115 protein-coding genes and 2 pseudogenes (2 of these 117 only partly in view) are annotated in these 115,343 nt (G+C 34.8%); 34 read left to right on the top strand and 83 right to left on the bottom strand.

Annotation, left to right across the window (positions count from 1 at the left end; all coding sequences use genetic code 11):
• From AT726_RS11025 to AT726_RS10970, 14 genes are all read right to left on the bottom strand, one after another.
• Positions 1-117: the 5' portion of a helicase-related protein gene (locus AT726_RS11025; protein WP_068759581.1), read on the bottom strand. The gene continues 1,650 nt to the left of window position 1, outside the view; only the first 117 of its 1,767 coding nucleotides appear in the window; the start codon lies at positions 115-117; its stop codon lies beyond the left edge, outside the window.
• Between the two features lie 358 nt (positions 118-475).
• Positions 476-1,027: a biotin transporter BioY gene (locus AT726_RS11020; protein ID WP_068759580.1), complete on the bottom strand. Its 552-nt coding sequence runs from the start codon at positions 1,025-1,027 to the stop codon at positions 476-478.
• 104 nt (positions 1,028-1,131) lie between these two features.
• A complete protein-coding gene (locus tag AT726_RS11015; RefSeq protein WP_068759579.1) occupies positions 1,132-2,094 on the bottom strand; it encodes a biotin--[acetyl-CoA-carboxylase] ligase in 963 nt (320 codons plus the stop codon).
• 585 nt (positions 2,095-2,679) lie between these two features.
• Complete coding sequence (locus tag AT726_RS13640) at positions 2,680-3,036, bottom strand: DUF2752 domain-containing protein (protein WP_172676286.1); 357 nt, start codon at positions 3,034-3,036, stop codon at positions 2,680-2,682.
• Positions 3,037-3,042: 6 nt separating this feature from the next.
• Positions 3,043-3,456 carry a TM2 domain-containing protein gene (locus AT726_RS11005; protein WP_055275339.1) on the bottom strand — a complete coding sequence of 138 codons (414 nt, stop codon included), beginning with the start codon at positions 3,454-3,456 and terminating at the stop codon, positions 3,043-3,045.
• 151 nt (positions 3,457-3,607) lie between these two features.
• The gene (locus tag AT726_RS12890; protein ID WP_156343898.1) at positions 3,608-3,784 is read right to left on the bottom strand and encodes a hypothetical protein; all 177 of its coding nucleotides are present in this window, start codon (positions 3,782-3,784) and stop codon (positions 3,608-3,610) included.
• Positions 3,774-4,661, bottom strand: a complete 888-nt coding sequence (locus AT726_RS11000; protein WP_055242172.1) for a S66 family peptidase — start codon at positions 4,659-4,661, stop codon at positions 3,774-3,776. The genes AT726_RS12890 and AT726_RS11000 overlap by 11 nt, the downstream gene beginning before the upstream one ends.
• A gap of 15 nt (positions 4,662-4,676) precedes the next feature.
• Positions 4,677-5,429, bottom strand: a complete 753-nt coding sequence (locus tag AT726_RS10995) for a hypothetical protein (RefSeq protein WP_055275337.1) — start codon at positions 5,427-5,429, stop codon at positions 4,677-4,679.
• Positions 5,430-5,672: 243 nt separating this feature from the next.
• Entirely contained in the window at positions 5,673-6,788 is a 1,116-nt protein-coding gene (locus tag AT726_RS10990; RefSeq protein ID WP_055242168.1) for an alpha/beta hydrolase, read from the bottom strand.
• A 261-nt stretch (positions 6,789-7,049) separates the two neighbouring features.
• Positions 7,050-8,873: a molecular chaperone HtpG gene (htpG, locus tag AT726_RS10985; protein WP_068759788.1), complete on the bottom strand. Its 1,824-nt coding sequence runs from the start codon at positions 8,871-8,873 to the stop codon at positions 7,050-7,052.
• Positions 8,874-9,065: 192 nt separating this feature from the next.
• A complete protein-coding gene (locus AT726_RS10980; protein WP_237297099.1) occupies positions 9,066-10,841 on the bottom strand; it encodes a YhgE/Pip domain-containing protein in 1,776 nt (591 codons plus the stop codon).
• Between the two features lie 99 nt (positions 10,842-10,940).
• Complete coding sequence (locus tag AT726_RS13310; RefSeq protein ID WP_237297098.1) at positions 10,941-11,219, bottom strand: YhgE/Pip domain-containing protein; 279 nt, start codon at positions 11,217-11,219, stop codon at positions 10,941-10,943.
• A 26-nt stretch (positions 11,220-11,245) separates the two neighbouring features.
• Positions 11,246-11,659, bottom strand: a complete 414-nt coding sequence (locus AT726_RS10975) for a Fur family transcriptional regulator (RefSeq protein ID WP_055275334.1) — start codon at positions 11,657-11,659, stop codon at positions 11,246-11,248.
• Positions 11,660-11,820: 161 nt separating this feature from the next.
• Positions 11,821-12,552: a gamma-glutamyl-gamma-aminobutyrate hydrolase family protein gene (locus AT726_RS10970; RefSeq protein WP_144436971.1), complete on the bottom strand. Its 732-nt coding sequence runs from the start codon at positions 12,550-12,552 to the stop codon at positions 11,821-11,823.
• Between the two features lie 214 nt (positions 12,553-12,766).
• On the opposite strand from AT726_RS10970, the gene AT726_RS10965 reads away from it, so the two are divergent.
• Positions 12,767-14,071 (top strand): SLC13 family permease, encoded by a 1,305-nt coding sequence (locus tag AT726_RS10965; RefSeq protein ID WP_068759576.1) that lies wholly within the window; start codon positions 12,767-12,769, stop codon positions 14,069-14,071.
• Positions 14,072-14,074: 3 nt separating this feature from the next.
• Here AT726_RS10965 and AT726_RS10960 read toward each other — a convergent pair whose 3' ends face one another.
• Together AT726_RS10960 and AT726_RS10955 are read right to left on the bottom strand one after the other, a co-directional pair.
• A complete protein-coding gene (locus AT726_RS10960) occupies positions 14,075-14,899 on the bottom strand; it encodes a sporulation peptidase YabG (RefSeq protein WP_068759575.1) in 825 nt (274 codons plus the stop codon).
• 419 nt (positions 14,900-15,318) lie between these two features.
• Positions 15,319-16,470, bottom strand: a complete 1,152-nt coding sequence (locus AT726_RS10955; protein ID WP_055275329.1) for an alkaline phosphatase family protein — start codon at positions 16,468-16,470, stop codon at positions 15,319-15,321.
• Between the two features lie 171 nt (positions 16,471-16,641).
• On the opposite strand from AT726_RS10955, the gene AT726_RS10950 reads away from it, so the two are divergent.
• The gene (locus AT726_RS10950) at positions 16,642-17,172 is read left to right on the top strand and encodes a hypothetical protein (protein ID WP_144436970.1); all 531 of its coding nucleotides are present in this window, start codon (positions 16,642-16,644) and stop codon (positions 17,170-17,172) included.
• A gap of 448 nt (positions 17,173-17,620) precedes the next feature.
• Here the strand turns inward: AT726_RS10950 and AT726_RS10945 are convergent, their stop codons facing one another.
• Positions 17,621-19,300, bottom strand: a complete 1,680-nt coding sequence (locus AT726_RS10945; protein WP_068759574.1) for a PTS transporter subunit EIIC — start codon at positions 19,298-19,300, stop codon at positions 17,621-17,623.
• A 607-nt stretch (positions 19,301-19,907) separates the two neighbouring features.
• On the opposite strand from AT726_RS10945, the gene AT726_RS10940 reads away from it, so the two are divergent.
• The gene (locus tag AT726_RS10940) at positions 19,908-21,215 is read left to right on the top strand and encodes an IS1380 family transposase (RefSeq protein WP_055275552.1); all 1,308 of its coding nucleotides are present in this window, start codon (positions 19,908-19,910) and stop codon (positions 21,213-21,215) included.
• A 280-nt stretch (positions 21,216-21,495) separates the two neighbouring features.
• Here AT726_RS10940 and AT726_RS10935 read toward each other — a convergent pair whose 3' ends face one another.
• Entirely contained in the window at positions 21,496-22,248 is a 753-nt protein-coding gene (locus AT726_RS10935) for an EFR1 family ferrodoxin (RefSeq protein WP_068759573.1), read from the bottom strand.
• Between the two features lie 179 nt (positions 22,249-22,427).
• On the opposite strand from AT726_RS10935, the gene AT726_RS10930 reads away from it, so the two are divergent.
• A complete protein-coding gene (locus AT726_RS10930) occupies positions 22,428-22,673 on the top strand; it encodes a hypothetical protein (RefSeq protein WP_068759572.1) in 246 nt (81 codons plus the stop codon).
• Between the two features lie 31 nt (positions 22,674-22,704).
• Here AT726_RS10930 and AT726_RS10925 read toward each other — a convergent pair whose 3' ends face one another.
• Positions 22,705-23,850: an MFS transporter gene (locus AT726_RS10925; protein WP_158508552.1), complete on the bottom strand. Its 1,146-nt coding sequence runs from the start codon at positions 23,848-23,850 to the stop codon at positions 22,705-22,707.
• Between the two features lie 225 nt (positions 23,851-24,075).
• A complete protein-coding gene (gene yaaA / locus AT726_RS10920) occupies positions 24,076-24,843 on the bottom strand; it encodes a peroxide stress protein YaaA (RefSeq protein WP_068759570.1) in 768 nt (255 codons plus the stop codon).
• A gap of 173 nt (positions 24,844-25,016) precedes the next feature.
• On the opposite strand from yaaA, the gene bcp reads away from it, so the two are divergent.
• Positions 25,017-25,487, top strand: coding sequence for a thioredoxin-dependent thiol peroxidase (gene bcp, locus AT726_RS10915; RefSeq protein ID WP_068759569.1), 471 nt, complete (start codon positions 25,017-25,019; stop codon positions 25,485-25,487).
• A gap of 51 nt (positions 25,488-25,538) precedes the next feature.
• Here bcp and AT726_RS10910 read toward each other — a convergent pair whose 3' ends face one another.
• Positions 25,539-26,717 (bottom strand): cation diffusion facilitator family transporter, encoded by a 1,179-nt coding sequence (locus AT726_RS10910; RefSeq protein WP_068759568.1) that lies wholly within the window; start codon positions 26,715-26,717, stop codon positions 25,539-25,541.
• A gap of 828 nt (positions 26,718-27,545) precedes the next feature.
• On the opposite strand from AT726_RS10910, the gene AT726_RS10905 reads away from it, so the two are divergent.
• Entirely contained in the window at positions 27,546-28,592 is a 1,047-nt protein-coding gene (locus AT726_RS10905; protein WP_068759567.1) for a threonine aldolase family protein, read from the top strand.
• Between the two features lie 12 nt (positions 28,593-28,604).
• Here the strand turns inward: AT726_RS10905 and AT726_RS10900 are convergent, their stop codons facing one another.
• From AT726_RS10900 to AT726_RS10885, 5 genes are all read right to left on the bottom strand, one after another.
• Entirely contained in the window at positions 28,605-28,823 is a 219-nt protein-coding gene (locus tag AT726_RS10900; protein ID WP_055242137.1) for a hypothetical protein, read from the bottom strand.
• Positions 28,824-29,012: 189 nt separating this feature from the next.
• A complete protein-coding gene (locus tag AT726_RS13635) occupies positions 29,013-29,168 on the bottom strand; it encodes a transposase domain-containing protein (RefSeq protein ID WP_082704926.1) in 156 nt (51 codons plus the stop codon).
• Positions 29,169-29,210: 42 nt separating this feature from the next.
• Complete coding sequence (locus tag AT726_RS10895) at positions 29,211-30,581, bottom strand: ABC transporter transmembrane domain-containing protein (RefSeq protein ID WP_082704902.1); 1,371 nt, start codon at positions 30,579-30,581, stop codon at positions 29,211-29,213.
• A 171-nt stretch (positions 30,582-30,752) separates the two neighbouring features.
• A complete protein-coding gene (locus tag AT726_RS10890) occupies positions 30,753-31,220 on the bottom strand; it encodes a class D sortase (RefSeq protein WP_144436969.1) in 468 nt (155 codons plus the stop codon).
• A gap of 94 nt (positions 31,221-31,314) precedes the next feature.
• A complete protein-coding gene (locus tag AT726_RS10885) occupies positions 31,315-31,809 on the bottom strand; it encodes a hypothetical protein (RefSeq protein ID WP_055244931.1) in 495 nt (164 codons plus the stop codon).
• 289 nt (positions 31,810-32,098) lie between these two features.
• Here AT726_RS10885 and AT726_RS10880 point away from each other — a divergent pair.
• From AT726_RS10880 to AT726_RS10870, 3 genes and pseudogenes are all read left to right on the top strand, one after another.
• Positions 32,099-33,486 (top strand): annotated as a pseudogene (locus AT726_RS10880) (TldD/PmbA family protein).
• A 3-nt stretch (positions 33,487-33,489) separates the two neighbouring features.
• Positions 33,490-34,824, top strand: coding sequence for a TldD/PmbA family protein (locus AT726_RS10875; RefSeq protein ID WP_055244927.1), 1,335 nt, complete (start codon positions 33,490-33,492; stop codon positions 34,822-34,824).
• 11 nt (positions 34,825-34,835) lie between these two features.
• Entirely contained in the window at positions 34,836-35,348 is a 513-nt protein-coding gene (locus AT726_RS10870) for a hypothetical protein (protein ID WP_068759566.1), read from the top strand.
• A gap of 21 nt (positions 35,349-35,369) precedes the next feature.
• On the opposite strand, the gene yjeM is transcribed toward AT726_RS10870, so the two are convergent.
• Entirely contained in the window at positions 35,370-36,869 is a 1,500-nt protein-coding gene (yjeM, locus tag AT726_RS10865) for a glutamate/gamma-aminobutyrate family transporter YjeM (RefSeq protein WP_055305620.1), read from the bottom strand.
• Positions 36,870-37,102: 233 nt separating this feature from the next.
• Between yjeM and AT726_RS10860 the strand changes: the two genes are divergently transcribed.
• Complete coding sequence (locus AT726_RS10860; RefSeq protein WP_055275315.1) at positions 37,103-37,471, top strand: hypothetical protein; 369 nt, start codon at positions 37,103-37,105, stop codon at positions 37,469-37,471.
• A 30-nt stretch (positions 37,472-37,501) separates the two neighbouring features.
• On the opposite strand, the gene AT726_RS10855 is transcribed toward AT726_RS10860, so the two are convergent.
• Both AT726_RS10855 and AT726_RS10850 read right to left on the bottom strand, forming a co-directional pair.
• Complete coding sequence (locus AT726_RS10855; protein ID WP_055276303.1) at positions 37,502-37,939, bottom strand: GNAT family N-acetyltransferase; 438 nt, start codon at positions 37,937-37,939, stop codon at positions 37,502-37,504.
• 70 nt (positions 37,940-38,009) lie between these two features.
• Entirely contained in the window at positions 38,010-38,639 is a 630-nt protein-coding gene (locus AT726_RS10850; RefSeq protein WP_055242647.1) for a YkyA family protein, read from the bottom strand.
• Positions 38,640-38,921: 282 nt separating this feature from the next.
• Between AT726_RS10850 and AT726_RS10845 the strand changes: the two genes are divergently transcribed.
• Positions 38,922-39,407, top strand: coding sequence for a hypothetical protein (locus AT726_RS10845; protein WP_068759565.1), 486 nt, complete (start codon positions 38,922-38,924; stop codon positions 39,405-39,407).
• Positions 39,408-39,423: 16 nt separating this feature from the next.
• On the opposite strand, the gene AT726_RS10840 is transcribed toward AT726_RS10845, so the two are convergent.
• On the bottom strand, positions 39,424-39,873 hold the full coding sequence (locus AT726_RS10840) for a VanZ family protein (RefSeq protein ID WP_055242643.1): 450 nt from the start codon (positions 39,871-39,873) through the stop codon (positions 39,424-39,426).
• Between the two features lie 52 nt (positions 39,874-39,925).
• Positions 39,926-40,939, bottom strand: coding sequence for a UDP-glucose 4-epimerase GalE (galE, locus tag AT726_RS10835; protein WP_055242642.1), 1,014 nt, complete (start codon positions 40,937-40,939; stop codon positions 39,926-39,928).
• Positions 40,940-41,207: 268 nt separating this feature from the next.
• Here galE and AT726_RS10830 point away from each other — a divergent pair, with 268 nt between their 5' ends.
• The gene (locus tag AT726_RS10830) at positions 41,208-41,603 is read left to right on the top strand and encodes a spore coat protein (RefSeq protein ID WP_055242640.1); all 396 of its coding nucleotides are present in this window, start codon (positions 41,208-41,210) and stop codon (positions 41,601-41,603) included.
• Positions 41,604-41,650: 47 nt separating this feature from the next.
• Entirely contained in the window at positions 41,651-42,073 is a 423-nt protein-coding gene (locus tag AT726_RS10825; RefSeq protein ID WP_068759564.1) for a spore coat protein, read from the top strand.
• Between the two features lie 130 nt (positions 42,074-42,203).
• On the opposite strand, the gene AT726_RS10820 is transcribed toward AT726_RS10825, so the two are convergent.
• The 3 genes from AT726_RS10820 to AT726_RS12885 all read right to left on the bottom strand — a co-directional run bounded on the left by AT726_RS10820 (position 42,204) and on the right by AT726_RS12885 (position 44,412).
• Positions 42,204-42,917, bottom strand: a complete 714-nt coding sequence (locus AT726_RS10820) for a pirin family protein (RefSeq protein ID WP_068759563.1) — start codon at positions 42,915-42,917, stop codon at positions 42,204-42,206.
• Between the two features lie 189 nt (positions 42,918-43,106).
• Positions 43,107-44,102, bottom strand: a complete 996-nt coding sequence (locus tag AT726_RS10815) for a sigma-70 family RNA polymerase sigma factor (protein ID WP_068759562.1) — start codon at positions 44,100-44,102, stop codon at positions 43,107-43,109.
• A 172-nt stretch (positions 44,103-44,274) separates the two neighbouring features.
• On the bottom strand, positions 44,275-44,412 hold the full coding sequence (locus AT726_RS12885) for a hypothetical protein (RefSeq protein WP_158508550.1): 138 nt from the start codon (positions 44,410-44,412) through the stop codon (positions 44,275-44,277).
• A gap of 428 nt (positions 44,413-44,840) precedes the next feature.
• On the opposite strand from AT726_RS12885, the gene AT726_RS10810 reads away from it, so the two are divergent.
• The gene (locus AT726_RS10810) at positions 44,841-45,032 is read left to right on the top strand and encodes a hypothetical protein (RefSeq protein WP_055242630.1); all 192 of its coding nucleotides are present in this window, start codon (positions 44,841-44,843) and stop codon (positions 45,030-45,032) included.
• Between the two features lie 108 nt (positions 45,033-45,140).
• The gene (locus AT726_RS10805) at positions 45,141-45,785 is read left to right on the top strand and encodes a restriction endonuclease (protein ID WP_055276293.1); all 645 of its coding nucleotides are present in this window, start codon (positions 45,141-45,143) and stop codon (positions 45,783-45,785) included.
• Here AT726_RS10805 and AT726_RS10800 read toward each other — a convergent pair.
• Positions 45,782-46,402, bottom strand: coding sequence for a hypothetical protein (locus AT726_RS10800; RefSeq protein WP_068759561.1), 621 nt, complete (start codon positions 46,400-46,402; stop codon positions 45,782-45,784). The two genes, AT726_RS10805 and AT726_RS10800, sit on opposite strands and share 4 nt — an antisense overlap.
• Positions 46,403-46,627: 225 nt before the next feature.
• Here AT726_RS10800 and AT726_RS10795 point away from each other — a divergent pair, with 225 nt between their 5' ends.
• On the top strand, positions 46,628-47,026 hold the full coding sequence (locus AT726_RS10795) for a cytidine deaminase family protein (RefSeq protein ID WP_082704901.1): 399 nt from the start codon (positions 46,628-46,630) through the stop codon (positions 47,024-47,026).
• Between the two features lie 81 nt (positions 47,027-47,107).
• Here AT726_RS10795 and AT726_RS10790 read toward each other — a convergent pair whose 3' ends face one another.
• Together AT726_RS10790 and lepB are read right to left on the bottom strand one after the other, a co-directional pair.
• Positions 47,108-48,004, bottom strand: coding sequence for an RluA family pseudouridine synthase (locus AT726_RS10790; RefSeq protein ID WP_068759559.1), 897 nt, complete (start codon positions 48,002-48,004; stop codon positions 47,108-47,110).
• 12 nt (positions 48,005-48,016) lie between these two features.
• Complete coding sequence (gene lepB, locus AT726_RS10785; RefSeq protein WP_055242621.1) at positions 48,017-48,517, bottom strand: signal peptidase I; 501 nt, start codon at positions 48,515-48,517, stop codon at positions 48,017-48,019.
• 206 nt (positions 48,518-48,723) lie between these two features.
• Between lepB and pepT the strand changes: the two genes are divergently transcribed.
• Positions 48,724-49,944 (top strand): peptidase T, encoded by a 1,221-nt coding sequence (pepT, locus tag AT726_RS10780; protein WP_055242618.1) that lies wholly within the window; start codon positions 48,724-48,726, stop codon positions 49,942-49,944.
• Positions 49,945-49,969: 25 nt separating this feature from the next.
• Here the strand turns inward: pepT and AT726_RS10775 are convergent, their stop codons facing one another.
• From AT726_RS10775 to AT726_RS10695, 16 genes are all read right to left on the bottom strand, one after another.
• A complete protein-coding gene (locus AT726_RS10775) occupies positions 49,970-50,509 on the bottom strand; it encodes a sugar transferase (protein WP_055242616.1) in 540 nt (179 codons plus the stop codon).
• 184 nt (positions 50,510-50,693) lie between these two features.
• Positions 50,694-52,496: an ABC transporter ATP-binding protein gene (locus AT726_RS10770; protein ID WP_068759558.1), complete on the bottom strand. Its 1,803-nt coding sequence runs from the start codon at positions 52,494-52,496 to the stop codon at positions 50,694-50,696.
• Positions 52,489-54,219 (bottom strand): ABC transporter ATP-binding protein, encoded by a 1,731-nt coding sequence (locus AT726_RS10765; protein WP_068759557.1) that lies wholly within the window; start codon positions 54,217-54,219, stop codon positions 52,489-52,491. Before AT726_RS10765 ends, AT726_RS10770 begins: the two co-directional genes overlap by 8 nt.
• Positions 54,220-54,223: 4 nt before the next feature.
• The gene (locus AT726_RS10760; protein ID WP_068759556.1) at positions 54,224-54,673 is read right to left on the bottom strand and encodes a MarR family winged helix-turn-helix transcriptional regulator; all 450 of its coding nucleotides are present in this window, start codon (positions 54,671-54,673) and stop codon (positions 54,224-54,226) included.
• A 139-nt stretch (positions 54,674-54,812) separates the two neighbouring features.
• On the bottom strand, positions 54,813-57,107 hold the full coding sequence (locus AT726_RS10755; protein WP_237297097.1) for an ATP-dependent DNA helicase: 2,295 nt from the start codon (positions 57,105-57,107) through the stop codon (positions 54,813-54,815).
• 229 nt (positions 57,108-57,336) lie between these two features.
• Positions 57,337-58,191, bottom strand: a complete 855-nt coding sequence (locus AT726_RS10750) for a hypothetical protein (RefSeq protein ID WP_068759554.1) — start codon at positions 58,189-58,191, stop codon at positions 57,337-57,339.
• Positions 58,192-58,296: 105 nt separating this feature from the next.
• Positions 58,297-58,689, bottom strand: coding sequence for a hypothetical protein (locus tag AT726_RS10745; protein WP_055242604.1), 393 nt, complete (start codon positions 58,687-58,689; stop codon positions 58,297-58,299).
• A 340-nt stretch (positions 58,690-59,029) separates the two neighbouring features.
• On the bottom strand, positions 59,030-60,586 hold the full coding sequence (locus tag AT726_RS10740) for an ABC-F family ATP-binding cassette domain-containing protein (protein WP_055242602.1): 1,557 nt from the start codon (positions 60,584-60,586) through the stop codon (positions 59,030-59,032).
• Between the two features lie 112 nt (positions 60,587-60,698).
• Entirely contained in the window at positions 60,699-62,798 is a 2,100-nt protein-coding gene (locus tag AT726_RS10735; protein WP_237297096.1) for a peptide ABC transporter substrate-binding protein, read from the bottom strand.
• 84 nt (positions 62,799-62,882) lie between these two features.
• Complete coding sequence (locus AT726_RS10730; RefSeq protein ID WP_068759786.1) at positions 62,883-64,007, bottom strand: ComEC/Rec2 family competence protein; 1,125 nt, start codon at positions 64,005-64,007, stop codon at positions 62,883-62,885.
• A 186-nt stretch (positions 64,008-64,193) separates the two neighbouring features.
• Entirely contained in the window at positions 64,194-65,417 is a 1,224-nt protein-coding gene (locus AT726_RS10725; protein WP_068759552.1) for an ammonium transporter, read from the bottom strand.
• Positions 65,418-65,650: 233 nt separating this feature from the next.
• A complete protein-coding gene (locus AT726_RS10720) occupies positions 65,651-66,328 on the bottom strand; it encodes a M48 family metallopeptidase (RefSeq protein WP_237297095.1) in 678 nt (225 codons plus the stop codon).
• 73 nt (positions 66,329-66,401) lie between these two features.
• The gene (locus AT726_RS10715) at positions 66,402-67,193 is read right to left on the bottom strand and encodes an N-acetylmuramoyl-L-alanine amidase (protein ID WP_055242596.1); all 792 of its coding nucleotides are present in this window, start codon (positions 67,191-67,193) and stop codon (positions 66,402-66,404) included.
• Between the two features lie 425 nt (positions 67,194-67,618).
• Entirely contained in the window at positions 67,619-67,888 is a 270-nt protein-coding gene (locus tag AT726_RS10705; protein WP_055305688.1) for a phage holin family protein, read from the bottom strand.
• A gap of 123 nt (positions 67,889-68,011) precedes the next feature.
• Positions 68,012-68,362, bottom strand: a complete 351-nt coding sequence (locus tag AT726_RS10700; protein ID WP_055242593.1) for an ArsR/SmtB family transcription factor — start codon at positions 68,360-68,362, stop codon at positions 68,012-68,014.
• 97 nt (positions 68,363-68,459) lie between these two features.
• On the bottom strand, positions 68,460-69,011 hold the full coding sequence (locus AT726_RS10695; RefSeq protein ID WP_068759551.1) for a YdcF family protein: 552 nt from the start codon (positions 69,009-69,011) through the stop codon (positions 68,460-68,462).
• Between the two features lie 152 nt (positions 69,012-69,163).
• Here AT726_RS10695 and AT726_RS10690 point away from each other — a divergent pair, with 152 nt between their 5' ends.
• Positions 69,164-69,472: a LysM peptidoglycan-binding domain-containing protein gene (locus AT726_RS10690; RefSeq protein ID WP_055242589.1), complete on the top strand. Its 309-nt coding sequence runs from the start codon at positions 69,164-69,166 to the stop codon at positions 69,470-69,472.
• A 358-nt stretch (positions 69,473-69,830) separates the two neighbouring features.
• Here the strand turns inward: AT726_RS10690 and AT726_RS10685 are convergent, their stop codons facing one another.
• The 4 genes from AT726_RS10685 to AT726_RS10670 all read right to left on the bottom strand — a co-directional run bounded on the left by AT726_RS10685 (position 69,831) and on the right by AT726_RS10670 (position 76,192).
• Positions 69,831-70,439, bottom strand: a complete 609-nt coding sequence (locus AT726_RS10685) for an FMN-dependent NADH-azoreductase (RefSeq protein ID WP_237297094.1) — start codon at positions 70,437-70,439, stop codon at positions 69,831-69,833.
• A gap of 74 nt (positions 70,440-70,513) precedes the next feature.
• Entirely contained in the window at positions 70,514-72,112 is a 1,599-nt protein-coding gene (locus tag AT726_RS10680) for an NAD(P)/FAD-dependent oxidoreductase (RefSeq protein WP_055242653.1), read from the bottom strand.
• A 124-nt stretch (positions 72,113-72,236) separates the two neighbouring features.
• Positions 72,237-72,932, bottom strand: coding sequence for a DUF975 family protein (locus AT726_RS10675; protein WP_068759549.1), 696 nt, complete (start codon positions 72,930-72,932; stop codon positions 72,237-72,239).
• A gap of 563 nt (positions 72,933-73,495) precedes the next feature.
• Positions 73,496-76,192 (bottom strand): cation-translocating P-type ATPase, encoded by a 2,697-nt coding sequence (locus AT726_RS10670; protein ID WP_082704900.1) that lies wholly within the window; start codon positions 76,190-76,192, stop codon positions 73,496-73,498.
• Between the two features lie 841 nt (positions 76,193-77,033).
• Between AT726_RS10670 and comGA the strand changes: the two genes are divergently transcribed.
• From comGA to AT726_RS10630, 9 genes are all read left to right on the top strand, one after another.
• Positions 77,034-78,005 (top strand): competence type IV pilus ATPase ComGA, encoded by a 972-nt coding sequence (comGA, locus tag AT726_RS10665; protein ID WP_055276261.1) that lies wholly within the window; start codon positions 77,034-77,036, stop codon positions 78,003-78,005.
• Positions 77,984-78,400 (top strand): type II secretion system F family protein, encoded by a 417-nt coding sequence (locus AT726_RS13295; RefSeq protein WP_237297093.1) that lies wholly within the window; start codon positions 77,984-77,986, stop codon positions 78,398-78,400. Before comGA ends, AT726_RS13295 begins: the two co-directional genes overlap by 22 nt.
• Before the next feature lie 151 nt (positions 78,401-78,551).
• Positions 78,552-79,013, top strand: coding sequence for a type II secretion system F family protein (locus AT726_RS13290; protein WP_335338301.1), 462 nt, complete (start codon positions 78,552-78,554; stop codon positions 79,011-79,013).
• A 23-nt stretch (positions 79,014-79,036) separates the two neighbouring features.
• Positions 79,037-79,312 (top strand): competence type IV pilus major pilin ComGC, encoded by a 276-nt coding sequence (locus AT726_RS10655; RefSeq protein WP_055276257.1) that lies wholly within the window; start codon positions 79,037-79,039, stop codon positions 79,310-79,312.
• Positions 79,312-79,761, top strand: a complete 450-nt coding sequence (locus tag AT726_RS10650) for a prepilin-type N-terminal cleavage/methylation domain-containing protein (RefSeq protein WP_055276255.1) — start codon at positions 79,312-79,314, stop codon at positions 79,759-79,761. The genes AT726_RS10655 and AT726_RS10650 overlap by 1 nt, the downstream gene beginning before the upstream one ends.
• A complete protein-coding gene (locus AT726_RS10645; RefSeq protein WP_055242575.1) occupies positions 79,748-80,059 on the top strand; it encodes a hypothetical protein in 312 nt (103 codons plus the stop codon). Before AT726_RS10650 ends, AT726_RS10645 begins: the two co-directional genes overlap by 14 nt.
• Complete coding sequence (locus AT726_RS10640; protein WP_068759548.1) at positions 80,028-80,615, top strand: competence type IV pilus minor pilin ComGF; 588 nt, start codon at positions 80,028-80,030, stop codon at positions 80,613-80,615. Before AT726_RS10645 ends, AT726_RS10640 begins: the two co-directional genes overlap by 32 nt.
• A complete protein-coding gene (locus AT726_RS10635; RefSeq protein ID WP_055305694.1) occupies positions 80,605-80,982 on the top strand; it encodes a hypothetical protein in 378 nt (125 codons plus the stop codon). The genes AT726_RS10640 and AT726_RS10635 overlap by 11 nt, the downstream gene beginning before the upstream one ends.
• Positions 80,983-80,993: 11 nt before the next feature.
• Positions 80,994-81,494, top strand: a complete 501-nt coding sequence (locus AT726_RS10630; RefSeq protein WP_055305695.1) for a shikimate kinase — start codon at positions 80,994-80,996, stop codon at positions 81,492-81,494.
• A 76-nt stretch (positions 81,495-81,570) separates the two neighbouring features.
• Here AT726_RS10630 and AT726_RS10625 read toward each other — a convergent pair whose 3' ends face one another.
• From AT726_RS10625 to AT726_RS10600, 6 genes are all read right to left on the bottom strand, one after another.
• The gene (locus AT726_RS10625; RefSeq protein ID WP_237297090.1) at positions 81,571-82,203 is read right to left on the bottom strand and encodes an MBL fold metallo-hydrolase; all 633 of its coding nucleotides are present in this window, start codon (positions 82,201-82,203) and stop codon (positions 81,571-81,573) included.
• 51 nt (positions 82,204-82,254) lie between these two features.
• Positions 82,255-83,196: an ROK family glucokinase gene (locus tag AT726_RS10620; protein ID WP_055276242.1), complete on the bottom strand. Its 942-nt coding sequence runs from the start codon at positions 83,194-83,196 to the stop codon at positions 82,255-82,257.
• A gap of 227 nt (positions 83,197-83,423) precedes the next feature.
• The gene (locus AT726_RS10615) at positions 83,424-84,368 is read right to left on the bottom strand and encodes an L-lactate dehydrogenase (RefSeq protein ID WP_055276240.1); all 945 of its coding nucleotides are present in this window, start codon (positions 84,366-84,368) and stop codon (positions 83,424-83,426) included.
• Positions 84,369-84,664: 296 nt separating this feature from the next.
• Positions 84,665-84,814 carry a 50S ribosomal protein L33 gene (gene rpmG, locus AT726_RS10610; protein WP_055242559.1) on the bottom strand — a complete coding sequence of 50 codons (150 nt, stop codon included), beginning with the start codon at positions 84,812-84,814 and terminating at the stop codon, positions 84,665-84,667.
• 273 nt (positions 84,815-85,087) lie between these two features.
• Positions 85,088-87,232 carry a peptidoglycan D,D-transpeptidase FtsI family protein gene (locus AT726_RS10605; RefSeq protein WP_068759546.1) on the bottom strand — a complete coding sequence of 715 codons (2,145 nt, stop codon included), beginning with the start codon at positions 87,230-87,232 and terminating at the stop codon, positions 85,088-85,090.
• A 224-nt stretch (positions 87,233-87,456) separates the two neighbouring features.
• Positions 87,457-88,080, bottom strand: coding sequence for a superoxide dismutase (locus AT726_RS10600; protein WP_068759545.1), 624 nt, complete (start codon positions 88,078-88,080; stop codon positions 87,457-87,459).
• A gap of 130 nt (positions 88,081-88,210) precedes the next feature.
• Here AT726_RS10600 and ispG point away from each other — a divergent pair, with 130 nt between their 5' ends.
• Together ispG and AT726_RS10590 are read left to right on the top strand one after the other, a co-directional pair.
• Positions 88,211-89,299 carry a flavodoxin-dependent (E)-4-hydroxy-3-methylbut-2-enyl-diphosphate synthase gene (ispG, locus tag AT726_RS10595; RefSeq protein WP_068759544.1) on the top strand — a complete coding sequence of 363 codons (1,089 nt, stop codon included), beginning with the start codon at positions 88,211-88,213 and terminating at the stop codon, positions 89,297-89,299.
• 286 nt (positions 89,300-89,585) lie between these two features.
• Positions 89,586-89,852, top strand: a complete 267-nt coding sequence (locus AT726_RS10590) for a hypothetical protein (protein WP_055276231.1) — start codon at positions 89,586-89,588, stop codon at positions 89,850-89,852.
• A gap of 365 nt (positions 89,853-90,217) precedes the next feature.
• Here the strand turns inward: AT726_RS10590 and gltA are convergent.
• The 5 genes and pseudogenes from gltA to AT726_RS10560 form a co-directional block, all read right to left on the bottom strand.
• Positions 90,218-91,626, bottom strand: a pseudogene (gltA, locus tag AT726_RS10580) (NADPH-dependent glutamate synthase).
• 14 nt (positions 91,627-91,640) lie between these two features.
• A complete protein-coding gene (locus AT726_RS10575; RefSeq protein WP_055242545.1) occupies positions 91,641-92,489 on the bottom strand; it encodes a sulfide/dihydroorotate dehydrogenase-like FAD/NAD-binding protein in 849 nt (282 codons plus the stop codon).
• A gap of 75 nt (positions 92,490-92,564) precedes the next feature.
• Positions 92,565-93,782: an iron-containing alcohol dehydrogenase gene (locus AT726_RS10570; protein ID WP_055242542.1), complete on the bottom strand. Its 1,218-nt coding sequence runs from the start codon at positions 93,780-93,782 to the stop codon at positions 92,565-92,567.
• 1,061 nt (positions 93,783-94,843) lie between these two features.
• Positions 94,844-95,746: a deoxyribonuclease IV gene (locus AT726_RS10565; RefSeq protein ID WP_172676263.1), complete on the bottom strand. Its 903-nt coding sequence runs from the start codon at positions 95,744-95,746 to the stop codon at positions 94,844-94,846.
• 24 nt (positions 95,747-95,770) lie between these two features.
• A complete protein-coding gene (locus AT726_RS10560; RefSeq protein WP_068759543.1) occupies positions 95,771-97,072 on the bottom strand; it encodes a DEAD/DEAH box helicase in 1,302 nt (433 codons plus the stop codon).
• Between the two features lie 194 nt (positions 97,073-97,266).
• On the opposite strand from AT726_RS10560, the gene AT726_RS10555 reads away from it, so the two are divergent.
• Entirely contained in the window at positions 97,267-98,217 is a 951-nt protein-coding gene (locus AT726_RS10555; RefSeq protein ID WP_269465078.1) for a 4-hydroxy-3-methylbut-2-enyl diphosphate reductase, read from the top strand.
• Between the two features lie 32 nt (positions 98,218-98,249).
• Here AT726_RS10555 and AT726_RS10550 read toward each other — a convergent pair whose 3' ends face one another.
• From AT726_RS10550 to AT726_RS10500, 11 genes are all read right to left on the bottom strand, one after another.
• Complete coding sequence (locus AT726_RS10550) at positions 98,250-98,819, bottom strand: M15 family metallopeptidase (RefSeq protein WP_237297088.1); 570 nt, start codon at positions 98,817-98,819, stop codon at positions 98,250-98,252.
• A gap of 393 nt (positions 98,820-99,212) precedes the next feature.
• Positions 99,213-99,638, bottom strand: coding sequence for an HTH domain-containing protein (locus AT726_RS10545; protein WP_055305350.1), 426 nt, complete (start codon positions 99,636-99,638; stop codon positions 99,213-99,215).
• 143 nt (positions 99,639-99,781) lie between these two features.
• Complete coding sequence (locus AT726_RS10540) at positions 99,782-100,282, bottom strand: AAA family ATPase (RefSeq protein ID WP_068759542.1); 501 nt, start codon at positions 100,280-100,282, stop codon at positions 99,782-99,784.
• A 52-nt stretch (positions 100,283-100,334) separates the two neighbouring features.
• A complete protein-coding gene (locus AT726_RS10535; protein ID WP_237297251.1) occupies positions 100,335-101,465 on the bottom strand; it encodes a VanZ family protein in 1,131 nt (376 codons plus the stop codon).
• Complete coding sequence (locus tag AT726_RS13285; RefSeq protein ID WP_068759540.1) at positions 101,438-101,752, bottom strand: hypothetical protein; 315 nt, start codon at positions 101,750-101,752, stop codon at positions 101,438-101,440. Before AT726_RS13285 ends, AT726_RS10535 begins: the two co-directional genes overlap by 28 nt.
• A 155-nt stretch (positions 101,753-101,907) precedes the next feature.
• Complete coding sequence (locus AT726_RS10525; RefSeq protein WP_068759539.1) at positions 101,908-102,786, bottom strand: choline/ethanolamine kinase family protein; 879 nt, start codon at positions 102,784-102,786, stop codon at positions 101,908-101,910.
• 183 nt (positions 102,787-102,969) lie between these two features.
• Positions 102,970-103,158, bottom strand: coding sequence for a GNAT family protein (locus tag AT726_RS10520; RefSeq protein ID WP_158508548.1), 189 nt, complete (start codon positions 103,156-103,158; stop codon positions 102,970-102,972).
• Positions 103,159-103,298: 140 nt separating this feature from the next.
• On the bottom strand, positions 103,299-103,634 hold the full coding sequence (locus AT726_RS10515; RefSeq protein WP_055276214.1) for a hypothetical protein: 336 nt from the start codon (positions 103,632-103,634) through the stop codon (positions 103,299-103,301).
• 192 nt (positions 103,635-103,826) lie between these two features.
• Positions 103,827-104,621 carry a GNAT family N-acetyltransferase gene (locus tag AT726_RS10510; protein ID WP_055276212.1) on the bottom strand — a complete coding sequence of 265 codons (795 nt, stop codon included), beginning with the start codon at positions 104,619-104,621 and terminating at the stop codon, positions 103,827-103,829.
• A gap of 996 nt (positions 104,622-105,617) precedes the next feature.
• Complete coding sequence (gene rpmF / locus AT726_RS10505) at positions 105,618-105,797, bottom strand: 50S ribosomal protein L32 (protein ID WP_006783624.1); 180 nt, start codon at positions 105,795-105,797, stop codon at positions 105,618-105,620.
• A gap of 11 nt (positions 105,798-105,808) precedes the next feature.
• Positions 105,809-106,330: a YceD family protein gene (locus AT726_RS10500; protein WP_055243570.1), complete on the bottom strand. Its 522-nt coding sequence runs from the start codon at positions 106,328-106,330 to the stop codon at positions 105,809-105,811.
• Between the two features lie 205 nt (positions 106,331-106,535).
• Here AT726_RS10500 and AT726_RS10495 point away from each other — a divergent pair, with 205 nt between their 5' ends.
• The 4 genes from AT726_RS10495 to AT726_RS10480 all read left to right on the top strand — a co-directional run bounded on the left by AT726_RS10495 (position 106,536) and on the right by AT726_RS10480 (position 110,713).
• Positions 106,536-107,735: a nucleotidyltransferase gene (locus tag AT726_RS10495; RefSeq protein WP_068759538.1), complete on the top strand. Its 1,200-nt coding sequence runs from the start codon at positions 106,536-106,538 to the stop codon at positions 107,733-107,735.
• 137 nt (positions 107,736-107,872) lie between these two features.
• Complete coding sequence (locus AT726_RS10490) at positions 107,873-108,889, top strand: Mrp/NBP35 family ATP-binding protein (protein WP_055276208.1); 1,017 nt, start codon at positions 107,873-107,875, stop codon at positions 108,887-108,889.
• 275 nt (positions 108,890-109,164) lie between these two features.
• Positions 109,165-110,403, top strand: coding sequence for a helix-turn-helix domain-containing protein (locus AT726_RS10485; protein WP_068759537.1), 1,239 nt, complete (start codon positions 109,165-109,167; stop codon positions 110,401-110,403).
• A gap of 103 nt (positions 110,404-110,506) precedes the next feature.
• The gene (locus AT726_RS10480; protein WP_055243574.1) at positions 110,507-110,713 is read left to right on the top strand and encodes a hypothetical protein; all 207 of its coding nucleotides are present in this window, start codon (positions 110,507-110,509) and stop codon (positions 110,711-110,713) included.
• Between the two features lie 507 nt (positions 110,714-111,220).
• Here AT726_RS10480 and AT726_RS10475 read toward each other — a convergent pair.
• The 4 genes from AT726_RS10475 to AT726_RS10460 all read right to left on the bottom strand — a co-directional run.
• Positions 111,221-111,760 carry a YtxH domain-containing protein gene (locus tag AT726_RS10475; protein WP_068759536.1) on the bottom strand — a complete coding sequence of 180 codons (540 nt, stop codon included), beginning with the start codon at positions 111,758-111,760 and terminating at the stop codon, positions 111,221-111,223.
• 83 nt (positions 111,761-111,843) lie between these two features.
• Complete coding sequence (locus tag AT726_RS10470) at positions 111,844-112,128, bottom strand: hypothetical protein (RefSeq protein WP_237252751.1); 285 nt, start codon at positions 112,126-112,128, stop codon at positions 111,844-111,846.
• Positions 112,129-112,154: 26 nt separating this feature from the next.
• Positions 112,155-113,468, bottom strand: a complete 1,314-nt coding sequence (gene murC, locus AT726_RS10465; RefSeq protein ID WP_068759535.1) for a UDP-N-acetylmuramate--L-alanine ligase — start codon at positions 113,466-113,468, stop codon at positions 112,155-112,157.
• 128 nt (positions 113,469-113,596) lie between these two features.
• On the bottom strand, positions 113,597-115,343 hold the 3' portion of the coding sequence (locus tag AT726_RS10460; RefSeq protein WP_068759534.1) for a DNA translocase FtsK. Its footprint extends 1,097 nt past the window's final position; 1,747 of the gene's 2,844 nt are visible here — the last part of the coding sequence; its start codon lies beyond the right edge, outside the window — the gene reads right to left on this strand; its stop codon occupies positions 113,597-113,599.

Genomic DNA, 115,343 nt, shown 5'->3' with positions numbered 1-115,343 from the left:
GGCTGCTTCATGTGTCCAAAGGTTTCCGATTTTTGTATGCTTAACGACTTGACGTGTCCCGATTAATTGCTCTTTTAATTGTTTAAACTCTCGATTATCTTTGCGATTTTTTTTCACTTTTATCACCTATTTATAGGATGAACCATTTTATAAAAATCATCGCTCAAAAAGAGTCGTTTTTCAACATAAAAAATCAAACGGTGCATCGACGTTTCGATACCATCATAAAATCTAATTCTCTTTCCTAATAACGCCAAACAATGTTTAGAGTCTATTCATTAAAGACTGAAAAAACTTGTGGTCTTTAACGTTTATAAAATTTCAACCCTATACTTAAACATAGCATTATTTAAAAATAATAGATAACATCGGATTACTTATATGCAAAAAAAGATGAGAGTTATTTAGATTGCTCTCATCTTTTTATATTGATCTCTACTGGTACGAGTTCTATTTTCATCCATAGAATGAAACACTATTCATACGAAGTCACCCATTTTGTACTAGACGTTAATCTTTCTAATCGCAAGGCGAGTGTACTAGCAATGATACACTTTAATGTATCGCCAATCACAAAAGGAAGAACCGCAGCATTTAGTGTTGCCATGAATGCCATATGGGCAACGACACTCATCCAAACAGCACCTATCAAGTAAATAATTGGCATCCCAATAAAGACTGTCACTTGTAAATAACGTTTAAAGTTAACAGCTACTTTTTGCCTTATAAGACTCATGACAGGAGCAGCTATTAAAAAGGCTAAGAGGAAGCCTCCACTTGGACTTACAATATAAGCTAATCCTGAACCGCCTCCTGCGAAAACTGGAAATCCAAGCAACCCCATCAAAAGATATAACATTACAGTTATAAATACTTGTTGTGGCGTGAGTAGTAACGAACTTACATTAATCATAATTGTTTGTGCGGTAACCATCGTTGGTGTAAATGGTAATGGAAATGATAAATACGACGATACACTCAGTAAGGCTATACAAATTGCCATTTTCGTTAAATCCTTTGTTTTCATGACTATCCCTCACTTTTTGATTCGTAAATCACCTAATCATCAGCGTTTTGTTTCACTTATAAACAAAATAGTTAAAGAACTTTCTAATTTTTCAATTATTAAATTTATCTCCATCGAATTGAAACTTCACCTGAATTCAAGGTCATCTGCTCTCCACTTTTCAATCGAACTTTTAGTCCTCCTTGACCATCAATATCTTCTGCTAAAGCTTCATACCTCTGTTGATTTTGTATGAATGTGATCCACTTCCCTAATACATTAGATCTTGATTTATACTCATCAAGTAAGAACGGATGACTGAAATCCTCACAAAGTGGCAAAATTTCATTTAACAAATGAGCACATATTTGATTGCGAGTGACTACCTCTGGATTCAAAGAGCCTGCAATCGCTTGTAGCTCAACTGGAAAGTGTTTAGTATGAACATTCAAACCAATCCCTAAAATCAGATATTCTACATCCCCACTTTCAAAATCTGTCACTGCTTCTGTTAAAATCCCACAAATTTTCTGTTGATTTAAATAAATATCATTGACCCATTTAATTTGTGGTTTTTGATTCGTTAACCTTTCAATCACTTGGCAGATGGCCACCGCAACTGAAGTCGTGACGTGAATCGATTGACTAAGATGTAAATTGGGACGTAAAATCATACTCATATAAATGCCTGTTCCTTTAGGAGAATAAAACGTTCTTCCTAAACGTCCACGTCCAGCTGTTTGCTCTTCGGCTAATATCACAGTCCCATGAGGTGCTCCATTCATCGCTTGTTTCTTTGCTTCCGTATTCGTTGAATCAATCTGTTGATGCACCTCTATAGGTACGTTGTGATAATCCGATGATAAATAACATCGAATTCCTTCAGCTGATAATAAATCACACGTCGTATCTAATCGATATCCTTTATTTGAAATAGCATCAATCTCATATCCATCCTCTTTTAATGCCTTTATAGACTTCCAGACAGCTGTTCGACTAAAGGAGAGGCGATTCGCAATCTCTTGTCCAGATAAATATTGTTCACGATTTTCCTCTAATAATTTCAATATCTCTTGTTTTAATCCCATGATATTTCACCTTCCAATGGTTTACATCTTAACACCCAATATTTTTATTGTCAACTACTTCGAAAATCAAAGTTAACGTTTGATATAAAAAAACAAGTAGAAATTCTACCTGTTTGACATTTTTTCATTCAACATCTATTCATTTTATAGCGTGCTATAGATGAAGGATGAATAGGATGGATTGGATCATTAATGAATAACAAGAATTCAATGACTTTTCGCTTCCTGATATCCAGTCCATTTAACGATTCATCTCAAATGGACAGTTGATTTTCACGATAGAGACTCGAAAGGGGGCTTTTTCTAATCATTTATTTCTAAAGATTTTTACGTAAATTCTCCTTGATAGATGAACGAACTGATGAAACATAAGCCATTAGAGCTCGATGCTCCAGCTTAATAAGTTCATTTTAATAACAAAATTCGCCAAGAATGTTTTTATCATTCACGATAAAAAAAGTCGATGAAATGATTCATCGACAAAATAATTAAAATCCAGCTACGTATCATGAACCCATCGGTTTCTTAGCTAAATCATAGGATATAGATGATGTTTCTATTAATGACATTGCATCTGAAGTAGATTTAGTTAAGTTTTTTAAAGCGATTCAAATTAGGATATAACCATCGTGCTCCATGCATAAAGGTTCGTTCCAGTAAACTCAATCGATTTGATTTGGTCATGATCATCCAACTATCTTGAATCACAATTGCCCACCCCAATGGAACGAATAGGACCATTTTATTATAACTAATAGCTTTCAAAAGCTCCCCGTTCATGAAACAAAAAAAGGAACGGGTAAACCCACACCCAAAACAATCGACTTGAAATAAATGATACCATAGACATAATCGATGGTTTTCAATAGCTCCTAATGGAATCAAATAAATAACAATGAGTCCTACAACATAACATATGAGTCGATAATACCGAAATTTCATCATGGGTTACTGTAGTAAATTTCCATCGCTATCTGTCGTAATTACTGTTCCGCAAATAATTAAGATACCTTCAATAAATCCCCATAGACCAACAATCGCAGTTGTCACACCACATGTAAAAAATCCAAGTAGAACACTTAATATTAATTGAACGACTCCAATTGTTGTATAGCCTAAGTAAAAACGATGAATCCCAAATGCTCCTAAGAACACTCCTAATAGTCCCGCTACAATTTTTGACTTAGGCTCTCCATTTAATTTTTTTAACTTGGCTCCACATTTTACACAAACGTCAGCTGCCTCATTCGTCTCTGCTCCACAAAACGAACAGTAAGCATTCCCTTTGTTCGTTGACACTCCACAACTTGTACAATAATCAGCATTTTCATTCAATTCTTTCCCACAATGACGACAATACACGAAAATCATCCTCCCCCATAAATAGTCTAACACTAAAATTTTATGTCTTTATTTTCTGTAAAATGACAACAAAAAAACCATAATCCTTTTCAGGAGTTATGGCTTCATCCAATCGTTAAGTTTCACCTATATCATTAAAGTCTCTATTTGATTATTTTTCTTGAATCAAAAATGGGTAAGCATGAACATTCTTCACCCAATCCTCACACTCAACCTCTTCATCAGAAATGGCTTCTCCATGAAAATAGTAGCCATGATGACTCGTACAATAATTATTGACATTGTACTCACAAGTCCCACAATGACTTTGTTTTTGTTTATCCTTCATTTCCATTCCCCTCCTCACGTCCTAGTGTCAAAAGTTCACCAATAATGACACACTTTGAATCTGGGCCATGTCCAATATCATCCGTTTTCACAATGGGTAAATCTTGATTACCGACAATCTCTTGGACTAATGAAACAATATCGGGCTCATATCCTTTTTGTTGCATTTCTGTGAAGTGGCCTAAAATCAAACCATTAATTTGATCAAAAACTCCAAGTTGTTTATATTGATTTAAATAAGTGGCCATCTTCGCCACATCGCCGCTATAACTTTCAAGTAATAAGATTTTTCCATCAAAAGATGGTAGATACTCAGTTCCAGCTAATTTTAAGAAACAGCGAATATTTCCACCAACAACCTCACCTTTCATTTTCTTCCCTTGAATCCATGTGGGTTGAAAATTAAAAAGTGTATTTCCTCCTTGCATCAACGTTTCTTGGAACATTCCTTGCTGAATCTCTGCCATGGATCCAACTAAATTTCGAAGTTGATACAGATACGTTGGGTGACTCGTTTTAGCATAAATAGCATTGACTACAACCGATAAATCACTATAGCCAAAAAACAACTTTGGATGACTACGAATGATATCATAATCTAAATAAGGTAATACTCCATTGGCTAAATCACCACCAGAAACATCAAAAATAGCTTGAATATGATTATCCTCATAAAAATCCATTAATATTTTTGCACGTTCTTGATCCGTTGCATGATAAATGCTGTGCTTTTTAAATAAAGAAGCTGGCCACTTCATTTCTAACCCTAGTTTAGCTAATACAACTTCTAATTGTTCAATTGTTTGACGTTGACTTTCACTTAAGCCATTCGATAAAGCAACAATCCCAACGGCTTGATGCTGATTTAATAAGGTCACACCTATCACCCCTTCTTAGTTAGTTTCTAAACTACAACGTTGATGCTTTTTGTTAAATGGACTTAACATAATAGCGGTATTGAATAACCCTGGATAATGTTTACTTAAATAATCTAAATAATAACACCACTCATAAGTTAAATAGCGATATAACGCCGACATGTCTTGCTCTAAATGCTGACGTTCAGCTTCAGATAAAGAAGTAATATCTCTCACATCTAACTCTTCTTTTAAATGCATAATTAACATTAACATTTCAGTAAACGTCTCATGATCATGTAAACTTTCTGTTGTCATTAAAGTGATTAATAAATTCTTTCCTTCATGCAACATATGTTTTAAATCGCCTAATTCAATTTTGGCTAATTGAACTTCATAGTGATAAGATGAGTTCAATTGTTGTAAACGTTTAAAATAGGCATCATTCCAAATCGATGGGTCTTGAATACGTAATTTTTTACAAATGGCAACTCGATCATCTTGATCAACGAAGTATGCTAATAATTGTGTCCCAATTTCTGCATAAAATACACCAACAAGCATATTTAGTTTCTCTTTATCATGTTCTTTTTCACGTCTTTCCAACATACGCTCTAAAATCATACTAGTAAAGAAAACTTCCATTGGAATAAAAGCAATATCAGCAACTAAAAAAATCATCGTATGATGAATATCTTTAAAGATAAGGACATGAACAAAATGTAATAACAATGATAAGGTAACTAATCCTGCTCCTATTATAATATTTTCCTTTACCCGCTTTTTCATTATGTGGTAACACCCTTTCTAATTACATAATTTAACATTATTTACATGAACTAAATTTTTTTCCATAATAACGCTTTATTACATAATTATAAACAATCTGACCAACTTTGACAATGTGCCCCAAACGATTGCCTGTATATTCCTTTAGATATAGCACGTCTTTATGATACATAGAGCATTCCAACTTCTTATCCCATTTATCTATGACGATATAAAAATAGCTTAATCATTCGATTGATTAAGCTATTTTAAAATTTTAGTTTCAATAAACTCTTTCATTTGATTAAAATAAGATTGAATAATTTCATCCTTTTCTATATACAACTCGTGTTGTGCATTCTCAATTAAATAAAAATCAATTTCATGAGCTGAATTTGCAAAAGAATATTGACCATATGGCAGTACAGCGCTATCCTCTTCTGCTTGAAATAATAAGATTGGAGCGTCTATCAAAGTAATATTTTCTTTCTTAAGTACTTGATGAATCGCATCGATTGATGCTCTTACCCATTGCCAAGAAGAACCGAAAGTTGGAGAAGTGCCACCTGTAAATCGCTGTTGATACATAAAACTTCCTCTCTTTTGACTATTCGTTAATAAGTGAGTTGAATTGATTTCCTGCTCTAATTCTTGACGATAAGGTTCTCCAACTAGATAATCTGTTTTCTTTCCTAATAGGCAACTCAACTTAATATACGGATAAGCAAATCCTTCCCAAATTCCTGCTGTATCCACTTGAAACATTGGTGATGATAAAATCAAGCCATCGATTAGCGTTGGATACTGCTCTGCTAATAAAGCAGCAATACACCCGCCCATCGAATGTCCGAATAAAACGATTGGAGTCATCTTCACTTCTTTTATAACAATCTCCTCGATTAAATAACGCAAATCATTCACATAAACAGCATAATGATCTACATCAACTAAATTTCTATCACTTGGACTACGGGTTGACTCTCCATGACCATATTGATCAAAGATATAGACTTGATAGTTCATGTTTAAAAAATAATAAATTGCTTCTTGATACTTCTCTTTTTTCTCACAATTTCCATGTATCATAATAATCGTCGCTTTAGGTTCTTCGAGAAGATAACTTTCATACACAATCGTATGTCCATCATTCATAAAGCTCTCACTTTTTCTATACTTCTCTAGTTTGGGGTACACATATTTAGTCATATTTTCTATATAATCTTCTTCTGATAAATAAAAATCGTCGATTGCTTTTTCTAAATTCAATACTTTTAATTTTGAACAACTTTCATCATATCTAAATAGAAACTGATAGATCATGACATAAACGACAGCTATCAAACATAAAGTGAAAACACTGTAAAGGATTACCCTTATCATTTTTATCCCCCTACTTAATTTTGCTAGTTTATCATCGTTATTGTAAGTCTATGAAAATAAAGTTTTAAAAATTCCTTTGTTTCGTCTTTACTCTACCAAAGCATATTAAACCCGCATTACCCTACATTTTTTAATAGCAATTCAAAAGACAACTTAATATCACTGGATTTAATTCTTTTGATTAAAGTTCCATTCCTATTTATTAAACATCTTTTTTATCCTATCAAAAAAGGCGACTATCATTGATAGTCACCTATTTTTTTATTTCATTAATCGACAAACATTGTTTGTAAATGCCACTGGATCTTCAATATCTAACCCTTCGATTAGGCGTGCTTGATTATATAAGACATCTGTAAATAAATCAAACTTCTCTTGGTCCTGTTCATATGCAGCTTGTAATGATTTAAACACATCGTGGTTAACATTAACTTCTAATACTTTATCAGCTTTTACTTGCTGACCATTTGGCATCGAGTTTAATACCTTTTCCATTTCAATTGATAAATCCCCTTCATTGGCTAAACAAACAGGATGAGATTTTAAACGGCGGCTTGCACGAACAGCTTTAACTTTTCCGCTTAATACTGACGTCATATTTTCAAATAACGTTGCAAACTCTTTTGTTGCTTCCTCTTCTTTTGCATCTGTATCTAATCCTAAATCCGCACTAGAAACTGATTTAAATTCTTTGTCTTGGTATGACATTAACATTTTAATCGCAAATTCATCAATATCTTCTGTGAAGTATAAAATCTCATATCCTTTATCTAACACAGCCTCTGATTGTGGTAACTTTTTAATACGATCGATTGAATCTCCTACGGCATAATAAATATGCGTTTGATCTTCTTTCATACGAGACACGTATTCCTCTAATGTCACTAATTTATCTTCATGAGATGAAGCAAACATTAATAAATCTTGTAGCACGTCTTTGTTTGCTCCAAAGTCTGAATAAACACCATATTTTAATTGACGTCCAAATGATTGATAGAATGTTTCATACTTTTCACGATCATTTTTAATCATTTTTTCTAATTCATTTTTAATTTTCGTTTTAATGTTCTTTGCAATTAATTTTAATTGACGGTCATGCTGTAAAATTTCACGAGAAATATTTAACGATAAATCTTCTGAATCGACAATTCCTTTGACGAAACTAAAGTAATCTGGTAATAGGTCGGCACATTTATTCATGATTAAGACACCACTTGAATAAAGTTCTAATCCTTTTTCATACTCTGTTGTATAGAAATCGTATGGCATCTTCTCTGGAATATAAAGAATAGCATTATAGCTTACTGTTCCATCTACACTTAAATGAATATGTGCTAATGGTTGATCAAATCCAAAGTGTTTTTCATTATAGAAGTTTTCATAATCTTCATCAGTTAATTCGCGTTTATTTTTCTTCCAAATTGGAACCATGCTATTAACTGTTTGTTCTTCTGTGACTTCTTCATATTCACTTTCACTACCTTCTTTTAGTTGTGAGCGTGTTAAATCCATTTTAATTGGATAACGAATGAAGTCTGAATATTTTTTGATAATTGATTTTAATTTATAGACATCTAAATACTCATCAAAGTTTTCATCTTCTGTATTTTCTTTTACTGTTAAAATGATGTCTGTTCCAACCGTTGCTTTTTCACATGGCTCAATCGTATATCCATCGGCTCCACATGATTCCCACTTATAAGCTGTTTCTGCTCCTAAAGCTTTTGAAATGACAGTCACTTTATCAGCCACTAAGAAAGCTGAATAAAATCCAACCCCAAATTGTCCAATAATATCATGACCATCTTCTAACTCTGTATCTTTTTTAAATTGTAATGAACCACTTTTAGCGATAACCCCTAAATGTTCATCCAACTCCGCTTCTGTCATACCGATTCCTGTATCAGAAATCGTAATCTGACGCTTTTCTTCATCAATAGAAATTTTAATAAAGTAATCATCTGCATTGAAGCTTAAATCTGAATCTGTTAAGGCTTTATAATATAGTTTATCAATCGCATCACTTGCATTCGAAATTAACTCACGTAAGAAAATTTCACGATGTGTGTAAATTGAATTAATCATTAAATCTAATAATCGTTTTGACTCTGCTTTAAATTGTTTCAATTTAATCGCTCCTCTGTTCTTTTTTTATCACTCTCATCATTAGAGTGCTAACACCCATATCAAATATATATCATACCCTAAATTTGGTGTCAACATTTTAATCCGCTATCACAGTAAATTCCAAGAAAAAATCGCATGATTTTCATGCGATTATTCCCCTAACCCACTTTCTTCAAATTTCTCAGCAAATCCTTGTAATAACTTATTAATTGGTTTCTTTAAAAATAATGAAATAAGAACTGCCCCCACACTATAGATACACATAATGATAATATCTTTTGCTAAAACATTTTCCACGATTCCACCAATCGATTCACGTGCAAAAGAAATCGCATATGTAAAAGGCAAAAATGGATTAATAATTTGGAAGAACTTAGGTGTTAATTGAATTGGGAAAGTTCCTCCTGAACCTGCCACTTGTAAGACTAATAGAATAATTGAGACAACCTTTCCAACGTTACCAAATACTGAAACGAGTGAATAAACGATAAAAGTAAATGTGATACTCGTGAATAAAATTCCAACAATAAATAAACCTGGATTGACACAGTAGATATTTAAAAGATATAAATCACCTAATGCAATAATAAGACCTTGAACAAGTGCAATTGTTGCAAACAACAAGAACTTTCCAAAATATTCTTCACTTGGACGATATTCGCCTTTTGCATGAACCGATAACATTGAAATTAATAACGTCATTCCGACCCACTGAGCGAGTACACTATAAAATGGTGTCATCGCAGTACCGTAGTTATGCATTGGGAAGATGGTTTCCTCAACTAAATCGACGGGAGATGACATAAAGTTTTGACGTTCCGTCACTGCTTCTTGAAGTAACGTTAACACCTCTTGTAAACTTTGGCTTTCATTAATATCACCAAGTTTTGCAGTCACTTCTCTTACTTTATTCTCTGCTTCAGGTAATTTTGAGTTGATATATTCAATGGCGTCAATTCCTTTATCTGCTCCTTCATACGCTGTATTTAATAAGGAAGCAACATCTGGTAATTTTGTTTCAGCCTCTTTTAAAACTTGTAAGACATTAGTTGCTGTACTATAAGCCTGATCAATGACATTATTTAAAGATGGCACAATAGCACTATCAAAACGATTATAAATGGAACTCGCTGTACTTGAAACACTACTTAATAAAGTTTTGATGTTATTTAAAACCGTTAAATTAGGTTCTCCACCATTAACAGTAGTATCATGTAATTGTTGTAAAAAGTCTTTAGCTTTATCTAATTCTCCATTCACACCCTGTAACTGTGAAATTAAATCATCAAATCTCCCAGCTGGGAATTTATTGAAACTCTCTAATACTTTAACAAATGATCGCACTAAACTTTGAGTACTTTCTACTTTTGTAATTAAGTTCTCAATCAATTCAGGAGCTTTGTCTGACCCACTTAGAATGGCCTCTTCTATTTGACTCACATAAGTATTTAGTTCATCAGCAATCGTCTGAATTAATAACAGATCATTTTTTAAGGTCGGCATGAAATCACTTAGCGCTGATTTTGAAGTATCCATGAAACTTTCTAACGAAGTAATCGTTGTCTTTGCAGAAGTAATGGTCGTTTCAATCAATGGTAAATCGGTCTGAATTGAGGCAATTAAGTCTTTTAATTGAATTCCACCATTATGAGCTGTTTGCACTAAACTATTCATATCGCCAAATTTTGAAATTAATTCTTCTAATTGATCATAAACATGCGATAACTGAGGTAATACGGTTTCTTGAATTTCTAACCCTAATCCTTTTCCCGCTTCAAACAAAATACCACTAACCGTTTCAACAATTGTTTGATTGATATTCTCTTGAACACCAGTAGCCCCTTTACTAGTTAACTTAGGAGCAATAGCATTAATTTTTTCATTCACTCGATAAATCATTTGTCCTTTTTTTACATCACTTGTCACTAAAGATGTAATATCTTGTGAAAAATTATCAGGAATCGTAATCGTTGCATAGAAGGTTCCCTCTTCTAATGCCTTCTCTCCTTCTGCTTCGTCAACAAATTACCATCCCATTAAATCATTTTCTTTTAATTGATCAACCACTTGATCTCCAATATTAATGAGTTTTCCATTGAACTCAGTTCCCTTGTCATTATTAATCACACCAATTTTAATTTGGCTCGTTGCTTCCTGACCATAAGGATCCCACGATGCTTTAATATTAAACCACGCATAAAGTGACGGTAATATACATAAGGCTAAAATAACGATAAGAGCGGCATAATTTGTAAAAATACGCTTAAGGTCCTCTTTATAAATCGTCCAAACATTTTTTATCATTTTAAATCTCTTCCTTCTTAACTAACTCATTCTATTTTACAATCCCTGCATTGTCCATAAAAGATCGTATGACTTAAATCTAATTTAAAGGCAGATTTTTGCTCGAAGATTGCACTGATTTTTTTTATTTCTTCACACGAAATATTTTCAACTTTACCACAGCGTTCACACTTTACATGACAGACGAATGCCTCGGTTGATTGTTCGTCCACATAACGATAACATGCTGTTGGTCCATCACCACGTAAATACTTTCGAATAATCCCTTTTTCTAATAATAAATTAAGATATCGATACACCGTTGATTTGCCTATCTTTGTTCCTTTAGAACGAAAATGGCTAATAATCTCTTCTGCAGTAATATGTCGATCCCGATTTGAAGCTAGATAGCTTAAAATTAAGCTCCGTTGCCTCGTCTTATAGCCTTTTGACTCGGTCATATTCACACCTCATTCTCATAAATTTGAAACTCAGTTTCAAATTCTACTCTTATTTACTGAAACTGTCAATGAATTTTATACAATCTACCAATAAAAAAAGAGAAAGGTGTCTTTTTTAGGATACCTTTCCCTTCAAATTTCATACATGTGCTGACTTTAATTTATCTTCTTTTACAACTATTCACAAACTGTTCAAAGAGTATTCTTTCTTGTTCATTTGTTTTACATCTCGATTCAGGATGCCATTGAACAGCCACTAAAAAGGGGTAATTAGAATGATGAATCGCTTCTATTAAGCCATCGCTTGAAAGAGCTTCAACCATTAGTCCTTCACCTAACTTTTTAATGCCCTGATGGTGTCTGCTATTCACCTGTAAAGTATTCACATTTAACCACTGAGCTAACAAGCCACCTTCGACAAAAAAAACTTCATGAACCGGTTGATCATACGGGATTTGTTGTCGATGTGAGAAGTTGCGATCTTTTTTATATTGTGTTGGGATGTCTTGAAAAAGTGTCCCCTTAAAGAAAACATTTAAGAGTTGTAGTCCTCGACAAACCCCAAAAATAGGTTTATTTTGCTCTATTATTTTTTCTACTAATTTCAATTCAAATTCATCCCGAGAATCACACATTTTCCCACATAAATCAGTAACTTTTTCATGATAAATGTTCGGATTGACATCATGTCCTCCTGTTAAAAACAATCCATCAATTTTTGAAGCAATCTCTTCAATGATAGCTTCATTTTGTACGAGAGGTAGAATGATAGGAATGCCTCCTGCTAAGGTGATAGCCTCAAGATAATCTTGCTCCATCCAAATGCACTGCTTTCCATCATCCCATAATGGAGCTAATCCAATGATTGGTGATTTTTTCATTTTCTTTCTCACTCCTTTTCCACCTACTATTTTTTAATATATTACTATTTTTATAAAATAACACCCTCTATACAGTCTATATTATGCAAAAATAAGAAACTTTTAAAATTAAGATTCGACAATTCTTTAAAAGGAAAAAATGGGGTGTTTTATCTCGATTAAATGACACAGATTCTCCTTCTTTCAATATGATATACAGAAAGTGTATTAAAAAAGAAGTGTAGCAATGAACATTATTCTTATTATCATGACGATTTTTATTTATATTGGCATGATTCTTAACACCAAAAAAAGAACAGCTACTGCACTGTTAGGTGCTGGAACATTATTACTCATAGGAACACTAACATCTTCCTTTGATGTTGCAAAAGCTTTTACCTCATTTCCTTCTGAGATTATCATTCTTCTGATCGTTCTTTCACTTTTTACGGATATATTTGAACGTTGTGGTGTCATGAATCGGATCAGCTATAAATTCGTCGAGCTCTCGAAAGGAAGTCAAACTTTTATTATTCTCGTTCTGCCCTTCCTTATTTTCTTTAGTTCCTTATTTATGAATAATCTAAGTGTCGTTCTACTCTTTACCTATACCGTCATCTATTTAGCTAATCAATATCATATCCCAATTATCCCTATCTTAGTTAGTTTAGTTGTTTCTTCTAATATTGGAGGAGCAGCCCTTCCATGGGCTGACACCCCTGCTGTGATTCTGACTCTATACACTGATTTCTCACTTTTTGATTTCTTAAATAAAATGTTATTCCCTTGTTTCTTATTTATTGTTTTCCTTTGCGGTTATACATATATTTGGTATCGTTTTTTTTCAAAGCACTGGCGTGAATCGCCGGTCATTAAGAAAGAACCTATTAAATGGAAAGAATTACGTATTCCATTAATCCTATTCGTTGGTTATATTATTGGTTTATGTGTGGGTCCCTTTTTTAATGTCTCGATTGCCTACGTTTCTTTATTCTTTGGGGGATTAGCCTTACTTTCAAATCATAAAGAATCTATGGATCTTCTTAACGACTTGCCACTACTGGACTCGATTGCTTTCTTAATCGCTTTATTTTTAATTGGTGGTGTTTTAGAACAATGTGGAATTCTATCTTCTATCGCCGAATATATTTTAGCAGCTACACAACAAAATCCTTATTTAATGTGTCTCTCTATTTTAGGATTATCCTTTCTAATTGCCACATTTTTATCAGCTGGACCTGCTGCAACCACTTTATTACCCATTTGTACATCTTTATCTTCGCTCGTTCCTTTTCACTTAATTTATGCTGCTTTAGCACTTGGTATTTTATCAGGCAGTAGTATGCTCCCTTGGTCGGCTACCGGTGGACCCGTGTTACTGAGCCAAACTAAACGATTTATTAAACATATTAGAATGTTACCCCACGAGAAAAAAGAGCTTGAAGAAATCTTTGTCTTAAAAAATTATCTTGTCTTCTCGATTCCATTCGCTCTTTTTATGGTCTTATTCTCTGCCCTTTATATAGTAATTTATATTGCGATTACGATTTGATGACTAATATCCAGGTTTAATGATTCGACTTTTCCCTCTCGTTTCTAAACCACCAATATCTGTATCTGTGAACAAACCACTTTCTAGTAGGACATTCAAATCAATAACAGTTGAGATTGAAGAAGTAGAAAGGATAGAGGCGACATAAACTGGGTCATAAATATTAATCAGTGATCGTTTAGGAGCACTTGCAAAGTTTGCTCCTGCATTCATCAGAGCTTCGTAATTCGATTGACACCCTCCAGCAAATATAATAAGATCATCATAATCTTTATAGACCTTCCGTGCCGCCTTAATCGATTCAACAAAAAATCGGGAATTTTTATAATGAGACGGTGTCATAGAGTAACGCTTCTCTTTTGTCATTGAATCATGACCTGTGAGGATTAAAATATCTGGATGATGCAAGCTAAGTAATTCTGAAATAAACAGCGGTTGATAGCATTCTTTAATACAGTAAGCATCAACTGTTAAGTTTAACTTCTTATACAATGAACAACATTTTTTAAAATATAACATATTTCCATCTAAATGCAAAATTCGACCAAACTTCATATTTTGATGATTCGAGATGGTTTGATAATGAGGGTATTGCTTTAATAGCTTAGGTGGTGAATCAATTAATTTTGAATCTTTATTTTTTAGTTTAGACCATTTATTTGAAATCAATAACCTTGATTCAACACATTCTAAATCATCCAGATCTGCATCTGCAATTAAGCGATAATTTAAACCGTTCAAGATAGCCTGATGATTGATAATTTTAACAATTGTAAATTTCATGTCTTTCTGATAAGATTTTCTAACAATGATGTCACCTACTTGCATAGAATACTACACCTCTTTATTATGCTATACTGCATCATATGTCGGTGAGTATAAACATGTAAAGGCAATCTTCTTTTCTTTTTCTAAACTATCATCCCCAGCTTATCCAATTTCTTTACTAAGATTGAAGCACCATATACCTATGAGGGTTAGAAGAAATCAATCAGTTAAATGTCTATTCACCATTTAAATCCTATCAAAATAATATCGTTTTAAAAGCTGTTTGTTTTTACTTAAATGCATCATACATCGGGATTATTGACGAAAAATATGGTGATTAAAAATCAATATTACTTCGATGCTTCGCTGATTTACAATCATTTGACGGGGAATAAATTACGGACAATGCCCCCATTGTGAAAGACTAAAAAAAGAACCTAGAGACAGAAATCGTTCTTCTGGACTAGGTTCTTTTCATTTTATTTTGATTCAACTAGGATTAATGGGACTAACATTTCTTCACGTGTTAAACCCGCATGAGTCGCTGTAAATTCAAATTTCTTCGTTTTAGTCAGCGGCATGTAATCAAATAATTTACGCCCGGTTGCACAAGCAATATAATCACCAATAAAATCTAATGTTTTTTTATGAGGTTCTCCAGGACCAAATAATTGCTTCTGTAATGCTTCCTGTCGTGTTAGTAAGATGAAATCATCACTAAATAACTCATTAAAGCGTTGTTTAAACGTGTCACGTAAATCCTCACGAATGAAGAATGACATTAAACGTCCTTCAATGAATGGTGGCATTAAGAAGCAATCTGTTAATTGAGGATACTCATTTAAATACGTTTTATTTTCCACATCAATTAAGCCATGGTCAGCAGAAACAATAATTAAGGTATCTTCCATCGTTTCTGATAACACCGCTAATAAATCATTGATTTCTTGTAATTTTTGTTTTGTCTCTTCTGAGTAACACCCTGTTCCATGCATCGTTTTATCAGGATCTGTCCAGTAAGCAAAGACGAATTTTTCTTCATCTGTTTGACAAAGCTTTTCTACCTCTTCAAACAATCCTTTAGCATCTTCAACACCAATTTTTTGATTTTTACCTTTGTAATCAATATAGGCTGGTTCGATCATATAAGCCTTTGTCTGATGATGGGTTGCCTGTTCAATTTGATCAAGAATATGAGTATATGGCATTAATTCATGCCCGGCATGAGGAAGTTCTAATTTTTCTCCAGTATGACTATCTGTATTGATAAAGGTATCGATATAGCGTCCATATTCTTTAAAGTATAAAGACCATCCTAACCAACCATGTTCAAGTGGAGATTTTCCAGCATAATATGCAGTCATCGCCGCTGTTGTTGTCGATGGAACGACTGATGTTAGTTCAGATTTAATGTGTTGATTTAAAAAATCAGTTGGCTTTAAGTTTTTCTCTAAGGCGTCAATGCCCATTCCATCAAACACCATTAAAACAATCGTTTTATATTTCTTAGCAAGAGCTGCTTCAAGCTCAGGTAATACCGTATATTCACATGGAAGTCCATAATACTTCATTACAGTTGCAATTGTATTTAAAATACAACAATTATAGTTTGGATAGATAATATTTTTCATCTTGTCACCTCATTTATTTCCCTTATATTATAAAACATTTTTCAATCCATAATCTACTTTCACGAATATTATTTTGTAAATGAAACATTTAGGCAAGAGTCAATGCCTTTTTAGGAAAAAATAATATACTATACTGTAACTGAATTACAAAGTGAAAGGATGTAGCAAATTATGAAACAAAATATGAGATGTCCAGGTAGTGCTCCAGTTGTAGGAGGTGCACCTGTGATGGGTGGTGCACCTATGGGAAGTGTACCGATGCCAGCTATGCCACCAATGGGTCAATATGAAACTTGTTGCCAAGTCGTTGAGCCAACTGTTACTTGTGTTCCTCAGCAACATCATTATCACCGTGTCGATCATGTCATTCCAGTTGTGGTTCGTAATGTCCACCATCACCATAACCAACACAATTATGTCGTAAATCGACAAGAAAGTGTTGAATCATATCGTTATGATGAATACTTAGCAGGTCCAACCGTTATTAACCAGCCAACGCTTTATGCGCAACCAACTCAAGCAATGGCTCAAATGGCAACGCAAGCACCTGTTACAACACAGCATGCAATGATGAATCAAACAGCTTATATGCAACAAATGGTGGGACAACCAGCAGTTACCCCTCAAAGTACTTTAACTAATCAAGCACCATTGATGAGTCAATCTCTTTTAGACCAAATGATGGGGCAAAGCTTAATTTAAAGTGAGGGAGATTATAAAGACTAGTCTTCATAGACTGGTCTTTTTTCTTTACTTTTTAGATCATCAATATGATCGATATGTAATTTTTTATTAACTTATATAAAAGCAGAAATGTATGTTACTATTTTATAGCAGCTTTAGTTAAACATTAGCTTTCATACTAAGACGTCATATAGTCCTTGGGTCACCTAGCGATTTCTGAAAGAAATCTATTCCTCCATGACTAGGGCTTGGGTCACCTAGCGATTTCTGAAAGAAATCTATTCCTCTACTGCTAGGGCTTTAGTTTTTACAATATGAAAAACTGATCTGAACTTATATATCAATAATAGATTTACAGTAAATCATTCAATCACTTAAATAACACTCCGTTCTATAACCATTACTATAAAAAAATGACTAACCGAATGGTTAGTCATTTTCATTTGAAGTGTTATTATTCTATTGATTAGTCACCAATAATATCTAAAATGTGGTTTTTAAGAGTATTTGAGTTTCCACCGAAGATTGCTTGAACTCCACCTTTAACTTCCATAACTCCTGCCGCACCTAAAGCTTTTAAGCGATCTTTATCAACTTTAGAAGTATCTCCAACTTCAACACGTAAACGTGTAATACATGCATCTAAGTTCTCAATATTTTCTGCTCCACCTAATGCTTCTAATACTAATGGTGCTTTTTCTTTCCATTCATCAGTTCCAGCTGTAGCTGTTGTTGCTTCTGCAGATCCACCGTTACGTTCTTGGAAGTCTTTTTTAGAGAATAATTTTACTTCTTCGTTATCATCTTCACGACCTGGTGTTTTTAAGTTTAATTTTTTAATTAAGAAGCTAAATACAACGAAGTATAAAGCAAAGTAAACAACACCAACGACTAATACCCAATACCAGTGAGTGGCTACACCAGCTCCTGCAGGTAATAATCCGAATAAAACGAAATCAATTAATCCACCAGAGAATGTCATCCCGATGAATACATCTAACATTGCCATTAACATGAATGATAATCCAGCAAATACTGCATGCACAACGAATAACACTGGTGCAACGAATAAGAATGTGAATTCTAATGGTTCAGTAATACCAGTTAAAACAGTTGTTAATGCCGCAGCTCCTAATAAACCACCTACAGCTTGACGTTTTTCAGGTTTAGCACATTTGTACATTGCTAAAGCTGCCCCTGGTAAACCGAACATCATGAATGGAAATTTACCAGCTAAGAAACTTGTTGTTCCCATAACAATTTCATGCATTCTTGCTGAATCTAAACCTACTAAATCTCCCATCGATCCTAATTGAACGAAATAAGCAGTGTTTGCTCCTTGAACAAGAACATCTTGACCACCAATTAATAAGTTAGCCTCAACGAAAGATCCATACCAGAATGGTGTATAGAATACGTGATGTAATCCGAATGGCACACATGAACGTTCAACTAATCCAAATAAGAATGAACCAAAAATTCCTGATGAATTAACAACATTTGCTAATGCCCCAATTCCATCTTGAACGAATGGCCAAACGAAAGCTAAGATAACTCCCACAACTGCCATTACTAATGATGTGATAATTGGAACGAAACGAGATCCTGCGAAGAATGATAATACAGGGTGGAATTGAATATTAAAGAATCTATTATGTAACGCTGATGTTACCATCCCTGTAATAATCCCACCAAACACTGACATGTTTAATGTGAAAATACCAAGGTTTGTTGTTACATAAGTACCGTATTCTCCAACATTGTCAGCAGTTACGACACCTAATTTAGTCATTCCTAACCCTAATAATGTTGAAATAACTTCATTCATTACTAAGAAACCAAATACTGAAGCTAATGCAGCTGTTGCTTTATCTTTTTTCGCAAGACCTGCTGCTACTCCAACTGCGAATAAAATTGGTAAGTTTCCGAAAACAATGTTCCCAATATTATTCATAATTGTTAAAAGTGCTGTTAAGAAATCTGAGTTATTAATTCCATTAGCAATTGATTGATAAATAGCTGGCGCATCAGTCATTCCAGCAATACCTAAAAATGCTCCACCAATTCCTAATAAAATACCAGCGATTGGTAAGGCAGCGATTGGAAGCATTAAGGCTTTCCCTGTACGTTGTAAATACTTAAACATACTTAAATCCTCCTCCTAAGTAACCATAAAACCTTTATTTAATTCGATATCAAATGTGAACTTTAATCATGTTAGCCACATTGCTTACATGTATGATTATATTATATTTTTTCACAATTTAATATCCCTTTCATTAAATAGGTAACCGGTTACCTACGTTTTTTTTTACAGTTTTATGTTTTTTTTAACATCATTAAACTGTTTTTTACATCAAATTTTCTACATTTTTGGTCATGTTAATATAACTTATTGAGCGTCTTTTTAACTACCTTTTATTCAAACTACCCGCTATGACCTAAAATTGATTTATGTCTAATAAATAACATTTAACATTAAAATTATTTGCTTTCTGTTCGAATATATACGTTATTTGCTCACTAAAAAAAGACTACATTAAACGAATATCATCTTTTAAAATGATAAAAAATATGTATCATCCTAAATTATTCACTATAAAAATGTAAAAAGCGTTGAGTCCTTAGTGGAATCAACGCTTTTTCTTTATTTTTTATTTCACCTTTTAAGTGAAGCATTTTACTATGAAAATAATCTCTCTTTTGATATCGTTTTAATCGCCAAACCAAAACTAAGGAGAGATTACATTTTTATGATACATCAAGAACAACTTCGTTTCAATAAAAAGATTAAATTTAATTTCAAGGGTGGGGATTTAACGTCGGATGCAGGACTGTTGTTAATCCAAGAATTTATGCATCACATGAAGTTTCCAGAACTCTTAAAACAGTATTTTTATTTAGAGACTGATCAGGCGATTCGAACTCATACGAATCACGACCTCTGTCTCCAACAAATTTATCAAACCATTGCTGGTTATCACTGTGCTGATGATGCGGATGAGTTACGAGTTGACCCTTTATTAACTACTTTGCTTGATAAGCCCTCGTTAGCTTCTCAACCGACTTTATCTCGTTTTACTCATCGATTGACGAAGGAAACAAGCAAGCAATTTGAACTCATCAATCAAAAACTATTATCGCAATTTTATCAAGTCGAAACGCCTAATCATTTTATTTTTGATGTGGATTCCACTCATTTTCAAACCTATGGTCATCAATATGGGAAGGCCTTTAATGCCCACTATCAAGCACAAGGCTTTCATCCTCTCATGGTTTTTGATGGAATGACTGGAGACTGTTTAAAAGTTGAGCTTCGTGCGGGGAATGTTTATACCTCACGAAATATCGTTTCTTTTATCGGTCCCTTATTATCACACTATCAAAAGAGGTTTCCATCGAGCTATCGAATCGTTCGCGGAGATAGTGGATTTGCTCATAAGGAACTGTATAAGTTATGCGAAACGTTAAACACAAACTATGTGATCCGTTTAAAGGCAAATGCTACTCTCTATCGTTTAGCTAAAGAAGTAATGGATGTTTTTTTGGAAGAGTGTTCACTTCAATATTCTCAACAATTCTATGGGGAGTTTGAGTATCAAGCAAAAAGTTGGGATCGGCCAAGACGTGTCATCGTTCAAGTGAGACGAAAAGCAGGCGAACTTATTCCCGATTATTTATTTTTAGTGACGAACATGGAAACAAGACCGGAGATGGTTATCAGTCTATACGCTAAACGTGGGACGATGGAAAACTATATCAAAGAGTGTAAAAATGGATTTAGAATGGATAAAGTCAGTCATAAGCACTGGATGACAAATGTTAACCGAATTCAACTCATGGTGTTAGCTTACAATCTCATCAATGGATTCAGACGATTAACATTACCTCATGAGTTTTCTAAGATGCAGATTGAAACCTTACGGATCAAACTCATTAAAATCGCTGCCAAGCGAGTGAAACAATCACGAAGAATCATGTTCAAACTCTGTAGTCACCATCCTTACAAAGAAGTTTTCCATCACTGTTTAAAAACGATTCAGGCCATTCAGTTAGAGTAAGTGACTGAAGTCGTTCTTTGAAAATGAGATATTTTTTAGAGAAACACATCACCAAGGGGGGAGTCTACCCTTTTTTAGAGATTTGGAGTATGAATTAACTCAAATTTAAGATTAAAACGATAAAAAGCTGTGGTTTAGACTAAAATTTAGTTTGTCCACAGCTTTTTTTGAATGGTCATGAATAATTCAGGATCATCCTTAATAATTAATTATATCCTTTGTGAAAATGAGTTAAGTTTTAACATTTATTCATAAAGAAAGAAATAAAAGAAGTCGATATTTATTCGACTTCTTGAGTTTGATTTAACTGATACCATAAAATATCGGGATGGGTATATCGTGATTTATTTCCCATGTGGTGTCCGTACTGAATCGCAGATTTAGGACAATAATGCAAACAGGCCAAACATTGAGTACACTCTCCCTCCCACATTGGCTTCCCTTCAACCGTAATACATCCCGTAGGACATATTTTTTCACAGACCTTACAAGAAATACAGTGGTCATTGGCAAAAAATGGCTTAACACTTCTGCCAAATGAATGAAAGAGGCGTCCTCCTACAGTCGTTAAAAGTTTAGGTAATGGGCCTTTAATAAGCTGTCTCTCAACTTTTAAATGGGCGATACTTTTATTTAATTGAAGGATTTTCTCTTTAACTACATCAAGTTTTTCTCTAATCTCTTCTTTAGAGTCCACTGTTCCTAAAATCAGATAATTATTAGGCATGACTAACGTATAAAAACTCTGTAATCGCCAATTTTTTTGTTCAAATAGACGTTGAATGACGCGTTCAGTTTCTCCTATATTTTGACCACATGTAACAATGACACTTAAATAAGTTGGAATCCTTCCATTAAAAGAAAGTTTTTTTATAAAATCAACAACTAGTTGAGGCGGTGACCACGCATAAATCGGAAACACAAAAATAACTTTTTCTTCTGACTCCAATGAATAAGTGAATTGTTCTAATTTCATAGCCTGAGCAATTGAGACTAGTCGCTCGTTTTGATAACTTCCAATTTCATTCGCCACTGCTTGTGAGTTTCCAGTTCCACTAAAATAAAAATCATACGATACCTTCCTTTTTCTTATTTATACGACATACTCTACAGTACTATACCTTAAAAATGCTGCAAATTACTGTATGAAACAACATTTCTTGCATAAAATATACAAAAAACAGGGAGTATTCTAATTAGGAGGTGATTTATATGTCAAAAACTGTATCTGATTTACCTAATTATGAAGACTTAAAAGCTCAATATGAAGATTCACAACGACAGCTGAAACAAACAGAACAGCTTTTAATTCACTTAACTCAAATCAAAAAAGAAAATCGAATTCCCCATAAAGCCAATTATGTTGATCGAATGTTAAATGAACAATATGAAAAATATGAAATCGAATCACAAGTGATTCATGAACTCAAGCAACAACTAAATCTCTTAAAAGCATAAAACGTGACTCAATGAGTCACGTTTTATGCTTTTATTTTCTAATTAGAGCAATCGTTCCTACAATCAAAAGATTTAATAAACCAATGACTTGAAATGCTTGCGCTAACCCAACTCTTTCTCCTAACCATCCACAAAACGGAAAAATTAAAATCATCATAAGGGAAAACATCATACTACTTACTGAAATAATCGTTGCTCGCTTTTCAGATGGCGTCTCTTCATTCACATAAACACTGCTAATTGGATATAAACTAGCACTTAAGAAATTAATCAAGTAAAAAACAAAAATGGCAACTTTAGCCTCAACATATCCAAATATACAAATCATCACACTCATACTAAGCGGTACAAATAACCAAGCCTTTCCCTGGCACCACCTTTCAACTTTTTCAGCTAGTAATGCACCAAGTGCACTCACTAATCCATTCACTAAAAAAATGAAGGAGATAGTAGATTTTGAATAAGAAAAATCTGAAAAATAAGCTTGAGCATAAAAATAGATGACCGTTGTAAATGTCATCATTAACGGAAAATAAAGTAGCATGGCTAAAAGACGACGATTTAATTTCATCATGATACAGCATTGTTGAAAATGATCTTTCACAGATAAACATTCTTGAGTTTCATGAATCATTGGTTCTTTAAATTGTAAAGCGACACTCAAGGCCCCTATCGCCATTAAAATTGCAATCATATAGCTTAACTCAAAACTAACTTCAGCTAAAAGACCTCCAATAAAAACGGCTAACGCTTGAGCCACTTCAATCAATACATTTAATCGACTATTAAATGTCAAATACTCTTCAGTTTGATCAATCGAAATAAAACTATCGTAAACGAGCGCCTCTTCAGAACCTGAATTTAAATTTCCGCTAAAAGCTGAGAAAATAAAGCCAATCGCAAATCCAACAAAAGACTGTGAGACTAGTAAAACGATGGACGAGATCATAGCTGCTAAGCGTGAAAGAATAATCATTTTTTTACGCCCGAGCAAATCTGCCATCGCTCCAGTTGGAATTTCAAAAATTAAATTGCAACTATGATAAATGCTCTCTAATAACCCAATTTCAATGAGTGTCATTCCTTTATAGGCTAAAAATAAGACCCAAATCGCTGCTGTTATATCAAATGATGATAAAAATCGGTAAATATAATCAATTCCTATATTACGTTTCATTTTCTTCACTCCTATGTCGTTAATTAACATGGAGCTACTTTATCGTAACCCCATTCTAAATGTGCATTAGAATGGGCAGTCCACTAGCAAATCGTGCAGTTAATCTTCATTAGCTGCCTCTCCCCTCTTTTAATCTCAAATCATTTCACCCGATCTCTCTTCGGATAAAAGTCTCACCCTTTATCTATTGATAAATTTTACCATTTTATCGCTATGACAGTCAAGCTAACGGGTAAAAATCCATGTTTTTTCGGTTGATAAATCTGGATTAAACGTATAGCCTCCTTCATTAAATGCTTTAACTTGTTCAACCTCATGAATTTGATGGTTTAAAATATAACGCGCCATTTGACCGCGTGCGCGTTTAGCATACATCCCCACCACTTTAAACGCCTCACCTTTTTGCTCTTTAAATTCAATCGTAATCACAGGATACGTTTTCTCAATTTGTTTTAAATTTAAAGCTTTACTGTACTCTTTTGATGCTAAGTTTAATAGGACTTGATCCCCTTTTGTTTCACTTAATTCATTTAAGAAATGAACCGTTAAATCTTCTTTCCAATACTGATATAAATCTTTCCCATGCTCTCCTGACCATGATAATCCCATCTCTAAGCGATAAGGATTCATCACATCAAATGGTTTTAATACTCCATAAAGTCCAGATAAAATTCGAAGCGACTCTTTTGAAAATTCAAGTGCTTCTTGATTTAAACTTAACGAATCTAACCCTTTATAAGCTTCTCCTTCAAAGGCATGAATGGCATACATGCCTTGTTGATTTTTTTCATAAAATTGAGCGAACCTTTTTACATTTACTTCTGCAAGTGCTTCAGACATTTTCATTAAAGTTGATAACTCACTCACCGAATAAGTTTGTAACTGATTAACCAATTGTTTTGTTTTATTTTTAAAAATTAATTCATTTGATAAATCTAATGGTTCTAATTCAATTGTTTTAAATGTTTTTGCTGGTGATAACATCATTAACATTTTTGACACATCCTTCAACATTTTTTCAATTCACGTATAAAATTTATTTATCTCGTTCACAATGATAGCGCAAAGTGCTTCAATATCTTATCATATTTCTTTACAACCCGACTATTATAGCGCATAATTATTTGTAAATCATTACATAATTTTACAAGAAAGAAGTGAGTTTTATGGAACCAGTTATTTTAACGGAAGGAATGGAAGCTCCTGACTTTACCTTAATGGGATCTGATCATCAACAACATTCATTACACGATTATCGTGGACGTAAAGTGATTTTATACTTCTATCCACGTGATAATACACCTGGTTGTACAAATCAAGCGAAAGCTTTCCGTGATGCTATCGAATCCTTTAATGAACAAAATGCGGTGATTTTAGGAATTAGTCGTGATAGTGTCGCTAGTCATGAAAAGTTTATCACTAAACACGAGTTACCCTTCATTTTACTCTCTGATCATGAAGAAATTGTCTGCCATTTATATGATGTTTTAAAAGAAAAAAATATGTACGGTAAAAAAGCCATTGGTATTGAGCGTTCAACCTTCTTAATTGATGAAGCGGGAATCATTACAAAAATTTATCGTAAAGTAAAAGTGGCGGGTCACATTGAAGCAGTATTAGAAAGTTGCTCATTATAATCAAAACTCGTAGACCAAGCACCAAGGGGTGTAAGTCTACGAGTTTTTTTATTACGTATAAATTTTATCAATGACAATGACACAACGATAGCTTGGATGAGCCTGTTGAATACGCTCAGTGACTTCTTCTTTAATACTCTGTTCCGTGATTTCTTTTGTCAGCTTTGAACCATCGACAACTAAGTCAAAGATTAAGTTTCTATTCGGTTCGTGCCCAATGATTCTAAAATCATGCATCGACATAATCACATCATGCTCATTAATGATGTTCTCTAATTCAGCTTTCATCACTTTAATCTCTTCTGTTTCAATACAAACAGGATCCATATGAATGACTAAATGTAAATTTAATTCCTCTGAGATTTGACGCTCGGCCTCATCTATAACATCATGAATCGTCATGACATCGATATCAGCTGGAATTTCAGCGTGGATTGAAGCAATGATACGTCCAACACCATAGTTATGAATCATTAAATCATGTGCCCCTGTGACATATTCAAACGATAACAAACGTTCATAAATTTGATTCACTAATTCTTCATCAGGTGCTTCACCTAGTAAAGGACTAATCGTTTCTTTGACTAATGAATACCCCGCATACAAGATAAAGCATGCAACAAAAACCCCTGCATATCCATCAATCGGGAACGTTGTAAAACGTGCCACTAAAAATGAAAGTAACACAGTACTTGATGTAAATACATCCCCTAACGCATCAATAGAAGCAGCCTTTAATGCCGTTGAATGAATCGTTTCTCCCATTTGTTTGTTAAATCGGCTTAGCCAAAGTTTCACTAACACAGAAACAGCTAATAAAATAAAAGAAATCCATTCAAACTTGATTTCACTTGGATTTAAAATACGATTAATCGACGATTGAATAAATTGTACGCCAACTAACATCACCATAAAAGCAACAATTAAAGCCGAAATATATTCAATACGCCCATGTCCATGTGGATGTTCCTTATCGGCTGGACGATTCGCTAACTTAACTCCGACCATCGTAATAACAGATGAGGCCATGTCAGAGAAATTATTAAAGGCATCTGCCATCACCGCAATACTTCCTGCTAACATTCCAACGATAAATTTAATGATGAATAATAAGACATTGGCCACTACTCCGACCATGCCCGCCACATAAATATATCGTTCTCGAACCGTTTCATCTTGGACTTGATCACTATTTTTAATTAAGTGTTTCGTTAACCATTTAGTAAGCATCAACAACGACTCCATTCTATCACTTTACATTATTATCGTTATAATATCTTATCTTATTCCATAGATTTTGGCTAGTATTTCAGTTAAAATTTGTAAGCACCTTAATCTTTTTTCATCATCAACCATTCATTCAATCTTCTTATCGGTGCGATGATGCATATAAACTGAGATGGATTAAACTGATTTTAACTAGTCATCATTAAATTCTTATCCATTCTACTCAGGTTATTGCAAATGACTATACTTTATCATGCAGCTGATTGAGCTTGTTTGAGGTTCTTGTATTACTTATTCATGTTTACTTATCATAATCATTTTAACAATTCCCGCTACTGAACGTGAAGCGAATAGTAAGATAGTAGGGCCAAATCCAATGATTTAAAAGTAGTAATCATGAGCCCTCTGTCATGAAAGATTTGCTTCGTTCTTATCTTCATAATGAAGGAATTTGAGTTAAAACGACTAATGACAAGTAAATCTTAATATTAAATAGGAATGAAACGAACAATTTGATATTCTTTTCGGTATGAATGTGACGATTCTCTTTCCGACTAGTATGTATGGAGTAGAAATCTATTCGAATTTAGAAATGACGTTCCGTATTTATGCATCCACACTATAAGTTTTAAAGTTAAATCAAATCTCTAGGAAATATTTCACACGATCTGGATAGATTTTTATCGTTTTTAAAGAACGTTGCTCTTGTCTACTCCTTTTATATGACCTTAGATTTCTTAACATGTTTCCCTCATCTACTGAATAAAGTATACCAAGAAACTAATACGGATGGAGAGGAGGAAAGGAGACACCTAATCGTCTCCTCAATTCATGATTAATTTTCAAATTGATTATGCTGAAGGAGCTCATCCTACCATTATGAGCGCCTTAATGCAAACAAATATGCTACAAACACCAGGGTATGGGACAGACTATTATTGTCAACAAGCAAAAGAATACATTCAAACATATCTCAATCCAACAAAGTGCGATATTCACTTTTTGATGGGTGGCACTCAAACCAATTTAACCTTTATTTCACACGTCCTAAGACCTTATGAAGCAGTTCTCTCTCCTTCAACCGGTCATATTGCCTTTAATGAAACAGGTTCAATTGAAGCCACGGGACACAAAGTCATCGAAATACCAAGTATTGATGGAAAAGTCACGCTTGAAGCATTACAAAAAATCGTTGCCGCTCATAACACGGTACACATGTTAAAACCTAAACTTCTTTATTTATCTAATCCAACTGAACTTGGAACCCTTTATTCTAAGCAAGAGTTAGAGAGGCTCTCTCATTTTTGTCAAGATCATCAACTTTATCTCTACTTAGATGGAGCTCGGCTAGGATCCGCTTTAACCGCTCCCTCTAATACGCTACAATTATCAGACTACGCTCATCTAACTGATGCCTTTTATATTGGTGGAACAAAAAATGGCGCTTTATTTGGCGAAGCACTCGTCATTTCAAATCCACTGCTTCAAGACTGCTTTCGATTTAGTATGAAGCAAAAAGGAGCACTTTTAGCCAAAGGACGTCTTCTTGGCATTCAATTTGCAGAACTTTTTCAAAATCAGCTTTATTTTAAAATTGAGCAAGAAGCAAATAGCATGGCACAATTATTAAAAGAAGGTTTAAGCACACTTAATTTTCCATTTCTCGTCGATAGTGATACTAATCAACTCTTTCCGATTTTTCCAAATTCTTTAATTGACTATCTTCATCAACGATTTACGTTTTTAGTCTGGGATACCTATGACGAGTCTCACTCGATCATTCGACTCATTACGTCATTCTCTACGACTCGTCAAGATATTTATGAGTTTCTAAGTTCAATTATTCAATTTCAAGAAAAGGATGCCCTTCAACGATGAAGAGCATCCTTTTTAATCATGTCCAAGGCAACCTATCCGATATAAAAACCAAACGACAAATAAAATAATGACTAAAACTCCTGCAAAAGTACTCCCCTTATACCAACTACCATTTGCATTCGTCGTTTGCTCATTCTGGTTACTTAATTGATTATTCAATTGAGACGTCTCAGATAAAGACTCATCCTCATCAACAAGATCTTCTTCAATACTTGGCGTATTTATTAACATTCAATTCTGCAACAGATGATACTGCTGCCTCCCTCCTTTCAATCATCTAGCTCATCATTGACGAATATATTTGTTTGAGTCTCTATAGTATATTCGCATCCTTTCTTTCGTAAGCGGGTAATAATAACATGTATAGAAAAAAAGAGACCTCACCTGTAGACTGAAAGTACAGATGAGGTCTCTTTTCTTTTAGATTCCTTTACAATGTTCTTGAACCTTTTTTGCCCATGGTAAAAAGTCCTCCAAGAGCTTTGGTTTCATTAAAAACTCAACATTTGGTAGGTGTTCAAATAAATAAGTTAAATACTTATAGACATTTAAGCCATGTTCCTTAGCCGTTTCGATGGGTCACCTGGCGATTATCGAAGATAATCTAATCCTCCACTGCTAGGGAATGACGCTATAAATGATCGTATTGGCTTCAGCCCCTGATAAGCTTGTTGAAAATAAGTAATTTTTCCGTCCAATCACCACGGTTTTGATGGCACGTTCGGCACGATTATTCGATACTTCTAATCGTCCATCTTTCAAAAAGGCCATCAGTTCTTTCTTTTGCGCCAATAATAAAGCGGCCATTGTACTCTTACCACTTCCACTCTCTCCAACAATAGCAGTTAAACCACCCGGTGTTAAGTCCAATGAAATATCTTTTAAGACTTGACGTTGGCCATCATAACTAAAGTTTACATTTTCAACTTTAATATTTAACTGATCGCTAGCCGGAATCACTTTTGGAGACTTAACCACTTCTTCTTCTGTATCCAATAAAGCAAAAATACGATCTGAAGCCGCCATCCCATTCATCGCAATATGGAAATATGAACCTAATAAACGAAGTGGGATAAAGAATTCTGATGATAATAAGATAATCACAATTAAATCTCCAACTTGAAGATTTCCATTTTTAAATTGATAAAGAGCAACAATTGTTCCAAGTGCTGATCCACCAAATGCAATTAAATCCATAATATTAATTGAATTTAATTGCATACTTAAAACTTTCATCGTAATACGACGGAAAGCTTCGGCCTCTTCATTCATTTCAATATGTTTTTGATCATCCTGACCATAAACTTTTAACGTTGTTAAACCTTGTAAATTTTCTAAGAATGTATCTCCTAAATTAGCGTAGTTATTCCAATACTCTTTTAAAATACGTTTTGCTACTTTCATAATGGCAATAATCGATACGGGAATTAGTGGGACACATAACATAAAGACTAACGCCGCTTGCCATGAAATAAACGAAATAACAACAAATAGTGTTAAAGGTGCTAAAAGTGAATAGAAAAATTGAGGGATATATTTACCAAAGTAAATTTCTAACTGCTCTACTCCTTCAATTGAAAGTTGAACAACTCCTGATGTCTTTTCAGATTTCTGATAATCCATCCCTAAACGTAACAATTTCTCATATACTAAACGACGTAATGTCGCACGTGCATTCGCAGATGACTTATATGAAAATGTCCCATATAAATGGTGACTCACTAATTTAACAATTAGGGCAATTACAATAATAATAATCCCCATCGTTAATGAGACATGCTTCGTTAACATATAATCCGACATTGCTGTCCATAGTGATCCACTAGTCAAATTTAATGTTTGTCCCGCTACCATCACATTTATTAATTGACCAATTAATAAAACAATAATGATATTACAAATAATCCCAATCCAACTACATAAAATAGTTAACCCCATATATTTCTTGGATTCATCACAAATCGAGATGAGCCTTTTATTGATCATCATATCTATTTCAACTCCATTTCTTCTCCGCTTAACGTTATCTATGATAATGATTATCATTAACTCTCGTTTTCTAGTATAGCATAGATCTTTCTAATTTTTATAACTATATTCACTTCTTTACCCTTTTCAACATTTTTATCCATAAAAAAAATCTAACGATATCGTTAGACTCTAATTCAATGTTGCTTTCACAACGTAGCGCTCTTTATTCAGACCATAATAAACAAATGGGTAACAAGTCACTAAGGTTAATACACTCTCCTCCGTCGATTCAAAAATATAAGGATCATTAGGAAGTCTAATTGAAATTTCATCAACCGCATAATAAAAAATTCCTTCAACGCTTTCAATGATAATTGGTTCTCCAACTTTAAGATCTTTTAGGGACCATAAAAATTGTTCTCGATGCCCATAAATTAAACAATTTCCTTTCCTACCTGGAAGTAATGAGAGTGGATTGTGAGCTAACCCTTGTTCAAGTTGTTCTTTCTCAACGCCTTCAATTATAATCAAAGACTCTTCTAAAAATTGAGCACGCCCAACAATGGATCCAACATCAGTTACCTTCTTTAAAGTAGCCGTCATTAGATTGGTATCTGGAAACAAAATAAATCCTTGAGCAGGTTGCCACTGTTGCAAATGCTGCTAATTAATATTCATCTTTAATAAATGATAAGAAGGAGTGAGAGTAACTATGAGCAAACTAAAAATTAAGAAAAATAAAATGATGTTATTAGACTTCTTCATGATTTAGGTATCGTACAATAAGAACGCCTAAGCAAGTTAAACTAACACCGAAACTGCTCATAAAGTAGATAGGAGAAAGGCCTGTTGTTGGCATCTTCCGTGCATCAACTACATTAATGGGCTCATGAGGAAACTCTACTTCATATAAATCAATATTAGAAGCATCAATACTCATCACTTGATACTGCTGGGATACTTCATAACCTTCTGTTGATTGTAAGACTTTTAACTCAATAAGACCAGGTGTCACTTCAATCAGTACTTCTCCTTCAGAATTAGTTCGATAAACACCTAACTGTTCTCCATCTGGCGTAAATACTCCAATTAAAACATCAGATAGTCGATGACTTTGGTTGGCTGATTCAAATGCGGATACCTTAATATAACTAATAGCTTCGGGATATGTCTGTGCTTCAACTGAAACCTTTGAAAAAAGACATAAAGTTAATAAGAGATACATGATTTTAACTATTTTTTTCATTCAATCACCTTTTTATATAAAATACTAACAGATTAATGAGCCCTCTTAACTGGACCAGATTTAAAAGACTCAAACCTCCTTAATTACTCTTAATCCTATAAACAATCATCCGTCTATGATTAACGAGAATAATTGTTTCTTATATAGATATAACTATTTTTTACTATTCATCTTAAATTATAACAACTAATCGATTAGAAAATATTTCCTTTTATCTATATCCTCTTCTGTTTATTAAAACATAATATGGTATAATAACCTCAAATTTAAAAAAGGGGGAATCCAACCTATGCTAAATGAAGCATTAATTAAAGATGTATTAGATGAAGCAATGTCATTAGGTTCAGACTTTGCTGAAATCTATGTTGAACAAACAGAATCCCAATCCATTGATATGGTTGGCGGCAAAGTAGATAAAGCCAATCGCGGACAAGATTATGGAGTTGGAATTCGATTATTCCAAGGAACAAATTCAGTGTACGGATATACAAATGATTCATCACGTGAAAACTTGTTAAAAACAGCTCGTGAAATTGCATCAGCTCTTGTAGGTGAGGTCATTAGGAAACCATTAAATCTTGTTCGACAAAATATTATTAACCAACATATCATTCAAACGGATTTAAGTGAAATGCCTGCTTCACGACGTGTTGAAAAAATGCGTCAAGTGAGTGACACGATTAAACATTATCATGAATCAATAAGTCAAAGCGCTGTTGCTTTATCTGAAAAAAAACAACATGTCTTAATTGCTAACACAGAAGGAACATTAGTGGAAGATACTCGTGTCTATACTCGCCTTTTCATTCGAGCCGTTGCTTCAAATGGGAAAGAAATGCAAACGGGCGCACATGGTCCTGGGGCTTTACAAGGCTTTGAATTTATCGAAAATCTTGATCTTGATTTTTATGCTAATGATGCTGCTCGTCAAGCGGTAACCATGTTAAATGCAGGCCCTTGTCCAAGTGGAAAAATGCCAGTTGTTATCGATAATGGATTTGGAGGCGTGATTTTCCACGAAGCTTGCGGACATGGTTTAGAGGCAAGTTCTGTTGCAAAAGGGCTATCTGTCTTTGCCAATAAACTAGGTGAACAAGTAGCAAACCCAATTGTGACAGCCATCGATGACGGAACGATTCCAAATGCTTGGGGTTCTTTAAATGTTGATGATGAAGGAACACCAACACAACGTAAAGTATTAATTGAAAATGGGATCTTAAAAAGTTACATGATTGATAAATTAAATGGTCGTCGTATGAAGATGGCATCAACTGGTTCTGGACGTCGTCAAAATTATCGTTTTGCTCCAACCTCACGTATGACCAATACATTTATTGCTGAAGGTCCAAACACACGCGATGAAATTATCGCTAACACGGAGTATGGTCTTTATGCTAAAAGTATGGGGGCGGTTCAGTTAATCCTGGAACAGGTGACTTTAATTTTGCCGTTAATGAAGGATATATTATTCGTAATGGAAAAATTGCTGAACCCGTTCGTGGTGCAACACTCATTGGTAATGGACCAGCTATTTTACACCAAATTGATATGGTCGGTGAAAACTTAGCACGCGCTCAAGGAATGTGTGGTGCTGCCAGTGGTTCAATTCCAACTGATGTTGGTCAGCCTGCTCTTCGTGTAAAAGAAATTACTGTTGGTGGAGCAAAGGGGGAATAAAAGATGATTAATTTAGATTTATTATTTGAAGCAGGATCAAAAGCAGGCTTAACAGATATGGAAGTTTATGTAGTTAAAAATGATAACTTTTCATGTAAAGTTTTTGAACAAAATGTTGATTCTTACTCTGTTTCAAAAACACAAGGCTTATCGTTTCGTGGGGTTTATGAAGGTAAGATGGGCTATACATATACGGAAAAATGTGATGATTCATCCATCCCATTCATCGTATCTAGCGTCATTGATAATGCCCTGTTAATTGAAAAAGATGAAAATGAAGAATTATATGCTGGAAATGATAACTATGTTTCTTTAAATCTTTATAATGAATCTTTTAATGAAGTCAGTGCATTAGATAAAATTAACTTCTTAAAAGAAGTAGAAAACGAATGTTTTGCTTTAGATTCACGTGTTAAATCCGTAGACTATTGTGCCTTTTCAAATGGAACAACTGAAGTTGCTCTTAAAAATACAAAAGGATTAGATGTCTCAGAACGTCAAAACTTTGCTTATACATATGTTAGTGTTTTAGTTTCTGAAAATGGAGAAAATAAAAACGATGGAGACTTCATCATTAGTACAGATTTTAATGACTACGAACCAAAATCACTGGCTAAAAAAATCGTTTCTGCCGCTCTTTCACAACTTGGAGCAACAAAAGTAAAATCAGGAACATACCCGATTGTTCTAAAAAATTTAGTTGCAGGCTCTATTTTAGAAGCGATGAGTGGTATCTTTTCTGCAGAAGCTGTTTTAAAAGACTTATCCCGATTAAAAGATAAAGTTGGAACATCTATCGCTAACCCACTGATCACGATTATTGATGATCCACATTTAGAAAATGGAATGGGAAGTTCATCATTCGATGGTGAAGGTGTGGCAACATTTGCAAAAGAAGTTATCACTAAAGGAATTCTTAATACTTACTTACATTCCTTAACAACAGCTAAAACATTTAATGTTCAGCCAACAGGAAACGCTTCGCGTGCTAGTTTTAAAAGTTCTGTCAATATTTCACCAAGTAATATGTATATTAAACCACAACAAACAAGCTTTGATGAAATCCTTCAACAAGTATCAAATGGAATTTATGTGACGGATGTTCAAGGATTACATGCAGGTTTAAATGCAATTTCAGGAGATTTCTCACTATCAGCTAGTGGATTTTTAATTGAAGATGGAAAAGTAACAAAACCAGTTCACGAAATGACGATTGCTGGTAACTTCTTTGATGTACTCAACCACATCGTCGGTGTTGGTAATGACCTTGACTTTGGTCCTTCAAATGTAGGTTCTCCAACCCTTTGGATTGAATCATTAGCGGTAGCTGGTGAATAGGAGTTACTAAAATGAAGAACCAACTCTATAATTTGATATTTCCCATTTGGATGCTGATCTTTATTCCTATGACATGGCTGATTGTTTTACCAGCTAATTTCCTCATTGATAGTCTCATCCTACTTCTTTCACTTTTTCTATTCGTTAAATCAAACTATTGGATGATTTACAAACAAACTATCCTAAAGATTTGGGGATTTGGTTTTTTATCCGACTTCATTGGTGCTCTCATTCTATTTAGTATCTATTTAAGTGATTTTTTTATCCAAAACAGTGTCATCTCTAATTGGTGGTACGATAATGTCTTTTATCCAGTTTCATATGATCCATTCAGTTCAATTTTTAGCATCATTTGGTGCTCGATTGCCGTTTTAGTTTCTGGAATCTGTATTTATGAATTCAATTACCGTGTTAGTTTTAAACAGTTATCATTAGAACCAAAAACAAAAAAGAAAATGGCATTATTACTTGCCATTTGTACTGCACCTTACTTATTTTTAGTACCAACCGCACTATTTTTCTAATAAAAAAAATCGTAGATTTCTCTACGATTTTTTTATTACTTTTCTTTCATATAGTGAATATAAAACAATTGCAATAATACTGAAGAATACTGGTCCCGCCATCATCCATAACGTTTTATCATAATCTCCTGTAGTTAATGGTTCCACAATTGAAAATACATTCGCAAATCCAACAACGGCTGTTACAATATAAGCAACAACGATTGCTACTGTTTTACTTTTATAAATGACAAATGGTTTTTTGATTTCATCTTTTCGTTTAAACGAAATGAATGCAATTGAAATAAATAAATAAGGAATGGTCATCGCAACATTCGTCATTAACACTAATTTGTCAAAGAATTTAGCGGCTGACTCCCCCCCAAATGAAACAAGTAGAATTAAAATAATCGCAATAATCGCTTGAACTTTCATTGCATTAACAGGTAATCCATTTTTGGTTTTCGTTAATGATTCTGGCCAAATTCTCTTTGGTGTTCCTTCAATTAATTGTTTCAATGGACTATATGATAACGTCATAAATGCTCCGCTTAATGCTAAGAACATTGACAATCCTACAAAACGAGCTACCCAAGAACCTATTTGAAGTGAAAGTTGTTCACTTAAACCAAGAGCATGACCTAACTCATAACCAAGATTTTGCATAATAATATATGCTACATTCCCTGTATTTACACCAGAACCTGATAAAACGCTAGTCCAATTTGTAAAGATACCGATCATAAAAATTCCAATGATATAACCTAACGAAATAATTCCTGCTGCAATTAACAGCCCTTTAGGAAATGTTTTAACGGGATTCTCCGTTTGATCGACTAATCCACCAACAACTTCTGTTCCACCAAATGCAAAAATAGCAAATGTTAAAAATGATAGCGTAGCGACAACACTTTGATAATTTCCGTTTGGTGACTTTGTAAAGGCATGCGTAACATCTGCTATTGGTTGAGCTAATTGACCTTTGTTTAAAATTAAAATTAGGATTCCACCGATTAATAGTACAATATTTAATAAAGCAACGGCTGAGCCACCAATTGATGTTACCTTTTTAATGCTTTCTAATCCGCGAGAAATTAAAACAAAAACAAGGATTAGCCAAGCCACTCCTAAAAGTCCTAGAACTTGTGTACTTGAAAGTCCAAATACACCCCATTGACTTGTTGTATCATGTCCAAAAATCATGTTTGATAATGGAATCCAAATGGTTGAAGCAACGTTCACCATCCAAATCACATAAGAAGCATACCACATAAAAATCCCAATAAATGCGTAGCGTGGTCCTACCGACTTCTCCATCCATGAGTAGATTCCACCCTTTTCATTTTTAAACGCGGCTCCAAATTCTGCAATCATGAAGGCAAATGGAATAAAATAAGTAATTGCTGCAATGATATACCAAGGAATAGCCGCATATCCCATTAAAAAGAATCCACGTGGCATATTCGCAAATCCAAAAACAGATGTAAAGATCATCAAGATTAATGATACTAATGTTAGTTTTCCTGTTGCACTTTTCGTCATTCTTTAACCTCTCTCACTAATAAAATAAACTTTACTTAATTTTTTCTCAAAACAATATTTAATTTTCTTTCTTAACATTCCCAATAGTTATACTTTTATTCATACCAATTTAACTCGAATTCTGTCAACAATTATAAAGTTTTTTTCGTCTTTTTTCCCTCTTTTTATTAAAAAGAATACGTTAAACTATTACTGTAATCGTTAACAGATATAGTTATAAAGGAGCTAAAATGATGCTAGAACCCAAACCAATTTTTAAACCTTATCAATTTGTTCAACAAATTGAATTTAAAAACAAAGATATTCATCGTCATGATTTAGGCTTAGATTATTTTGGATTTATTAAAACATCTCATGTGATTGAACGAACAATGATTGAGTATGAAATCGTCTTTGCCTCTTCAAATGAACATAGAGTATTAGAATATTCATTACGTCCACTATCAGATGATGAGATCGAAAGTCGCTTAGAACAGATTTTAAAATCGCCTGAGAAGTACCAAACATTCATTGATACTCTTCAGAGTGAACTAAACTTACAACTAGATTACCCTAATCTATTCTGCACTCAATCGCTCCCTCTTGAAATGGCACTCGAATAAAAAGACAATGACCTTTTAGTCATTGTCTTTTTATTTCCTTGAAATAGGATAAGTCATTGCGACATGATCGATGCCAGCATCTTTAAACACTTCTCCATAAGAAGTAAAGCCTAAACTTTCATAAAATTTAACAGCCGTCAATTGTGCATCTAGTTGAATCTCTTTAGCAGTGGTCTGTCCTTTGATGTAACTCATGGCCTCTAACATCAGATTTTTTCCAAAACCTTTTTTACGTGCCTCTTTTAAAACAGCCACACGTCCAATTTTAGCAATATCTTTATTTTTAATAATCACCCTAGCTGTTCCCAAAGCCTTTTCATCCTCATAGGCAATAAAAATAGGAACAAAACAATCATAGTCATCAATTTCCTCCTGGACTGGGACGGATTGTTCTCCAATAAATACAGTCGTACGAATTCTAAAAGCATCTGCAAAATGTTTCTGATTCGTGGCTAAAATAACATTCATGTGATGATACTATTAGGACTTGATGCCCTAATAGTCCCCTCCTCTCCTGATTTAATCTCTTATTTTTTAATTACTTGATATAGGTTTCATAATAGTTAGTATAACTTGTATTAAAAGTTACTAATGCTTCTTGATGTAATAAAGAAATGGCATTAGCTTCATCGATAGCTAAATTAATAGCCGTTACTAACTCATCTAATCTCGCTACCGGGGTTGATGGAGTAATTTCACGATAAAAAACGTTTTGTGCTTCATTTAAAGCCAATAAGGCTTCAACATACTTAATTAAACTTGTCTCATAGTTTACATATTGAGAAATTAAAGTGTTCGTTTCTGTTTTTGATTGATCATTTTTATTTTCTTGATTCTGTTTTTCTAATTCTGACTGATTCAAACGCGCTCTTAGAATACAGGCTTGATACGTTTCAAGATAAGTCCTACTTTCTTGAACAGTTGTTTTTCCCTCTTCAATTAATGGTTGAACTTGATCAAAAGGATCTAAACCTTTTTCAATAATGTCATTGTATATCGTCGTTTCCTTGCTAATCAAATCAGTCAATGTTTGATTATTGACGTTACATTTATTTTGACTAGAAATATGCTCATTTAAAGCATTAAAAATCTTCGCTTCATGTTGACTACGGCATCCACTTAAAACGACTAAAAGACCTAGTGATAGTAATATTAACCATTGCTTCACAAGTGCCACTCCTTTAAAATTTGGATATCCTTTAGTTTATCACTTTCTAACATATTCATACGTCATGAAATTGAATATATTGTAAATATTTAACTAGTACTCAAAATTTTAAAGCAAGTGATATAGATGTAAGCGCCATAGGACTCTATCTCAATCATCGATTTTTATAAATAAGTAAACAAATCCATCGATTTGAGATAACACTACTCTTTTTTTGACATAAATATATAATAGGTTGATTACCTATACCAACGGTAAGTATCATCTCAAAGGGGGATTTCCATGCGTCAAGCCTTTTCACCACCTCCACCGCCCCCTTCACCTTCTCCTTTTTTCGATGAAGGTAATATTGATGAGGGACTAGGACAAACTGGACAAAAAATTTCCGCTGAAGACCGAGTACCACCTGAATGCCCTCAATTTCTCCCCTTTTTACTCTCACTTGATCCTTACTCCCTTGTGACGCTTGGTTATATCATTGCTATCTTTATTGCGATGGAAGCTAAACACCCAGAGGAACAAGAGGCTATCGGAAACTTTTTAGAGGTTATTGCAACTAATATTGAATATATTGCTGAGCAAGGATTTTATTTACAAGAGCTCGACGAGCGACGTCAAGACAAAATTGAGGCAATTGAAAAACAAGAACTTCGAGACGAGATTAATGAACTTAAACAAACCATTGCTGAACTTCAAGATCAAATTATTGCCTGTTGTCCAGGGGCGGCAGCCTCGTTAAGTGAAACAAATGAGGCGAGTTCAGAATAGTAAAAGGCTCAAAGAACTAAATTTCTTTAAGCCTTTTTGTTATGATTTGAAGTTGGTTAATCATTGCAATCAACACCATGGCAAGTGCTCCCCCTGAGGTATCAATTAAAACATCAGTAAATGCACAAGCACGTCCAGGAACAAAAGCCTGGTGAAGTTCATCCGTACAAGCGTATAAAAAGACACCCAATAATGCATAAAATAATACTCGTCTAAATGAAAGATAATCAATTATAACATTAAATATTAGTACATACAAAATCAGATATTCAGTAAAATGCGCACCTTTTCGAATGATGAGCTGTAATTCTATTCCAAACAGTTGGTGTGGTATAAATGGAAAAAGTGACAGCAATTGTTCTACTAAACCACTGCTTTCTGAAGATTGCTCCCCAGTCTGTGCAGAAAATAAAAAGATGACCAACATCCATACTAATAAAACTAACCATTTGATTTTACGTTGCATTTCTCATCCCTAATTTCAATCACCCCTAACCATGAGGTTAGGGGCAAATTTTTTAGTTATAATTTAAAATCGTTTCACGAATCTCATCCCAACGGAAGGCATCACGAATTCCATCTTCAATTGAGTATTTAGCTTCCCAATCAATTAAGTTTTTAGCTCGTTCACAGCTTGCATAAGCACCTGCCACATCTCCTGGACGTGGTTCAGTCTCTGCTTTATTGACTTCACGACCTAATACAGATTCAAAAATAGACACTAATTCTTTAACCGTTACACCATTTCCTGTTCCTAAGTTAATGACTAAGTAAGGATTTGATGGATCTTCAGAGCGTGCAAAGGCTTGATCAAAGTTTTCAATGGCTTTAACGTGTGCCATCGCTAAATCCCAAACATGAATATAATCACGGATTCCTGAACCATCGCGTGTTGGCCAGTTCACTCCTGTGATATTAAAGATCGCTTCCTCACTTGAAGCAGCTTCTAATAATTTAGCTAAAACGTGTGATGGGAACTGAACGTGTGCTCCAGAACGTAATTTTGGGTCCGCTCCAATTGGATTAAAGTAGCGAAGTGCAATTCCATGCATCCCATACGCGTGACAGAAATCTTGTAAAATCATTTCCATCATGTATTTTGTACGAGCATATGGACTTGATGGTTTTAATGGTGCTGATTCAGTTACTTTGAACCCTGGTACGACATCATATAATGAAGCTGATGATGAGAATACAACATTTTTGCATCCTAATTCATTTAAGTTTTTAAATAACTCTAACGATTTAGAAACATTTTCTGTGTAATATTCATATGGATTTGAGACTGAATCAGGCACCACGATTAATGCTGCAAAGTGAATACAGTGCTTGATTTCAGGATGATCAGTAAATATTTTTTCTAAAACTTGGCGATCTGCGATATCTCCTTGGTAAAAGATTTTCCCTTCCGTAAATTCTTTACGACCTGTGACTAACGAATCTAAAATGATTGGTGTATGTCCATGATCTTCTAAGGCTGATACAACGGTACGTCCAATATATCCTGCCCCTCCAGTGACTAATACTTTCATGAGTTTCATCCTTTCTTATATAAAAGTTTCATTTATTCATAGTCTACCCTAAAAAATAATTAATTGACACTCATTCAATAAATCTATTAATTAAAAGAGGATTTGACCTCTAAATTTTATCATAATTTGCCTATCAAAAAAACTAGTATTCCGTTTTTTCGCTACTATCTTTAAAAATGTGTACTTAAAGCGGTACAAGCGCACTCCTTAAATCACTCACGTTTGAATAAAATATCATGTAATACAAAACAAGTGAGGTGATCAACAAATGGCTAATTATTATGACCGTGATACTGAATCACAATCCGCTGATACAAGTATTGATGTGTTACAATCAGAATTTCAAGGAATCTTTATCAAAGATTCTAACCAAATCCGAATCAATCAAACTGAGGCTCAAGCATTGATTATCCTTCAAATTGCTTTACAAGCTGCTCTTGACGTACTTCTAATCGCATTTGACTTGGATGATAATGACGATGATGTTCGCGAATTACAATCAATTATTCAATCGATTAAAGCTGCTCAATTGCAATGTCAAAAAATTATTATTAAAGATTGCAATGATATTACATTGAATCAACAACAAATTCAAATTGATGCTTTAATACAAGTGGCACTCCAACTTCTTGCAAAACTTGAAGCAAAATTTATTGAAATTTAATGAACTTGTTATATAAAAAAGAGGATATCTAAGTGAGGTGAATTACTATGAAGTCAAACTGTTACTATTCTGAATATCAATGTCCAGACCATTATAAACAAGATGTTGATCAGACAGAAGATATGAAAATGAATGGTATTCAAAAACAAAGTCAAACTTTAGTTATTAAAAAAAGCCATGGTGTTACTATTAATCAACAAGAAGCACAGGCTTTAATCGCTCTTCAAGCTTCACTACAGGCTGCTATTGAAGCTGCTATCACGGTCTTTGATGCTCAAGATAATGCTGACACCAGTGATCTTCAACGATTAGATCAACAATTGAAAGTTCTACAACTACAAAAAGAAGTTATCGCTATTCAATGCTCTGATGATATTCTGATCAATCAACAACAAATTCAGATTGATCTTGTTATTCAAGCTGTTATTCAATTATTAGCAAAAATTTCTGCAAAAATTGTAGAGATTTAATTCAAAACGTCTCATTTCATTCTGTATAACTGATTGACTGAATCATATAATAAAACACACGATCGATAAATCCAGCTCAGGAAACGGTTGATCGTGTGTTTTTTTAGTACGACACTATAGTATATGCCCACTATTCAATTTGGTGATTATCTGATGCTAACGCCATTTCAATTAAAATAAACTGTGACTGTTCATGAGTTTTAATCTCAATTCTATCTTCATAAATCTCCATACCATCTCTTGAGGCCATTTCCTCATCATTAATCATAGAGCTTCCCTCTAATTGAATTAAATAAGCTTGACGCCCTTTTTTTATATCAAATTGAGTTTGTTTAAACGCTTCAAGTTCAATTAGCCAAACATAAGCATCTTGATAGATTGTGATAGGCGTTGTCTGAGTAGGTGAAGCAATTAAGTGCCATTGGTTTTTGGCATGATCACTATTAAAGCTTGCATATTGAACATTTGGAGTTAATCCTTTTTCATTCGGTTTGATCCATATTTGAATCATTCGAACAGAAGTATCGCCCCAATTAAATTCACCATGGTCAATCCCACTTCCAGCACTCATGTAATAAAGATCCCCTCGATGCAGGATCTTTATCTCATGCTGCCTCGGGGTATGTGTTAAATCGCCTTCTAATATATAAGTTAAAATTTCTACGTCTTTATGTTTATGTAAATCATGTCCGCTCCCCGCATGTAAAATATCATCATTGATGACACGTAAGACTCCAAATGTATTTGAGGGTTGATGATAGTTTGTATGTGAAAAATGAAATAGACTTTGAAGCCATGTATGATAAGCTGTTCCTAATTGTTTTTTCTCAATCTTTTTAATCATAGCTACTAACTTCTCCTTCCCTTTCTCTACCCTCTCCTTTTCATTCCCTTTAGTTCATACCTTCTTCATTGTATCATATATTCCTTTCGTTAACGCCTGTCAATTCAATACATAAATTCCAACTATTTTTGATAAAAAAAGTAATAGCATTTACACTATCACTTTTGGGGTAATTTATTAATAGACGGATTAATTGATTAAGTACTCTTTATATCGAATCATCAACGTCCGTAATTTTCTCATCGCTTTTGCTTCAATTTGACGGATTCGTTCACGTGTGACCCCTTCAATTGCTCCTATTTCTTCTAATGTTTTCTTTTCTGCTCCATTTAGTCCAAAACGGTGAGTAATCACAAACTGTTCCCGAGGATTTAAACTTAAAATCATTTTATCCATATAGGCTTTTAAATCTTCATCCATGGCTTTTTTTTCAGGATTGTCATACATGCGTGAACCGCCTTCAGTCAGCAATTCATTTTCATTAGAAATTAAATCTTGAAGCTCAGTATCCTCATCTTCCTTTGAAACAAATCCGTTTAATGAGGTAGGTTTTAGCATATAAGTCTGAACACGTTTAACTGCTTCGTACTTCTCCATTGGAATATTTAATTCTCCACATAAATTAGACACGTCAATCGGTTCATTTCCTTGATCTGCTTTTTGCTCATATCTCATCACTTGATTAATAGATTCAAACATATGAACTGGAATTCTGATAGTAAATCCTTCATCCGCAATCGTTCGTGTTACAGCCTGTTTCACCCAATAGGTGGCATACGTTGAGAAGTTGTTATCGTAAGTGAAGTCAAATTTTTCAATGGCTTTCATCAGCCCTTCTAATCCAACCGAGAATAAATCATCGTAATCTAACTTATGATGATAAAATTTTGTATATCGCCCAATAATCTTATGTACGAGGTTTGTATTATTAAAGATTAACCACTCTAGAGCAGACTCATCATTTTCTAAACGATATTTCTTTAAATACTCTAAATTATGCTGATAATCATTTGAATGCTTTCTCATCAATAGGTTATGTGCACTCCCTGATACAGGACTTACTGTGGATTTCGTATTTTCCATACTCATTTTGCCATTAACCTCTCCCCTCATTGAGTTATTCAGACTAGCTTTCGGCTTTCGACGATTGCTTTCTTTTCGGTTAGCAACTTCCATATGATTCATTCGATATCCCCTCTCTCTCATCGAACTTTATTCACTTATCCTATTACTCTCGTTTTTTATAATGACATTCAACCAACTGACGACTTCTCATTCTGCAATACCTTTTATTTTTCATATTTACCCTACACTTAATCCGTAACAAGTATGAATTAAACCAACCAATTGGTCTTCATTATAATATTGAAAAAAAGCGTTCATCTTCAATGACTGTTCTAATGCCTTCTTTTACTGATAAGTAGATGATACCTTCTGATTTTAAAATCAATTTATATCTCAAATAGATGACATCTCTTTCATCAGAACCTTTCATAACGAATGACACACCTAAACTGCATTGAATTGATTTACAAATCCAAGTTCATGCAATCACGAATAAATAACCGGTTGTCCCAGTCATGCACTTGCATATGTTACAGGTTCTTTGACATCATCGACAGCTATCACTTAATTCCTCTATCATGCTAAAAATAAGCTATCTCGACCTGGACAATAGCCTAAATCCAAAAGCCATCCCTCCTTTTTTACATACGGAAAAAAACATTTGGTAAATATCATGTAAGTCTGTTTTAACCATTAAAAAAACACTCCTTTGCTCGTTGTTCATAAAAACTTAACGGCATTTTAACACCATTTCCCTTCTGATTATATTAATTTTTCTCTATAATTATCACTTTTTTCTCACATAATAATATTAAAATTCCAACACTAGATTTGGAATTTTGAAAGGAGTAATCAATAATGGGTAAAAACGAAATGGGATCTCCAATGAATGCCTCTATGCAAAGTATTAAAGATAAATCTGATGTTGAGTTCGGAACAGGAAATGTACCAGATACACGTCTTGAAGTCAAAAAATCATTACCTGAAGCCAAACGTTTTACTCAATCAGCAAAAGACCGTCGTAACACTGAACAGTTTTTAAAACGATAAATCCAATCGTCCTATCCGTTAAAGGGATAGGACCTTTTCATTTTAATCGTATAATATTTCCTAATTTAATCCATAATAAGGTAAAAGTATAAATTGGAGGAATAAATGATGTCATCGAAATCATTAAAATCAGCACGTCAACGTATGACGTTCTTCTTTTATTGTTCGTTATTATTATCTGTCTTTTTTCTCATACAAATTCGATATACCCTAAGTTTAAGCTTCACTCATTGGAGCGCAACTCAATATACGCTGCTCTTTTTATTATTCTCTTTCATTGTGATTTGTTGTCTAAAATATTACTCCTATTACCGTGATTTAAAATCTGATTGTCAGTTCATTGACCTCGAAGAAAAAAAATTAAAGCTTAAAAAAAATGCAATTCGTCAACAAGTTGCCTCAATGAATCCTTATGATTTTGGTGAACTAGTCGCCGATTTATTTCGAATGAAAGGATTTAAGCGAATCTTTTTAACCCCTCGAATGAATAAACATTTTTATGATATCGAAATGTATCTAGATGACCAAAAAGTTTTAGTCTCTTGTTTATTAAATGCACTGGATTATCCTGTTCCACAATCTTACTTAGATCGGCTTCATTTAATGATGCGAAATAATCAAATCGATCAAGGCGTTTTTGTCACACTCGGACACTTTTCAGATGACTGCTACCTCTTCTCTGAAGATAAGCCTATCCATTTAATTAACGGTGAACAACTCATTGACACCTTAATTGAAAGTTCCAATCTTTAAACTTCTTTCGATTTAAAATAAGACTCACAAAAAAGGCACCATTTGATTTGATACGCTTCATTCGTAATAATAGGTAAATCACGAATGTTAAACTTTTGTTCTTTCTGGCAAAAGTAAACAAAATCATCGATATAAGGTTCATACTCATCTAAATAGACATAAATTTCACTAAATCCCAATAATTCAGCTGCTTTTAGTCGAGTATGTCCATCAATTGAGATCCATTGATTTCCTTCTTCAATGATTGGAATAATAATATCTTCTGGTTTTTGAATCCACGTCAATAAGCGATTTAATTTTGCTTCATTAATATATAATTGGCTCGGTTGAATGTTTAATAATGGGACTTTCATGACTTTCTTTTTCGGTTGATGATAAATAATCGTTCCCTCTAATGTTTCAATATGATTAATAAAACCGCTATAAAATAAAAATTCTTCAATGACTTCTTGAGGACATTCATTTCCATCAGTATGTAAGATGGCTTTTTGATGATTAACAATCTCAAAATCATATTGAGTCGATTCTTTTAAGTCTGTCACTCTAAAAGATGTGTTATGATTTTGAATTCCTACATGGTGATTTAGCCTCTCCTCTTCACAACGCTCAATTTTCATCTTATTCCCTCCCCGTAGCGATAGTAAGTTCACTAGCTCATTTTATAAGATCCCCGATTCTATTTCTTTAAATCATAATTGGTATCACACACTAATTATACTGCAACACTTTGTCGAAACTTCGACATTTTTCGTCATTATAAACAGAGATTTTATTGACTTCATTTTGTTTTTCTGATACTATAATAAACCCAATTACCTCTCATATTAAAGGAGGGACATATGATGTTCGAAGATTTAATTTTAAAAGCTACAGAAGTTCTAAACCCTCGTCAACTCTCTTCTGCTGCAGAAGCGGGAAGTGTCGCTGCTGCTCTTTTAACAGATAGTGGTCAAGTATACACAGGTATTTGTATTGAAACAAAATGTTCAATGGGATTTTGTGCCGAACATGCAGCTGCAGCTGCTATGATCACTGCCGGTGAAAGTCACGTCGTTAAAATGGTAGCAATTAATAAACGTGGAAATGTCCTCCCACCTTGTGGTCGTTGCCGAGAATTTATCAGTCAACTCAATGATAAAAACATTGAAGCTGAGGTACTCATTAATCGAAAAAAATCAATGAAATTAAAAGAGCTGCTTCCCTATGATTGGCGTCAAGCAAAAATGTCCGAAATCGACTAAATGTCTTCGGACATTTTTTTTAAATCTTTACTCTATAAAAACAAAAAACTCGCAAGTCATCACTTACGAGTTGAATTGTTATTAAATAAGCTTTTGCATATCCGTTGGCAATGGAACCGTAATTTCTAATGGCTCCTTTGTTATAGGATGAGTCATCTCAATACGTGAAGAATGAAGTGCTTGTCGCTTAAGTGGTCCAACTTTTGCAACACCTCCATATAAGACATCTCCAAGCAATGGATGGCCTAAGTGACTCATATGAACACGAATTTGATGTGTTCGTCCGGTTTTCAATTCTAATTCCACTAAGGCATAGTTTTTAAATTGTTTTTTTAATTGATAAAAAGTAATCGCCTGATCACCATTTTTAGCGACACGTCGTCGTGCACTATGATGACGATCTTTACCAATTGGAGCGTCAATTTTCCCTTTTTTTGTTTTTAATCTTCCCATCACTAAAGCTAAATACCAACGTCTAATTTTTTTCTCTGATAGCCAATAATCCATTAAGCTATGCGCTAGATAATGTTTTGCAAAAATAATCCCACCACTTGTATCCGTATCTAATCGATGAATGTATCGAACTCGATGAGAGATTCCTTTTTCTTGATAATAATGAGCCACTCCATTGACTAAAGTATCCCTTCCATTCTTTTGATCAGGGTGTACCATTAATCCTGCTGGCTTATTAATAATCAACAAATGATCGTCTTCATAAACAATATCTAACTTCATCTTTTGTGGGTGAAAATCAATTTCTTCGGCTTCAAAAACAGGAATCGATAGTTGATCTCCTACTTGAAGTTGCTCATTAAAATTTGTTCCTTCTCCATTTAACGTCACTTTTTTATCCATATATAATTCATGGATTTTCTTTCGTGATAAATGATAATTTTGCAAAAACTCACGAATGGTTTGATTCGCTTGTTCCTTTTCTATCATAAATACTAATTGCTCATTTTCGCGAGTTACTTTCATGTTACCACCACGTTACTTTCTAAATTGCTTGACCACTCCAACAACATCTTCCTTAATTCTAATTAAGCCTAATGAAGGGGAGCGTGAATCTAAGCTATGATTTCGATTGTCCCCCATGACAAAAAGGTGTCCTTCTTCCACGATTAAATCAATTTTAGGATGTCGTTTCATCGGCTCGTTAATGTAAGGTTCCTCTAGTAAAATGCCATTAATATAGACCCTTCCATCCTCCACCAAAACATGTTCATTCGGTAAACCGATGACACGCTTTAAAAAAAATTTATGTTGATTTTTTTGATGAGCTCTAAAAGCTACTAAATCATGACGTTTAGGTTCACCTCGATGATAGGCTCGACAATCTAAAATAATGGGTTGGTTATTCTTGATTGTTGGCACCATTGATTGTCCCCGTGCTAATGCAAGACGAACAAAGCGAGAAATAACATAACCCACGAGTAAACTAGCTCCCACTTCAACTACATCATCTAAAAACGTATTCTCTTCCTTCCCCACCTCAAACGACCTCCTCTACTACTAATCCTTTTCTTTTTCTATTATAACATAATGACTCCTCCCTTACATACAACCTTTAAAATGTGAACTAAATTCACTTAAAACACCCCATCATTCATTATATTATTTATGAATTCATGGTAAAATATACATAATTTAAAGTGAAGAGCACATACTAAATTGAATCATTATTGGAGGGCTTATTTATGAAAACTGTTATGGATCGTTTCTTAAACTATGTTACCTATGATACAAAATCAAATCCTGAATCACTAACAACACCTTCGACTGAATCACAGCTACTCTTTGGTGATATCTTAATTGAAGAGTTACATGAATTAGGATTAACTGAAATTGAAAAAGATGAAAATGGCTATATCTATGCGACATTACCAGGAAATGTTGAACATGATGTTCCTGTGATTGCTTTCATCTCACATATGGATACCAGTCCAGACTTTAGCGGCACAAATGTAAACCCACAAGTCGTTGACTATGCGGGAGGAGATATTGTTTTAAATAAAGAAAAAAATATCGTTTTATCTCCAACTGACTTTCCTTCTTTAAATCAATACGTAGGTCAAACGTTAATTACAACAGATGGAACAACATTACTTGGAGCTGATGATAAAGCGGGAATTGCTGAAATTATGACAGCGATTGATTATTTGAAACAACATCCTGAGATTAAACATGGCTGTATTAAAGTTGCTTTTACACCCGATGAAGAAATTGGACGCGGAGCCGATCACTTCCAAGTTGAAAAATTCGGTGCCAACTTTGCTTATACTGTGGATGGTGGAATTTTAGGAGAATTACAATATGAATCATTCAATGCTGCAGGAGCTAAAATTACAGTTCACGGAAAAAGCGTTCATCCGGGAGATGCCAAAAACAAAATGATTAATGCTGGTTTAATTGCCACTGAAATTGCGAGCATGTTCCCACGTCTTGAAACCCCACAACATACGGAACATTATGAAGGATTCTATCACTTAACAGATATTTCAGGACATTGCGAAGAAGCTTATCTAAATTTAATCATTCGTGACTTTGATACCGAACGTTTTAACTCACGCAAACAATTTGTTGAAGATTTAGTAAAAGAATTTAATCAAAAATATCCATCTAATACGGTTGAACTTGATATGCGCGATCAATACTATAATATGCGCCTTCAAATTGAAGATAAAATGCACATTGTTGAGTTAGCAAAACAAGCATTTGTAGAAGTTGGAGTGGAACCTTTAATTATTCCGGTTCGAGGAGGAACGGATGGATCTAAATTATCCTTCATGGGCCTTCCAACACCAAATCTTTTCACAGGTGGGCATAACTTCCACGGTAAATTTGAATATATTCCAGTTCCATCAATGGAAAAGGCTGTTAGCGTCATCGTTAAAATTGCTGAATTAGCCGCAAAATAAAAAGCTAGTCAAAACTAGCTTTTTTTCATTGTCGAATCAATAACAAAATCAAGCTTTTGCAAATAATCTTTATATCAAACCATATGCTTTGATGTTCAATGTAGTATACATCTAAAATAAACTTCTCCTCCCAGGTTAGGTTTTGTTGACTATGAATTTGACTCCACCCTGTCATTCCAGGACGAATAGAATGACATTTCATGTATCGTCGATTTCTCGAAGGAATGGAGCGAATCAAAACTGGTCTAGGACCAACTAAACTCATATCTCCAATTAAGACATTATAAAACTCTGGAAGATGCTGTAAATGATAGCTTTTTAAAAAACGTCCCAATTTTGTTAGACGTTGTTCCGGTGATAATAAGTTCCCTTGCTTATCTCGGGATTCATTCATTGTTTTGAATCGATACAAAGTAAATAGTTTTTGATTTAGTCCTGGATATCGCTGCTTATAAATGACTGGCCAACCTAAATCAAAAAAGACTAAGATTCCAATCAATAAATAGATGGGTGATAAGACAGTCAACATTAAAAAAGAAATCATGATATCCATCATCCGCTTCATCATTTCGCCCCCTTTTTCAATGGAGTTGTGAAATTCCCCCTTTATTTCAAGCTTAATTATGAACCCTTTCACTTTTTCTTACTATCTTATTTTCGTGGAAACTACTACTACTACTATATGCCCTAACTAAGCTTCTGTTCAAATTAGTAAAACAATCCATTAGTTTACCTAATGGATTGTTTTTTTACTGTCTAAATTGACTATTATATAAATTAGCATAAAAACCATCGATTGCTAGTAATGTTTCATGATTTCCTTGTTCAATGATTTCTCCTTGATTTAAGACCAAAATTTGATCAGCATTACGAATCGTACTTAAACGATGCGCAATCACAAAGGTTGTCTTACCTTCCATTAAACGAAGCATTGCTTTTTGAATTTCAACTTCTGTTCGCGTATCAATCGACGATGTTGCCTCATCTAAAATTAAAATAGAAGCTTGTGATAATACGGCACGCGCAATTGCTAGTAATTGTCGTTGTCCTTGAGATAAATTACTTCCATTATCCGATAAAACCGTATCATAGCCATCCGGTAACTGCATAATGAACTTATGGGCATTCGCCATTTTAGCAGCCTGGATAACTTCTTCATCACTTGCATCTAAACGACCATAACGGATGTTTTCACGAACCGTTTCTGAGAATAAATACATATCTTGTAAGACCATTGAAATACTACGTCTTAAACTTCCACGAGTAATTTGATCAATATTTTCACCATCGATTAAAATTTCACCCGAATCGATATCATAAAACTTTGTTAATAAGTTAATAATCGTCGTTTTTCCTGCACCTGTTGGTCCCACAATGGCAACTGTTTCTCCTCGACGCGCATGAATACATGCATCTTTTAAAATTGTTTTTCCTGTATCATACGAGAACTTAACATGATTTAAAATGACATCCCCGTCTAATTTCTCAACATCATGAGCACCTTCTCGATCTGTTTCTGGTGTTTCATCCATAATCTCAAATACACGTTCTGCTCCTGCTAATGCAGATTGAACCGTATTAAAAATATTTAAAATCTCATTGATTGGACGTGTAAAGTTTCTCATATATAAGATAAACACAAAAATATTTCCAACTGTAATACTCGTTGTTGTAAGAGCTAAAACACCACCAACAACAGCCACTAACAAGAAAGTAAGGTTATTAATAAAGTTATTCACTGGTCCCATGAATCCTGATAAAGCCTGCGCCATAATTGCACTTTTTGTTAAACGGCGGTTAATCTTTCCAAACTCCTTCTCAACTTCCTCCTCTTGTGAGAATAACAATACCGCTTTTTGTCCCGAAACAATCTCTTCAATATAACCATTGAGACTTCCTAAATCTTGTTGTTGTTTAATAAAGAAAGGCTGTGTTTTTTTCACTAAAAAACGTGACGTTAAAAACATCAATGGTGTCGTTAATAATCCTACGACTGTTAGTGTTGGACTTAAAACAATCATGGCAATCAGCATCCCAATGATCGTAATAATACCTGAAAACATTTGAGTAATACTTTGAGACAATGTCATATTAATATTATCGACATCATTCGTTAAACGACTCATTAAGTCACCACTTGAATGTGTATCAAAAAAGCGAAGTGGTAGCTTTTGCATGCTATTAAATAATTGACGACGAATTTCTGCCGTTGTTTCTTGAGATAACTTAATCATAATTAAGTTTTGAATGTAAGTGGCAATGACACTAATTAAGTAAATCAACCCGATAAAGATACAGATTGTTTTTAGCCCTGATAAATCACCGGGTACAATATAATCATCAATGATGCTTCCATAATAGTTTGTGGCTAAAACACTGACAATCGTTGAAATAATACATAAAATAAACACAATAATCAAAGCATAGACTTTATGACTCATATAAGCCAGTAATCGTTTAATAGTTGATTTTGGATTTTTTAACTTCTCAGCTTTGTGAAAACGTCCACCAGGTCCTGGTCCACCTGGTCCTGGTCCCATCGGTCTACTCATGGTTGACAGCCTCCTCCCCTAATTGTGAAATCGCAATACTACGATAGATTTCATTTGTTTTTAATAATTCCTCATGAGTTCCAATTCCTGAAATCTCACCTTGATCTAACACAATAATCTGATCGGCATCCATCACTGCTGAAATACGTTGCGCAATCATAATAACCGTACTCTCTTTCATACGCTCTTTAATGGCTCGTTGCAACTTACTTTCGGTTGCCATATCTAGTGCACTTGATGAATCATCTAAAATTAAAATTTTAGGATCACGAATTAATGTTCTTGCAATCGAAACACGTTGTTTCTGTCCACCTGATAAGTTCTTTCCACGTTGTTCAACGACTGTTTCATAACCATCTTCTTTCGCCTGGATAAACTCCATTGCCTGAGCATCTTTTGCAGCATCATCTAACTCATCTTGAGTCGCCTCATGGTAACCAAATTTAAAGTTTGAAGCAATCGTTCCTGAGAATAAAATACTTTCTTGTAAAACAACTCCAATCTTATCTCTTAACTCACTCAGGCTTAATGTTTTAACATTTTGACCACCAATTAAGACTTCCCCTTCGCTGACATCATAAAGACGTGGAATTAAATTGACTAATGAACTTTTCCCCGATCCAGTTCCACCAATAATTCCGACTTGATTGCCTTGCTTAATCTTAAAGGAAATATCTTTTAATACTTCTTCACTGTGCTCATGATACTTAAATGAAACATTTTTAAATTCGATGTCATAGTTTGTTAATTCAGCTGTTTTTTCATTTTCTTGAATACTTGAATTTGTGGCAAACACTTCATTGATACGATCAGCTGATGCTTTTGCACGTGAGAAATTCATCGAAATCATGATCACCATCATCATAGACATCATAATTTGTGTTAAATAATTAATAAAGGCCATGATTTTACCCGTTTCAAGTAAGCCATCTTGAACTAAATATCCCCCATACCACAACACACCAATGACACTAAAGTTAACCAGTAACATGACGACTGGATTTAAAATAATCATAATTTTTTGTGCACGAATACTTTGACTCATTAAATCATCATTCGCCTCATTAAAGCGATCACGTTGTTTATGCTCCATGGTGAATGCTTTAATGACACGAACTCCTAATAAGTTTTCACGCATCACATTGTTCACTTTATCAATTTTTTCTTGCATCGTTTTAAATAACGGGAAAGATTTTGACATCACGATTGCAACAAAAATTAAAATAATTGGAATCGTAATTACAAACACAATGGATAAGCTTTGACTTAATCGGTAGGCCATCCATAATCCCCCGATACAAAGTAACGGCGCACGAACTAAAATACGAAGTCCCATCATCACCATCGTTTGAACTTGAGTAATATCACTTGTTAAACGTGTAATTAATGATGATGTTTTAAAATGATCTAATTCTAAAAATGAAAGGGACTGAATTTTAGCGAATAATCCATCACGTAAATTTTGCCCTAAATTTACTGCCGCAATAGTTGAAAAAATAGAGCATCCCACTCCTCCAATTAACCCTAAAAAGGCAAATAGAATCATCTTTGCACCTGCAGTCAACACATAATTAATATCACTATTAGCAATTCCAATGTCTACAATGTTCGATAACATGGTTGGCAAGGTTAAATCCATCGCAACCTCTAGCAACATCAAAATAGGTGCCAAAATGGCATAAAAAATAGCTGGCCCCTTTAAATATTTTAATAACTTCAACATCCTATTAACTCTCCCTTCTTCTTAAATTCTCGTATATTCTATCCAAATAACAAAGAACTTCCTCTCTTTCCTCTTTTGTAAAGCCTAAGAGACAACGTTCATCAATTTCACAAAAGGTTTGTTTCACCTGTTTTTGGGCTTCAAATCCAGTCTCCGTTAAAAAGACATTCGTAATTCGGCGATCCTCTTGATTTGCTTCACGATAAATTAATCCACTTCTTTCTAAATGACTTAATAAACTGGTGGCAGTGGCCGGTTGAATATGACAATGCTTGGCCAAATCTTTTTGTGAACACCCATTATGATGATGTAAATAATCTAAAACTTTAGGTTGACCCTCTGTCAACCCTAATTCTTGAAATCGATGTTGGCAAACTTTTCGATGCATCTTTGATGTCCGAATAAACGCACGATGCAATAATTTTGATGCACTATCATCTAGTTTTCCTTTCATGTTATCCCTCCTTTTCTTTTAAATAGTTAGATATCAAATTTTTAGATATCTAAATTTTTACCATATTTACAAATAAAAGTCAATGAGTCTAAACTAAAACATAAAAACAGAGCCGTAGCTCTGTCTTTAGTCGGGACGATTATTTTAAAAACTTTGCATGTTGCCATTCATAAGGAAAGAGTGATAAATACGTGGGTTCAATATAACGTTCATCAATCATCATGACAATCCCGCTATCTTCATTTGTTCGAATGACACGTCCTACTGCTTGCATGACTTTATTAAACCCCGGATAAAGATAGGCATATAAATATCCTTTCTTAAAAGCTTCTTCAAAATAAAGTCGACGCTGTTCCGTCAAAGGATTAATTTGCGGAAGTCCAACTCCAACAATAATAGAACCAATCAGTCGATTTCCAATAAGGTCAATCCCTTCACTAAAAACACCACCTAAAACAGCAAATGCCACCAAAGTTTCACTAGAATTGGCTTGGAATGAATCTAAAAAGGCTTCACGAGCTGACTCATCCATCTCACGCTCTTGTTTTAATAAACGTTGCTCATCGTCTATTAATTCTTTATACGCCTCATACACCATCTCTAGATATTGATACGATGGAAAGAATACAAGATAATTCCCCTGCTGGTTTCTAGTTACTTGATAAATTGTTGAAATCAGGGGGGCAAGCGTTTGATCCCGCTGCTTATACTTCGTTGAAATGCCATGATGGACATATAAATCTAAATGCTCGCGATCAAAAGGTGAGGGTAAAAAGATTTGCTCACACTCCTCATCATGAAGTAAGACAGTATGATAATAGCTCAGTGGATGTAAGGTCGCTGAAAATAAAATACTTGATCGAACTCGCTCCATTTTTTCACTTAAATAAAGGCTTGGATTTAAACAAATCAGACTTATCTTGACTTCAATCCCCGATCGTTCATAACGAACGCGAAAACTGTCATTGTAATAATCAGAAATTCGCAAAAATTGATGACAATCAAAATATAAATTCATTAATTGGGGTTTATATTCAGTCTCAGGGTGCCGATATAAATATTTTTCCAACGCATCAAGAAGGGATTGAATCTTTGTTAAAAAAACTTTATCTATATCATCTTTAAATAAATCATAAACTTTCTTTTCTTCAAGTTCATGACGATACTCAATAAATTTCAAATTCAAAGCCCCTAATACCTTTGCTAATGGTTTATGCCGGTCTTTAAATAAACGTTTCAGCTCTTGAATCGGCGCCTTAGTTAAGGAAGCACTATACATGTCGCAAGCTCGATCATATAAATTATGTGCCTCGTCAATTAAGGCAATATGGGGTGACGGCTCATCAAAAAAGCGACGGAGGTAAGCACGTGGATCAAACATGTAGTTATAATCTCCAATCACGGCATCGCTAATCGACGCCATTGCCAACGAATACTCAAATGGACAGACGCTGTGCTTTTTAGCATAACTCACGATTCGATCACGATTAAACAGTTGTTCTGACTCAAATAGATCTTTAGTTGCTTCGTTAATTCGATCAAAATAACCTTTAGCATAAGAACAATAGCTTGGATCGCATTTTACTTCATCCATTAAACAAATTTTCTCTTTTGCCGTAATCGTTGTCACTTTGGCTTGCCATCCATTGGCTAAGCAAGTATCAAAGGCTTTTTCTGCCACGCTACGGCCAATCGTTTTAGCAGTTAAATAAAAGATTTTTTGTTCATGTTCTGTTAAGGCTTTGATGCTTGGAAAAATAGTTCCCATTGTCTTGCCAATCCCTGTTGGAGCTCGTAATAAAAGTCGTTTCTTTTGTTTAACACATTGATAAACCGCCCCTGATAACTCTCGTTGATAAGCTCGAAAATCTCCAAATGGAAACTGTAAGGTTTTAGCTGTTTTTAATTTTAACTCCATCGAACGTAATAAAATCAAGTACCAATCCAAGTAAATACGTAACGTTTCTTGAACAAACGGTTCTAACATTTCTTTCGTATATATTTGATCAAAACAACGTTGATTAATGCCCTCTAAATCGCAATAGATCAATCGAAGCGTTATTTCTTCCCAGTCTAAATGCTGACATAATAGTAAATAAGCATACATCTTGGCTTGAGCATAATGAGCTGGTCGATCATTCTCTTCAATTACTTCTAGCTTGCGTGTCGTTGATTTAATTTCTCCAACAATCCATCTTCCATCTCTCTCTAGTAATAAATCCATTCGACCACTTAAATGAATCTCATGTTCATCTAATGATAAAATATGTTCTAAATAAACTTCACACTCTTCATCTAAATATTGATCTTGGATGACTTGATGAACCTCTGTTCCATACTGCGCACGATTCGCTTGAAAATATTCTAAATTTAAATCGCCTTGCTGATATACGTAACTAACGACTTCTTTGATTCCTTTACGAATAATCATCATTTCACCAAATTTCTATATAAAAGCAGATAAATAGTTAACATTTCCCTGTCAATGTTAACCTCTTAAACCATCATAAGCAAAAGCTAACACTCAAAATTGATTCTTATCTATTTATCCTTTTTACCATCATAACACTTTTTATTCCTCTACTCCTAGATGATAATCCTTCCAGTTATCAACTAGCAGATAAAAACGTCTCAAAAGGAATATTCCCTCTGAGACGTTTCATTTAAACCGCTGGTTGAATTGAACCGAATTGTTTCGCACGAGATAAAATACGATAAACATAATCCTGTTCTTCAGCTAAGTGTAATTTTCCGCAAAATTCTTCATGTAACTGATAAAATTCTTCGACAATCGATTTTAAAACCTCTTCTAACTCTTTAATCGATGGACTAAATCCCCATTGTTTTAATTTTTTTTGTTGTTCTAATTTTAAAACGGATTCACTTCCCTCCATATGTGACCAATCTAAATAAACATTTGGTTTATTCCCATCTTGAATCATCCACATCGTTGCAACTAACCAACGCATGACATTTAAACAATGTCTCGCCTTATAAGATTCATCAACGTAAACACTTCGATAAAATTCATAATAATTTGAGAAAAACTTTGTGCGCCAACTATCTAAATCCTCGAAGCTTAAGGTATACTGTAGATTTTTCGACTCTTCAGACGCATAGGTCATGATGCCATACGGATCATCAACAATCATAATCTTCTTATAATCAATCGATGGTTGTATCTCTTTCAAATCATGGAATGTGACGAAGACTTTCACTAGACTTTCATAATGGACAATTATTGTGTTTTGTTGCTTCATATCTTCCTCAAAAAAGAGGACTTTCCCAAAAGTCGAAGCAATAGCACGCTTATGTTGTAATGTCTCTTTATAAAATGCTGGTTGAACGACAAGATTTAAATGAAGGTCTAACTCTGAGGACCCTTCAATCAAGTCACTATAGAAAACAGAAATAATATGGGGATTTTTCTTTAACTCCTGTTTAATTATTTTTAATAAATCTTCACGTTCTAGTTCTCGGTGTACTTCATTTACATAGTATAACTCTCCCTTTTTCATCCGCTACCCTCCAGAACAACATTTATTGTCAATATTTTACATTATATCACATTTTCAAACATTTGGCCATATGCGTTCTGTTTTAAGCAATCTTCCATCATCCCTTTACAACTCTTCTCCTTGTTCAACGACTTCATATCCCTTATTTTCACCTCGTTTAATCCTCATCATCCAATGTTCTGTTTGATATTCACACTCTAGGTCATCTATTAAATTTAAATCATAATCAATTTTAACCATAAACTCTTCTATATTTCCCGATATCACTTGAATTTTCTTAATCTCAATCTGCCATTCTAACTGACCATTTTTTATCGGACTCATTCTCTCATTAATCGTATTATTAAAAAGAGAAAGCGCCACTTCCTTCATCAAGTCAACGGATTTCTGACGCCTCCGTTTATAACAAATCCCTCCAATAACCCCGACTCCTAAAACAATACAAATACTCGAGTGAACCCAAATTTTATTCCCTTTTCGTTTGATTCTTATTTTCATAGCTATCCCTCAACTTTTATTCATCTAATTCATTATAAGAGACATTAAATAAAAATATACACCTCAAATCGATCATTAATTCATGTGGTCGGCTATTATGTTCAATTAATATTTTAGACTATTTTCAAACGAGTGAGCCTAGTCTATCTTGGAAATAATTCTCTAGATCAAATTCCTTGCTTTATCTTTTAATCAGTGATCCACCCATCACCTTTATATCATTTCATCCCAAATTAATGATTCGATCTTAATCAATAAGAACGTTATCTTTTTGACATGATGTCGTTAACTTAACTCTATCAAAAAATGCGACCTCCTAACAAGGTCGCATTTTTTCACTTTATACTAAACGAGTCGTCCATTTTTCTCCGTCCCAAATATCTGTCACGACATCGCGATAGAATTCAGGCTCATGGGAAATCAGTAAGACACTTCCTTTATATTCTTTTAAGGCACGTTTTAATTCATCTTTTGCATCCACATCTAAGTGGTTCGTTGGCTCATCGAGAATTAAGACATTTGTTTCACGGTTAATTAATTTAGCAAGGCGAACTTTCGCTTGTTCTCCCCCACTTAAAACCATTACTTTACTTTCGATATGTTTCGTTGTTAATCCACACTTAGCTAAAGCGGCACGAGCTTCCCCTTGTGTTAAGTGTGGGAACTCATCCCAGAACTCTTGTAAACATGTTTTATCTTTTCCACCTTTGATTTCTTGCTCAAAGTATCCGATATGTAAATGTTCACCTAATTCAACCGATCCTGAGATTGCAGGAATTTCACCTAAGATACTACGTAATAACGTTGTTTTCCCAATTCCGTTCGCTCCACAAATCGCAATTTTTTGTCCTCGTTCCATTGTTAAATTTAATGGTGCCGATAATGGTTCATTGTACCCAATCACTAAATCTTTTGTTTCAAAGATATAACGTCCTGACGTACGAGCCATCTTGAAGTTGAATTCTGGTTTTGGACGCTCAGCTGCTAACTCAATGATTTCCATTTTGTCTAATTTCTTTTGACGTGACATGGCCATGTTACGTGTAGAAACACGAGCTTTGTTACGAGCCACGAAATCTTTTAAATCAGCAATTTCTTGTTGTTGTTTTTTATAAGCAGATTCTAATTGTGCTTTTTTCGCTTCGTAAATACGAACAAAGTTATCATAATCTCCTACATAACGGTTTAACTCTTGATTTGCCATATGATAAATTAAATTGATGACACTATTTAAGAATGGGATATCATGTGAAATTAAAATAAAGGCATTTTCGTATTCTTGTAAGTAACGTGTTAACCAAGTAATATGAGCCTCATCTAAGTGGTTTGTCGGCTCATCTAATAATAAGATATCTGGCTTTTCAAGTAATAATTTCGCAAGTAAAACTTTCGAACGTTGCCCTCCACTTAACTCCGTCACGTCACGATCTAATCCGATATCTTGTAATCCTAAACCTTTAGCTACCTCTTCTACTTTGGCATCAATGACATAGAAGTCGTTGTTTGATAAGATGTCTTGAAGGACACCGACTTCTTCTAATAAAGCATCCATTTCTTCTGGATCAACCTCGGCCATTTTCATATATAAATCATTAATTTTTGCTTCCATATCAAATAAATATTGGAATGCCGTTTTTAAGACATCACGAATCGTCATTCCTTCTTGTAATGACACATGCTGATCTAAATAACCAACGCGCACATTACGTGACCATTCAACTTTCCCTTCATCTGGTACTAATTTTCCAGTAATAATATTCATAAATGTTGATTTTCCTTCACCATTGGCTCCGATTAATCCAACATGCTCTCCTTTTAATAAACGGAATGATACATTTTCAAAAATAGCACGATCCCCAAACCCATGACTTAAGTTTGTAACGTTTAAAACACTCATTAATGGCTCTCCTTTCAAACATGAAGTCTCTTCATGTCGATTGAAATTTTTCTTCTTCGATTATATCTAACATTTTAATTAATGAAAAGAAAATTTTCATATTTTTCATCTGTTAATTTTCAACAGCACCATTGATGGATTTTGATTTCAACTGTTCTTGACGAACCGTTGACCATTTTTCATAACGTTTGTTTCGTTCTTCAAGCGTTACAATCCTGTCACTGAGTTGCATTCGTTTAAATTTCATCGGTGATAATCCATACGGACTATAAGACTTCGTATAAGGAATAATTCGAGAGACAGCATAGCTTCCACCTGAGGCATAAAGAGGAATAAAATACGCTTGATCAAGAGCATAGGCCTCAGCATCAGCATAGCGTTCATAACGCTTATCCATATCACGAACCTCTAAATTTGCTGCTTCTTTTAATTCTTTAAAAACATACAGACCGATTTGTTCCTTTAACTCTTTTTCTTCCTGACTCTGAATCGCTGATCGATTCAATCCAAAGCTTTTTAATAAATCTCCATTATCCGGATCTAAAATATCTAAATAACTTTTAGGATCGCCATAATCAGGCGACCATCCCGCTGAAAAGACCAGATCAGTATTGACTAATTCAGCTGTCTTAGAAGCTAATAAATTTTCACGAGAGCTCATAATTAAATTAATTAAAACCTCCCCCTCTAAATGTTGTTCAATACTTTGTTTTAAAGCTTGCGCACTTCGGAAACTTCCGTCACTTTCACTATTTATAATCACATCTAAATAAATGGGAAATGTCACACCTTGTGCTATCAATTCTTGTTTAGCAATTGCTAATTGCTCTTTCGCCTGTTCTGGATTAAAAAATGCCATCTGTCCATCGTCTAAGCTCAGCTGTTTAGAGTATAATACCGGATTTAGTCCCTTCAACGAGTCACTCACTAACTTACCATAACAATCACCATCACTCGTTTGAACGAACGTCGGCTGAGTTAATGTATTTCTTAATGAAATTTTTTTTAGCTCTTCCCCTACCACTTGCATATTGATTGATTCTGTATCAATCGCCCGCATAATCGCTCGACGAAATGAAGTATTTAAAATGGCTGCTTTCGTATCCGCTTTTTGCTGATCCGTTTTTGGGGAAACATCTTGACGGCTATCTAATGGCGAATGATACTGTTGGCGATTAAAGACAAAAGTTACAAACGCCACAGACCCATTAGTATCGGTGACAAAAATAGAATCCCCATACTTTTCTCTCGCACTTTTAACCAGTGGAGGATTATTCACATCTAATGGGGCAGAAACAATTTCTCCACGATCAAAGGCTAAAAATAAAGTCGTCGGATCCGCTTGCTGACAATAAATCAACTTCACATTTGGAATATAAACGGAATCACGGTCCCAATAATTTGGGTTAGCTTCATATTCAATAATTGATTTTGAAGTAAAGTTTTTTAGAAAATAGGCTCCATTATATAAAATGGATTCTGGCTTAGCGACACCAAACTGGCAACTCGAATATTCTGGTTCTCCTAATTTACATCCTAATCCTTTTGATTCTAAAAAACTTTGGTTAACAGGCAACAAAATAGAATAAGTCGTCATGGTTGGAAAATAAGGCGTCGGTTGATTCAACTGATACTCCAGTGTATACTTGTCCACCGCCTTCACCCCGACTTCACTAAACGGAATCTCTCCATTCACATAAGCGTCTAAATTTTTAATGACCGATTGAACGAGATAAAGCGTCTGCGATTGAAAATCGGCCGCATGTTGAAGGCCTGTGACAAAATCTTGAGCCGTCACCTCAGCGTATTCTTCACCTTCATCTGTATACCAATAGACCCCTTGGCGAAGATCAAATCGCCAAATCGTTGAATCTTCATTCCCTTCCCAATGCGTTGCCATCGCACCCACTAAATTTCCATACGTATCATGTTCAAGCAACCCATCAATAAAGTTAGCAAAATGTAAAGAATCCACGGTTTTATAAGTATATAAATAATCAAAGGTTTCTGGATCCATGCCATAAAATCCAACATAATCATGTTCTTGACGATCTTCTTGTTGAGCCTGTACTGGTCTCACGATACCAGCTAAACAGATACTGACTAATAATAAACCTATTAATCCTATGCGTCTCATCACATCACCCGATCCTATCAAAAATAAAAGTAGCCAAATGGCTACTTTTATTTTTCTACATTTTTCATGAGACATACATATTTAATAAGTTTCTACTAATCACTATTTGTCATCTTATCGTATATAGTCAATTTAATCATGATTACTTTATTCATCCATTTATTTAAAATCAACTTGATAAGTTAAACCATCTGTCGTCACAACTATATTCCCCTTTTCATAGGTAACGTAAACCTCATCAGTATAACGGTTGACACGTTCTAATAGTGCTCGATGGGGATGTCCATAACTATTATTTAATCCGGCACTAATGACGACGACTTCAGGTTGAACCTCTTGTAAAAAGTCTATCGAACTTGAAGTCTGTGACCCATGATGACCAGCTTTTAAAATCTCAGCCTCTAAATCACGATATAAGATTTTTTCCTCTGTCTTTGATTCCATATCTCCTGTAAATAAAAAGTCAATGTCTTGATAGCTTAGCTTTGTTAACACTGAATTATTATTTCGATCCCCATTATCATCACCAGTTTCAATGACTTCAAATGTAATCTGATCACTTAATTCAAAGATCATATCAGCATCTTCAAGATAAATAGCACCTTGCTCTTGTTGCTGTTTAACCGCTTCAAAATAAGCCTTATAGGTTTGAGAAGAGTGAGACTCTCCAGAATCAATAATCAAATGAACGCGATATTCTGCCATCACTTCGGCTAAACCTCCGATATGATCAGAATCTGGATGAGTCGCGACTAAAATTTCGATATCATCAACGCCAACTTTTTTCAAATAGTTTAACAATTTTGCTTCAGATCCGTTATTCCCACCATCAATTAAAAGATGAAAATCATCATAAACAATTAAAGTGGCATCTCCTTGACCGATATCAATAAAATGGACTTCCAAATTCAAATCATTCGGACGCTTTACTAAATGACTATCTTGATATGTTTCAACCTCTTGATAGTTAGGGTGTGGCATCCATCCTAAATAGATGAAAATAGCTGATAATACAATTGCCCATCCAGTGAGCGAATAACGTATCAACTCTTGTTTTTTCTTCTTTTTAATTCTGCGATTATGTTTAACTAAATAAATACCTAACGGAGGGCATACAAATAACCAGACACAATTATACCAAACCTGACGTTGATTCTTTTTTAAACTTCCTAGTAACCCTAAGACTAAAATAACATAAGCAAGTATGAAAATTAAATAATCAGTCCAATTTGCCTGTTCGATTAATTCAATCACATAATCAATTTGTTCTAAAAACTGATTCAAAAAAATATCCTCCCTACAATTTGAGCTATTGTTTTTTAAAACTTCATTATAACACATCAATTCCCCCTCTTATCCTTTTATTTTAGGATCCGTTTTAAATTCGTGTGGATGACGCATAAAAAATAGGGCTGTCTCAAAATGAGATAGCCCCTTGATTCTTCATTTATTATTCTTCTTCATTTCCTACTAAAATTCAGCATAAGCAGATTCACCATGCTCAGATAAATCAAGCCCTTGACGTTCTTCTTCTTTTGTGACGCGAAGTCCCATAATACGTTTTAAAGCTATAAAAATAATAAATGATGAAACAAATCCCCAAGTAGCAATCACTAAAGCACCTAATACTTGAATACCGAAGAAGCTTACACCACCACCGTACAGTAATCCATCAGTTGTAGCAAGTAATCCAGTTAAAATAGTACCAACGACTCCACAGAAACCATGAACTGGAATAGCTCCTACAGCATCATCTAATTTAAATTTACGTTCAAGTAAATCAGAACCAACCATCATCACAACACCTGAGACAATCCCAATGACAATGGCTCCAAGTGGTGAGACAAGATCACATCCTGCAGTTACCCCAACTAAACCAGCTAAAGCCCCATTCATGGCAGCTCCAACACTTGGTTTATCTTTAATCCATGAAATAACTAATGTCGTAACCGCTGCGGCTGCTGGTGCTAAATTGGTCGTCATCATAACATGGGCAATCGCTTCTGGATCACTTGCCGTTAACGTTGAACCTGCATTAAATCCAAACCACCCAATCCATAAGACAAAAACCCCCATAGCAGCTAAAGTTAACCCATGACCATGAATGGTATTTGAACTACCATCTGGATTAAATTTACCTTGACGTGCTCCTAATAATTTCACTCCTGCTAAAGCGGCGAATCCACCTAATGCATGAACAACAGATGACCCAGCAAAATCATGGAATCCAAGTTGAGCTAGCCATCCGCCACCCCATACCCAATGACCACTGATTGGATAAATAATAGCCGTCATAATCGCACTAAAGACAAGATACGTTGAAAATTTCATACGTTCTGCAACAGCCCCTGAAACAATCGTTACCGACGTTGAACAGAAAACGGTTTGGAAAAAGACAAATGCTAATAATGGAATAATTAATCCCAATCCACTGTAATCCCCTGAAACGAATAAATCAGGTGTCCCAAATAATCCAAAATTTGATCCATTAAACATGAGTGAGAAACCAAAAACGAAGAAGACTAATGCCCCAATAGAATAATCCATGAAATTCTTCATCATAATATTGGCTGCATTTTTAGACCGTGTAAACCCACTTTCTACTAAAGCAAAACCTGCTTGCATCGAAAATACTAAAACGGAAGCAATAACTACCCATAAAGTATCAATAATTACATTAAGATCAACCGTCATAATCTTTCCCTCCTTAAATTTCACACCAACTGGTGTCAATTCCTTTACTATAAAATAAAAAGTAAATTCGGGCGATGCGCGATTGTCTTTGAGCTCAAAAGAAAATCAAAAAAGGCGAACTTCTTTCGAAGAACGCCATTGTTCACACCAAGTTTTTATTAACTAAGACCTCTTTGTCTATACTTCACTATATTCACATCAACCGGAAAAATAAACCTATTTTCGATATTTTTTTAAACTTTTTTCGACTCAAATTCCTTCCACTGTGGTAAAAGAAATTCAACTAGCTCATAAAAACGATGACTATGGTTAGGCTGTAGCAAATGACTAAGTTCATGCACAACAACATACTCAATAAAAGCATCAGGCTGGTGAATCAGATTCTTATTAAACGTAATCGTTCCTCTTGTTGGACGGCACACACCCCATGTTGAAGTCATTTGACGATACTTAATCTCTACAGAAAGAATGCCCTGCTTTTCAAAATAAGGCCAGTAATACGTTATATAGTCAGTAATCTTCTGTTGTAATTGTTTAAACATCCAATTTTTTGCTGCGACGATTGCTTTTTCATCCGAATAGGCTCTAGGAACACTAAGAAGTAATTGATCCTCTTCTACTTTAATCGCCACCCGTGAGTGAGATAATCGTTTAACTTTTAGTGGAGAACCAAAATATAAAATCTCATCTGTCTCTAATGTTTGACTCGGTGCGCTTAATACCGCCTGTCGCTTCGCCATAATCCATGACCATTTGGCTAATACAAATGATTCAATCATCTCTTGCGTTATATGAGGTGAAGCTGAGATTTCAATATCCCCGCTACGACGCACTCTCAAATACATATTTTTAATCGGTTTACGAATGATGGTTATTTCTAAGTCTTTCATGTTTAATGTTTCTACTGTCATGTTTTGCGCTCCATCTTAATAATATCTTTCATTATAACACAAAAAAAAGACTTCAAATGAAGTCTTTTTCCCATTATCTTTTCATTTCAACAGGTTGAATCCATACGCCTGGATAATTCGAATGAACTAATGCTTGTTGAACTTTTTTCGCCTCATTTAAATCAGAATAAGATCCACAAACCACACGATAATAAGTCTCTGTTTTTAAAGGTTCTGGACGATCAACCACTTCATGTCGCAACTCGCGTTGATAATTCATATTGAATGCTTTACTTAAGGCTACAACAATCGCCTCAACATAAGCATCTTCTTGATTTAAGAAAGTATATAAATCACTTTCATTATCTAGATAAAACATTTCGATAATATCACAAGAAACCCCACCACGCCAAGCTTCTCGAATAATACCATAATAGTCAGTATAATTATAAGTTTGTGTAAATCTTAATGTTTGCGGATCAATATAACGTTCATAAAATTCACCAGTATACGCTCTTGAGAAAATTTCTCGAAAAGCATTCAAGCGACTAAGCTCTTCTCTTAAATAATATTCAAATCGGGCGCTATCTTCTTTAATCGGTACATAAATTTCAGCTCCGCTATATTCACCTGTACCTCCAGCACTATTGACATGAATACTAATCGCTAAGTTAGGCTGTAATTCAGCAATTTGACGACCTCTGGCTGAGGCATTTCCAATATATGTATCATCCGTCCGTAATTGAGTTACCTGAAATCCAATTTGTCTTAATCGATTACTAACTTTTGTTGCCACACGTAAAGTAATATCTTTTTCATTGTATGCACCAAAATGAGCACCTTTATCCCATCCACCATGACCTGCATCTACTACAATATAAGGCATTCTATCACTCCTCACTCCTAATATAAGTCTGCCCTCTTATTGTATATGCCCCAGAAAGGCGGATGGTATAGGCACTTGACATCCTCGGCGTATTCCCTTTATACTTTATAGCTGTTTTGCTCACTTCTCTTGATGATTGAAAAATAGCTTTTTCAATGAGACCTGTTAAAGAGGTATCCATCATTGATCAAGTTCGTCGACTATCACCTATCTTATCGTCAACTTGATTAAGACGTTTTCATCATTAATCCGTGCCGTTTTCACAAACAACTCAAACGATTTATCGTTAATTATCTTTGAAATGATTTGTCTTAAATTCATTCACAGAATCACTTTCACGATGAATCTCTATCCATATTATTTTAAAGGAGATAACTAAAGTTAATATCTCTACTATGAAACGGATAGGTTAAAACTCGTCTAAACTAGAGAAAAAACTGAGTAATCGGTGTAATATTAAGTGTCATAAAAATTAAATCCATTCCTTCAGATAGCCACTCAATTAGATTAAAGCCAATTAAATAATGGAGCACAGTCAAAACGACCATTGATAATAAAATCACGGCTTTTCGTATCAGTCCGTCTAATCCAATCGGGCTATTTAATTCCCCTTTCAAATATGCTTTGACATAGCCCGTTACAAAATCAATTAATACTACTACAGCAATTACACTTAACATTCGATGCATCGACATTGCTCTCCCCCTCCTTTACTATAAACCTCTAGAAAAATAGGAGATTCGATGTGTCCAAATAAAAAAAACGCCAGATAAATCATCATCTGACGTCTGTTTATAAGCTATTTTCCTTCATCTAGTCTAATGCTGATGAAGCACGTGAACTAATCCTTGTTCATATAACATTTTAATATGATCATCATCTAGTGAGTAATAAACAACTTTTCCCTCTTTACGATAATTCACTAAGTGCGCCTGTCTTAAAACACGTAATTGATGTGAAATGGCTGATTGTGTCATTTCAAGTAATGCTGCTAAATCACATACACACATTTCTGAATGAACAAGGGCTGAAAGAATACGAATTCGAGTTAAATCTCCCATGGCTTTATATAAATCAGATAATTTTAATAAATCATCATCGTTTGGCATCTTTATTTTAACTTTTTTAACTACATCATCATGAATGGCTTCTAAGCTACATGCTTCCATTTCTTCACCTCATTTTACCGTTATGTGAAGATTATATGACTAACACGCCTAAAGTGCAAGAGTTTGCCTTAAAAACGTCAATTGATACAAAATATCGTTATCTTTCTCGATCAAAAATCCATGATTTAACAATCGCTAAATGTTCTCGCAACTCCCATTTATATCGTTTCGGAATTGGTGATGGGGCTCCTATAATCATATGATCCATCCCAATTCGTTTCGCTAAAAAGGACGTACGAATACTATGAAACTCATTTGTCACAATCGCAATTTTATGGTTAGGTAATAACGGTTTCGACCAGATTAAATTTTCAAACGTATTATGCGCTTGATCTTCCATGATAATTCGTTCTTTTTCAATTCCATACTCTTCGATTAACACTTTTTGCATCAAATGTGCTTCTGGTGGTAAGGTTTCACTTCCTTTACCCCCCGTGACCACAACCATCAGCTGTGGATGCTCTTTCAAAAGCTCTGCGCCTTTTTCCAATCGAGAACGAAGTGTTTGTGTGACATGATTACTTCTTAATGAAGATCCTAAAATTAAAATATAATCAATGTCTGGCGTTAATTTCTGTTTTAGTGATTGATTCATTTGAAGATGCATGCCGACTAAATAAATCACTAAGACTGTCACAACTCCCACCATCCTAATCCCTCCCTCCTTACCTTTCTACTCTCATCCTATGACACCTCTTCTTAAAATGTGTTGTTTTCATTATCAAAAAATTAGTCAAATGCCTATGTTTTTTGCATAGATTATAGTAGAAATGATGTCCTAAACTGTAAGGAAGTGAGCGTATGGAATCAAAAACATTTGCAACAACGACCTACTTAATTCAATCAGATGATACTATCAGGACGATTGCGTCAAAGTTTCAAACCACGCCACAACAATTAATCAAACTTAACGGAAACAAGCCACTCATCATTCAAACGAAACATCAAATCAAAGTTCCTCTTCCTTCAAATTCAAAACTTCATGTCGTTACGGAAGGAGAGTGCATTCGAGATCTTCTCATTCGCTTTAAACTATCACCTGATGAACTTATTTCCTTGAATCAGAATTTATTTTTACAACCTGGCCAACTCATTACCATCGAACGCTAAAAATCACACAGTTAAACTGTGTGATTTTTAATCTTTCAAAAGTATAAGATTCTAATGAATGATATCTCATTTAATTCAATTTTCTATAAAACTCTATGTCCTATCCTCTATTTAAGCTATGAATAGAAAGATTCCATCGCCTCATACTTCTCAAAAAATCTCAGCATATTGATAATCGGTTCATTGATCATTATCCCTTCAAACTTTCCTATAATAACGCCATTGACTTTGAACAATGAAATACTTAAGAGCCTTTAAACGAATGTTTCAAATAGTTTATGCCCTGAACCCTGGACCACAGCACAAAAAAACTCATAAATAGGATCCTTAAGTCTTAGATTCTACTTATGAGTTCATCTTAAAAGATTTGAGCTTTTTGTTGAAGCTCTCCTTGAAGTTTTCCTACTTCTTGAAGGAGTTGTTCGTTAGATAATCGATTACGACCAAGCAGTCCCACCACTTCAACCTGAGTGAGACCAATTAAATCAAAAATAGCTTTAATTTGAGATTGATGATGATCTAAAAATTTTCGCTCTCCATCATAGACTTGCCCAGATGAGGTAATATACAGCACCTTCATCTCTGAACAAAGACCAAGCATTTTTTCATCTTGATAAGTAAACGTCACATGACGATAAATAATGTTATCTAAATAAACCTTTAACATCGCAGGAAAACTATGATTCCACACTGGAGCTGCAATGACACATTTATCATAAGATTTAAATTGTTCAGCAATCTGTTTAATCTCTGTTTCTATTCCTTGATTATAACGAGACAATCGTTCATAATCCATGATAGGCATAATCGTTTGATATAAGTCAAGCACCTCTACCTCATCTGTCGGATGAGCTTGTTGGTACGCTTGAATAAAGAAGTCACTTAAGCGATAGGTCAATGATTGATCGCATGGCTTAGGATTAGCTTTAATATATAAAAGACGCGCCATAAATTTCACCTCGCACATTAGTTGTTAAGAATTCAGATACTCTTAACATAATATGATAAGTTAATCGAAATTTATGACGCTATTTGACTATTTTAGCTCATTTTTTTAAATTGTTTAATCATAGCCTCCGCACATTTGATTCCATCGATTCCAGCTGAGACAATTCCACCTGCGAAGCCTGCCCCTTCACCGGATGGATATAGCCCTTTAACAGTTAATGACTGTAACGTTTCACTGTCACGATCCATACGAACAGGTGAGGATGAACGTGATTCTACTCCTGTCATAACAGCATCATCCATGGCAAATCCTTTTAATTTACGATCAAAGGCTTGTAATCCATCTGCCATTGCATCCGTAATATAATCAGGTAATAAACGACGTAAGTTCGTTAATTTAACACCTAAGGCATATGACGGCGTCACTGATCCTAACTTTTTAGAGGCTTGTCCTTTTAAGAAATCACCGACTAATTGGGCTGGGGCTGTATAGTTACTTCCACCTAATCCAAAAGCTTTTTCTTCTAAGCGACGTTGGAACTCCACACCTGCTAACGGGTGATCTGAACCAAAGTCTTCTGGGAATACTTGAACAAGTAACGCACTATTTGCATTGTCTTGATCACGGGCATGTTCACTCATTCCATTCGTTACTAAGCGACCCTTTTCAGAACTTGATGGAACAACTAATCCACCTGGACACATACAGAATGTATACACCCCTCGTCCATTTGATGCTGTATGCGTTAATCGATATTCGGCTGCTCCTAATTTTTCATGTCCAGCAAATTCTTTATACTGTGCCACATCAATTAATGATTGGGGATGCTCCACGCGAACACCAACAGCAAATGGTTTAGCTGTAAAATGAACACCACTTTCATATAACTCATAGAACGTATCACGTGCACTATGTCCAATCGCGACAATAACATGCTCCGTTTCGATGATTTCGCCACCTTTAATTTTAACCCCTGTGATTTGTCCATCATCGATAATAAACCCTGTGGCTTGTGTATTAAAGCGAACTTCTCCACCTAATGAAATGATTTTTTCACGAATATTTTTAACAATATTACGTAATAAATCAGTTCCAACGTGCGGGTGGGCCATATATAAAATATCTTCTGGTGCACCTGCCTCGACTAAGGCTTCTAACACTTTACGTCCACGTAAATCTTTAACACGTGTCGTTAATTTTCCATCAGAAAATGTCCCAGCCCCACCTTCACCAAACTGAACATTTGAATTAGGATCTAGTTTTCCTTCACTCCAAAACTCAGAAATTGAACGGACACGATCTTCAACCGCTCCTCCACGCTCTAAAACGATTGGACAATAGCCCATCTCAGCTAAAATTAAAGCAGAAAACATTCCTGCTGGACCGAATCCAACAACAACTGGACGATGTTTCATGACTTCAGTTCCCATTTCAGGATATTTATATTCGATATCTGGTGTAATCGAAACATTTGGTAACTTTCTAGCTAAAATTTTCGCTTCATCTTTAACCGCAATATCTACCGTATAAACAAAATCTAACTTTCCACGGCGACGGGCGTCAATCGATTGTTTATAAATTCTATATTCTAATAAGTCGCTTTCTTTTAACTTCAATTGTTTTAATAATAACTCTTTTACTTTTTCAATCGGATCATCAATTGAAATCTTGATTTGAGATACTCGAATCATAACATCACTCGCTTTCATTTCTCTATTATAGCACAAAGCGACACAAAATATCATTTCGACGTTTTCTAATCAAAAAAAGTACCCATTCTCAGCGAAAGTCGTACTTTTATGACTCAAAAGCAATCTAATAGACTGTATAAACGTTTTTGTATTGATTCGATTTTAAATAACCATTTTTGACATAGTCATAGAAAACAAACATAGACATGGCATATAAAGGTAAACTATAAACAATAGCTAACCCAAAAGTAAACGATCCTAAAATAGCCCATCCGAAGAAACTCGATTGTAAAACTACAAGCTCCCACTTATGCCCCTTCATCATTTCACGACTACGTGTGATCGCTTCATCAATCCCTATTCCAGGGTTATCATTTAAAATAAACATCGCCTGAGAATAAGAATAGGATTTGATAATTCCAGGAACAGCTAATAATAATGACCAAAAGAAAAGATACAATCCTTTAATAAAATAAAGTCCGACAACTGAACCTAATTGATCGGTTGGGAAAAAATCTCTTAGCCCAAACTCTTGTCCACGACGGATACGATGCATAACATCAATCGTTCCATACGAAATCATTGACATTCCAAACAAAGGCACTAAAAAAGCAAAGAACGTAAGAAATCTTCCAACAATAACTGTTACAATCATCGTTCCTAAAACAGATACCGTTAAACAAAGAGCAAACTTAATCCAAGCACCTTCTTGAAAATAAGAGCGGGCTTGTTCCTTAATATGGCGTCGCCACTCAATCTTTTGAAATAAGGCGATAATCACAATAATAAGCGGGACACTTCCACTTAAAAAAATCTTCATCTTTCCACATCACTTTCACAAATCATATTTATCCTTATTCTACTTACTTTCTTCAACACTTTCAACTCTTTTATTCTACTTTACTCATCAAAAAAGGACCTGACCTTGATTCGACTCAAATCATTAACCCCAACCGATATCCTATCTGTAAATACGAAACACAAAATTTTCGAGTGAATGAACGTCACTGGTATGAAAGCATTCAAAAACTTGACTATTAACGAAACAATCCAATACTTAGTTATTATCAATGAGACGTGTGACTCGCCTATCTCTATCTTACTAAGTGTATGCAACATAATTAGCTATTTTAAAATGACTTTGCCGTTTCATTTTAGCATCTTATGAGATGCTTTTTTTATGGATGACATCCCCTCGTCATCCATAAAGAAGTGATTTAACATCAAACCAACTGAGTTTAACAATTATTTCCCGGGCTATATTTATAACTCACTACAGACTAACCCATAGAAAAGGTGCCCCTAGGGCTAAAAGAAAAACCTAGTCAAAGTCATCCTTTAACTAGGTTTTCATCAATCAATTATCACCCTAATAAGTCATCATTAAAATTCCAATGCTTTTTGATCGGCTTCGCTTGCTGTTGAAACAGGAGACTCTTCCACAACAATGGAAACTTGTGTTTTAGGATGTAAAACACGAACAATGGTTTTTCGAATTAAATCCACTGGAATAATCGAAACAGCTAAAAGCAAGATTAACCCCCAATGAGTTAATCCCATCGGCGTACAGCTAAACATTTTGCCACCAACGAATGTTAAAACAATTTGCACGATAACAATCATACCCATCACTTTAATGAATCCTGGATTTTGACTCATATGTACAAACAGATTCACGCCTTCACTACGGATATTGAACGCATTAAATACAGCTAATAAAACGAATAATGAGAAATAAGCCGTTGAATGAATATCTTCACTACCAAAAAACTGTTTAAAGAATGGTAATGTTAAGAAAATTAAACTTAAAATAGTAACATAAGTTCCCGCGACCAAGATTTGTCCCATCATTTTTCGTGACACAATGCTTTCTGTACGAGATTTAGGTTTTTCATTCATATACGCTTTTAAGGCTGGTTCTGATCCTAAAGCTAACGCTCCTAACCCATCCATAATTAAGTTAATCCATAAAATATGAGTGACACCTAACGGTTGTTCCATTCCTAAGAATGGCGCAATCGCACAAATTGCGACAGCTGCCACATTAATCGTTAATTGGAACTTAATAAATTTTTGAATATTATTATAAATCGTACGTCCATATAAAATCGCACTTTCAATTGATTTAAAATTATCATCTAAAATAACAATATCCCCGACTTCTTTTGCTACATCTGTTCCTGATCCCATCGCAAAGCCAACATCGGCACGTTTTAAAGCTGGTGCATCATTCACACCATCCCCCGTCATTCCACAAACTAAATTTAATTCTTGGGCTAAACGGACCATGCGTGATTTATCCGTTGGTAAGGCGCGCGCAATAACACGAATATTCGGTAACATCTCTTTCACTGTTTCATCTGATAATTGATTTAATTCATCTGATGTTAAAGCAACATCACTCGCTTTTTTTATTAACCCACAATCTTTTGCAATCGCAACCGCTGTTTCTTTACGGTCACCTGTAATCATCACGACTTGAACACCCGCTTGCTGAACTTCACCAATGGCATGACGAGCTTCTGGTCGAACATCATCACGAATGCCAACAAAACCAATGATCACTAAGTCAGTAGGTAAAGTATCTTCAACTAATGGTGAATTACTATAAGCAAAGGATAAAACACGCATTGATTTTTCAGCTAATTGGTCAATTTTTTGATTGATCGCTGCTAGATCTAATGGCACGACATTTCCTTCATAATCTAAGTAATATTTGGCACGTGACAATAAACGCTCAGGGGCTCCTTTATAATAAGTTGTTCCATCTAACTCTGCTGCTGAGTATTTATTAGCTGAGTTAAATTGTTGTGATTTAAATACTTTAATCCCTTGAACTGCGTCATAATTTTCTTTAGTTAAAAACGATAGTAACGCTTTGTCGGTTGCATTTCCACCAATAATCTCTCCAGCCTCATCAAACATGGCTCCTGTATTTTTTCCAATACAAAGTAACATTTGTTCTTGGATCATGATTGATGCTTCATAGCTATCTTCTAAAGTGCCATCGAAAAATTCAACAACCTCTAGCTTTCCTTTTGTAATCGTTCCCGTTTTATCACTAAATAAAATATTTAATGACCCAGCTGTTTCAATCCCAATCGGCTTACGAACTAAGACTTGGCTATCTAATAGTTTTTTCGTATTTTGCATTAACACAATAGCAATCATTAATGGTAATCCCTCAGGAACAGCCATTACAATAATCACAACGGCTAACATCACCACTTCTAAGATTTGTTTGAAAATTAAAATAAGCTCTTGTGAAAAGTAAGCACCAAATCCACCCATAGCCATTACTTTAGAGAATAACAATGCCACCATGATGAGAACAGCTCCAATGTAACCAAAGGTTGAAATTTTATGGGCTAAATCTGATAACTTCACTTTTAATGGACTATCGACTTCATCATCAGCCATCTCTTTCGCCATTTCACCCATGACTGTTGCCATTCCAACGCGAACGACTTTCATCACAGCACTTCCATCGACCGTCACTGCCCCACGGAACACAGAGGTTTCATCGACGAATGTATCCCCTGTAATCGATGTATTCCACGTCGACAATTCAACGCTATTTGGATCTTCATGTGCAAATTTCTTACATTCTTCCGACTCACCATTCAAACTCGAATTATCCACTTTAATGAAGCCATCGACTAAAAATCCATCAGCCGGAATTTTATCTCCAGATTGTAAAATAATACAATCTCCTACCACGATATCATCAATCTCGAGTTCAACGACTTTTCCTTGACGATACACTTTACATGTCTCTTTTTTAACACCACTTTTTAATTTACGATATTCACTATCTGAAGCTAGTTCAGTTCGAGCAGAAATAACCGTAACTAAAGCCACTGAGAAAACAATTCCCGCTACCTCTAACCAATCTCCATGACCAATCACAGCAAGCATTCCCATAATAACGGCAATCGCGATTAATAATTTAATCATCGGATCCCCTAGCTGTCCTTTCACTTTATCTAAAAATGTTTCTGGCTCAGCCTCTTCAATCACATTACTTCCATACTTTAAGCGGCTCTCTTGAACCTGCTCATCTGTTAACCCCTTTAACATACACTCTTTCTATTACGAACCCTTCTTTTGGCAAGATGAACCTTCATCATTTCAAGCATCCAACTTACATGATTAATCACTTACCACTCTCGCAATAGTCCTCCTTTCTTTTTTATAATGATGCTATCCTTCTAAATACAAATGAATTTAGGTTCTATAGCTTCAAATATTTTTTATCTGACGAATGGTCAATACAAATGCGACAGTTTGTTATGAAATAGCCCCAATGAAGATTTCTTCTTTGGACAACCTAATCGACGTTGTTCAGCTAATTAGTCTGCTAACTCACCCTGATACGTGTCTTAAGTATTTCGTTTCACCTTTATATCTGTTTGGAAATATTTTATTAAATCCATGGCCATTCCACCACTCTAACTAAAAATGACCTCTTTATTGTAACTTATTCCCCTAACGTTGTGCAAATATTTCCTTTATATTCACCAAAACTCACAATTAAGATAAAAGAGACTGTAGAATTTCCTCCATTGTAATTCTATTACTAGTGACTTGAGCCTGTTTAATACAAGTATGTGCACCTCTATTGCTCATCCTCTTCCCTATCTACACCTACTAGAATGTATTACTAACAAAAATGATTAATTAAATAGCACCATTCGTTAATCCAGAATAAGCATGTAGTGTCTAACAGTTGTCATTTTATTTGAAGTCTCAAATTCCCCTTTTAAAAAATAAAATTATTTTATCGATTAGTCATTCATAACTTAATAAAATTTATGATAAAGACCATTAAACTAAAAATAGAAAAAAATGTATAACAATTCTGAATTTTTAAAAGGAATCTTCACTTTCTTGACGTATAGCATGTCAGGAGGTGATCATTATGCCAGTCAAAACGAAGCTCGTCTCTATCATCCAACGAGCTGAAACCTTAAAGGCAAGTGATATTCATTTCATCTTAAAAGAGAATAAAATACTCGTTCAATTCCGTGTTGGAGCTTTTATGATTCCTCATGAAGCCATTCCCATTTCTTTATATGAGCAGTTGCTCGCCTATATTAAATTTCAAGCCTCACTCACTCTCACGCATCCCCGTCAACCCCAATCGGGATTATTACAGCTTCAGACTGACTCGACCATCTATTATACACGAGTCTCCATTCTCCCCACCTCACACTATCAAAGTCTTGTCCTACGCCTCATTAATCATCAACAACAAAAAACACTCGATGACATCCCTTACTTTATTCAAAATGTCGATATTTTAAAAGATATGGCGAAGATGCAGGCTGGACTGATTTTAATTAGCGGCCCAACGGGATGCGGGAAAACGACCACAACCTATGCTTTCATTGATTACCTTAAACATCACTTAGGAAAAAGCATCGTCACCATTGAAGATCCGGTTGAATATCAACAACCTGATATCGTCCAAATGCAAGTGAATGAAAGCCTGGGAATGACTTATGACGTTGGAATTAAAGAAATTTTACGCCATGATCCAGATGTTATTATTATCGGTGAAATCCGTGATACTCAAACAGCCCATCAAGCACTACGAGCTGCTTTTACAGGTCATCTAGTCATCTCAACGGTACATGCCAAAAATGTCATGGGAACGATAACTCGCTTACTCGATTTAGGTATTTCTTTGCAAGAACTCGAACAGGCACTTGTAGGCGTTGTTAATCAACGACTGATACAAAAGGAGGATGAACGAAAAGCCATCTTTGAACTTTGCTTCGGTGAGCAACTCGACCACTTATTCTCACAAATCCAACAAGGAAATCTTTGCTCACTCCCGTATAAAACACTAGATGAGGAGTTATTTGAATGTCAACATCACGTCAGCTAAATCACTATTGGACACTCCCTACTCAACAAAAGTTTCTTTCCCGCTTCAGCCAATTACTTGAACAGGGATTTTCTATTGCGCAGGCACTTGATGTCATGACCTCACTCTTTAAAAAAGAAGCCATTGATTTTATGTTAAACTGCTGTGCCAGTGGTCAATCTTTTGCCACTACCTTAGAAGCTTGTCATTTTGAAAAAAGAATCGTCTATATCGTCAGGTGTAGTGAAGAAGCAGGCTCATTATTACAAGGATTACAAAAATCTGCCCAATATAGTGACTATCATCTTCAAAGCAAAACTGAGCTGAATAAGAAGCTTCGTTATCCTGTCTCTTTATTTGCTTTAATAATTGTCATTTTGGCTAGTGTTTATTTCTTTTTTCTTTCCTCAACTTGATAGCTTTTACAATAGTTTTAATATCGAAGGTGATCAAAGCCTATTAAACTCCATTCTTCTCATTTTAGGGATCGTACTCGCTCTCTTTGTTCTCATCGGATGCTTTGCATTCCTTACCTTAAAGTGGCATGGTAAAAGATTTCAACTCAAGATGAAATACATCTTATTTCACTGGCCGCTACTCAGTCAACTATTTCAAAAAGTATTTTCTTATTATTTTAGCAGTCAATGGCTCGTCTTCTTAAACTGTGGCCTTCCCCTAAAAGAAAGTCTCTTGATGATGAGAAACTTCGAAACCATCCCCATGATTCAACTGATTATTTATGAATTTCAGACTCAGCTAGAAGCAGGTGTTTCACTTGAAGACGTCTTTCATCAAAGTCCTTACTTTACGCCTTACTTCAAACTCATCATGAAACATGCCTTACAAATCGGACAAGTTCATACTGAACTTGGTTACTATACAAAATCTGAGCTCGAAATGCTGACCAATATGCTAAATAACACCTTTAAAATCATTCAATTTACTTTCTTGATGCTTATCGGTGTCATCATCATTCTTATCTATCTGAGCCTGCTACAACCCGTCTTTCAAATGGCTCAACTCATCTAATAAAATCTAGGAGGAATAAAGTTATGAAAAAATTAATCAACAAAAATCAAAAAGGATTTACATTAATTGAAATGCTTATTGTCATGATTATCGTTGGAATATTAGTGGTACTAGCATTCCCACAGGCAAGTGCTGCCCTTACAAAAGCTAATGAAACAGGATGCGAAGCTTTCCAATCATCAGTGAGGGCTAAACAAACCTCAAATAAACTTTTAGGACTTAGTACTAATGAGGGGATTAATGAAGCTGATGGAAAAAAAGTCTGTGGTAATGATTATACTATTCCCGATTTTGAATAATGTTTAACAATCAAAAAGCATTTACTCTCATTGAAGCCCTTCTGGCTCTAACTATCACAGGAATAATTTATCTTTTGAGTGCCCCAACTTTCATCAAGCTTTATGATCATATGAAGCTCAATCAAGCCACTTCAGTCCTTCAATCAGATTTGCATTATGTCAGAGAGTATAATATGATGCCCATTCAAGGCAGCACTTTATCCATTCGAATCTTTCATAAACAAAACTATTATGTCATCATTCAAAATAACTCCAAAATAAAAATAAAGCGTCAATTTCCACCAGGCATTAGTATTCCATCTGTGAGTGCTAATACGACGGACCTCACCTTTAATAACCTCGGTCATGTCTCGAATGGGAAGACAATAACCATTCAAAGTGAACATTTCAAAAAAAATATTGTTTTTTCGATTGGAACAGGAGGAATCGATATTCGTGAAGCCAATTAATCAGCAGGGATATATCCTCACAGAATGTCTCGTTGGACTTATTATCTTAACCACAATCGGAATCACGCTAGTCAAAACCCTCCCCACTTTGCTTCAAATCCAACAACAACTTGAAATAGAACAAGCCATCTACTATAAACTTTACGAACTTAAAGATCAATCATTCTTTTATCAAACTGCCTATGACTTTCCTCTAGAGTTTGTTAACCCTATTTCATATACCGTCACCCAAAAAGATGCTAAACTTTGCGCAACGTATAAACGAGGTGATTTTACTGATAAAACGATCTGTTTTTAAACTTTCTAATCACGGCTTTCTACTCGTTGAACATCTAATCGCATTGTCCATCACCGCCTTACTCGTTCTCTTAATAACCCAGCTCCTTCCACTCATTAACTTCTATCAAGTCGATCTAAATCAAGTCACGCAACAAGAAATTAGTGTACTTCGCACTCAACTTCAAAAGGAAGCCAAACGTGCGAATCATTTTTCCAATACGTCCTCTCAATTTCAAATTCACTTAGCCAACGGAACCGTCCCAACCTATTACATCTCCAATCATCGTCTCATGCGTCAAGTAGGGGGAAAAGGAGGGGAAGTCGCTCTCTATCACTGTGACAAACTTACCACTACCCTTCATCATAACCAATCGGTTACCCTCACTTTACACACCTCAAATGGTAATCAATATACCATTTACCTCTCCTCGTCTTTATTCCCGTTACAATTGATACAATCATATGAAACAACCTCTGAGGAGTTAAATGAAGAAAACTTAAATGATACCATACAGGATGAGTTAGATGAAGCACAATTAATTGAAATTTTCCAGGAGGGGTTAGATGAAGAATGAACAAGGGATGATTCTTCCATTGACATTGGCTATCAGTTTTATTATCGCCCTTCTCCTACTCCATTTCGCTTATCGAATCGAAAACCAGGTTCGGACTTATGAACTCGAGCAACAGCATTTCATACTATCCATCCTTGAAAAAGAATGTCTAGCGACTATCATAGATGAATTATCTGATGCTAATTTTACCCCAAGCAATAACATGCCATCAAAAAAAATTACCTTACACAACGGAACCACAGCTATTTTTACGTATTCAAATGGATATGAAAAACTTGATGTGACCTATAAATTTCTTTATAATGAATATTTAGGACAAGGAACTGTTGAATACAATAAAAAGCAACAAACATATCTTTTAAAATAGAGGTGAGATGCATGAGGCCAATCGTCTTAATTGGGATGATGGGAAGTGGAAAAACAACTATTGGGAAAAAATTAGCAATGGACTTAAATTTATCGTGGGTTGATACCGATTTGTATATTGAAAACACAAAACACCAAAGCATTTCTTCCATTTTCGAAACACAAGGTGAATCTTATTTTCGTGATTGTGAAACAAATGCCCTACAACAACTAATCAATCATCCAGGCGTAATCTCTACCGGAGGTGGTATCATCGTTCGTCAAGAAAATCGCCAACTATTAACTGAACACACACTAGTTATTTTTTTAGAAACTGAGATTACCACACTAATAAAACGACTTGATATTAATAATCGTCCTTTGTTACAAAATGAGATGATCGAAACCAAACTAACTTCTTTATATAAAGCGCGTGAAAACTTTTATCGTGACTGCGCCCATATAACGGTTAAGACGGATCACTTAACTGTAGCAGAGGTGGTTGAACAAATTAAAAATCAAATGAATCAATAAAAGAAGGAGATTAATCCTTCTTTTATTATGTTCTGAGTATAAAAAAAGTCATGTAATCAAACGATTACATGACGTTCTAAGCTAAAAATGGATTATGTTTTGATTCTTCCTCAATTGTTGTACATTCTCCGTGCCCTGGATAAACAAGTGTCTGTCCTGGCAACGTTAATAATTTACGTCTAATCCCTGTCACTAATTGCTCATGATTTCCGTAAATAAAGTCAGTACGTCCGATTGACTGCTTAAATAATGTATCTCCTGTAAAGACCATCTCATCTTCTTCAAAATAATAGCATAAGCTTCCTGTTGTATGACCTGGAACATGAAAAACTTTTATTTTTGTTCCTAAACACTCAATGCTCTCTTCATCACTTACAAAACGATACTCAAAATCAGGATTTAAAATGAGACGCTCATAAATCATCGGCGATAAATTCACTTCAGGTTTCTCAAAATATTCTTTTTCCTTTTTATGCGCGTAAATTGGCACTTGATATTTTTCTACTAACTCATTGACTGCACCAATATGATCAAAATGTCCATGTGTTAAAAAAATCGCCTCTAATTTTAATTTTTTCATTCCTAAATATTGAATAATTTGATTAGCATTAGCCGCTGGATCAACAACAACTGCTCTTTCATGATTTGAAATGATATAACAAGACGTTTGTACAGGTCCTAAAACTAATGGATAGACTTTCACACTCATCACCTCTAATACGGCTTAAAGCACCCTCAAAAAGGGTGCTTTTTTATTTCATTAAACTGTTTTTGCTAAATAAGCTGAACCAACGATTCCAGCGTCGTTTCCTAACTCGGCTAAAACGAACTCTGTTTGGCGAACTGCACTAAATGCATAGTTTTGATAATGTTTCACGATTGTATCAATTAAGATATCTCCTGCTTTAGAGACTCCACCACCGATGATAATTTTTTGTGGATCTGTCGTTGCAGCTAAGTTAGCAGCTGCTAAACCGATATAACGCCCTAATTGATCAACCATTTTTAATCCAACTGCATCTCCTGCTTTAGCTGCATCAAAAACATCTTTTGCTTCGATTGTTTCTAAGCTACGTAATGAAGAAGCTTCATCACATGCTGCTAAGTACTTTTCAGTTTCACGAACAATTCCTGTCGCTGATGCTACTGTTTCTAAGCATCCTTTTTTACCACAGTTACATTGATTTCCATCCTCTAATACAACAGCTAAATGTCCGATTTCTCCACCAGCACCATGAACACCGGCAACGACTTTACCATCTACGATAACTCCGCCACCAACACCAGTTCCTAAAGTGAACATAATGGCATCATGTGAACCTGCTGCAGCTCCTAACCATAACTCACCTAATGCCGCAACATTCGCGTCATTTCCGACTGCTACTGGAACTTTAACTAATGATTCTAACTCAGATTTAACATCACGCTCTGACCATCCTAAGTTAACAGCAACTTTAACAACTCCATTGTTATCAACTGGACCTGGAACACCTACTCCAACTCCTTCAACTTCTTCAATTTGAATTCCTTTTTCTTCACATTTTGCTTGGATTGTTTCTGCAATATTAGCAATAATATGATCCCCATTATCCGCTTTATTTGTAACAATTTCCCACGACTCTAGCACTTCACCTTTTGATGAGAATAAACCACATTTAATTGTCGTCCCACCAACATCAATTCCAAATACATACTTGTTCATTTTCAAAATTCCTCCTTATATTTCCTATCTAATCGGTCAAGTGAAATCAAACGCTTTCTTGTACCGTCTTTTTAATCTTATCAAAATCTTTTCTCATACATTTTATCATAATCTCATTATAATAAAAAGCTGTAAACCCTTTAATTTTATAATATTAACCGGTTACATATTAATTAAAATATATGAAAAAGCACTGTGCTTTGCACAGTGCTTACAGAAAAAAGAAATTATTTAACAGTTGCTAAAGTTTCTTTTAATACATTAACTGATTTAGTTAATTTTTCTTGTTCTTCTTCAGTGATGTTTAATTCAAATACTTCACGAACTCCGTTACGGTTGATGATTGCAGGAACTCCTACGAATACATCATTTTGTCCGTATTGTCCGTTTAAGTAAGCTGAAACTGATAAACAGCTGTTTTCGTCACTTAAGATAGCTTTAACGATACGAGTTAATGCCATACCGATTCCGTAATAAGTTGCACGTTTACGGTCGATGATGTGATATGCAGCATCACGTACATTTACGTAAATTTGCTCTAAATCTTCTTTGTTGAATTTTGGATTTTTCGCAACAACGTCTAAGATTGGTTGAACACCAACTGTTGTATGAGACCATAATGGGAACTCAGTATCTCCGTGCTCACCAACGATGTATCCGTGAACGTTACGTGGGTCAACATTTAAGTATTTTCCGATTTCATAACGTAAACGAGCAGTATCTAAAGTTGTTCCTGATCCGATTACACGATGACGTGGTAATCCTGATTCTTGCCATGCAACGTAAGTTAATACATCTACTGGGTTACTTGCAATAACGAAGATTCCGTTGAATCCTGATTTCATAACTTCGCGAACGATTCCACGCATGATTTTTGCATTTTTCTCAACTAAGTCTAAACGAGTTTCTCCTGGAGCTTGAGCAGCACCTGCAGTGATAACTACAACATCTGCAGTTTTGCAGTCTTCATATGTTCCAGCCCAGATATCCATTTTATTTGGGGCGAATGCTAAACCATGAGATAAATCCATTGCTTCCCCTTCAGCTTTATCTTTGTTTACGTCGACTAAAACGAACTCTTCTAATCCACCTTGATTTAACATTGAGTAAGCGAAACTCATTCCTACGAATCCAGTTCCAACTAAAACAACACGTCTTACACCTGTTTGCATTACTGTCACCTCTAATATATGTTTTTTTGACACACTAATTTGCATACAACTTCCACTAACTCCAACAGCTTCCATATTTGTGCTAATAACAAATGTGTCCTTAATTCATTTTTATTATATACCATAATACATTTTTTCACAAACAATATTAATCGAAAATTATAAAAAAGCGCTTTTTTAATAAAACAAAAACATTATTAACGTTTTCACAAACTTCTTTAATCTAAGATTTCCATTACTCCTCTACATAAAAAAAATCCTGTTGAATAACAGGATTTATAAAAAGGAAGTATTCCTTATTTTTTCTCGCGATGAGCAGTTGATTTACGGCAACGTGGGCAGTATTTATTCATCTCAAGACGTTCTGGGTTATTACGTTTATTTTTCTTAGAAATGTAGTTTTCTTCACCGCAAACTGTACATTTTAATGTAAGATTTACTCGCACTAAAATCCCTCCAATCTAATAACAACTTCTACATTATAGCATGAGAGACTACAAAAAACAAAGTTTTTTTTATCATTTTTGTACTATAAAGTGATTCTTTGTTGTTTAATATTGTGTGTAAAAATTATAACAAATGCTTGAACATGGCTCAAGTCCTATTTTTAACTAATTTATACCTAATTTAAAAATAGTTGTCATATTAGTATAACTCTTCTATATAATAGGATATTTTTCCCTATCTCATACATACTGAGTGAATATTTTTATTGAATCTTAGTTCGAATCATCAGCAGAAACTTGTTCATCTGCCGGAACTGTTAACTCGTCCGTTTCTACAGTATTGTTTTGAATATTCGCTCGTTCCTTTTTCAAATCAAAATACGCTTGCATCGCTCGCTCTCCAATTTGTAACGAAATAGGATGTGATTGGCTTGGGAGTTCACATTGCGGAACAACAACTGAAATTGCAACTTCTGGATTATCTGCTGGAGCATAAGCGATTAACGTACGGTTATTGACATCAATCAATTCTCCATTTGCATCTTTGATATACTTTCCTTCCTCATCACGTGCATACTCCTCGGCTGTCCCTGTTTTTCCCGCGGGATTATATTTTGCTTTTGCAAATACTGAATATCCTGTCCCACCTGATTGTTGCAATGCTGCAACAAACCCTTGATGAACACGATTGAAGTATGTTTGATCTAACTCAACAACATTTAATAAGTTAGGCGTAAATCCTTTAACCAGTTGTTTACCACTCACATCATCATTTGAGGGTAAATAGACTTCTTTAACAAGTGTTGGTGCAAATCGTTTCCCACTTGTCGCAATTGTTGACGCATATTGCACTAACTGCATTGGGGTATAAAGGTCAGCCTGTCCAATCGCAAAGTCAAGTAACTTCCCGGGTGTACGTTGAGACTCTATGAGCCCAGTTGATTCATTTGGTAAATCAATTCCAGTGTTCACACCTAAACCAAACTCATTAAACGTTGAACGATATTTCTCAAAAGCGTCTAAATCAAGGTTAAGGGTCATATATGGAGAATAAGAAGATCCGCCCATTGAAATTGTTTGTTGGAAGAAATAAACGTTACTTGAAAACTTTAAGGCAGCTATATCATCAACCCCTCCAAGATTTTTCCATGATCCTTTAATTAGACCACCTTTGAAATACATCTTAGTATCAGTGATTGTTTTTCCTGGCCATGAATCGCCATACTTAAATCCTGTTAATAAACTGGCACCTTTAACAACTGATCCCACCGTAAATGAGTTTTGGAAAGTTCCAAGGGAATTGTCGATAATTTTATAATCTTTAGCTTCTTCGTCCCACTCAATAATATTTCCCGTCATAGCTAAAATTTCACCCGTATTTGGATTGGTCATGACAATATAAGCTTCACGTAAATATTGCGTCGTTGACGAATTTTTTTTCGCATTTATTAACTCTTCTTTGACGATTTGATTGACAGCTGCCTGTAACTCGGCATCAATGGTTAATACTAATTCATAGCCACGTTGACCTTCATAAATCGCATCATAGTTTGACGTCTCATTTTCATTCGTTAAGACATACTGCGATTTATAACCTCGAAGAAGGGGCTCATAATAAAGTTCTAATTGTGATAATCCCACACGATCATTTGACTGATAATCATGGGCCTTGTAATAACTAGATAAAGTCGCTGGTAATCCTTGTTCATAGGTTGAAACACGTCCATAAATAGGATGCCACTCTGCCACGCTTGGATAAGTACGATCCCAATCCACCTCTGTATTAACGCCTGGCATTTCTTCTAAGTGCTCACTCACAATCGCAACTTCATCTTCTGTCGCCCCTTTTTTAATAATATTGGACGTTAAATTCGTTCCTTTTTTCATGTTAATATAAATCGCATGCGTCTCTTTATCATGATCGGTTAACTGTTCTAACATCTTATCCGTGATACGACTCAACTGCAATTGATAAAGCTCTTTATCCTCTAAAGTCTTTGCTTCTTCTTTGGTATATAACTCTTTCGCTTCATCCTCAAACTTTTCAAGATATAAGTCTTTCAAATCACGTGATGTTAACTTGGTGAAGTCAACATCAATTAAATCTGCTAATTGACTTGCAATTTCTTTCATTTCACTCTCACTAACGTCTGAATATCGTTGATACGTAATCGTACTCACCGCTTCATTATCAACGAGTACATCCATATTGCGATCATAAATGACCCCACGAGGTACATTTTTTTGTAATTCAATAGTGGATGTTCGATCAATATAGGCTTGATAATCAGCCGAATACGTCACCTGAATGGCATATAAACGAAAAACAACAACTAAAAATAAAATAAGGCAAACACCCTTTAGAACATGTATCCTAAAAACTAATGACTTAATTAGTTTTAAAAACTTATCTATCATGATCCTACACCTTTCCACTCTAACTTCTCACTTATTATATCATAATTGAAAAGAGGCCAATTGAATTTTTTGTGTAAAAACTATTCTTAGTATGATGAATTTTCAATTGATTGTTTCAATGAAAATCACTTTCTTTCTTTACTTTAACTCTCATGATTATCTAATAACTTTTTTATGATTAAACATCAAAAAAACTGGTCATTTTTCATACCAGTCTTTAGCCATTATTTATTCATTGCCTCTTCGTAACGTCGCTCGACTTCATCCCAATTAATAATCTCAAAAATAGCATCCACATAATCAGCACGACGATTTTGATATTTTAAATAGTAGGCATGTTCCCATACATCTATATTCAATAAAGGAGTATAGCCCGCACTTAATGGTGAATTTTGATTTAATGTTTTAGCAACTTGTAATTTCTTTTGATTATTTAAAACAAGCCACCCATATCCTGAACCAAATTGACTGATTGATGCTTGACTTAGCAGCTGCTTTAATTGATTGAAGCTACCAAAGGTTAGATTAATCTCTTTAGCTAACTTTCCATAAGGTTTTCCTCCCCCATTCGGAGATAAACTATAAAAGTATAAGTTATGGTTAGCATAACCGCCTCCTTGATTAATCACATCTTGTCGAATATCAGCTGGGATTTCTTCTGGTTGACTTAACACCTCTTCAATGCTTTTCCCTTCAAAAAATGAAGGGTAACGTTTAACTAACTCATTTAACTTATCTAAATAGGCTTTATGATGCTTCGTATAATGAATCTCTACCGTTTTTGCATCAATAATTGGTTCTAGTGCATTATAAGCATAGGGTAATGGTGGTAAAATATAACCTGCCATCCTAATCCCCCTCCTTTAATTTTAAGTATAATAGTTGAAACACTTTAGAATTATTATATAATTAATACAGATAAGATATGCCAATCTGGCACTTTATCTTAAAAGAAGCTAAATTGTGGGGTGAAATTCGATGTCAATAATCACACATCGTAACAATACAAAACGTGTTAAAGTTGGAGAATTATACATTGGTGGTGCTAATGAAGTTATTATTCAAAGTATGACAACGACAAAAACACACGATATTGAAGCAACGGTTGAGCAAATTAACCGCTTAGCTAAAGCTGGGTGTCAACTTGTTCGAGTGGCATGTTTAGATGAAACAGATGCCAAAGCTTTAAAAGAAATTAAAGAACGTATTACCATTCCATTAGTAGTAGATATTCATTTTGATTATCGTTTAGCGTTAATGGCCATTGAAGCAGGTGTTGATAAAATTCGCATTAATCCAGGTAATATTGGAAATGAGGAAAAAGTGCGTCAAGTTGTTGAAGCAGCTAAGGCTAAACAAGTTGCTATTCGAATTGGTGTTAATGCAGGTTCACTAGAGAAAAATATTTTACAAAAGTATGGGAAAGCGACACCTGAAGGAATGGTGGAAAGTGCTAAATTCCATGTTCAAATTTTAGAAGAACTTGGATTTGAAGATATTATTATCTCATTAAAAGCCTCAGATACTGATTTAGCGATTAAAGCTTATGAATTAGCAGCTCAAACCTTCTCTTATCCGCTACACTTAGGAATTACAGAAGCGGGAACAGTTTTCTCTGGGACGATTAAAAGTTCAATCGGTCTTGGTATCTTATTAAATCAAGGAATTGGAAATACGATGCGTGTCTCATTAAGTGCTGACCCAGTCGAAGAAATTAAAGTCGCACGTGAAATTTTAAAGAATTTCGGATTAATCAAAAATGCACCAACCCTCATTTCATGCCCAACGTGCGGACGTATCCAATATAACTTAATTCCACTCGCACAACGTGTAGAAGACTACCTAACAACGATTCCTCATGATATTCATGTGGCCGTTATGGGATGTGCGGTCAATGGTCCAGGTGAAGCTAAAAATGCTGATATCGGGATTGCTGGTGGACGTGGTGAAGGATTACTTATTAAAAATGGAGAAATCATTCGTAAAGTACCTGAAGATCAAATGTTTGACACATTAGTTGAAGAAATTCAATTACTTGTTAAAGAACGTGAACAACAACATAACTAACAAAAACGAGGAGATGAACTCCTCGTTTTTATAATTTAAAATAAGTCACAATTGTTGTACTTTGGTTTGTTTTTGTTTTAATGACTCTTTATTCTTCTCTTACATTTTCATGAATGGATTTAAAACTTTAAGATTTTATACTTATTATGATATTTTCTTGAAAATAACTTTATATAGAGAGAAGTAACCGTTGTCTTTAAAAAACGACTCATTTTTTAGAACGTTTTGTCATAGGATACATAGTATAAATGAGTATGGCTCATTTATTGCAAAAGGGGGAATCGCTATGTATGAGTTATTAAAAGCTACCTTAATGCAACTTACGATTGAAGATTTAATCTTATTAAATTCTAAAAATGACTTGCGCATCGATGCTAGTGATTTGGAATGTTTCCACTACATATTAACCAATTACTGGAACGAAGTCATCGATGAAAGTTCTTTATCCTTAAACCACGATCAATTACGTACTCATCTAAATACGTCCAATATATCAAAATATCACGAACTTATTACAAACATTAAACGCAATGTCATTTTCAACAAAAAATAACCATCCATTTGGATGGTTATTTTTCTTATTATAGACGTCCTAAGTTATCAGATAAAAATTACGCGGTAATATCCACCATCGTATTTTTATTTTTGAAAGATCAAGTCAGCTTGAATTACTTTACTGTGGGGTTTCCTATGCGTGAAAGCATGCTTGAACCCTACAATTTAGTACAGAGGAAATGTATAGGTAATACCAAAGTTTATAAAGCTGTTCTGATTTACAGAAAAGATTATACGCTCACGAAACTCGAAAAGCACTTTCTTAACGCCTTATGCAATCAAAAAGAAACTATGTATGATGCAAATCGAAAAAGAAGGTTCGACCCAAAAATCGAACCTTCTTTTTTAATTTGTATATAAGTATTATTTAGACGATAAATATTCATCTATAGCTATGGCAGCCATTTTACCTGCACCCATTGCTGAAATTACTGTTGCAGCGCCGGTAACGGCATCACCACCTGCATAGACAGCTTCACGTGAAGTAAGACCGTCTTCATTTACAATGATACCGCCTCTTGAGTTGACTTCAAGACCTTCGGTGGTGTTTTTAATAAGCGGGTTGGGTGAAGTTCCGATCGAAATAATCACGGTGTCGACAGACAACACAAACTCTGATCCTTCTACTGGAATCGGACGCCGGCGGCCTTTTTCATCAGGCTCACCGAGTTCCATCTTAATACATTTCATACCTGTAACAAATCCATTTTTCGGATCAAACTTATCGTCGGGATTGTCATAACCCAAAATCTCAATAGGATTGTTAAGCAATCTGAACTCAATTCCCTCTTCTATCGCATGCTCAACCTCTTCCTTACGTGCAGGAAGCTCCTCCATAGAACGACGGTAAACAATATACACCTTTTCGGCACCCAAACGAAGGGCTGTTCTTGCGGCATCCATAGCAACATTCCCCCCCCCACAACAGCCACCTTACCGCCTTTCATAATAGGTGTTTCGGGATTTTTAAGGTAGGATTTCATAAGGTTGCTACGGGTTAAAAATTCATTAGCAGAATAAACCCCTTTAAGACTTTCACCAGGGATTCCCATAAAATTAGGTAGGCCTGCTCCCGAACCGACAAACACGGCCTCATATCCCATATCAAAAAGTTCGTCAACGGTGAGTGTTTTACCAATAACAACATTAGGCTCAATATCAACACCAAGTGCTTTAAGTGTGTCGACCTCTTTAGCAACAATAGACTTGGGCAGACGGAATTCTGGAATACCGTAAACAAGCACACCACCAGCGGTATGCAGAGCTTCAAAAACCGTAACCTTATAGCCTTTTTTAGCAAGGTCACCCGCACAGGTAAGCCCAGAAGGACCTGAGCCTACAACCGCAATCTTGTATCCATTTGATTGTGGCTTACCAGGCGCATCGGTTGCATTTTCGTTGTGCCAATCAGCAACAAAGCGTTCAAGTCTACCTATACCCACAGGTTCAAACTTTATGCCTAAAGTGCACTTACTTTCACACTGTGTTTCTTGAGGACAAACTCTACCGCAAACAGCAGGCAGTGAAGATGATTTTGAAATCACTCTATAAGCACCTTCAAAGTCGCCATCTTTAATTTTTGAAATAAAATCGGGAATATTGATATTTACAGGACAGCCGTTAACGCAGGGCTGATTTTTACAATTTAAACAGCGCTGTGCTTCGGCGATTGCAATTTCCTCTGTGTACCCAAGTGCAACCTCGTCAAAGTTATGAGAACGAACCTGCGGCTCTTGCGTAGGCATTTCATGCTTTTTAGGATTTATAGCCATTTTGTATTTCCTCCTTATGCCTGTTTAAACAGGTTGCAGGTTTCTTCGTATGCATGACGCTCAAAGTCCCAATACATTTTGCCCCTCGATATTGCTTCATCGAAATCTATTTCATAGCCGTTGAACTCAGGTCCATCAACACAAGCAAACTTGGTAACCTTTTTGCCGTCTTGATTTAAAGTCAATCTGCAACCACCGCACATACCTGTACCGTCAATCATAATCGGGTTCATTGACACAGTAACAGGTGTTCCGTAAGGTCTTGCAGCCTCGACTACAAATTTCATCATAACAAGGGGACCTATTGTGATAATCATATCAAATTTTTCACCTGCTTCGAGCATTTCGGTAAGAGGTACGCAAACATTACCTTTTCTACCGTAAGAACCGTCATCGGTCATAAGGTGCAACTTTTCAGAGCAAGCCTTAAACTCATCTTCAAGAATAACAAGATCACGCTTTCTAAAACCGATAATGCTTGTAACCTCCCCACCCATTTCGTGAACAGCCTGGGCAATAGGCATGGCAATAGCACACCCAACACCTCCGCCTACAATGCAAACCTTTTTAAGACCTTTAATATGGGTAGCAACACCAAGCGGGCCTACAAAGTCCTGAATGGAGTCCCCCTCGTTTTTATGATTAAGCTTTTCAGTAGTAGCACCCACTATTTGAAAAATAATTTTAACTGTGCCATTTTGCTTATTTGTTCCTGCAACAGTAAGCGGAATACGCTCGCCGTCTTCATCAACGCGCAAAATGATAAACTGACCGGGGAGTGCCTTATTTGCTATAAGCGGAGCTTCGATTTCCATTTGCGTTACGGTAGGATTCAAAATTCTCTTCTTTATAATTTTATACATAATATTCCCCTTTCTTCTGCAAAAAAGCGATCGCTGATACAACGATTGCTTTTTGTGTAAATTTTAGTTTACTGTTTAGAAGTCAACCTCAGTGTCATAATAGCAGCATTTAAGCAGCTTTTCCATCTCTTCAACAGAAGGCTGACGGGGATTTGAACCGGTACAAGCATCAGCAAGGGCATTCTTGGCAATCTCAGGAAGTCTCTCAAGGAATACTTCTTCAGGAACAAAACCGTTCTCGCAAGGATAACTGTCAGCGCCGTAGTTCTTGATACACTGCGGAATATTCAAGGCATCGTTCATTCCACGCAGATATTTAATAAGGTTTACAATCTTTTCATCATCGTTCGCACCCTCAAGACCCATATAATCAGCGATAACACCGTAACGCTTCTTAGCAGTCTCATCCTTAGCGTTGAAAGCGATAACTTTTGGTAAGTACATTGCGTTAGCAGCACCATGAATAATGTGTGCACCAAAGTCCTCAAAAGCAGCACCAGTCTTGTGAGCCATAGAGTGAACAATTCCGAGCAAAGCATTTGAAAATGCCATACCTGCAAGGCATTGAGCATTATGCATAGATGCACGCTTGGACATATCGCCGTTATAAGAATCAATAAGATCACTCTGAATCATTTTAATAGCAAATATAGCGAGCGGATCGGTAAAGTCACAGTTAGCGGTGGAAACATAAGCTTCAATAGCGTGAGTCATAGCGTCCATTCCGGTATGAGCTGTAAGTTTCTGGGGCATAGTCTCTGCAAGCTCAGGGTCAATAATTGCAATATCAGGAGTAATCTCGAAGTCAGCAAGAGGATACTTGATGCCTTTTTCATAGTCAGTAATAATAGAGAAAGCAGTAACCTCGGTAGCGGTACCGGATGTGGAAGGAATAGCACAGAAGCGTGCCTTCTTACGAAGCTCGGGAATCCCGAATACTACACACATCTGTTCAAAGGTAATTTCAGGATACTCATACTTGATCCACATAGCTTTTGCAGCATCAATAGGAGAACCACCGCCGATAGCTACGATCCAGTCGGGTTGAAATTTAGTCATAGCCTCTGCACCACGCATAACGGTATCAACTGATGGATCGGGTTCGATACCTTCAAAAAGTTCAACTTCCATGCCGGCTTCTTTTAAGTAGGATACTACTTTATCAAGAAAACCAAAACGTTTCATTGAACCGCCCCCAACGCAAACCATTGCGCGGGTTCCTTTAAGAGTCTTGAGTACCTCAAGCGTACCTTTTCCATGGTAAAGATCACGGGGTAAAGTAAAACGTGCCATAAAATGACCTCCAAACTTTATTATTTTTTAATTACCTATTTGTATTATATTATTAAACATAAGTGGATATAACTACCAATTAGAGAAGCTTGTCTTACATAAATTGATAACATATCTATTCAAAAACTCGGTTATCAACTTATGTAACTTCGAATTACTTATTTGGTAGTTCCCCAATAGAAAAAAAGATAATATTATGCTGTCATGAACCATACAACTTTCTTGGTCCATAACGATAAGATCACTGGAGCACATCATGACACCATTATCAAAAGGATAAAGACATCCGGAAGAGAGACCATTTTAGGAAGAGATGCTCTCTCTTTTTTGTAGCAAAGTATACAGTTATTGATTACCAATATGACGCTTCGTAACAGAAAAGTATCTTTTATATGGCTCTTGTTTTTAAACGGAAGAACTATGATACAGCGGCAATCACTCTTGTCGAGAGGCAATAGCAGATTGCCAAGGATATAGGTACAAGTAAACACACCATAAAGCGATATATCCATTTTACTAACCTTATCCGTATCGAAGAAACCCGTTTAGAAAATACCTATATGCTTTACGAACTTAATGATATATAAAAGAAACTATGATCCTTTGCAGAATACGCAAAGAAAGCACTGCCTTCGGAGCATGTAAATCTTATCTCAACGTTTGTTGAACGAATTTATATTAATACAGGGAATGACAAAAGATTTTGCCATATCTTTGTGAAAGATTGTACTGAAGAGGACTATACAAACCTCTTTGACTCAGCCGGTTACATATCCCATTCTGCTAATCGCATAAATTTAACATAAAGTAATTCAAAAGAACATAGCAAACACAATATGATATTTACCATTGCAAGTTGTATGTACTAAACTGTTTTTATTCTTTATGGATAAACCTCCCAATACTTTGACAAATTGGTAAAAAAATCTTTTTTGTCTTTAACATTAGGAGTTTTTTTATTTGAATCCCACCCTAACAGCTTTTAGAACCACCTGCATAGCAGATGATTTTCATTTAGACAATAAAAAAATAACCATCCATTTGGATGGTTATTTTTCTTATTATAGACGTCCTAAAATACGATCTAAATTTTGAGGGTCAAATTCACCTTTTCTAAACATTTCAATCTCTTGTTTATAGGGTGGTACTTTATCTTTTGAATCTCCACCTACAGCCACATATGGTGTTTCTAAAATTTTAGGTACTTTTTTGAAATCTGGATGATACATGATATATTTTAACGCATCAAATCCGATTTCTCCAAATCCGATATTTTCATGACGGTCTTTTTTCGCTCCGCTCACATTTTTACTATCGTTAATATGGAATGCTGCAATTTGTTTTTTTCCGATTAAACGATCAAATGATTCTAATACTCCTGCAAAATCATTCACAATATCATATCCTGCATCATGAACGTGGCATGTATCGAAGCAAACACGTAGCTTATCATTATGAACAACATTATCAAAAATATAAGCTAATTCGTCAAAACTACGTCCAACCTCTGTTCCTTTACCAGCCATTGTTTCTAACGCAATCGTAATTGCTGTGTCTTTCGTTAACACTTCATTTAATCCTTCAACGATTTTTTTAAGTCCAACTTCTACACCAGCTCCAACGTGAGCCCCTGGGTGAAGAACTAATGTATACGCACGAAGGGCTTCAGAACGTTCAATTTCTTTGGCTAAAAACTCAACAGCTAATTCAAAAGTTTCTGGTTTCACGGTATTTGCTAAGTTAATAATATATGGCGCATGAACGACGATATCCGATAGACCATGCTCATTCATGTACTGCCATCCCGCTTCAATATTTAATTCTTCAATAGGTTTACGACGTGTATTTTGTGGAGCCCCCGTGTAAATCATAAATGTGTTGGCCCCGTATGAAGCTGCTTCTTTTGCAGCCCCAAGTAACATCTCTTTACCTGCCATCCCAACATGAGAACCGATTTTCAACATCCCTCATCACCTGACTTTCAATACTTATTTACGCTTACGGCGTTCTTGACGTTTCACTTGCTCCATTTGAGCTTTCATTTTCTTTTTATATCCTGGCGTTACTTTCTTAGGTTTACGCACTTTCGACTTTGCAATCTTATCGATTTCATTTTCTTTTTTCTCACGTTTTTGACGGGCATTACGAGCATTAACAGCCACTAATTCACCATTTTTAACTTCTTTATAGTTAAATTCAATTCCACGTGCTTCTAACTCTTGTAATAATTCTTCTTCAGCTGAATCATATAATGTGATTGCCACTCCATCATAGTTTCCACGAGCAGTACGTCCAACACGGTGAATGTAGAACTCTAAATCTTGTGGTAATTCATAGTTGATGACATGACTTACTCCTTCAATATCAATTCCGCGTGCCGCAATATCTGTAGCCACAATGTATTGGAATTCTAAGTTACGAATACGTTGCATCATTTGACGACGTTGACGTGGTGTTAAATCACCATGAATTTGTCCAACACGGAATCCTTGTGACATTAAAGCATTTGAAACTGTTGTGGCATTTTGTTTTGTATTGACGAAAATAATTGCTAAATATGGATTTAATGCCTTTAAAATATTAGCAATGATATTAACACGACTACGGTGTTTCGTTGGATATAAGATATGTTCAATCTTAACAGCTGTTTGTTGGCGTGGTTGAATATGAACATGCGTTGGGGCTGTCATATATTTTTTTAAGAATGGTTTTAACGCTTGAGGAATTGTTGCTGAGAAAACCATCATTTGTAATCCGCGTCCCATTGTTCCTGCGATTTGATCAATATCTGTTAAAAACCCTGTTTCCAGTGTCATATCTGCTTCATCGACAACAAACATTTTCGCTGTATGAACTAATAAGACACGTTCGTTAATCGCTAAGTCTTTGATACGTCCAGGTGTTCCGATAACGATTTGTGGCTGTGTACCTAATTTTTCAATTGTTTTTTGTTTATCGGTTCCACCCACATAACGCGCAATTTTAATTGGTTTATCACTGAATGATGCTAGTTGATTTGCCACATTATAAATTTGTTCAGCAAGTTCACGTGTTGGTGTTGTAATCACTGCTTGAACTTGTTGTAACTCTTCATCTAACCCTTGGAAAATTGGAATTAAGAACGCATGTGTTTTTCCACTTCCCGTTTGCGATTGACCGATAATATCTTTTCCTTTTAATGCTAACGGCATAACCTCTTCTTGGATTTGTGTTAAAATTTCAAAATGTAAATCAGCAACAGCTGCCTTTAAATATGGTTTTATATTTAAATCTTGAAAACGTACAGACATGAATACCACTCCTTCAATGTTAGTATAACTAACTTCTATCAATCTTAACGACAAAATTCTCGTTATTTTGCAAATTCCTTTTGACGCACAAATTCTATCTTACCAAATGTGAGTGACCAAATTCAACCTATATTCTTTATTATTAGGAGATAATCGTCGAAATATGATATAATAAACCCAAATCTAAAGCAGAGGTGAGTTCATTGAAAGTAATTAAAATTGCTCCACGTGGTTATTGTTCAGGTGTCATCGGCGCTTTAAATATTGTCCAAGATGCAGCACTGAATGAAACATTACCACGTCCAATTTATGTTTTAGGGATGATTGTTCACAATGAACATATCACAAAAGCCATCGATGATTTAGGCGTGATTACAGTTGATGATAAATCAAAAACACGTGATGAGTTACTAGATCAAATTGATACTGGGACTGTTATCTTTACTGCGCATGGAATTTCTCCATCCGTTAAACAAAAAGCAATCGATAAAGGATTAACAGTTATTGATGCTAGCTGTAAAGATGTCATCAAAACCCATGTCTTAATGAAAGAGCATATCGACGCAGGGTACGACGTAATTTACATTGGTAAACAGGGACACCCTGAAACGGAAGGGGCACTTGGTGTCGACCCTGAGCACATTCATCTCATTTCAAAAGCAAATGAATTAGAAGGATTAAATCTTGATAATGAAAAAATTATCATCACCAATCAGACAACCATGAGTTTATGGGATGTATATTCATTATCGAAAAAAATCCAAGAAAAATTCCCACAAGCACAATTTATTAAAGAAATTTGTAATGCGACACAAGTTCGTCAAGAAGCAGTGGCAACTCAAGCTATTGAAGCAGATTTAACAATTGTCGTTGGAGACCCACACAGTAATAACACGGCTCGTTTATCACAAATTTCAATTGAACGTGCTAATACACCATCCTATCGTATTGCCTCACTTGAAGATCTTGACTTAAACTGGTTAAAAGAGGTTGAAACAGTTGCTGTGACAGCAGGGGCTTCAACGCCAACACCAATTACAAAAGAAGTGATTGATTTCTTAGAGGCTTATGATAAAAACGATCCAAGTACATGGGACACAACGTCACATATTACAAGTGATAAAGTGTTATTCAAACGCAAATAAAAGGGGCTGTCTCGAAATGAGATAGCCCCTTTCTAATAATTTTTCTCAAAATGCTGATAGTCTTTTAAACTCGTCCAATCGCCTCCCCACGTCCATCCATGTGACGTAAACAGTTGATAAACAGCATCGTTCTTTTTAATAATACCTAGTACATGTTGATCTCGATTCACATAGGCTAGCCCATTTGTGGGTAAAACTAAATCATTTTTCACATACGGATTCACTTTCGGATTTAAATCAATCGCCAATCCATAGGCATGATTAGACAATTTACCTCCATCCGTGACATGACGAAAATTAAACGAACTGCTATTGTTATCTTCCATCGATAGCTCATCAGAGCCCCCATAACAACTCATCACACGCAATTTCTCAATCGGATATCTCATTAAATACAGTTGTTTAAAAATATCGAGAACTTCGTCCGCCACTTTTACATTGACAATAAGTTCTCCCACATGAAAAAGCCCATCATAACCAAAATGTAAAACCTTTAAATAACGTAACTCGTCATAAGTAATGATGCTTGGATCCAATGGAACTTGTTGTTCTAAACAATCACCATACTGTTCTTGTAGCGTCAGTACTTGAAAACAACTCATTGTCTCCTCCTCCCCTACTTCAAATAAAATGAAAGGATCAACCCCTGACTGTAACAATGGACACTCATTTAAATAAAGACTAGCCATCATTTCAAGCAGCATAAGTACCCCTCACTTTCCTACTTACAGTTTACGACAGAACTTTCAATTTTATGAGGAATGAATGATAGAATAAGCTAAATCATTTAATCCCTTGTACCAAAAAAATGTATAAAACAAGTACCATTCAAAGCTAACTAGAAAAAAGAGCTATCTTAGGGTAAGATAACTCGTCTATATAAGAATAAAAATGTATTTAGTTTTCTAACTACTTTAATACAAAGGCATCTTCCACTACTAGAACTTATTTTTTACGCTGTAAAAAACTTATCTGGACTTATACATTGATTTTGATTAAATTAAGCTGATAGAATCTTTGAACAATGAAAACAAAAACATGACTTTAACTGCCAACCGATACTTAACTTCAACCTCAACTTGTTCAGGATGAGCTAAAAAGAGTTGAACCTCTTCTAGAGGAACGTTCGCATATGCAGCAAAGGTTTCGAGTTTTAGCCCACATTCAACGATTAAAAGTTTCATAATGGTTAAAACCCGTTCATCATCTTTGATCGCTGTGATCCCCACTCTAAACATTTCAATCGTTAAACTGAGTGTTAATAGCTGTTCATCCGATAAAGCACTTAACGTTGATTTCTTTTCTAACACTTCAGTAAACCAAAGTAAACTGATATTTGTTAAATGACTCAGTGCCTCGAGTGTCAAATGATACTCTATTAACAAACTTTTTAATTGTTCACGAAAGAGTTCATCCTTCATCTTCTCCACGTCCTTACACCAAAGTTAAGGCAATTTCATTATAAAAATGACAACTGCCACTACACTAGCAGTATAATCGAAATGAATCAAATCGTGACATCTTAATCTTTTCTTTTTCCTTTCTATAAATGATTCTTATAGATTTACAACTTTCTTAAAAATTCCGAACATTCTCTTCGATTATGAAAAATAATGACTGTCTTATCTTTTTGATGACTTAGCATCTCTAAGTAGTTTTTTCGATTATTTTTGTTAAAGTCCCAAACAAACTTAAAAAAACTAAAGTCAAATCGTTCAGGACAATTTCCTCCCATATCTGGTCGCGATTTACCATACCTTTTAAGAACTCGTTTAATGACTCCAAACAAACAAGTCATTCGTGAATAATCCAAATAAATAACAGTATCACAGTGCTCTAACCTAAGTGGAATCGTCCGATGATAATTTCCGTCAATAATCCATGCTTCTTTTCGGACTTCCTGTAAAAGTAAGGCATCAAATTCTTCTGTTGAGACTGGTTGCCAATGATCTCGCCAGTTCAACACATCAAGATGAACAAGCGGCAAGTTCAGTTTACATGAAAGTTTTCTAGCCAGTGTTGTTTTCCCGCTACCAGGACAGCCCATAATCATGACTTTTCTCATTGAATCCCTCCTTAAATAAGAATTTCATGAGTCTAACTTTAAAATCAATCCCTTATGGAATAGCTGGAATCAAGATAGATGCTGATTGATTATGATTTAAAACCTCAAAATGATACATTGGCTGATAATAACCTTTTGAATCCATTTCGTACTGCAAGCTAACCGCTTTAACTTCAATCGGCTCCATCAAATCTAAATACTTAAGGTATCCTTCTTTCACATTTCCCTTTTTCAGCTGCATAAAAGCTTGTGCCTCTGATAAGATATCCACTATTTTATATTCTTCATATTGAATCATATGGTTCCTAATCGATTCAATTGAACCATCAGTTGTAATCGTGCAATCAATAAATCCATCTAAATAATAACCATTAACCTCACCCATTTTCGCTTCTAATGTATAAGTTCCATCTCTATGATCAACAAAAATCACATCCTTAGGTAATGTAATACCGTATGTCCCTAAAATTTCAGTCACTTCTTCTAATGTATATCCCGCTTGCTTGGGACTATCCCAGTGTGTCCAATCCCGAAACGAAATAGCCAACCCTAAAAAATCAACCCAAATCAAATAATCCCGATCGGTTGAATAATAAATAATCGTCTCATCATAGACATCCGTTTGACTGTCATCAATCGTTGCTCCTACATAGGAAAACCATTGATCAGCTACCTCTCGTGTGTCTGCCTTTGTCCCAACGTTTGCAGCATAAACAGCTGCTTGAGTCACAGCATCTGAAAAAGAAAGGTCTGAGATTAACTCAATATTTGACATATTCACTTGAAAGACAGGCGCACTCCTTAAATTCCCAAATTCTTTCTGATCATACGAATAAAAAATCAAACCAAATGCAAGAAGCGTGATGACAAGCGGTAGTTGAATCATCCCCATTTTAACAAATGATATGTTTTGATTTTTACATTTAAACCACTTAAATAATTCAATGACCATCATCACCATTCCATACCCAATCATACAACCTACTGTGTTATTGATTAAGTCATTCACTTCAACAATTCCTCTTTTTGCGATGAGCTGAACCCCTTCAATGAACAATGAAAATAGAAATCCTGTTAAATAAGTCATCCATCCGTTTTGAAAGATGTTTCCCATAAGTGGTAATAAAAACCCTAGAGGGACAAACATACAAATATTTAAAATGATATTACGCCATTCAACCAGTGAAAAATTATTCCACGCCTCCCAATACGCTCGAAAAGGACGAAAATCAATCTCTTGTCGATCATAAGCCCTCCTCTTCCTAAAGTAGCACCTAAAACAACAATTAAATTGCAAAGAAAAATTGCCATTAACGCGACTCTGCCTTTAGACAACTGTTTTTCCCCTTTAAACACTTTCTTATAAATAACAAAATACCCTAAAATAAAACAAACGCCTAATATTCCAACTAAAACAATGGCAAGTCCCATATAATCTTGAGCTAATCTTATAATATCTGAAACTCTCATCTTTCTACCTCTTATTTTACATTTTTTAACAAAATAAATTGTAACACATTCAATTTTTCATGAACACGATAAACTAAAAAATCAAACAAACTTTTTATCTCCACTTATCAAAAAAGCTTAGAACGAAAATTCATTCTAAGCTTTTAAAAAATTTCTTATTTATATTGGTTAGCTCCACTTAAAAATTGCTCTGCTTTTGTTAAATAAGCAGCTGCAATCATATTAAAGTCTAAGCCTAAATCTTTACTTAATCCAATTAAGTCTTTGTATAACGCCACGTTATGCCATTGTAAGCACTGGAAAGCACGCCATAAATATAAACGACGAGATTCTTCTGCCTGCGGTTCACGTCCTAAATAAACGGGTAAGAATTTTAACGCCAATTCAAATTCTTTGTTTCCGACACAAGCTACATCATATATTGGATCATTATTCCCTGTGAACTCCCAATCTAATAAATACGTTTGATCGGCTTCAACGACCATGTTTGAAATTTGACTATCATTATGGCAAATGACTTTTGGGAATTGATCTAAGAATTCACGATTACTTAAGAATTCTTCTTTTAATTCAAAATATTTATCTGCATGTTTATAACCAAAATCAGTCACTAATTTTTCATAAGCATTTAAACGTTCATATGGACGATAATCATCCTGTGCTTTTAATCCTGATTCATGTAACACATGTAAAACTTTTGATACTTCTTCTAAGTACGTTTCAGGATTTTCAACCTCACTTAAAGGTGTCCCATCAACGAATTTAGAAAGTTTGTATCCTGTTTCTGTCTCGAAATAAACCATTTCATTATTGATTCCTAACTGATCAACAATCTGAATATTGGCTAACTCTTCTTCACGATTCACAAATACTTCAGCATTCTTCCCTGGAATACGGAATGTATATCTTTCTCCATTTACAACAATCACGTACATTAAGTTTGACATCCCACCCATTAAACGGTAATCAATAACAACATCTGCTTCGTTTACACCTAATGCTTTAGCAGTAACAGATTTAATGATGTTTTCCATAATCTCACTCCCACATCTATCATTTTGTTATTATTGTACCATAAATTCCATTAAAATAAATTATTTTACCAAAACAGTTTATAAAATTGTATCCCACTTATCGAAGTGTATCGGTACAATTTTATTAATTGAAGTCAACATAGTTAGTAAATGAAACCTCTAAAACAGAAAGCACTGATTTTTTTAATAAAGATTCATCAATCCATCACGATACTGATTATTAACATAAATATTATTTTGATAGGCACCTACTACTTCAAAACCATATTTCTTAGATAAATAAACGGCACGTTCCTTTCCAACTTTTATAATTAAAGAGACCACTTTAATCACAAGATCATTGATTACAAACGTGACTAATGCCTTCATCATCACTGAATTCTAATACCTTTTTCTTACAGATAAAGAAAAATTTTTATTATGAGCGATACACGCTTGCTTAGGCATTGCTTATACAGCAACACCAACTATTATAGAACCTTTATTCCCTCTTGTTCTCTATAAATCAAATTTTAGATTCCGAAATGAATCAGATATTTATTTTCTTGTTTTGCTTGGTTAGCTAAAGAAATCAAATGAGTATATTCTAATTTATCTTGTAACGATAAAATCTGTATTAACCGATCGATGGACTGAGGAGGTATAAGTGTAATCCCGTGGTATGCAATCCCTCTACCTGGAACTTGACGAGTATGCCAATAACAGCAGACATTTTGTAAATCGATTAAAATAGGCTCAATAAAATTATCATCAATTGCAATACAATGATATTTATTTGGTTCATATTCATCAAATCGTTCGTTATTTATAGGCTCATTTTGCATTATTCCAAATTTATGTGTGGCCACCTTATCACCTCTTTAAACACCTAGCAATAGTCAAAATAATTGAAACTCATTTTTAAACAACTTGTTCTCTCCAAATAGACGAATAACTCATAACAACCTTTCCCTCTAAAAGACTAAAAATAAATACATCGGACTCAGGTGAGCAAATAGCCACCTAAAACATAGACAACTGTTAAAATTTACGAAATCATCTTATGGCTGGCGAACAATCATCTTCCACTTTCCTATCGTTTTAAACCCTAATTTATGATAAACGGCTCCGGCTTCAGGGTTATCATAAAACAAACAAAGTGTCTTCTGTTCATTTAATAAATCTTGACATAATTTAGATAACACTTGCGTCATTAATCCTTGACGTCGATAATCTTTACGTGTCGCAACACTAACTACCATCGCAGATTTAGAGTTTTCAGCTGCTGTTTGAGCAGTACAAATCACTTCTTTTTTCTCATTCTCAATAAAATAAATGCGTCCTGATTGATCTTCAAGCTTTTGACGCACATGATCAGCAGAATTTCGATTTAAAGTATCAAACTCCTCAATCATCAATAATAAATCAAAGATACGCTCGGCATCATCAGGTGTTGCCAATTTAATAGTTACTTGCCCTGTTTTTAAGGATAGATTATCCTTTAATTCACAAAAATACATCTCTCTCTCATGATATCGTTCAAAGCAAGATTTAAACGGACTTACCATCTGTGCTTCACCAGATATAATGTTAGCTCGCTCATCGTTTTGAATAACTTCTCTAAACTTTGAAACAAATAGCTCTTCATCTTTAAAATAAGGAATATAATTGTCTCGATAACGTAATAAGACTCCCGTTAATTCCTCATTTTCATTAAAACTTCCCCAAACGGTTTGAATCTCCGAATCAAATCCATAGTTTTCAATATCACCAATCTGAAATAAATTAAGCCCAGGATCTTTACCTAAAAAATCCATCGTCTTTGTGTAATCATTTTCATTCAATTTCCTAAACATCATAATCTCCCCTTAAATTGCAGTAACTACTCGTCTATAAGTCACTACACTTTCTGTCTAATGATGATGTGAATTCTAACATTAAACCTCAAACATGTAAAGTGAAAATTTCTATAATATGGTATGAAAATTCTTTTCCTAAAAATTAAAAGGAGAACAACTATCCCACTCTCTTAAATATATAATCAATGTCTTAAAGTAATGTTTTAGCATACATATCTAATTAAATCACATACTTCTTGAACATAGAGTTTACCCTAGTAGTGGAGTTTTCCTTATTAGCGAAGGATACCTACTTTGTAGGATAAGGACTGTATAATTCACTCAAAAATTTCTAAATAAAATTGGGCATAAAAAAAGAACGACTATCGTCGTCCATTTAATCGTGATTGATTATTCAAATATTGGTTCGGTTTATACCTCCCCAACAAATTAAGGATAACTGCGACGGAACACATCTCCATCCGAGTATAGTTGCACTAAAGCGGTAAAAACGCTAGTGCATAGATGAAAGAAATTAATTTCATACTCCTAATTTAAACTCATTTTCAAAACATGGTTTCGACTTACGTCTCAACTATATAGGTAAGGATAACCCCGACGGAACATATCTCCAACGATGGATAGTTGTACTAAAGCTTCTCATTTAATTAGGTAGCAATCCACCAACAAGGAAATCACCCTACCAGCGGAAGATAGCTACGAGTTCGTTTCTCTCACTATGTAGCGCAGGGAACCCATAGTTCGCCTAAAATTTTCGAAGAAAATTAGGCATTAAAAAAGAACGACTCTCGTCGTCCATTTAATCGTGATTGATTATTCAAATATCGGTTCGGTTTATACCTCACCTTTCGCTAGTTGATAACATCGGTAGAACGCATCTCTACCGATGTATAGATTTACTAAGCAATCTAAGATTGCTAGTAAATCTAACAAAAGCCAGAGCATTTCTGCTCTGGCTAGCTAACCTTTATTAATGGGCCCATTAACAAAGTATTATTCTTCAGTTTTAACTACTTCGCGTCCTTTGTAAGTTCCGCAAGTTCCGCATACACGGTGAGATAATTTCATTTCTCCACATTGTGGGCAAGCTACCATACCTGGTACTTCTAATTTGAAGTGAGTACGACGTTTACGCTTTGCAGTTTTAGATGTTCTTCTTTGTGGTACAGCCATTTTGACACCTCCTAGTTATCTTGAGTATCATTTAGCAATTTTGATAAAACCGCTAATCGTGGATCGACTTTTGGTTCAGCTTCTGATTCGTGCAAATCTTCTTCTGTTTCAAATTCGATTCCTTTTTTCTTCATTTCTTCGTAAGCACCTTCTTTTACGACACGTAAAGGTTTTTGAAGCAAAATATTTTGCCAAATAACCGGTGCAAGTTCAATCGTTGTTCCAGTTACAAGATACTCATCTTCACCTTCTTCATATAGATCCGCATCTAATACGAAGACTTCAACGGAATCGTAATCAAATGGGTATTCTACATCATCAAGTGTTAAGGCACAAGCTAATGTCATTGTTCCTTCGATATGAAGATTAAACACTACCTTTTTGCCTTGAAGTTGTCCTGTTCCTGTCACTTTAACTTTTGACAATTTACGAATTTCATCATGTGCGTTCACAATGTCTGAGAAATCAACTAATTCGTCAATTTCAAAAACTTTGGAACCTTGTTTTATAAGTTGAGCAATAGCCCATTTCATCACAATCACCTCTAATTGCAACAGACTACATTATACATACTTTTTATTTCATTGTCAACAAGTCAGTTGATAATATTCAACAAAAAGATGTGTAATCTTATTAATTTTATCTTTTGGTTCACAACTGACTCTTTCTTTAATATAACCAACCTTCATATTAATATCAATGCATCTTTGATATAATAGAATTTAGGAAGGTGATACGATGAAAGCAACAGGTTTAATAGTTGAGTATAATCCATTTCATAATGGCCATTTATATCATCTCACAAAAAGCATTGAGCAATCAAATGCTGATGTCTTAATTGTCGTTATGAGTGGACATTTTACTCAACGTGGAGAACCAACGATCCTTAACAAATGGGAACGTACAAAAATGGCACTTGCAAATGGAGCCGATTTAGTAATCGAACTACCTTATGCCTATAGTTGCCAACATGCCGACTTATTTGCTAAAGGAGCCGTTTCTATTTTAACACATTTACACGTAAATGAATTAATTTTTGGTAGCGAAAGTGGAAATATTGACGAATTAATCCAATTAGAGTCGATCACTAGTGGAATTGATTTCCAAAAATCAGTTCGTAAATGGGTACAAACCGGTCTAAGTTTACCAAAAGCGAATGCTAAAGCATTAGAAGAATTCAATTTTACGAAAGAACTTGGAACTTCGCCTAATAATACATTAGGACTTTATTATATTCGTGCGGTGAATGAATTACAAAGTCCAATCAAAGTTGGAACCTTAACACGCATTCATAGTGACTATCGTGATCAAGCCCCAACCCATGATAAAATTTCAAGTGCGACCTCAATCCGAAATCTGCGTGAACAACGTGCCGATTTTAGTACCTTTGTACCAAAAAACGTGCAAGATATTTTAGATGAACATTATCGTCAAACAAACACCTATCATACGTGGGAAACCTACTTCCCTTTTCTCAAACAAAAAATATTGACGTTAACACCAAAACATCTAGTTGAGATTCACGATGTCGAAGAAGGAATTGAAAATCGTTTGTATTCGGCGATGATGAAGAGTTCGTCATTCGAGGAATTTATGGACGCAGTGAAGACAAAACGCTACACGCGTACGCGTATTCAGCGCATTTGTGCCAATATTTTGACGCACACTACAAAAGAATGGATTCATGATTTACAACTAGCAACCGCAGCACCTTACGTTCGATTACTAGGGGCGACCCCAACTGGAAAGCAATATTTAAAGTCCATTAAAAAAGACGTCAATGTTCCTATTTATAGTAAATTCGATTCAAAAGGACATCCAATGCTAAAACATGAACAAAGTGTCACAGCCGCTTATAGTTCTATTTTACCCGAACCTCATTGTACAAATTTAAATATCGCGGAATTTTCAAATTTCCCATTACATTTTGAGCGTTAATTACCGCATTCCTTCATTTTTGGTGTATAATGAGCACATAATCATTCGTTCTTATATAAGACGTTTGATAAGTTTAAGTTTGATACAATAAATAGATGCCATTCATCTATTTCTATATAGTAAAGGAGATTTAATCTATGAGTTTAAAAGAGCAAATTAAACATGAGATTGAACAGTTAGTTGATCCTAGCACAAATAAAACATTAGGTGAACAAAATAGCCTTCGCCACTTAGTTGTTGACGAAGAAGATTCAATTGTGACAGCGATTATTGCGATTGGATTAACAAAAGGACCAGAAGAAAAAACATTATCTCGTCAATTAGCGAAGTTAATTAAAATCGACCATAAGTTCCGTGGGATCAAAGTTCAATTTGAAGAGCTTCCTCATGAAAAAGAGGAATCAGATAACCAAAAGAAAACTGTTTATATTGCCGTGACGTCTGGTAAAGGTGGCGTTGGAAAATCAACGGTTACAGCTAACTTAGCGGTTGCCTTAGCCCGCTTAGGAAAGAAAGTCGGAATCATTGATGCGGATATTTATGGACCAAGTATTCCACACATCTTTGAAATGAAAAAAGAAGGATTCCAAATGGCAGAAAATAATAAAATTTATCCACCAGTAGCCTTCAATATTCCAGTTATCTCAACAGAATTCTTCTTAGAAGATGATCAACCTTTAATGTGGCGTGGACCGATGCTTAACCGTATGTTAAATCATTTCTTCAACGATGTGGCATGGGATGAAAACTTAGACTTTATGTTAATCGACTTACCTCCGGGAACAGGAGATGTTGCCATCGATATTCAAAAATTAATTCCTGAAGCTCATGTCATCGTCGTTACAACACCTCATCCAACAGCTTCACACATCGCTGTTAAATCAGGATACATGGCTAAGACATTAAAACATAATATCTTAGGAGTTGTTGAAAACATGTCTTACTACATCAATCCAGTGAGCGGAGCTCATGATGCTATCTTTGGTTCAGGGGGTGGAGATTTAGTTGCTTCTCAATTAGAAGTTGACTTATTAGCCTCTTTACCAATCGGACAACCACAAAATGAATTATCGCATTCAATCTTCTCACCAGAAGAGGAAATTGGAATTGCTTATTTAGGACTTGCTAATAAAGTATTAAAAGCATTAAAATAATTTAAAAAGGAGCACAATCTACGGATGATGCTCCTTTTCTATTTTTTGTCCATATGAATATCATCATTATCCATATAACAATAATAATTCTTTTGATAACATGGTGACGTAACCTAAAAAGTTAAGCTCTGTTAAAAGAAAATATTGACATAAAAGATTACTGATCATACATTTTTATCTTTGCCTAACTCAATAGAATTTTAAAACTAATATTATTAACGTTTTCGAGCGTCAATAAAATGGTCTAACAGAGCGAAAAGTTAAAGAGGTGGACTATGAAACAATACGAGTATGCGAAAAACCTGACCTATTCACGACTCTCTTTTTCTCCCCCGCTTCATCCCGGGGCCATTATTAGGGATAAACGACTTCACCTTAACTTAACCTTAAGTGAACTCGCTGAACATATTTGTAATACGTCTACCCTTTCAAAAATTGAAACTGGTAATCATAAAGCGACACCCTTACTTCTATCTAAACTTTATGAAAAACTAAACATCATTGAGGTTCCTAGTTTACAGCTAACTAATTGGTTAGACCCCATTCGAATTAAGGTTTATCAACATGATTTGATAGCACTACACCAGCAGAATTTAAACACTTCCTTTCATTATCAAGCACGCTTAATTAAGTTTGCATCTTCAGTACTAAATAAAGACTATGTACAAGCCCAAAAGCAAATATTAATATTACAGAAAATGATGACATATATGTCACTCGAAGAACTTCAGTTTTATTATCTTTTTTTAGGCCGTTACTATATGGCATTCAATGAAGGACTCTTAGCTAAAAATTACTATCATCTCTCTTACGAAATAGCTAATACAATCACTCTCTCAGATCCACTATTACTTCTATCATTAGCTGAGTATTATTCTTTATCTAATGACTCCTTCAAAGCAGGTCATCTTGCCGTTGAAGCATTATCTAAATTTAATGAATATTACTCGCTAAAATATACAATCGACTGCGAGCTATTACTCTGCTATGAGTATACCAAAACAGGACTTTTACCAAAAGCTAATTCTCTTCTTGAACGTTTATGTACTAAACTTAATCACTCAGACCCCTATCATCAGCGTGCGACTTTATTTAACTGCTATGGCGATTATTATGTTGCTATCGAGGACTATATTTTAGCTGAAAAAATGTACTTGCAAGCCCTACTTGAGCATCATGTCCCATCTGAAACGATTTTATCACTCATCAAACTTTATTATCATTCTTCACAGACACCTAAATTAAAGCGATTATTAACTCAACTTCAGCAAAAAGAAGTGGATTTTAATCGTCAAAATTATCTAAAGTGTCAATTTTATTACTACTTAGTCCATCATCCTAATTCTGATGTATTACGAATTTTTCTAATTAAAGAAGCAATTCCTTTTGCAAAAAAACAACACGACCGTCTAGGATTAGAACTTTTTTCAAAAAGTTTATTTCAGATTTGCCAAGCGCGGCACAAATATAAGGAAGCAATTCATATCTTATCAGAGCTCTATGAGACTTCATAAACTTTTAAAAACTTTTGGTAAAAACGACAAAATAAACTTTCTGCCTGTTATATAATTAATCTACCTCTTACAAGAAATGTTCTCCTTGAAAGTGAGGGATATAATGAAAGAATTATACATTCAGTATAGCTATTCCCATGAAGCGTGGGGAATCTATGATCCAGACATTGAGGACTTCATTCATTATCATCCATCAATGAAAGAAGTGGTAACATTCGCGTATGAATTAGCGCCACTTATTAAGCCGTGTAAAGTTAGTCTGATCCCTCAATATCTATTAACCACTTACACGATTTGTTATTGTTACTAACTCAATCGTTTGGACTTCGAAAAAAGAGTTGTATCTAAAAAGATACAGCTCTTTTTTTATTAAACTGACGAAATAATCCTTTTTAATTAGCGCAATATAACCTAGCGATCAATGTAAAAATAAAACTCCCGCTGCTATCGAGAAAACCTTAACAACAATCCCTAAGATGAGCGTACCTATTATCAGTCATAGATTTACGCTAATATAAAAACTTAATACCCAACCGATAAGATGATAGATAAACTGCAGTCCTATCGTTAATCATGCAATAGTGAAATCCCCATTATGCGATCTCGAATTTTAGAATTATTCAATTGTTTTTAGACTTTAAATACACACTATTCCGCTAACTATTGTTCTAAAACCTACAATTCCAGAGAAATTCTGAGAAAATTCCCCTATAACCCCAAATGCTCTGCGACCAGAAAATATCCAAATAACAATTAATTACATAAAAAAGGTTGTATCTTCATGACCTCTCGTCATTTAGAATACAACCTTTTTTAATTATTCACCTTGATTTTCTTCTGTTTTTGTTGCAATATCAACAACATCAGTTGCTACATTTTTAACTTCTTCTGCTACACTTGACGCAACGACTTTAGCATCATCAGAAACGCTTGAAACAGCCGTTTTAACGCCATTCACAAGATCTTTTGCATTATCTTTTACGGCATCAATGACAATTGTAAAGTTTTCCTCTAAATCATCTTGAACTAATTCTGCTTGATCTTTTAATGTTTCTTTCGCTTCATCTAAACGTTGAACCATCTCATTTAATTTTGCTTTCACATCGTTGACCTTTACTTCAAGATCAGCTTTAGATAATTCCCAGTCGAAGTTATTAACTACCTCTTTGATTTCATCTAATTTAGCAACAAAGGCCTCTTTTACATCTTCAACTTCTAAATCTTTAATTTTTGTTTGAACGTCATCTACTTTTTGCAATAATTCTTTTTGCATTTCTTTACCTGATTTTGGTGTTAATAATGCAACTGCTGCAGCTCCAAGAAGAGCACCTAAAACAAATACATTTCTTTTTTTCATAAAAAAACCACCTTTCTTCCTACAAAATATATGTTACCCATTTCAACGTATTCTATGAGACGTCAAAATAAATTATACCTCATTTATTGTCGTACACGATTGACTAAAGAAATAGCTTTAAAAATCCCTTGACCATTTGATACGGCTTGTGTGACATAGTCTTCTACTGCTTTTGTTTTTTCTTGAACATCTTCAACAATTTTTGAACTCTCATTCACTAATGTCGCTGACTCATTTAATAAACGAATCAATGATTTTAAGGTGAAGACTAAATAAATCGTTAAAACGATTAAACATGCAATTGCTGTTAGAATTAATAAATCCGATAATGTAAATGTTAATGTTATACCATTTGTTAATATAAGCATCTTTCCCTATCCTTTCAACCTTCATCCTAAGCTTCTGTGTTCCAAGGTAAGCGTGTATAAGCATCTTCATATTTTTTAATATCCCCAGCTCCCATAAAAACAACGACAGCTGTTGGATATTGATGTAACTGATTCACCGTTTCCTTCGTAATTAAATGTCCACTATGACATTTATCAATTAACGTTTGAATATCAACGGTTCCATTTGATTCACGAGCTGAACCAAAAATTTCTGTTAAATAAATATGATCTGCTAAGTTTAAACTTTCAGCAAACTCATTGATAAAAGCTGCTGTACGAGTGAACGTATGCGGTTGGAAAACGGCTACTAATTCACGATCTGGGTATTTTTGACGAACCGCTTTTAATGTCACTGAAATTTCAGTTGGATGGTGCGCATAATCATCAATGATGACTTGTTCATGATGAGCTTTTTGAGCAAAACGTCGTTTTACCCCTTCAAATAATCGTAAATCTTTTTCAACGATTGATGGATTTAATCCTTCTAGATAGCAAACAGTAATAACAGCTAAGCTATTTAAAATCATATGATCTCCAAAGAATGGTGTTACAAATGTATGATAGAACTCTCCATTAATTAAAACATCAAACGTTGTTCCTTCTGAATTTTTTAACACATTTGTAGCAATCACTTGATTTGAAGTCTCAAAACCATAGGTCATGATTTTAGTTGAAGCTTTTAACTTTTTAACTTCTGGATCATCTCCACAAGCAATCACCATTTTTTTACACTGACTCACAAACGTATTGAAAGCATCTAAGACATCATCAATATCTTTGAAGTAATCTGGATGATCATGTTCAATATTTGTGATAATCGCATAATCAGGATGATACGCTAAGAAATGACGTTGATATTCACAGGCTTCGAATACGAAATATTCACTATTTTCGACACCTTTACCTGTTCCATCACCGATTAAATATGACGTCGGATGATTTAAACGTAAAACATGAGATAATAATCCTGTTGTTGTTGTTTTTCCATGTGTTCCTGAGATAGCGATTGAAGTAAATCCACCTGCTAAACTTCCTAAAAATTCATGATAGCGAACACATTTTGCACCTGTTTGTTTTGCCTGAATCACCTCAACGTGATCATCTTTAAAGGCATTTCCAATAATTACTGTCATATCAGGTTCAATATTAGATTTTCCAAATGGATATAAAGTCATTCCTTTAGCTTCTAATCCGATTTGGGTAAATAAAGTTTCCTCAATATCTGAACCTTGAACTTCATGCCCCATATCATATAAAATATGTGCCAATGCACTCATTCCTGAACCTTTTATTCCAATGAGATGATATTTTTCACTCATTCTAAACCGTCTCCTATCTCGTACTAAAGATTATTTCTTTACTATTATATCATTTATCGCCTATTTGGAAACCGCCTTTGAGTCATTATCAGACACAAAAGGCGGTTTCTTTTAAAGGCATTTAACTATTAAAATCGTGTTTGATCTTTCATGGCTTCAAATTCTTCACGAGAAATCTTAATTTCGCGTTGTTTTTGTGCACCTTGTGGTTCACCAATCCAGCCGTTCATTTCTAATGTATCAATAATACGAGCTGCACGATTGAAACCAATGCGTAATCGTGTTTGAAGAGAAGATACTGTTGCATGACCACGATCAAAAATAAAATTCATGGCATCATACAATAAAGGATCCGTATCCGATTGAATACTTGAGCTTCCCTTTTGGAACACTTCATCTGAAATTAAATACTTTGGTTTCCCTTGTTGTTTCACACAAGCAACGATAGCATCAATTTCATCACTTGAAATATAAGCACCTTGAACACGTTTCACTTTTGAGCCACTTGAAGACCAAAGCATGTCACCTTGACCAAGAAGATTTTGTGCCCCAGTTTCATCTAAAATGACACGTGAATCATTTGCTTGAGCAACTGCAAAAGCAATTCGGCTTGGAATATTGGATTTAATCGTTCCGGTAATCACATCTACCGTTGGACGTTGCGTCGCAACAATTAAATGAATTCCCGCCGCACGTGCCTTTTGCGTAATTCGCATAATACAGTCTTCGACTTCTTGTGCTGATACCATCATCAGGTCTGCCAACTCATCAATAACAATTAAAATATATGGAAGCTTCGCATAACTCATTTCAAATTCGTGTCGTCTTTCATTAAATGATTTAATGTCTCGTACTCCATTTGTGGCAAATAGTTCATAACGACGCTCCATCTCATCAACGGCCCACTTTAAACCTTGAGCTGCTTTGCGTTCATCACAAATCACAGGCGTAATTAAATGAGGAATAGCGTTATACGGTGCTAATTCGACACGTTTTGGATCAACTAGCATCACGCGAACATCTTCTGGACTTGCTTTATATAGCATACTGACTAATAGTGTATTGATGCAGACACTTTTCCCTGATCCGGTTTGCCCTGCAATGAGTCCATGAGGCATCGTTGAGATATCCGCATAAACAGGTTGTCCAGATACATCTTGACCCAGACCAATACAAAGCGGACTTTCATGTAAGATAAACTCAGGTTTTGATAAGATTTCCTTTAGAAAGACCATCTTACGTTTAGGATTCGGTATTTCTACACCAATGGTATTTTTTCCTGGAATAGGTTCAATACGTAATTCCTCAACTGATAGACTTAATTTTAAATCATCTGAAAGGCCTGTTATTTTATTTAGCTTCGTTCCAGATTCAGGCTGAATTTCAATTTGAGTAACCGTTGGACCTTGGGTATACTCTCCTGTTAATCGAACTTTCACTCCAAAATCAAGGAATGTCTGTTCTAAAATTTCCATTTTATTAACAATCCACTCTTCATCTATTGTTTCTGAATGAGTTGGCTCTTTTAATAATGATAAAGGTGGTGTTTCATAATAAATCGCTTCAACTTCCTCTTCTTCTATTCGAACTTGTTCTAACACTTCATCACAGAAGTTTTCATCATCAAAGAATTCGGATTCATCCTCTTCCGTGAACATCTCATCTTCTATTTCATCACTTAATGTCTCTTCAAGAGAGGCTTGCTCTTGAGAATGATTCAAAATTTGATTAAGCAGTGAGGTTTGTTTTTCCTCTTCTTGTAGAAGAGTTAAGACATCATCAATTCCTAAATCACTTACTTGTTCCTGATGAGCTTCATCTTCAGATAACAACGCCTCAAAAATCGAAGGTGCTTTTTCTTCCTCATTTAATAAA

The sequence above is a fragment of the Turicibacter sp. H121 genome (assembly GCF_001543345.1).
GTDB classification, from domain to species: Bacteria; Bacillota_I; Bacilli_A; order MOL361; family Turicibacteraceae; genus Turicibacter; species Turicibacter bilis.
Note: the sequence above shows the minus strand (reverse complement) of the source record. Positions and strands in the feature narration are given on the sequence as shown.

Excerpts from the sequence above, each read along its gene's own strand:
- AT726_RS11020 (WP_068759580.1), bottom strand. The coding sequence starts at position 1,027 with ATGAAAACAAAGGATTTAACGAAAATGGCAATTTGTATAGCCTTACTG.
- AT726_RS11015 (WP_068759579.1), bottom strand. The coding sequence starts at position 2,094 with ATGGGATTAAAACAAGAGATATTGAAATTATTAGAGGAAAATCGTGAA.
- AT726_RS13640 (WP_172676286.1), bottom strand. The coding sequence starts at position 3,036 with ATGAAATTTCGGTATTATCGACTCATATGTTATGTTGTAGGACTCATT.
- AT726_RS12890 (WP_156343898.1), bottom strand. The coding sequence starts at position 3,784 with ATGAAGGATAAACAAAAACAAAGTCATTGTGGGACTTGTGAGTACAAT.
- AT726_RS10995 (WP_055275337.1), bottom strand. The coding sequence starts at position 5,429 with ATGAAAAAGCGGGTAAAGGAAAATATTATAATAGGAGCAGGATTAGTT.
- AT726_RS10990 (WP_055242168.1), bottom strand. The coding sequence starts at position 6,788 with ATGATAAGGGTAATCCTTTACAGTGTTTTCACTTTATGTTTGATAGCT.
- htpG (WP_068759788.1), bottom strand. The coding sequence starts at position 8,873 with ATGATTAATTCAATTTACACACATCGTGAAATTTTCTTACGTGAGTTA.
- AT726_RS13310 (WP_237297098.1), bottom strand. The coding sequence starts at position 11,219 with ATGATAAAAAATGTTTGGACGATTTATAAAGAGGACCTTAAGCGTATT.
- AT726_RS10975 (WP_055275334.1), bottom strand. The coding sequence starts at position 11,659 with ATGACCGAGTCAAAAGGCTATAAGACGAGGCAACGGAGCTTAATTTTA.
- AT726_RS10965 (WP_068759576.1), top strand. The coding sequence starts at position 12,767 with ATGAACATTATTCTTATTATCATGACGATTTTTATTTATATTGGCATG.
- AT726_RS10960 (WP_068759575.1), bottom strand. The coding sequence starts at position 14,899 with ATGCAAGTAGGTGACATCATTGTTAGAAAATCTTATCAGAAAGACATG.
- AT726_RS10955 (WP_055275329.1), bottom strand. The coding sequence starts at position 16,470 with ATGAAAAATATTATCTATCCAAACTATAATTGTTGTATTTTAAATACA.
- AT726_RS10950 (WP_144436970.1), top strand. The coding sequence starts at position 16,642 with ATGAAACAAAATATGAGATGTCCAGGTAGTGCTCCAGTTGTAGGAGGT.
- AT726_RS10945 (WP_068759574.1), bottom strand. The coding sequence starts at position 19,300 with ATGTTTAAGTATTTACAACGTACAGGGAAAGCCTTAATGCTTCCAATC.
- AT726_RS10940 (WP_055275552.1), top strand. The coding sequence starts at position 19,908 with ATGATACATCAAGAACAACTTCGTTTCAATAAAAAGATTAAATTTAAT.
- AT726_RS10930 (WP_068759572.1), top strand. The coding sequence starts at position 22,428 with ATGTCAAAAACTGTATCTGATTTACCTAATTATGAAGACTTAAAAGCT.
- AT726_RS10925 (WP_158508552.1), bottom strand. The coding sequence starts at position 23,850 with ATGAAACGTAATATAGGAATTGATTATATTTACCGATTTTTATCATCA.
- yaaA (WP_068759570.1), bottom strand. The coding sequence starts at position 24,843 with ATGTTAATGATGTTATCACCAGCAAAAACATTTAAAACAATTGAATTA.
- bcp (WP_068759569.1), top strand. The coding sequence starts at position 25,017 with ATGGAACCAGTTATTTTAACGGAAGGAATGGAAGCTCCTGACTTTACC.
- AT726_RS10910 (WP_068759568.1), bottom strand. The coding sequence starts at position 26,717 with ATGCTTACTAAATGGTTAACGAAACACTTAATTAAAAATAGTGATCAA.
- AT726_RS10905 (WP_068759567.1), top strand. The coding sequence starts at position 27,546 with ATGATTAATTTTCAAATTGATTATGCTGAAGGAGCTCATCCTACCATT.
- AT726_RS10900 (WP_055242137.1), bottom strand. The coding sequence starts at position 28,823 with ATGTTAATAAATACGCCAAGTATTGAAGAAGATCTTGTTGATGAGGAT.
- AT726_RS10895 (WP_082704902.1), bottom strand. The coding sequence starts at position 30,581 with ATGATGATCAATAAAAGGCTCATCTCGATTTGTGATGAATCCAAGAAA.
- AT726_RS10885 (WP_055244931.1), bottom strand. The coding sequence starts at position 31,809 with ATGAAAAAAATAGTTAAAATCATGTATCTCTTATTAACTTTATGTCTT.
- AT726_RS10875 (WP_055244927.1), top strand. The coding sequence starts at position 33,490 with ATGATTAATTTAGATTTATTATTTGAAGCAGGATCAAAAGCAGGCTTA.
- AT726_RS10870 (WP_068759566.1), top strand. The coding sequence starts at position 34,836 with ATGAAGAACCAACTCTATAATTTGATATTTCCCATTTGGATGCTGATC.
- yjeM (WP_055305620.1), bottom strand. The coding sequence starts at position 36,869 with ATGACGAAAAGTGCAACAGGAAAACTAACATTAGTATCATTAATCTTG.
- AT726_RS10860 (WP_055275315.1), top strand. The coding sequence starts at position 37,103 with ATGCTAGAACCCAAACCAATTTTTAAACCTTATCAATTTGTTCAACAA.
- AT726_RS10855 (WP_055276303.1), bottom strand. The coding sequence starts at position 37,939 with ATGAATGTTATTTTAGCCACGAATCAGAAACATTTTGCAGATGCTTTT.
- AT726_RS10845 (WP_068759565.1), top strand. The coding sequence starts at position 38,922 with ATGCGTCAAGCCTTTTCACCACCTCCACCGCCCCCTTCACCTTCTCCT.
- AT726_RS10840 (WP_055242643.1), bottom strand. The coding sequence starts at position 39,873 with ATGCAACGTAAAATCAAATGGTTAGTTTTATTAGTATGGATGTTGGTC.
- galE (WP_055242642.1), bottom strand. The coding sequence starts at position 40,939 with ATGAAAGTATTAGTCACTGGAGGGGCAGGATATATTGGACGTACCGTT.
- AT726_RS10830 (WP_055242640.1), top strand. The coding sequence starts at position 41,208 with ATGGCTAATTATTATGACCGTGATACTGAATCACAATCCGCTGATACA.
- AT726_RS10825 (WP_068759564.1), top strand. The coding sequence starts at position 41,651 with ATGAAGTCAAACTGTTACTATTCTGAATATCAATGTCCAGACCATTAT.
- AT726_RS10820 (WP_068759563.1), bottom strand. The coding sequence starts at position 42,917 with ATGATTAAAAAGATTGAGAAAAAACAATTAGGAACAGCTTATCATACA.
- AT726_RS10815 (WP_068759562.1), bottom strand. The coding sequence starts at position 44,102 with ATGAATCATATGGAAGTTGCTAACCGAAAAGAAAGCAATCGTCGAAAG.
- AT726_RS12885 (WP_158508550.1), bottom strand. The coding sequence starts at position 44,412 with ATGAAAGGTTCTGATGAAAGAGATGTCATCTATTTGAGATATAAATTG.
- AT726_RS10810 (WP_055242630.1), top strand. The coding sequence starts at position 44,841 with ATGGGTAAAAACGAAATGGGATCTCCAATGAATGCCTCTATGCAAAGT.
- AT726_RS10805 (WP_055276293.1), top strand. The coding sequence starts at position 45,141 with ATGTCATCGAAATCATTAAAATCAGCACGTCAACGTATGACGTTCTTC.
- AT726_RS10800 (WP_068759561.1), bottom strand. The coding sequence starts at position 46,402 with ATGAAAATTGAGCGTTGTGAAGAGGAGAGGCTAAATCACCATGTAGGA.
- AT726_RS10795 (WP_082704901.1), top strand. The coding sequence starts at position 46,628 with ATGTTCGAAGATTTAATTTTAAAAGCTACAGAAGTTCTAAACCCTCGT.
- AT726_RS10790 (WP_068759559.1), bottom strand. The coding sequence starts at position 48,004 with ATGAAAGTAACTCGCGAAAATGAGCAATTAGTATTTATGATAGAAAAG.
- pepT (WP_055242618.1), top strand. The coding sequence starts at position 48,724 with ATGAAAACTGTTATGGATCGTTTCTTAAACTATGTTACCTATGATACA.
- AT726_RS10775 (WP_055242616.1), bottom strand. The coding sequence starts at position 50,509 with ATGAAGCGGATGATGGATATCATGATTTCTTTTTTAATGTTGACTGTC.
- AT726_RS10770 (WP_068759558.1), bottom strand. The coding sequence starts at position 52,496 with ATGAGTAGACCGATGGGACCAGGACCAGGTGGACCAGGACCTGGTGGA.
- AT726_RS10765 (WP_068759557.1), bottom strand. The coding sequence starts at position 54,219 with ATGTTGAAGTTATTAAAATATTTAAAGGGGCCAGCTATTTTTTATGCC.
- AT726_RS10760 (WP_068759556.1), bottom strand. The coding sequence starts at position 54,673 with ATGAAAGGAAAACTAGATGATAGTGCATCAAAATTATTGCATCGTGCG.
- AT726_RS10755 (WP_237297097.1), bottom strand. The coding sequence starts at position 57,107 with ATGATGATTATTCGTAAAGGAATCAAAGAAGTCGTTAGTTACGTATAT.
- AT726_RS10750 (WP_068759554.1), bottom strand. The coding sequence starts at position 58,191 with ATGAAAAAGGGAGAGTTATACTATGTAAATGAAGTACACCGAGAACTA.
- AT726_RS10745 (WP_055242604.1), bottom strand. The coding sequence starts at position 58,689 with ATGAAAATAAGAATCAAACGAAAAGGGAATAAAATTTGGGTTCACTCG.
- AT726_RS10740 (WP_055242602.1), bottom strand. The coding sequence starts at position 60,586 with ATGAGTGTTTTAAACGTTACAAACTTAAGTCATGGGTTTGGGGATCGT.
- AT726_RS10735 (WP_237297096.1), bottom strand. The coding sequence starts at position 62,798 with ATGTCTCATGAAAAATGTAGAAAAATAAAAGTAGCCATTTGGCTACTT.
- AT726_RS10725 (WP_068759552.1), bottom strand. The coding sequence starts at position 65,417 with ATGACGGTTGATCTTAATGTAATTATTGATACTTTATGGGTAGTTATT.
- AT726_RS10720 (WP_237297095.1), bottom strand. The coding sequence starts at position 66,328 with ATGACAGTAGAAACATTAAACATGAAAGACTTAGAAATAACCATCATT.
- AT726_RS10715 (WP_055242596.1), bottom strand. The coding sequence starts at position 67,193 with ATGCCTTATATTGTAGTAGATGCAGGTCATGGTGGATGGGATAAAGGT.
- AT726_RS10705 (WP_055305688.1), bottom strand. The coding sequence starts at position 67,888 with ATGTCGATGCATCGAATGTTAAGTGTAATTGCTGTAGTAGTATTAATT.
- AT726_RS10700 (WP_055242593.1), bottom strand. The coding sequence starts at position 68,362 with ATGGAAGCATGTAGCTTAGAAGCCATTCATGATGATGTAGTTAAAAAA.
- AT726_RS10695 (WP_068759551.1), bottom strand. The coding sequence starts at position 69,011 with ATGGTGGGAGTTGTGACAGTCTTAGTGATTTATTTAGTCGGCATGCAT.
- AT726_RS10690 (WP_055242589.1), top strand. The coding sequence starts at position 69,164 with ATGGAATCAAAAACATTTGCAACAACGACCTACTTAATTCAATCAGAT.
- AT726_RS10685 (WP_237297094.1), bottom strand. The coding sequence starts at position 70,439 with ATGTGCGAGGTGAAATTTATGGCGCGTCTTTTATATATTAAAGCTAAT.
- AT726_RS10680 (WP_055242653.1), bottom strand. The coding sequence starts at position 72,112 with ATGATTCGAGTATCTCAAATCAAGATTTCAATTGATGATCCGATTGAA.
- AT726_RS10675 (WP_068759549.1), bottom strand. The coding sequence starts at position 72,932 with ATGAAGATTTTTTTAAGTGGAAGTGTCCCGCTTATTATTGTGATTATC.
- AT726_RS10670 (WP_082704900.1), bottom strand. The coding sequence starts at position 76,192 with ATGTTAAAGGGGTTAACAGATGAGCAGGTTCAAGAGAGCCGCTTAAAG.
- comGA (WP_055276261.1), top strand. The coding sequence starts at position 77,034 with ATGCCAGTCAAAACGAAGCTCGTCTCTATCATCCAACGAGCTGAAACC.
- AT726_RS13295 (WP_237297093.1), top strand. The coding sequence starts at position 77,984 with ATGTCAACATCACGTCAGCTAAATCACTATTGGACACTCCCTACTCAA.
- AT726_RS13290 (WP_335338301.1), top strand. The coding sequence starts at position 78,552 with ATGAAATACATCTTATTTCACTGGCCGCTACTCAGTCAACTATTTCAA.
- AT726_RS10655 (WP_055276257.1), top strand. The coding sequence starts at position 79,037 with ATGAAAAAATTAATCAACAAAAATCAAAAAGGATTTACATTAATTGAA.
- AT726_RS10650 (WP_055276255.1), top strand. The coding sequence starts at position 79,312 with ATGTTTAACAATCAAAAAGCATTTACTCTCATTGAAGCCCTTCTGGCT.
- AT726_RS10635 (WP_055305694.1), top strand. The coding sequence starts at position 80,605 with ATGAAGAATGAACAAGGGATGATTCTTCCATTGACATTGGCTATCAGT.
- AT726_RS10630 (WP_055305695.1), top strand. The coding sequence starts at position 80,994 with ATGAGGCCAATCGTCTTAATTGGGATGATGGGAAGTGGAAAAACAACT.
- AT726_RS10625 (WP_237297090.1), bottom strand. The coding sequence starts at position 82,203 with ATGAGTGTGAAAGTCTATCCATTAGTTTTAGGACCTGTACAAACGTCT.
- AT726_RS10620 (WP_055276242.1), bottom strand. The coding sequence starts at position 83,196 with ATGAACAAGTATGTATTTGGAATTGATGTTGGTGGGACGACAATTAAA.
- AT726_RS10615 (WP_055276240.1), bottom strand. The coding sequence starts at position 84,368 with ATGCAAACAGGTGTAAGACGTGTTGTTTTAGTTGGAACTGGATTCGTA.
- AT726_RS10605 (WP_068759546.1), bottom strand. The coding sequence starts at position 87,232 with ATGATAGATAAGTTTTTAAAACTAATTAAGTCATTAGTTTTTAGGATA.
- AT726_RS10600 (WP_068759545.1), bottom strand. The coding sequence starts at position 88,080 with ATGGCAGGTTATATTTTACCACCATTACCCTATGCTTATAATGCACTA.
- ispG (WP_068759544.1), top strand. The coding sequence starts at position 88,211 with ATGTCAATAATCACACATCGTAACAATACAAAACGTGTTAAAGTTGGA.
- AT726_RS10590 (WP_055276231.1), top strand. The coding sequence starts at position 89,586 with ATGTATGAGTTATTAAAAGCTACCTTAATGCAACTTACGATTGAAGAT.
- AT726_RS10575 (WP_055242545.1), bottom strand. The coding sequence starts at position 92,489 with ATGTATAAAATTATAAAGAAGAGAATTTTGAATCCTACCGTAACGCAA.
- AT726_RS10570 (WP_055242542.1), bottom strand. The coding sequence starts at position 93,782 with ATGGCACGTTTTACTTTACCCCGTGATCTTTACCATGGAAAAGGTACG.
- AT726_RS10565 (WP_172676263.1), bottom strand. The coding sequence starts at position 95,746 with ATGTTGAAAATCGGTTCTCATGTTGGGATGGCAGGTAAAGAGATGTTA.
- AT726_RS10560 (WP_068759543.1), bottom strand. The coding sequence starts at position 97,072 with ATGTCTGTACGTTTTCAAGATTTAAATATAAAACCATATTTAAAGGCA.
- AT726_RS10550 (WP_237297088.1), bottom strand. The coding sequence starts at position 98,819 with ATGAGTTGTTTTCAAGTACTGACGCTACAAGAACAGTATGGTGATTGT.
- AT726_RS10545 (WP_055305350.1), bottom strand. The coding sequence starts at position 99,638 with ATGAAGGATGAACTCTTTCGTGAACAATTAAAAAGTTTGTTAATAGAG.
- AT726_RS10540 (WP_068759542.1), bottom strand. The coding sequence starts at position 100,282 with ATGAGAAAAGTCATGATTATGGGCTGTCCTGGTAGCGGGAAAACAACA.
- AT726_RS13285 (WP_068759540.1), bottom strand. The coding sequence starts at position 101,752 with ATGAGAGTTTCAGATATTATAAGATTAGCTCAAGATTATATGGGACTT.
- AT726_RS10525 (WP_068759539.1), bottom strand. The coding sequence starts at position 102,786 with ATGGAAAACATCATTAAATCTGTTACTGCTAAAGCATTAGGTGTAAAC.
- AT726_RS10520 (WP_158508548.1), bottom strand. The coding sequence starts at position 103,158 with ATGATGAAGGCATTAGTCACGTTTGTAATCAATGATCTTGTGATTAAA.
- AT726_RS10510 (WP_055276212.1), bottom strand. The coding sequence starts at position 104,621 with ATGTTTAGGAAATTGAATGAAAATGATTACACAAAGACGATGGATTTT.
- rpmF (WP_006783624.1), bottom strand. The coding sequence starts at position 105,797 with ATGGCTGTACCACAAAGAAGAACATCTAAAACTGCAAAGCGTAAACGT.
- AT726_RS10500 (WP_055243570.1), bottom strand. The coding sequence starts at position 106,330 with ATGAAATGGGCTATTGCTCAACTTATAAAACAAGGTTCCAAAGTTTTT.
- AT726_RS10495 (WP_068759538.1), top strand. The coding sequence starts at position 106,536 with ATGAAAGCAACAGGTTTAATAGTTGAGTATAATCCATTTCATAATGGC.
- AT726_RS10490 (WP_055276208.1), top strand. The coding sequence starts at position 107,873 with ATGAGTTTAAAAGAGCAAATTAAACATGAGATTGAACAGTTAGTTGAT.
- AT726_RS10485 (WP_068759537.1), top strand. The coding sequence starts at position 109,165 with ATGAAACAATACGAGTATGCGAAAAACCTGACCTATTCACGACTCTCT.
- AT726_RS10480 (WP_055243574.1), top strand. The coding sequence starts at position 110,507 with ATGAAAGAATTATACATTCAGTATAGCTATTCCCATGAAGCGTGGGGA.
- AT726_RS10475 (WP_068759536.1), bottom strand. The coding sequence starts at position 111,760 with ATGAAAAAAAGAAATGTATTTGTTTTAGGTGCTCTTCTTGGAGCTGCA.
- AT726_RS10470 (WP_237252751.1), bottom strand. The coding sequence starts at position 112,128 with ATGCTTATATTAACAAATGGTATAACATTAACATTTACATTATCGGAT.
- murC (WP_068759535.1), bottom strand. The coding sequence starts at position 113,468 with ATGAGTGAAAAATATCATCTCATTGGAATAAAAGGTTCAGGAATGAGT.